The sequence below is a fragment of the Pseudoalteromonas porphyrae genome (assembly GCF_001298125.1).
Lineage (GTDB): Bacteria > Pseudomonadota > Gammaproteobacteria > Enterobacterales > Alteromonadaceae > Pseudoalteromonas > Pseudoalteromonas neustonica.
In genome coordinates this window covers 1-115,343 of the sequence record NZ_LHPH01000004.1, presented here as the reverse complement: position 1 = coordinate 115,343, position 115,343 = coordinate 1, and the positions used below count along the sequence as shown (strand labels likewise).

At 40.0% G+C, this 115,343-nt stretch carries 109 protein-coding genes, 5 tRNA genes, 1 rRNA gene and 1 riboswitch (1 of these 116 running past the window's edge); of the genes, 36 read left to right on the top strand and 79 right to left on the bottom strand.

Annotated features, from left to right (window positions below; translation table 11 throughout):
• Positions 1 to 1,379, bottom strand: the 5' portion of a protein-coding gene (arcB, locus tag ADS77_RS04880; RefSeq protein ID WP_054453212.1) for an aerobic respiration two-component sensor histidine kinase ArcB. 946 nt of this gene lie to the left of the window's left edge; the window shows 1,379 of its 2,325 coding nt (coding positions 1-1,379); the start codon lies at positions 1,377 to 1,379; its stop codon lies beyond the left edge, outside the window.
• Positions 1,380 to 1,585: 206 nt separating this feature from the next.
• On the opposite strand from arcB, the gene folE2 reads away from it, so the two are divergent.
• The 4 genes from folE2 (at position 1,586) to ADS77_RS04860 (ending at position 4,970) form a co-directional block, all read left to right on the top strand.
• Entirely contained in the window at positions 1,586 to 2,506 is a 921-nt protein-coding gene (gene folE2 / locus ADS77_RS04875) for a GTP cyclohydrolase FolE2 (protein ID WP_054205422.1), read from the top strand.
• 103 nt (positions 2,507 to 2,609) lie between these two features.
• Positions 2,610 to 3,203 carry a DUF2726 domain-containing protein gene (locus tag ADS77_RS04870; protein WP_054205421.1) on the top strand — a complete coding sequence of 198 codons (594 nt, stop codon included), beginning with the start codon at positions 2,610 to 2,612 and terminating at the stop codon, positions 3,201 to 3,203.
• A gap of 110 nt (positions 3,204 to 3,313) precedes the next feature.
• Entirely contained in the window at positions 3,314 to 4,021 is a 708-nt protein-coding gene (gene mtnN / locus ADS77_RS04865) for a 5'-methylthioadenosine/S-adenosylhomocysteine nucleosidase (protein WP_054453209.1), read from the top strand.
• 1 nt (position 4,022) lies between these two features.
• The gene (locus ADS77_RS04860) at positions 4,023 to 4,970 is read left to right on the top strand and encodes a cobalamin biosynthesis protein (protein ID WP_054205419.1); all 948 of its coding nucleotides are present in this window, start codon (positions 4,023 to 4,025) and stop codon (positions 4,968 to 4,970) included.
• A gap of 49 nt (positions 4,971 to 5,019) precedes the next feature.
• Here the strand turns inward: ADS77_RS04860 and tyrS are convergent, their stop codons facing one another.
• Complete coding sequence (gene tyrS / locus ADS77_RS04855) at positions 5,020 to 6,219, bottom strand: tyrosine--tRNA ligase (protein WP_054453207.1); 1,200 nt, start codon at positions 6,217 to 6,219, stop codon at positions 5,020 to 5,022.
• Between the two features lie 150 nt (positions 6,220 to 6,369).
• On the opposite strand from tyrS, the gene ADS77_RS04850 reads away from it, so the two are divergent.
• Positions 6,370 to 7,683 carry a peptidoglycan DD-metalloendopeptidase family protein gene (locus ADS77_RS04850; protein ID WP_054205417.1) on the top strand — a complete coding sequence of 438 codons (1,314 nt, stop codon included), beginning with the start codon at positions 6,370 to 6,372 and terminating at the stop codon, positions 7,681 to 7,683.
• A gap of 493 nt (positions 7,684 to 8,176) precedes the next feature.
• On the opposite strand, the gene ADS77_RS22495 is transcribed toward ADS77_RS04850, so the two are convergent.
• The 4 genes from ADS77_RS22495 to ADS77_RS04835 all read right to left on the bottom strand — a co-directional run bounded on the left by ADS77_RS22495 (position 8,177) and on the right by ADS77_RS04835 (position 11,945).
• On the bottom strand, positions 8,177 to 8,353 hold the full coding sequence (locus ADS77_RS22495) for a hypothetical protein (RefSeq protein ID WP_167349700.1): 177 nt from the start codon (positions 8,351 to 8,353) through the stop codon (positions 8,177 to 8,179).
• 417 nt (positions 8,354 to 8,770) lie between these two features.
• Positions 8,771 to 9,901: a sodium ion-translocating decarboxylase subunit beta gene (locus tag ADS77_RS04845; protein ID WP_054205416.1), complete on the bottom strand. Its 1,131-nt coding sequence runs from the start codon at positions 9,899 to 9,901 to the stop codon at positions 8,771 to 8,773.
• A gap of 12 nt (positions 9,902 to 9,913) precedes the next feature.
• The gene (gene oadA / locus ADS77_RS04840) at positions 9,914 to 11,689 is read right to left on the bottom strand and encodes a sodium-extruding oxaloacetate decarboxylase subunit alpha (RefSeq protein WP_054205415.1); all 1,776 of its coding nucleotides are present in this window, start codon (positions 11,687 to 11,689) and stop codon (positions 9,914 to 9,916) included.
• A gap of 10 nt (positions 11,690 to 11,699) precedes the next feature.
• On the bottom strand, positions 11,700 to 11,945 hold the full coding sequence (locus tag ADS77_RS04835; protein ID WP_054453205.1) for an OadG family protein: 246 nt from the start codon (positions 11,943 to 11,945) through the stop codon (positions 11,700 to 11,702).
• A 525-nt stretch (positions 11,946 to 12,470) separates the two neighbouring features.
• On the opposite strand from ADS77_RS04835, the gene ADS77_RS21525 reads away from it, so the two are divergent.
• Both ADS77_RS21525 and ADS77_RS04830 read left to right on the top strand, forming a co-directional pair.
• Positions 12,471 to 12,644 carry a DUF1328 domain-containing protein gene (locus ADS77_RS21525; RefSeq protein ID WP_064485886.1) on the top strand — a complete coding sequence of 58 codons (174 nt, stop codon included), beginning with the start codon at positions 12,471 to 12,473 and terminating at the stop codon, positions 12,642 to 12,644.
• A gap of 57 nt (positions 12,645 to 12,701) precedes the next feature.
• Positions 12,702 to 12,893, top strand: a complete 192-nt coding sequence (locus tag ADS77_RS04830; protein ID WP_054205413.1) for a hypothetical protein — start codon at positions 12,702 to 12,704, stop codon at positions 12,891 to 12,893.
• A gap of 62 nt (positions 12,894 to 12,955) precedes the next feature.
• On the opposite strand, the gene pdxJ is transcribed toward ADS77_RS04830, so the two are convergent.
• The 10 genes from pdxJ to rpoE all read right to left on the bottom strand — a co-directional run bounded on the left by pdxJ (position 12,956) and on the right by rpoE (position 21,489).
• Positions 12,956 to 13,687, bottom strand: a complete 732-nt coding sequence (gene pdxJ, locus ADS77_RS04825) for a pyridoxine 5'-phosphate synthase (RefSeq protein ID WP_054205412.1) — start codon at positions 13,685 to 13,687, stop codon at positions 12,956 to 12,958.
• Between the two features lie 37 nt (positions 13,688 to 13,724).
• The gene (gene recO, locus ADS77_RS04820; protein ID WP_054205411.1) at positions 13,725 to 14,417 is read right to left on the bottom strand and encodes a DNA repair protein RecO; all 693 of its coding nucleotides are present in this window, start codon (positions 14,415 to 14,417) and stop codon (positions 13,725 to 13,727) included.
• Between the two features lie 17 nt (positions 14,418 to 14,434).
• Positions 14,435 to 15,367: a GTPase Era gene (gene era, locus ADS77_RS04815; protein ID WP_054205410.1), complete on the bottom strand. Its 933-nt coding sequence runs from the start codon at positions 15,365 to 15,367 to the stop codon at positions 14,435 to 14,437.
• Positions 15,357 to 16,034: a ribonuclease III gene (gene rnc / locus ADS77_RS04810; RefSeq protein WP_054453203.1), complete on the bottom strand. Its 678-nt coding sequence runs from the start codon at positions 16,032 to 16,034 to the stop codon at positions 15,357 to 15,359. The genes era and rnc overlap by 11 nt, the downstream gene beginning before the upstream one ends.
• A 2-nt stretch (positions 16,035 to 16,036) precedes the next feature.
• Positions 16,037 to 16,972: a signal peptidase I gene (gene lepB / locus ADS77_RS04805; RefSeq protein ID WP_054205408.1), complete on the bottom strand. Its 936-nt coding sequence runs from the start codon at positions 16,970 to 16,972 to the stop codon at positions 16,037 to 16,039.
• 40 nt (positions 16,973 to 17,012) lie between these two features.
• The gene (gene lepA, locus ADS77_RS04800) at positions 17,013 to 18,800 is read right to left on the bottom strand and encodes a translation elongation factor 4 (RefSeq protein WP_054205407.1); all 1,788 of its coding nucleotides are present in this window, start codon (positions 18,798 to 18,800) and stop codon (positions 17,013 to 17,015) included.
• A gap of 69 nt (positions 18,801 to 18,869) precedes the next feature.
• Positions 18,870 to 19,319, bottom strand: a complete 450-nt coding sequence (locus tag ADS77_RS04795) for a SoxR reducing system RseC family protein (protein WP_054205406.1) — start codon at positions 19,317 to 19,319, stop codon at positions 18,870 to 18,872.
• A 14-nt stretch (positions 19,320 to 19,333) separates the two neighbouring features.
• Positions 19,334 to 20,290: a MucB/RseB C-terminal domain-containing protein gene (locus tag ADS77_RS04790; protein WP_054453201.1), complete on the bottom strand. Its 957-nt coding sequence runs from the start codon at positions 20,288 to 20,290 to the stop codon at positions 19,334 to 19,336.
• 4 nt (positions 20,291 to 20,294) lie between these two features.
• A complete protein-coding gene (locus tag ADS77_RS04785; protein WP_054453199.1) occupies positions 20,295 to 20,906 on the bottom strand; it encodes a sigma-E factor negative regulatory protein in 612 nt (203 codons plus the stop codon).
• Position 20,907: 1 nt separating this feature from the next.
• Positions 20,908 to 21,489, bottom strand: a complete 582-nt coding sequence (gene rpoE, locus ADS77_RS04780; protein ID WP_054205403.1) for an RNA polymerase sigma factor RpoE — start codon at positions 21,487 to 21,489, stop codon at positions 20,908 to 20,910.
• A gap of 264 nt (positions 21,490 to 21,753) precedes the next feature.
• On the opposite strand from rpoE, the gene nadB reads away from it, so the two are divergent.
• The gene (gene nadB, locus ADS77_RS04775; RefSeq protein ID WP_054453196.1) at positions 21,754 to 23,379 is read left to right on the top strand and encodes an L-aspartate oxidase; all 1,626 of its coding nucleotides are present in this window, start codon (positions 21,754 to 21,756) and stop codon (positions 23,377 to 23,379) included.
• A 371-nt stretch (positions 23,380 to 23,750) separates the two neighbouring features.
• Here nadB and ADS77_RS04765 read toward each other — a convergent pair whose 3' ends face one another.
• Positions 23,751 to 24,002 (bottom strand): succinate dehydrogenase assembly factor 2, encoded by a 252-nt coding sequence (locus ADS77_RS04765; RefSeq protein ID WP_054205400.1) that lies wholly within the window; start codon positions 24,000 to 24,002, stop codon positions 23,751 to 23,753.
• A gap of 130 nt (positions 24,003 to 24,132) precedes the next feature.
• Between ADS77_RS04765 and ADS77_RS04760 the strand changes: the two genes are divergently transcribed.
• Together ADS77_RS04760 and ADS77_RS04755 are read left to right on the top strand one after the other, a co-directional pair.
• Positions 24,133 to 25,044, top strand: coding sequence for a YgfZ/GcvT domain-containing protein (locus ADS77_RS04760; protein ID WP_054205399.1), 912 nt, complete (start codon positions 24,133 to 24,135; stop codon positions 25,042 to 25,044).
• 12 nt (positions 25,045 to 25,056) lie between these two features.
• A complete protein-coding gene (locus tag ADS77_RS04755; protein WP_054205398.1) occupies positions 25,057 to 25,542 on the top strand; it encodes a peptidylprolyl isomerase in 486 nt (161 codons plus the stop codon).
• 67 nt (positions 25,543 to 25,609) lie between these two features.
• Here ADS77_RS04755 and ADS77_RS04750 read toward each other — a convergent pair whose 3' ends face one another.
• From ADS77_RS04750 to ADS77_RS04730, 5 genes are all read right to left on the bottom strand, one after another.
• Positions 25,610 to 26,044 (bottom strand): hypothetical protein, encoded by a 435-nt coding sequence (locus ADS77_RS04750; protein WP_054205397.1) that lies wholly within the window; start codon positions 26,042 to 26,044, stop codon positions 25,610 to 25,612.
• 18 nt (positions 26,045 to 26,062) lie between these two features.
• Positions 26,063 to 26,836 (bottom strand): DUF481 domain-containing protein, encoded by a 774-nt coding sequence (locus ADS77_RS04745; protein ID WP_405631550.1) that lies wholly within the window; start codon positions 26,834 to 26,836, stop codon positions 26,063 to 26,065.
• A gap of 91 nt (positions 26,837 to 26,927) precedes the next feature.
• Positions 26,928 to 27,248: an HI1450 family dsDNA-mimic protein gene (locus tag ADS77_RS04740; RefSeq protein ID WP_054205395.1), complete on the bottom strand. Its 321-nt coding sequence runs from the start codon at positions 27,246 to 27,248 to the stop codon at positions 26,928 to 26,930.
• Positions 27,249 to 27,355: 107 nt separating this feature from the next.
• Positions 27,356 to 30,472: an efflux RND transporter permease subunit gene (locus tag ADS77_RS04735; protein WP_054453194.1), complete on the bottom strand. Its 3,117-nt coding sequence runs from the start codon at positions 30,470 to 30,472 to the stop codon at positions 27,356 to 27,358.
• A gap of 11 nt (positions 30,473 to 30,483) precedes the next feature.
• Positions 30,484 to 31,689: an efflux RND transporter periplasmic adaptor subunit gene (locus ADS77_RS04730; RefSeq protein WP_054453192.1), complete on the bottom strand. Its 1,206-nt coding sequence runs from the start codon at positions 31,687 to 31,689 to the stop codon at positions 30,484 to 30,486.
• A 259-nt stretch (positions 31,690 to 31,948) separates the two neighbouring features.
• Here ADS77_RS04730 and ADS77_RS04725 point away from each other — a divergent pair, with 259 nt between their 5' ends.
• The 5 genes from ADS77_RS04725 to ADS77_RS04705 all read left to right on the top strand — a co-directional run bounded on the left by ADS77_RS04725 (position 31,949) and on the right by ADS77_RS04705 (position 35,937).
• Entirely contained in the window at positions 31,949 to 32,740 is a 792-nt protein-coding gene (locus tag ADS77_RS04725; RefSeq protein WP_054205392.1) for a crotonase/enoyl-CoA hydratase family protein, read from the top strand.
• Between the two features lie 69 nt (positions 32,741 to 32,809).
• Positions 32,810 to 33,199, top strand: a complete 390-nt coding sequence (locus tag ADS77_RS04720) for a CidA/LrgA family protein (RefSeq protein ID WP_064435701.1) — start codon at positions 32,810 to 32,812, stop codon at positions 33,197 to 33,199.
• Entirely contained in the window at positions 33,192 to 33,899 is a 708-nt protein-coding gene (locus ADS77_RS04715; RefSeq protein ID WP_054453190.1) for an LrgB family protein, read from the top strand. Before ADS77_RS04720 ends, ADS77_RS04715 begins: the two co-directional genes overlap by 8 nt.
• A 39-nt stretch (positions 33,900 to 33,938) precedes the next feature.
• A complete protein-coding gene (locus tag ADS77_RS04710) occupies positions 33,939 to 34,775 on the top strand; it encodes a mechanosensitive ion channel family protein (RefSeq protein WP_054453188.1) in 837 nt (278 codons plus the stop codon).
• 28 nt (positions 34,776 to 34,803) lie between these two features.
• Positions 34,804 to 35,937 carry a hypothetical protein gene (locus ADS77_RS04705; protein WP_054453187.1) on the top strand — a complete coding sequence of 378 codons (1,134 nt, stop codon included), beginning with the start codon at positions 34,804 to 34,806 and terminating at the stop codon, positions 35,935 to 35,937.
• A 388-nt stretch (positions 35,938 to 36,325) separates the two neighbouring features.
• On the opposite strand, the gene ADS77_RS04700 is transcribed toward ADS77_RS04705, so the two are convergent.
• Both ADS77_RS04700 and ADS77_RS22625 read right to left on the bottom strand, forming a co-directional pair.
• Complete coding sequence (locus ADS77_RS04700; RefSeq protein ID WP_054453186.1) at positions 36,326 to 36,910, bottom strand: YqaA family protein; 585 nt, start codon at positions 36,908 to 36,910, stop codon at positions 36,326 to 36,328.
• A gap of 300 nt (positions 36,911 to 37,210) precedes the next feature.
• Positions 37,211 to 38,071, bottom strand: a complete 861-nt coding sequence (locus ADS77_RS22625) for a GGDEF domain-containing protein (protein ID WP_054205386.1) — start codon at positions 38,069 to 38,071, stop codon at positions 37,211 to 37,213.
• A gap of 200 nt (positions 38,072 to 38,271) precedes the next feature.
• Between ADS77_RS22625 and ADS77_RS04690 the strand changes: the two genes are divergently transcribed.
• Entirely contained in the window at positions 38,272 to 39,504 is a 1,233-nt protein-coding gene (locus tag ADS77_RS04690; protein ID WP_054205385.1) for a TMEM143 family protein, read from the top strand.
• A gap of 15 nt (positions 39,505 to 39,519) precedes the next feature.
• On the opposite strand, the gene ADS77_RS04685 is transcribed toward ADS77_RS04690, so the two are convergent.
• Complete coding sequence (locus ADS77_RS04685) at positions 39,520 to 39,852, bottom strand: PBPRA1643 family SWIM/SEC-C metal-binding motif protein (RefSeq protein WP_054205384.1); 333 nt, start codon at positions 39,850 to 39,852, stop codon at positions 39,520 to 39,522.
• A 127-nt stretch (positions 39,853 to 39,979) separates the two neighbouring features.
• On the bottom strand, positions 39,980 to 40,843 hold the full coding sequence (locus ADS77_RS04680) for a PA4780 family RIO1-like protein kinase (protein WP_054205383.1): 864 nt from the start codon (positions 40,841 to 40,843) through the stop codon (positions 39,980 to 39,982).
• Between the two features lie 213 nt (positions 40,844 to 41,056).
• Between ADS77_RS04680 and ADS77_RS04675 the strand changes: the two genes are divergently transcribed.
• The 4 genes from ADS77_RS04675 (at position 41,057) to ADS77_RS04660 (ending at position 43,009) form a co-directional block, all read left to right on the top strand.
• On the top strand, positions 41,057 to 41,275 hold the full coding sequence (locus ADS77_RS04675) for a hypothetical protein (RefSeq protein WP_054205435.1): 219 nt from the start codon (positions 41,057 to 41,059) through the stop codon (positions 41,273 to 41,275).
• 139 nt (positions 41,276 to 41,414) lie between these two features.
• Positions 41,415 to 42,197: a substrate-binding periplasmic protein gene (locus tag ADS77_RS04670; protein ID WP_410054811.1), complete on the top strand. Its 783-nt coding sequence runs from the start codon at positions 41,415 to 41,417 to the stop codon at positions 42,195 to 42,197.
• A 72-nt stretch (positions 42,198 to 42,269) separates the two neighbouring features.
• Complete coding sequence (locus ADS77_RS04665; protein ID WP_170174240.1) at positions 42,270 to 42,638, top strand: hypothetical protein; 369 nt, start codon at positions 42,270 to 42,272, stop codon at positions 42,636 to 42,638.
• On the top strand, positions 42,635 to 43,009 hold the full coding sequence (locus ADS77_RS04660; RefSeq protein ID WP_054205381.1) for a hypothetical protein: 375 nt from the start codon (positions 42,635 to 42,637) through the stop codon (positions 43,007 to 43,009). The genes ADS77_RS04665 and ADS77_RS04660 overlap by 4 nt, the downstream gene beginning before the upstream one ends.
• 202 nt (positions 43,010 to 43,211) lie before the next feature.
• Here ADS77_RS04660 and ADS77_RS04655 read toward each other — a convergent pair whose 3' ends face one another.
• Positions 43,212 to 46,874, bottom strand: coding sequence for an Ig-like domain-containing protein (locus tag ADS77_RS04655; protein WP_054453183.1), 3,663 nt, complete (start codon positions 46,872 to 46,874; stop codon positions 43,212 to 43,214).
• Between the two features lie 2 nt (positions 46,875 to 46,876).
• Positions 46,877 to 47,464 (bottom strand): hypothetical protein, encoded by a 588-nt coding sequence (locus ADS77_RS04650; RefSeq protein ID WP_054205379.1) that lies wholly within the window; start codon positions 47,462 to 47,464, stop codon positions 46,877 to 46,879.
• A gap of 325 nt (positions 47,465 to 47,789) precedes the next feature.
• Between ADS77_RS04650 and ADS77_RS04645 the strand changes: the two genes are divergently transcribed.
• The 4 genes from ADS77_RS04645 to gbpA all read left to right on the top strand — a co-directional run bounded on the left by ADS77_RS04645 (position 47,790) and on the right by gbpA (position 51,123).
• Positions 47,790 to 48,644: an alpha/beta hydrolase gene (locus tag ADS77_RS04645; protein WP_054205378.1), complete on the top strand. Its 855-nt coding sequence runs from the start codon at positions 47,790 to 47,792 to the stop codon at positions 48,642 to 48,644.
• A gap of 2 nt (positions 48,645 to 48,646) precedes the next feature.
• Positions 48,647 to 49,204, top strand: coding sequence for a DUF2975 domain-containing protein (locus ADS77_RS04640; RefSeq protein WP_054205377.1), 558 nt, complete (start codon positions 48,647 to 48,649; stop codon positions 49,202 to 49,204).
• Positions 49,204 to 49,425, top strand: a complete 222-nt coding sequence (locus ADS77_RS04635; protein ID WP_054205376.1) for a helix-turn-helix domain-containing protein — start codon at positions 49,204 to 49,206, stop codon at positions 49,423 to 49,425. Before ADS77_RS04640 ends, ADS77_RS04635 begins: the two co-directional genes overlap by 1 nt.
• A 228-nt stretch (positions 49,426 to 49,653) precedes the next feature.
• Positions 49,654 to 51,123 carry an N-acetylglucosamine-binding protein GbpA gene (gbpA, locus tag ADS77_RS04630; protein WP_054453181.1) on the top strand — a complete coding sequence of 490 codons (1,470 nt, stop codon included), beginning with the start codon at positions 49,654 to 49,656 and terminating at the stop codon, positions 51,121 to 51,123.
• A 73-nt stretch (positions 51,124 to 51,196) separates the two neighbouring features.
• On the opposite strand, the gene ADS77_RS04625 is transcribed toward gbpA, so the two are convergent.
• From ADS77_RS04625 to ADS77_RS04615, 3 genes are all read right to left on the bottom strand, one after another.
• A complete protein-coding gene (locus ADS77_RS04625; RefSeq protein WP_054453179.1) occupies positions 51,197 to 51,412 on the bottom strand; it encodes a TIGR02450 family Trp-rich protein in 216 nt (71 codons plus the stop codon).
• Positions 51,413 to 51,673: 261 nt separating this feature from the next.
• The gene (locus ADS77_RS04620; protein ID WP_054453177.1) at positions 51,674 to 52,186 is read right to left on the bottom strand and encodes a hypothetical protein; all 513 of its coding nucleotides are present in this window, start codon (positions 52,184 to 52,186) and stop codon (positions 51,674 to 51,676) included.
• Positions 52,187 to 52,307: 121 nt separating this feature from the next.
• A complete protein-coding gene (locus ADS77_RS04615; protein WP_054453175.1) occupies positions 52,308 to 52,814 on the bottom strand; it encodes a DUF3087 domain-containing protein in 507 nt (168 codons plus the stop codon).
• Between the two features lie 166 nt (positions 52,815 to 52,980).
• Here ADS77_RS04615 and ADS77_RS04610 point away from each other — a divergent pair, with 166 nt between their 5' ends.
• From ADS77_RS04610 to ADS77_RS04600, 3 genes are read left to right on the top strand one after another with little or no spacing between them, the layout of a single operon-like run.
• Positions 52,981 to 53,619, top strand: a complete 639-nt coding sequence (locus ADS77_RS04610; protein WP_054453173.1) for an energy transducer TonB — start codon at positions 52,981 to 52,983, stop codon at positions 53,617 to 53,619.
• A gap of 36 nt (positions 53,620 to 53,655) precedes the next feature.
• On the top strand, positions 53,656 to 54,207 hold the full coding sequence (locus tag ADS77_RS04605) for an RNA polymerase sigma factor (protein ID WP_054453171.1): 552 nt from the start codon (positions 53,656 to 53,658) through the stop codon (positions 54,205 to 54,207).
• The gene (locus ADS77_RS04600) at positions 54,194 to 54,793 is read left to right on the top strand and encodes a hypothetical protein (protein ID WP_054453169.1); all 600 of its coding nucleotides are present in this window, start codon (positions 54,194 to 54,196) and stop codon (positions 54,791 to 54,793) included. Before ADS77_RS04605 ends, ADS77_RS04600 begins: the two co-directional genes overlap by 14 nt.
• 253 nt (positions 54,794 to 55,046) lie before the next feature.
• Here ADS77_RS04600 and ADS77_RS04595 read toward each other — a convergent pair whose 3' ends face one another.
• A complete protein-coding gene (locus tag ADS77_RS04595; protein WP_054453167.1) occupies positions 55,047 to 56,033 on the bottom strand; it encodes a hypothetical protein in 987 nt (328 codons plus the stop codon).
• 1,232 nt (positions 56,034 to 57,265) lie between these two features.
• Here ADS77_RS04595 and ADS77_RS22620 point away from each other — a divergent pair.
• Together ADS77_RS22620 and ADS77_RS22615 are read left to right on the top strand one after the other, a co-directional pair.
• A complete protein-coding gene (locus ADS77_RS22620) occupies positions 57,266 to 57,850 on the top strand; it encodes a PQQ-dependent sugar dehydrogenase (RefSeq protein ID WP_054453166.1) in 585 nt (194 codons plus the stop codon).
• A complete protein-coding gene (locus tag ADS77_RS22615; RefSeq protein WP_054453164.1) occupies positions 57,792 to 58,229 on the top strand; it encodes a PQQ-dependent sugar dehydrogenase in 438 nt (145 codons plus the stop codon). The genes ADS77_RS22620 and ADS77_RS22615 overlap by 59 nt, the downstream gene beginning before the upstream one ends.
• 264 nt (positions 58,230 to 58,493) lie before the next feature.
• Here the strand turns inward: ADS77_RS22615 and ADS77_RS04580 are convergent, their stop codons facing one another.
• The 12 genes from ADS77_RS04580 to ADS77_RS04525 form a co-directional block, all read right to left on the bottom strand.
• Positions 58,494 to 59,216 (bottom strand): glycoside hydrolase family 18 protein, encoded by a 723-nt coding sequence (locus ADS77_RS04580; protein WP_054453161.1) that lies wholly within the window; start codon positions 59,214 to 59,216, stop codon positions 58,494 to 58,496.
• A 769-nt stretch (positions 59,217 to 59,985) separates the two neighbouring features.
• On the bottom strand, positions 59,986 to 61,362 hold the full coding sequence (locus tag ADS77_RS04575) for a Na+/H+ antiporter NhaC family protein (protein ID WP_054205363.1): 1,377 nt from the start codon (positions 61,360 to 61,362) through the stop codon (positions 59,986 to 59,988).
• Positions 61,363 to 61,498: 136 nt separating this feature from the next.
• Complete coding sequence (pbp4b, locus tag ADS77_RS04570; RefSeq protein WP_054453159.1) at positions 61,499 to 63,955, bottom strand: penicillin binding protein PBP4B; 2,457 nt, start codon at positions 63,953 to 63,955, stop codon at positions 61,499 to 61,501.
• A gap of 12 nt (positions 63,956 to 63,967) precedes the next feature.
• Entirely contained in the window at positions 63,968 to 65,470 is a 1,503-nt protein-coding gene (locus tag ADS77_RS04565) for a tryptophan halogenase family protein (protein WP_054453157.1), read from the bottom strand.
• Between the two features lie 80 nt (positions 65,471 to 65,550).
• Positions 65,551 to 68,418 carry a TonB-dependent receptor domain-containing protein gene (locus ADS77_RS04560; RefSeq protein WP_054453343.1) on the bottom strand — a complete coding sequence of 956 codons (2,868 nt, stop codon included), beginning with the start codon at positions 68,416 to 68,418 and terminating at the stop codon, positions 65,551 to 65,553.
• Positions 68,419 to 69,069: 651 nt separating this feature from the next.
• Positions 69,070 to 69,483, bottom strand: a complete 414-nt coding sequence (locus ADS77_RS04555) for an ExbD/TolR family protein (protein ID WP_054453155.1) — start codon at positions 69,481 to 69,483, stop codon at positions 69,070 to 69,072.
• A 3-nt stretch (positions 69,484 to 69,486) separates the two neighbouring features.
• A complete protein-coding gene (locus ADS77_RS04550) occupies positions 69,487 to 70,164 on the bottom strand; it encodes a MotA/TolQ/ExbB proton channel family protein (RefSeq protein WP_054453153.1) in 678 nt (225 codons plus the stop codon).
• A gap of 85 nt (positions 70,165 to 70,249) precedes the next feature.
• Entirely contained in the window at positions 70,250 to 73,183 is a 2,934-nt protein-coding gene (locus tag ADS77_RS04545; RefSeq protein WP_161803873.1) for a TonB-dependent receptor, read from the bottom strand.
• A 157-nt stretch (positions 73,184 to 73,340) separates the two neighbouring features.
• Positions 73,341 to 74,282 (bottom strand): FecR family protein, encoded by a 942-nt coding sequence (locus tag ADS77_RS04540; protein WP_082355602.1) that lies wholly within the window; start codon positions 74,280 to 74,282, stop codon positions 73,341 to 73,343.
• Positions 74,279 to 74,767 carry a sigma-70 family RNA polymerase sigma factor gene (locus tag ADS77_RS04535; protein WP_054205356.1) on the bottom strand — a complete coding sequence of 163 codons (489 nt, stop codon included), beginning with the start codon at positions 74,765 to 74,767 and terminating at the stop codon, positions 74,279 to 74,281. The genes ADS77_RS04540 and ADS77_RS04535 overlap by 4 nt, the downstream gene beginning before the upstream one ends.
• A 70-nt stretch (positions 74,768 to 74,837) precedes the next feature.
• Positions 74,838 to 75,905: a TonB family protein gene (locus ADS77_RS21510; RefSeq protein ID WP_231659047.1), complete on the bottom strand. Its 1,068-nt coding sequence runs from the start codon at positions 75,903 to 75,905 to the stop codon at positions 74,838 to 74,840.
• A gap of 102 nt (positions 75,906 to 76,007) precedes the next feature.
• Entirely contained in the window at positions 76,008 to 76,595 is a 588-nt protein-coding gene (locus tag ADS77_RS04525) for a biliverdin-producing heme oxygenase (protein WP_054205355.1), read from the bottom strand.
• Positions 76,596 to 77,680: 1,085 nt separating this feature from the next.
• On the opposite strand from ADS77_RS04525, the gene ADS77_RS04520 reads away from it, so the two are divergent.
• Entirely contained in the window at positions 77,681 to 78,526 is an 846-nt protein-coding gene (locus ADS77_RS04520) for a MurR/RpiR family transcriptional regulator (protein ID WP_054205354.1), read from the top strand.
• Between the two features lie 93 nt (positions 78,527 to 78,619).
• On the opposite strand, the gene ADS77_RS04515 is transcribed toward ADS77_RS04520, so the two are convergent.
• The 19 genes from ADS77_RS04515 to xerD all read right to left on the bottom strand — a co-directional run bounded on the left by ADS77_RS04515 (position 78,620) and on the right by xerD (position 94,964).
• Positions 78,620 to 79,744 (bottom strand): exo-beta-N-acetylmuramidase NamZ domain-containing protein, encoded by a 1,125-nt coding sequence (locus ADS77_RS04515; RefSeq protein ID WP_235575715.1) that lies wholly within the window; start codon positions 79,742 to 79,744, stop codon positions 78,620 to 78,622.
• A 93-nt stretch (positions 79,745 to 79,837) separates the two neighbouring features.
• Positions 79,838 to 80,773 (bottom strand): N-acetylmuramic acid 6-phosphate etherase, encoded by a 936-nt coding sequence (gene murQ, locus ADS77_RS04510; protein ID WP_054453145.1) that lies wholly within the window; start codon positions 80,771 to 80,773, stop codon positions 79,838 to 79,840.
• Positions 80,770 to 81,675: a BadF/BadG/BcrA/BcrD ATPase family protein gene (locus ADS77_RS04505; protein WP_054205351.1), complete on the bottom strand. Its 906-nt coding sequence runs from the start codon at positions 81,673 to 81,675 to the stop codon at positions 80,770 to 80,772. Before ADS77_RS04505 ends, murQ begins: the two co-directional genes overlap by 4 nt.
• On the bottom strand, positions 81,672 to 83,240 hold the full coding sequence (locus ADS77_RS04500; protein WP_054453142.1) for a sodium:solute symporter: 1,569 nt from the start codon (positions 83,238 to 83,240) through the stop codon (positions 81,672 to 81,674). The genes ADS77_RS04505 and ADS77_RS04500 overlap by 4 nt, the downstream gene beginning before the upstream one ends.
• Positions 83,241 to 83,309: 69 nt before the next feature.
• Positions 83,310 to 84,083 carry a L,D-transpeptidase gene (locus ADS77_RS04495; RefSeq protein WP_054453141.1) on the bottom strand — a complete coding sequence of 258 codons (774 nt, stop codon included), beginning with the start codon at positions 84,081 to 84,083 and terminating at the stop codon, positions 83,310 to 83,312.
• Positions 84,080 to 85,192: a dipeptide epimerase gene (locus tag ADS77_RS04490; RefSeq protein WP_054453139.1), complete on the bottom strand. Its 1,113-nt coding sequence runs from the start codon at positions 85,190 to 85,192 to the stop codon at positions 84,080 to 84,082. The genes ADS77_RS04495 and ADS77_RS04490 overlap by 4 nt, the downstream gene beginning before the upstream one ends.
• An 8-nt stretch (positions 85,193 to 85,200) precedes the next feature.
• Complete coding sequence (locus ADS77_RS04485; RefSeq protein WP_054453136.1) at positions 85,201 to 86,592, bottom strand: SH3 domain-containing protein; 1,392 nt, start codon at positions 86,590 to 86,592, stop codon at positions 85,201 to 85,203.
• A 265-nt stretch (positions 86,593 to 86,857) separates the two neighbouring features.
• Positions 86,858 to 86,995: a hypothetical protein gene (locus ADS77_RS22330; protein ID WP_161803872.1), complete on the bottom strand. Its 138-nt coding sequence runs from the start codon at positions 86,993 to 86,995 to the stop codon at positions 86,858 to 86,860.
• Positions 86,996 to 87,436: 441 nt separating this feature from the next.
• Positions 87,437 to 87,513 (bottom strand) — tRNA-Arg (locus ADS77_RS04480).
• Between the two features lie 83 nt (positions 87,514 to 87,596).
• Positions 87,597 to 87,673 (bottom strand) — tRNA-Arg (locus ADS77_RS04475).
• A gap of 68 nt (positions 87,674 to 87,741) precedes the next feature.
• Positions 87,742 to 87,818 (bottom strand) — tRNA-Arg (locus ADS77_RS04470).
• 46 nt (positions 87,819 to 87,864) lie between these two features.
• Positions 87,865 to 87,941 (bottom strand) — tRNA-Arg (locus ADS77_RS04465).
• Positions 87,942 to 87,977: 36 nt separating this feature from the next.
• Positions 87,978 to 88,070 (bottom strand) — tRNA-Ser (locus ADS77_RS04460).
• Between the two features lie 129 nt (positions 88,071 to 88,199).
• A complete protein-coding gene (locus ADS77_RS04455; protein WP_054205346.1) occupies positions 88,200 to 88,382 on the bottom strand; it encodes a hypothetical protein in 183 nt (60 codons plus the stop codon).
• A gap of 290 nt (positions 88,383 to 88,672) precedes the next feature.
• Positions 88,673 to 90,208 carry a lysine--tRNA ligase gene (gene lysS, locus ADS77_RS04450; protein ID WP_054205345.1) on the bottom strand — a complete coding sequence of 512 codons (1,536 nt, stop codon included), beginning with the start codon at positions 90,206 to 90,208 and terminating at the stop codon, positions 88,673 to 88,675.
• A 26-nt stretch (positions 90,209 to 90,234) separates the two neighbouring features.
• Positions 90,235 to 91,333 (bottom strand): peptide chain release factor 2 gene (gene prfB / locus ADS77_RS04445; RefSeq protein WP_099459009.1). Its coding sequence is split into 2 segments (ribosomal slippage): positions 90,235 to 91,257 and positions 91,259 to 91,333, totalling 1,098 coding nucleotides; the frame shifts between segments, so codons are not numbered across the junction.
• Positions 91,334 to 91,487: 154 nt separating this feature from the next.
• Entirely contained in the window at positions 91,488 to 93,209 is a 1,722-nt protein-coding gene (gene recJ, locus ADS77_RS04440) for a single-stranded-DNA-specific exonuclease RecJ (RefSeq protein ID WP_054453134.1), read from the bottom strand.
• A gap of 77 nt (positions 93,210 to 93,286) precedes the next feature.
• Entirely contained in the window at positions 93,287 to 94,015 is a 729-nt protein-coding gene (dsbC, locus tag ADS77_RS04435) for a bifunctional protein-disulfide isomerase/oxidoreductase DsbC (RefSeq protein WP_054453131.1), read from the bottom strand.
• A 64-nt stretch (positions 94,016 to 94,079) separates the two neighbouring features.
• The gene (gene xerD / locus ADS77_RS04430; RefSeq protein ID WP_099459010.1) at positions 94,080 to 94,964 is read right to left on the bottom strand and encodes a site-specific tyrosine recombinase XerD; all 885 of its coding nucleotides are present in this window, start codon (positions 94,962 to 94,964) and stop codon (positions 94,080 to 94,082) included.
• Between the two features lie 149 nt (positions 94,965 to 95,113).
• On the opposite strand from xerD, the gene fldB reads away from it, so the two are divergent.
• Positions 95,114 to 95,635: a flavodoxin FldB gene (gene fldB, locus ADS77_RS04425; RefSeq protein WP_054453129.1), complete on the top strand. Its 522-nt coding sequence runs from the start codon at positions 95,114 to 95,116 to the stop codon at positions 95,633 to 95,635.
• Positions 95,636 to 95,797: 162 nt separating this feature from the next.
• Positions 95,798 to 96,451: a hypothetical protein gene (locus tag ADS77_RS04420; protein WP_054205339.1), complete on the top strand. Its 654-nt coding sequence runs from the start codon at positions 95,798 to 95,800 to the stop codon at positions 96,449 to 96,451.
• Between the two features lie 93 nt (positions 96,452 to 96,544).
• Here ADS77_RS04420 and ADS77_RS04415 read toward each other — a convergent pair whose 3' ends face one another.
• On the bottom strand, positions 96,545 to 97,243 hold the full coding sequence (locus ADS77_RS04415; RefSeq protein ID WP_054205338.1) for a tRNA1(Val) (adenine(37)-N6)-methyltransferase: 699 nt from the start codon (positions 97,241 to 97,243) through the stop codon (positions 96,545 to 96,547).
• Positions 97,244 to 97,319: 76 nt separating this feature from the next.
• Here ADS77_RS04415 and srmB point away from each other — a divergent pair, with 76 nt between their 5' ends.
• The gene (gene srmB, locus ADS77_RS04410) at positions 97,320 to 98,552 is read left to right on the top strand and encodes an ATP-dependent RNA helicase SrmB (RefSeq protein ID WP_054205337.1); all 1,233 of its coding nucleotides are present in this window, start codon (positions 97,320 to 97,322) and stop codon (positions 98,550 to 98,552) included.
• Positions 98,553 to 98,736: 184 nt separating this feature from the next.
• On the opposite strand, the gene ADS77_RS04405 is transcribed toward srmB, so the two are convergent.
• Complete coding sequence (locus ADS77_RS04405) at positions 98,737 to 100,830, bottom strand: S8 family serine peptidase (protein WP_054453128.1); 2,094 nt, start codon at positions 100,828 to 100,830, stop codon at positions 98,737 to 98,739.
• A 464-nt stretch (positions 100,831 to 101,294) separates the two neighbouring features.
• Here ADS77_RS04405 and ADS77_RS04400 point away from each other — a divergent pair, with 464 nt between their 5' ends.
• Positions 101,295 to 101,624, top strand: a complete 330-nt coding sequence (locus ADS77_RS04400; protein WP_054205335.1) for a hypothetical protein — start codon at positions 101,295 to 101,297, stop codon at positions 101,622 to 101,624.
• A 561-nt stretch (positions 101,625 to 102,185) separates the two neighbouring features.
• Here ADS77_RS04400 and ADS77_RS21505 read toward each other — a convergent pair.
• The 3 genes from ADS77_RS21505 to yaaA all read right to left on the bottom strand — a co-directional run bounded on the left by ADS77_RS21505 (position 102,186) and on the right by yaaA (position 104,432).
• On the bottom strand, positions 102,186 to 102,380 hold the full coding sequence (locus ADS77_RS21505; RefSeq protein ID WP_082355600.1) for a DUF1289 domain-containing protein: 195 nt from the start codon (positions 102,378 to 102,380) through the stop codon (positions 102,186 to 102,188).
• Positions 102,381 to 102,608: 228 nt separating this feature from the next.
• Entirely contained in the window at positions 102,609 to 103,544 is a 936-nt protein-coding gene (locus ADS77_RS04395; RefSeq protein ID WP_054205334.1) for a mechanosensitive ion channel family protein, read from the bottom strand.
• A gap of 108 nt (positions 103,545 to 103,652) precedes the next feature.
• Complete coding sequence (gene yaaA / locus ADS77_RS04390) at positions 103,653 to 104,432, bottom strand: peroxide stress protein YaaA (protein ID WP_054453126.1); 780 nt, start codon at positions 104,430 to 104,432, stop codon at positions 103,653 to 103,655.
• A gap of 251 nt (positions 104,433 to 104,683) precedes the next feature.
• Between yaaA and tal the strand changes: the two genes are divergently transcribed.
• Both tal and ADS77_RS04380 read left to right on the top strand, forming a co-directional pair.
• Positions 104,684 to 105,634 (top strand): transaldolase, encoded by a 951-nt coding sequence (gene tal / locus ADS77_RS04385; protein WP_054205332.1) that lies wholly within the window; start codon positions 104,684 to 104,686, stop codon positions 105,632 to 105,634.
• 190 nt (positions 105,635 to 105,824) lie between these two features.
• Positions 105,825 to 106,013: a DUF3545 family protein gene (locus ADS77_RS04380; protein WP_054205331.1), complete on the top strand. Its 189-nt coding sequence runs from the start codon at positions 105,825 to 105,827 to the stop codon at positions 106,011 to 106,013.
• Positions 106,014 to 106,093: 80 nt separating this feature from the next.
• Here ADS77_RS04380 and ung read toward each other — a convergent pair whose 3' ends face one another.
• From ung to rrf, 11 genes are all read right to left on the bottom strand, one after another.
• Positions 106,094 to 106,756, bottom strand: a complete 663-nt coding sequence (gene ung / locus ADS77_RS04375) for a uracil-DNA glycosylase (protein WP_054453124.1) — start codon at positions 106,754 to 106,756, stop codon at positions 106,094 to 106,096.
• Complete coding sequence (locus tag ADS77_RS04370) at positions 106,753 to 107,604, bottom strand: cobalamin-binding protein (protein ID WP_054205329.1); 852 nt, start codon at positions 107,602 to 107,604, stop codon at positions 106,753 to 106,755. Before ADS77_RS04370 ends, ung begins: the two co-directional genes overlap by 4 nt.
• On the bottom strand, positions 107,604 to 108,203 hold the full coding sequence (cobO, locus tag ADS77_RS04365; RefSeq protein ID WP_054453123.1) for a cob(I)yrinic acid a,c-diamide adenosyltransferase: 600 nt from the start codon (positions 108,201 to 108,203) through the stop codon (positions 107,604 to 107,606). The genes ADS77_RS04370 and cobO overlap by 1 nt, the downstream gene beginning before the upstream one ends.
• Positions 108,187 to 109,689: a cobyric acid synthase gene (locus ADS77_RS04360; RefSeq protein ID WP_054453341.1), complete on the bottom strand. Its 1,503-nt coding sequence runs from the start codon at positions 109,687 to 109,689 to the stop codon at positions 108,187 to 108,189. The genes cobO and ADS77_RS04360 overlap by 17 nt, the downstream gene beginning before the upstream one ends.
• The gene (cobU, locus tag ADS77_RS04355) at positions 109,689 to 110,216 is read right to left on the bottom strand and encodes a bifunctional adenosylcobinamide kinase/adenosylcobinamide-phosphate guanylyltransferase (RefSeq protein WP_054205327.1); all 528 of its coding nucleotides are present in this window, start codon (positions 110,214 to 110,216) and stop codon (positions 109,689 to 109,691) included. The genes ADS77_RS04360 and cobU overlap by 1 nt, the downstream gene beginning before the upstream one ends.
• Positions 110,213 to 111,013 carry an adenosylcobinamide-GDP ribazoletransferase gene (locus tag ADS77_RS04350; protein ID WP_054205326.1) on the bottom strand — a complete coding sequence of 267 codons (801 nt, stop codon included), beginning with the start codon at positions 111,011 to 111,013 and terminating at the stop codon, positions 110,213 to 110,215. The genes cobU and ADS77_RS04350 overlap by 4 nt, the downstream gene beginning before the upstream one ends.
• Positions 111,013 to 112,077, bottom strand: coding sequence for a nicotinate-nucleotide--dimethylbenzimidazole phosphoribosyltransferase (gene cobT, locus ADS77_RS04345; protein WP_054453122.1), 1,065 nt, complete (start codon positions 112,075 to 112,077; stop codon positions 111,013 to 111,015). Before cobT ends, ADS77_RS04350 begins: the two co-directional genes overlap by 1 nt.
• Before the next feature lie 3 nt (positions 112,078 to 112,080).
• The gene (locus tag ADS77_RS04340; RefSeq protein ID WP_054453121.1) at positions 112,081 to 113,076 is read right to left on the bottom strand and encodes a FecCD family ABC transporter permease; all 996 of its coding nucleotides are present in this window, start codon (positions 113,074 to 113,076) and stop codon (positions 112,081 to 112,083) included.
• Positions 113,063 to 113,899 (bottom strand): ABC transporter ATP-binding protein, encoded by an 837-nt coding sequence (locus ADS77_RS04335; RefSeq protein ID WP_054453119.1) that lies wholly within the window; start codon positions 113,897 to 113,899, stop codon positions 113,063 to 113,065. Before ADS77_RS04335 ends, ADS77_RS04340 begins: the two co-directional genes overlap by 14 nt.
• Before the next feature lie 78 nt (positions 113,900 to 113,977).
• Positions 113,978 to 114,121, bottom strand: a riboswitch (cobalamin riboswitch).
• Between the two features lie 30 nt (positions 114,122 to 114,151).
• Complete coding sequence (locus ADS77_RS04330; protein ID WP_054205322.1) at positions 114,152 to 114,766, bottom strand: histidine phosphatase family protein; 615 nt, start codon at positions 114,764 to 114,766, stop codon at positions 114,152 to 114,154.
• A 390-nt stretch (positions 114,767 to 115,156) separates the two neighbouring features.
• Positions 115,157 to 115,271, bottom strand: a 5S ribosomal RNA gene (rrf, locus tag ADS77_RS04325).
• Positions 115,272 to 115,343 lie beyond the last annotated feature (72 nt).

The following is a 115,343-nucleotide window of genomic DNA, read 5'->3' as shown; positions in this document are numbered from 1 at the left end:
GTCCCTTTTAAATCCGGTGCTTTATAGTACATATCAAAAATTCGATGCAACTGCTCTTGTGGTATTCCCTGCCCTGTATCTGTAATACTCATAACCAACCATGGGCCGCATGCTCTATTTTCTCTACGACATTCAAGCTGTACTTGACCTTGTTTAGTAAACTTAACGGCGTTATTTATAAGGTTCCATACCACTTGACGTAAACGTGTGGGGTCAAGCTTTGCATATACATCCAACATACCTTTTCGTTGAATTTCAAACTCCAAACCTTTTTGTTCAGCTATTAATCCTGCAAAATTAACCACATCATTAATAAAGTCAGATACATTAATTGAGTCGGTAACAATATCAAGTTGTTCACGGTCAATTTTATCTAGATCAATAATGTCATTAAAAATATTGCCGAGTGTTTCTGCACTAGAAAATACCGTGTTACACCAGCTGCGCTGCTGTTTATCAAGCTCAGTATCAAGCAGCATTCGTGTTAAACCAACAATACCATTGAGTGGGGTTCGCAATTCATGGCTCAAAGTGGCAATAAATTTCCCTTTGTCTTTATAGGCAGTTTCAAGTGCTTGCGCTGCCTCTTTACGGCTAGTGATATCACGTCCAAATGCCAATAGCCCAATATATTCACCATCATCATTGATAAACGGTAATTTACGCATTTCAAACCAACGCTTTTCACTCCCTACCGGATATTCCACATCAAGCGTTAAGGCGGTATGAGTTTCTTCGACTTTATTATCGGTGATTAATACTTCAGGTAAAAAATGGGTTGGGTAAATTTCTTCTGCGGTTTTACCAATTAGTTCAAGACTTGATTTACCCATTACTTGTTCAAACATTTTATTACACCCAGCAAAAACGCCATTATTATCTCGGTAATAAAACAAATCAGGAGAGGAGTCGACAATAGATCGTAATAACATACCTTGTTGCGCGAGCTCTTGTTGTGTCTTTTTACGCTCTGCAATTTCGTGTCTGAGCTCTTCGATTGCACGATGCTTGGCATGAAAAGCCATTTTCCGCTCATCTATCTCAATATTCAAGCGACTAATATTGTCTTTTAGTGTTTGATTTAAAAGCTTTTCTTGTTTAGTTGCCGTGTCTAAATAAGCATAGGATGCATCTAGCTGACGTATGGAGTTAATCAGCACGCTTATAATAATAGGAGAAACCACCGCAGTAAAAAAAACCACGGCAAATATATCAACTAACATTACCTCGCCAACAGCGACATAATAAAACATGCAAGATAAAATCAACGACACCACTATTAATAACGCATAGCAAATTGCTGCGGTTTTAAGCTCACCGAATCGGGTAATGGAACTGGAAAGTATTCGAGCCCAGGGACTCAAAGAAGAATCGATCATATATAAATCTGTCTCTTGGCTATGCGTTTAAACTTGGCAAACTTCGTAGCTATCAAAAATAACTAACATCTACGCATATTTTAGCATTTTTACATTAGCAATTTTCATGTTCCGCGACGAAAACAGAAAATTTTCATCTACCACGTATTTTTAAATTATTTCGTGTAAAATACTGCGCTTTACAATTGCCAACAACGAGACTTGCAATGCAAACCAACATGCCCGATATAGCAGATACGGCTCCCGCCTTACAAACTGGTAAATTAGACTGGGTTGGTATGGCTGATATTGAACTGCCGTTTATTTTTGAATCTCGGGGTCTTGCGCCTGTAAACGTTAATGCAAAAGCTCGCGCCTTTGTTAATCTTCACAAAGAAGATGCAAAAGGCATTCATATGTCGCGATTGTTTTTAGCATTAGATACCTTATCTACCGAACAACATGTTAACCCTAGTACCCTATCACAAGCTTTGGATACTTTTATTTCAAGCCATGAAGGGCTGAGTGATCAAGCAAAAATTGAATTTAAATTTGAGCTTCCACTGCGCAGAAAGTCACTTTTAAGCGGTAAAGCTGGCTGGAAAAGCTACCCTATCACTCTAGAGGCAAAAATTGACCGCGGGCAACTAAGCTTTGAACTAAGCCTTGATGTAACTTATTCGTCAACATGCCCATGCTCAGCGGCACTAGCGCGCCAACTTATTCAAAATGCCTTTGTGGAAAAATTTAACCAACAACCACTTAATCACGAAGAAGTAATTAATTGGCTTGGTAGTACAGATGGCATAATCGCAACGCCGCACTCACAACGCTCTATTGCTAACGTCAAAATTAAGTTAGATCGTAATATTACTGAATTTGATATTTTAAGCCTGGTAGATACACTCGAAAATGAGCTTAAAACCCCTGTTCAGGCTGCGGTTAAACGTGAAGATGAGCAAGAGTTTGCTCGCTTAAACGGTCAAAACCTGATGTTTTGCGAAGATGCGGCACGGAAAATAAAAGCCGTACTAGAAAGTGAACAATACGCTGATTACTGGTTACAAATAAATCATTACGAGTCACTGCATGCCCATGATGCTGTTGCAATTGCAGTTAAAGGCGTTGCCAATGGTTATCAACCTTAATATAAACCATACCCGTTTAATATAAATACGTAACACCACAACACTTAGGCACACAAATTGCTTTGTAATTTACAGTGTCAATTTGTTGTTGTGGAGTTACCGTATGGAATTCGCTTTATTATCAATTTTAGTTTTAGTCGTAGGGGCATCTGTTGTTGCGTCAAAGTTTACCGATGATGGCGGAAACCCTTACCCTTTCACCCGTAAAGAGAGTGTATTTACGCAAGTTGAAAGTGCCTTTTTAAATCTTTTAGAACGTGCTGTTGGCGATCAATACAAGATTGTTAGCCGCGTTAAATTAATTGATATCATTGATTGCAAACATGGCTTATCGCCTAAAGCAAAACGTGCAGCTATTGCTAAAGCAAAGAACAAACAACTGGATTACGTATTAATCGATAAAGAAAAAATGACTATCGTTGCCGCTGTTGATTTAGTTAACAATGCAAATAAAGATGGCCACAAAGCGCAGCGCGATTGGTTTGTAAATGGTGCATTAGAGGCCGCTGGTATCCCGCATATTCGTATGAAAGTAAAATCGGGTTATCGCCCAAGCGAAGTACGAGACGCCATTATGTTTAAATTAGGCAAACCTGCTGCACCGAGTATTCGCCCAAGCCGAAATAGAGTGACCAAACCAGCAGTGTTATCTCCTTCGCAAGCAAAAGCCCATTCGACTGCACTAGCTGAAATATAGCAGCATCTGTAAAAACAAAATGCGAGTTTAGGCTCGCATTTTTTGTTTGTTTTACCCTACTCCCATTTTTGCAGTATAATCTAGCCATCTAATTCGAGGAATTTTAAATTATGAATGTTGGTATTATTGGCGCAATGGAGCCAGAAGTTAAAATTTTGCGTGAAGCGATGCAAAATCCACAAACTCTAACTAAAGCAGGTTTTACTTTTTATACTGGTGAGCTAGCAGGTAACACTGTTACTCTAGTCCAATCAGGTATTGGTAAAGTAGCGTCAAGTATTGCAACAACACTGTTAATTGATAACTTTAAACCTGATTGCGTGATCAATACGGGTTCTGCCGGTGGTTTTGATCCGTCATTAAGCGTGGGTGATGTTGTTATTTCTTCTGAAGTTCGTCATCACGATGTTGATGTAACCGCATTTGGTTACGAAATTGGCCAAGTGCCACAAATGCCAGCGGGTTTTGCCGCGCATCCTAAGCTAATTGACGCTGCGCAACAAAGTATTGAAAGCATTAGTGACGTTAAAACGTTGATTGGCTTAATTTGCACAGGCGATTCATTTATGTGTGACCCTGTACGTATTGATAAAGCCCGCGCTGACTTTCCTACAATGCTTGCCGTAGAAATGGAAGGCGCAGCTATTGCACAGGCCTGCTTTACACTTGAAACACCATTTGTTGTGATCCGCTCAATGTCTGACATTGCAGGCAAAGAGTCACCACAATCATTTGAAGAATATCTAGAAACCGCTTCAATTAACTCATCAAAAATGGTGCTCGCGTTACTAGAGAAGTTAACTGCGGTAACTCTATAACGTGTTACCCAATTTAGTTCAGCAACATTTGGACTTTATTGTATTTATATTAGCGCTCCTGAGTGAGCGCTTTTTACCTCTGGTCAGTTGGTATCACCCCAATACATTTTTAACGGCCGTTTTTACTGCGCTTGGTAAACGTGTTTATCGTGAACGTGAACCAAAAAGCTACCTATATTTATCATCTTCCCTGTGTTTTATATTAACGCTTTTAGTGATCATGACATTGGTCGTTCTACTCATTGAATTTGCTTATTATCCTGAACTACTAGCCGGTTTAATACTTTACTTAAGTTTAGAATGGCGAAGTATAGAAACTAAAGCATTGCGTATCGCACGTTTAGTTAAGCAAAACCAAAAAGCAACTGCCCGAGAGTTATTAAAACCACTACTTGCCCGTCAAGTAAATGCGTTATCAAGCACTGGTATTTGTAAAGCTGCCATGGAGATGTTGATATTAAGAGTCGCGCGTCATTATTTTAGCGTTATCTTTATTTACCTGCTATTTGGACCAATGGCTGCATTGTCTTATCGTTTACTCACTTTGATGCACCAAGCTTGGCGTAAAAACACTTTGCCAAACAGCCCTTTTTTAAAGCCACTCGCTTGGCTTTTGTATATTATTGAGTGGCTGCCCACCCGATTATTGGCTTTGACAATTGCAGCCAGTAAAGCCAGCAAGCTGAGCATTCATTATATAAAACATTATGGTAGACACTTCTATCAAACTAATAGTGGTTGGTTATTAAGCTGTTGTTCTGCATCGGTCGGCGTGCAATTAGGCGGGCCTGCGATTTATCAAGGCACTCGTTTTGATAAAATGCGCATAGGCACCGAGCGCTTACCTCAAGCAGCCGATATTCCGATACTTTTGAGCCAGCTCAATCAAGCTCGAGTTTTTTGGTTATTGCTTATTTTTGGCATTGAGATAATTAAAACAATTATATAAAAAAACCAGCCGAAGCTGGTTTTAAAACTGAATTCTCATTCTTTACCTGTTAAGCACAGGTAATATTTGCAAACTTACGTTTACCTACTTGATAAATAGCCGTACTGCCTTTTTTAATTTCAAGCTTAGTATCAGTGACTTTTTCTTCGCCATTGATTTTAACCGCGCCTTGTTTAATCATACGCATCGCTTCAGAAGTACTCGCAACTAGCCCAGCTTCTTTAAGTAAGTTAGTAATAAATACTGTATCTTCGTCAATTGTTACTGTCATATCTGGGATATCGTCTGGTAACGCATTTTTCTGAAAACGTTTAATGAAGTCATCATGAGCGCCTGTAGCCGCTTCATCGCTATGAAAACGCGCAATCATTTCTTTTGCTAAATCAATTTTAATATCGCGCGGGTTAGTACCTTGTGCAACTTTATCTTTAAGGTCAGCAATTTCATCAATTGACAAGCTACTTAGCAAATCATAATAACGCCACATTAATTCATCGCTAATTGACATGATTTTGCCAAACATGTCGTTAGGCGCATCAGTGATACCAATATAATTGCCTAATGACTTAGACATTTTTTGCACACCATCAGTGCCTTCTAACAACGGCATCATCAATACAGTTTGTGGTTTTTGGCCTTCGTCTTTTTGTAATTCACGACCCATTAGCAAGTTAAAACGTTGATCGGTACCGCCAAGCTCAACATCAGCTTCAAGAGCCACAGAATCCCAACCTTGCACCAACGGATACAAAAACTCATGAATCGCTATTGATTGACCGCCAGCATAACGCTTTTTAAAGTCATCACGCTCAAGCATACGAGCAACCGTTTGACGAGCAGCTAATTTTATCATGCCTGCAGCGCCTAAATTTTCCATCCAGCTAGAGTTAAAAGCAACGGTGGTTTTAGTTGGATCAAGAATTTTAAATACTTGCTCTTTATATGTTTCAGCATTTGCTAATACATCTTCACGGGTAAGTGGTTTACGGGTAATATTTTTCCCCGTTGGATCACCAATCATACCGGTAAAGTCACCAATTAAGAAAATCACTTCGTGACCTAAGTCTTGGAATGTTTTCATTTTATTAATTAACACGGTATGACCTAAGTGTAAATCAGGGGCTGTTGGATCAAAACCCGCCTTGATCTTAAGCTTTTTACCCGATTTTAGCTTTTCAACTAATTCGTCTTCAATTAATATTTCTTCTGCACCGCGTTTTATCTCTGCAAGAGCGGTTTGTAAATCCACTGTGTATTACTCCAAAAAATTCAGTCTATGCGTTGATTCTAGCGTAAATCTGCCCCAGTTTAAATCTACAAAACACTGGTATTAACGCTTTATTAAGTATATCCTGCAATATTAGTGATTAATTATCTTGACAGCAGAAAAAGGCACCTTATGGTTCACGTTGTGCACAAAATCCCAAAAAAACACAAGTTGCTTATTTTAGGTTTAGTTTCTGCTATTGCTGCCCTAACACTTATTCCTTCAGAGAAAGCCACTGCTTCTAAAGACAATAACGCAGATGCACTTGAAATCGGAAAGCGTTATGAGTTACAAGTTAAAGTTGATGACATTGAGCAATTAACTGAATTAAATTCGCAAGAAGACGCAGCAAAGCTACCCGAATATGACCTAATCGATTTTAAAGTAAAGAATGGTGACAATTTAGCACTGATTTTTAAACGCGCAGGTTTTAACGCACAAACCGTTCATAAACTTCTGAACACCAATGCTGAAACCCGTAAGCTAACTAAAATTCATCCTGGCGAAATACTCAGTTTCGCCACAGCTGAAGATGGCTCGTTAGCGCAGTTACGTTACGTAATTTCAAAAACAGACACTCTATTCGTTACCTTAAATGACGAGGGTAACTACGATACATCTATTGATAGTAAAGAAATAGAGACTTTAACCGCTTCAACGGGCGGTGAAATCACCAATAGCTTTTGGACTTCAGGTATTGCTGCAGGCTTAAGCGAACGCCAAATTATGAACTTTGCTGATATTTTTGGTTGGGACGTGGATTTTGCCAATGATATCCGTAAAGGCGATCAGTTCGGCTTAATTTACGAATCTCATTATGTTGATGGTGAATTTATTGGTACGGGTAAAATTATTGCCGCTGAGTTTATTAACCAAGGCCAACGTTATGCGGCTATTCGCCACAGCGATGATACTTTTTATACGCCTGAAGGGCGTAGTATGAAAAAAGCCTTTTTGCGTGCACCGGTTAACTTTAAATACATAAGCTCAAGCTTTAACCCACGCCGTTTGCACCCAGTCACTAAAACTGTGAAACCACATAATGGTATTGATTATGCAGCACGTACTGGCACGCCAGTTGTATCATCTGGCAATGGTAAGGTAATTAAGTCAGGTTACAGTAAGTATAATGGTAACTATGTATTTATTAGCCACGGCACACAGTACGTAACTAAGTACTTACACTTAAATAAACGTGCTGTTAAAACTGGTCAAAAAGTTAAACAGGGCCAAAAAATTGGTACTGTAGGCGCAACTGGTCGCGTAACAGGCGCTCACTTACACTATGAGTTTTTAGTTAACGGCGTTCACCGTAACCCTAAAACAGTTAAGCTACCAAAGTCTGAACCACTGCCACGCGCGGAACTTGCTAAGTTCAAGCCAATCGCAGATAACTTTTTAGCGCAGTTAGAGCGCAACAGAGAGCTACAAGTAGCGCTTAAGTAAAAGCTAGCTGTAAGCAATTCTAAAAACCGTTGTTATGTAAGTAGCAACGGTTTTTTTGTTGAACTGTTTGATGTGATGCGATCCCTAATCCCCCTGCACACCTCTCATCATGCGCTTTTTATTAATAGGAAACGCAATTGGCGTTCACCTTCCGTGATGAATATGTATCCAAATTCCCATCAGTGACGTTAAACCTTGTGAGGTTAAATCGTTATTGTCTAAAAAGCTGAAAGCTTGACTTCCCACATAATGGTTCATGAATAGCTCATTATCGCTTTTAGACATCCGATAATGCAGTGCCTTGATGCAGACTGACAGGATATTGTTCGTTGGGTTTCGCGGTGTTCAACCACAATCTATGTAGCCAATTTTAACGCCGAGCAGCTTAAAACTTACAACTTACCGATCCTAGCAGCCCTGTACCTGACGGCTGACGGCTGACGGCTGACGGCTGACGGCTGACGGCTGACGGCTGACGGCTGACGGCTACGCTCTACCTCACCAACATATAAATCAATTGCACTAACAATGAAATCATCACCAGTGGCCAAATATATTTTGCATATTTAGTGGCGCCATCGAGGCCCATTTTCGACTGATACTTTTCAAGTAATGGCACTAGAATCATGAGTGCGACAAACAGTGAAATTAAAATCACGAAGATATTCATAGCATTCCTTATTTATTCAATATCTATCGAGTATACCTAGGGTCTATTTATCTTTCGAGGTTAAATTTGCAGCTGCGCGTTTGGTTTTTAGGCAAGGCAGAGCCTATGTAGTGTGGTTATCCCCCATAAATAGGCGATAACGCGGCATAAATGTCAAACACGCGCTCCCCGAAGGGTTTTGCCTAGGGGCGATTAACTCTTTGTTGCCTACACGGATGTAGGTAAAGGGCGTGAGCAGGACGCGGAAGCTTTGCTCGATTTTTACTTAGCCCACTCGATTCCAAATCTCGCGCCGCGATTAAATCGCCCCTAGTTTGAACAAATTTTAACCCTAAAAGGTCAACAGACCCTAAGGGCAAAAAAAAGCGCAGTCTACACTGCGCCAGTCGGTTGGAAGTAAATCTTATTTAGTTATTGTTAGCCTACCAATGCTAACAAAATACCGGCAGCGACTGCACTGCCCAATACACCCGCTACATTGGGGCCCATAGCATGCATTAACAAGAAGTTATGTGGGTTATTTTCAAGGCCAACCTTATTTACAACCCGCGCAGCCATAGGGACTGCTGATACTCCTGCGGCGCCTATAAGTGGATTAATTGGCGATTTAGAAAACTTGTTCATTCCTTTTGCCATAAATACACCCGATGCAGTACCGATAGAGAATGCTAAGGCACCTAAAACTAAAATACCTATTGTTTCTATGGTTAAAAATTTATCGGCCGCTAACTTAGAGCCAACAGCTAAACCGAGGAAAATCGTTGTAATATTAATAATCTCGTTTTGAGCACTGTTACTTAAACGATCTACCACACCTGATTCACGCATTAAGTTACCTAAGCAGAACATACCAACTAATGGTGTTGCCGCTGGTAAAAATAAGATGGTTAAGCTTAATACCATTAGAGGGAAAATAATTTTTTCCTTTTTCGATACTGTACGAAGCTGTGGCATCTTAATTTGACGCTCTTCTGGTGTTGTTAGTGCGCGCATGATTGGTGGCTGAATAATTGGCACCAACGCCATATATGAATAAGCCGCGACCGCGATTGCACCAAGTAAATCAGGAGCAAGCTTTGAGGCTAAGAAAATTGCCGTAGGGCCATCTGCGCCACCTATAATTGCGATTGCCGATGCATCCTGCAAAGTAAATTCGAATCCTGGTACATAGTTTAATAAGATAGCACCGAATAATGTCGCGAAAATACCAAACTGAGCCGCCGCACCAAGCAATAACATACGTGGGTTAGCAATCAAGGCGCTAAAGTCCGTGAGCGCACCAACGCCCATGAATATTAATAACGGAAATACACCTGTATCAATACCAATGTGATAAACGTAATATAATAATCCGCCGGGGTCTGATAAACCCGCTAAAGGAATATTTGTTAATATTGCGCCAAAGCCAATAGGTAATAATAGTAATGGTTCAAAATTACGTGCAATTGCGAGATACAATAACAAGCACCCCACCGCAATCATAATCAATGCCGGAAATGTAAAGTTCGCAATACCTGTGGCATGCCAGAGATTCAATAATGCTTCCATCCTACTTTACTCCTAGGCTAATGAAATCATGGCATCACCCGTGACAACCGAGTCACCTTCAGAAACTAGGATCTGAGCAATTGTACCTGCATGTGTAGCGCGGATCTCTGTTTCCATTTTCATGGCTTCCATGATCATTACTACATCACCTTCGTTAACCGTTTGCCCTGCTTTAACTTTAATTTTAAAGATATTACCGGCAAGAGGTGCATTCAATGTCTCCCCTGATGCGACTGAGGCAGACTGGGGAATTAACTCACTGTCTTTTAAAGTAACTTCTTTTAGTTCACCGCCTTGAGCAACAACTACATCATAAACTTTACCATCAACTTTTACGCTGTACTGCTCAGCAGTGACTGTTTTATTATTCGTTTTAGTTGGTTTTTCTGATTGAGCCGTTGGGGCCGCAGGTATTGCTTCGAATGCATCAGGGTTGTTACGGTTTTTAATGAATTTCAAACCAATTTGTGGAAATAATGCATACGTTAGCACGTCGTCTATTTGCTCATCAGCAAGTATTAAACCTTGCTCTTGTGCTTCTTTTAATAACTCAGCTTGCAGCGTCTCAAGTTCTGGTTTTAATAAATCAGCAGGACGACAAGTAATAACGTCTGCACCATCAAGCACGCGCTCTTGCAGCTCTTTATTCATTGGTGCTGGTGTTGCTCCGTACTCACCTTTTAATACACCTGCCGTTTCTTTAGTGATTGTTTTATAACGCTCACCTGTCAGTACATTTAAAACAGCTTGTGTGCCTACAATTTGCGAGGTAGGTGTCACTAAAGGCAAGAAACCTAAATCTTCACGAACGCGTGGTATTTCAAGCAACACTTGATCAAGTTTATCTGCTGCGCCTTGTTCTTTAAGTTGATTTTCCATGTTAGTTAACATGCCGCCAGGCACTTGCGCTAATAATATACGACCATCAACACCTTTTAAACTGCCTTCAAATGCAGCATACTTTTTACGTACATCACGGAAGTAAGCGGCAATCTCTTCGAGCTGATTCAAATCAAGTTCAGTATCGCGCTCAGTTCCTTCAACTATAGAAACAATGGTCTCTGTTGCACTGTGTCCATAAGTCATACTCATTGAGGAAATAGCGGTATCAAGCATATCGATGCCAGCATCAATCGCTTTTTGATAGGTTGCTGTACTTAAACCTGTTGTTGCATGACATTGCATTGCAATTGGTATAGAAACCGTTTCTTTTAAACCTTTAATCAACTTTTCAGCATCATATGGTTTAAGTAAACCTGCCATATCTTTGATACAAATTGAATGACAACCAAGATCTTCAAGCTGTTTTGCAAGTGTTAGCCACATCTCCAGTGTATGGACTGGGCTTACTGTGTATGAAATTGTACCTTGTGCATGGGCACCAACTTTGATTGCGGCTTTGATTGCCGTTTCTAAATTACGCACGTCATTCATTGCATCAAAAATACGAAAGACATCTACACCATTTTTATGTGCACGCTCAACAAATTTTTCTACCACATCATCAGCATAATGACGGTAACCTAAAAGATTTTGACCACGTAACAGCATTTGTTGCTTTGTATTCGGCATTGCTTTTTTAAGGGCGCGAATACGCTCCCATGGATCTTCTCCTAAATAGCGAATACACGAATCAAATGTTGCACCGCCCCATGATTCGATCGACCAATAACCTGCATCATCAAGTTTTTCAGCAATAGGTAACATGTCATCTAAACGCATACGCGTTGCTAATAATGATTGATGAGCATCACGAAGTACCAGTTCTGTTAGTTTTAATTTAGCCATAAGTCACCCCTTATAATTTTTGTTTATTTTTGTACTGAGCGATGGCAGCACTAATTGCGGCAATGTGTGCATCTGGCACACCTTGCGCTTTGATTGATGGCGCACGAGCTGGTACATCTATAGGTTGCTCAAAACGACTCGCCACCTTAGACATTAATACAATTGCTGAAATCAACAATGAAAGAAAAACAAAAACGCCCACCATGCCTGTTGCCATCAAATTTGCTGCTGTCGCTAGTAACTCACCTATATTCATACTCTGCCCCTTTATATATTCAATACCTGATAGTTAACAAAGCAACAAAAGCAGGTAAAAAACCACTTTATATAAATAACTATGCAACAATCATATCAAAGTAATTAACCATTTCCAACACTTTGTAAATTGGTAAAACCAATTAATATAAAGCTAACATACCCACATTAAATTTAACACCCGACAAATCGCTATTATTTTTCAAGATATAGATGATAAAAATAGTGAATATAGCCAAAACTTATAAGCTATAGAATGCAAAGCTCCATCCCTATTTATGCAGTCTCTATATTTGATAATATTTCTTTTCTAAAAACCACTTAAATTAATTGGTCTTACCAATAGTGTGGTGATTTTACATTCCTTTTTTTACTTAAGAACAAGTTACACATAAAGCGTGTAAATATTTCTTATGAAACTGATCCCTATAACGAATGAAAAAGTAAGTGGCTGATTTTAAAGGACTTTAATATTGGCATGTAAATGGCATTATCTAATATGTACAAATTAACCAAGGAGAAAACAATGTTACGCTGGACAATTACATTTTTAGTTATTGCACTTATTGCTGCAGTGTTAGGTTTTGGTGGCATCGCAGGTGCCGCAGCAGGAATTGCTAAGATTATATTTTTTATCTTTTTAGTATTGTTAGTTATCTCTCTTGTATCAGGCGCACTACGTGGCAACGTGCCCAAGTAGCTGAGACAAAGTAACGCAACAGTATTACCACTATATTTATTTACAAGGAATTACATTATGAAATCTACAACAGTAAAAACAGCCGTTATCGCCCTTTTCGCTAGTTTTTTTATTATGGGATGTGAAGACAATCACGCAGAAGAAGCAGGTGAGCGCATAGATGAAGCTGTAACCGATGTACAAAACAAAGTCGAAGACGCCTGTGAAAAAGTAAAAGAAGGCGTAAATGCTGAAGAAACAAACTGCTAATAAAGTAAGTTTAAAAAAACGACTCTTTTGAGTCGTTTTTTTTATTAGACTGAATTCAAACTTTAAGCCCGTGCTTCAAGCATTAGTCGCTTCATGTCACGTACTGCTTTATCTAAACCATCAATGGCTGCACGCGCAACAATTGCGTGGCCAATATTTAACTCGTAAATCTCTTCCATCGCGGCAATCGGCTTCACGTTGTGATAATGAAGGCCATGCCCTGCATTGACGATTAGCCCTAAACCTGCCGCATATTTCACACCTTGTCGAATATGTTCAAGCTCTTTGCTCATCTCTGCGTCAGTTTGCGCATCTGCATAAGCGCCAGTATGTATTTCAACGTAAGGAGCATTACATGCTTTAGCGGCATCTAATTGCGCTTTATCTGCGTCAATAAATAATGAAACTTTAATTCCTGCATCACTCAGCTTTGCAGTTGCGGCTTTAATTTTATCTAAGTTACCCACAACATCTAAGCCACCTTCGGTAGTTAACTCTTCCCGTTTTTCTGGTACTAAGCAAACGTAAGCCGGTTTTACATCCAACGCAATATCAATCATTTCATCAGTAACAGCTATTTCAAGGTTCATACGCGTTTGAATTGTTTTAGCCATCACATATACGTCACGATCTTGAATATGACGGCGATCTTCACGCAAATGAATGGTGATCCCATCAGCACCAGCATGCTCCGCAACACTTGCCGCATGAGCTGGATCCGGGTAACTAGTACCGCGGGCTTGGCGTAAAGTAGCAATATGATCAACGTTTATACCCAAAAGAATATCTTTCATTTTTTTACCTGTAAAAATAACGGTTAAAAATACCGTACTAAGATTGCGGTTTAAAAAGCTCTCTACTTTTTAATGGTTTTTTACCCAGTAAGGGTTTCATTAAATGACGACTTAATTGTTTTGCCATATATAACACATCCGGCGCACTAAAGTCATGAGCAGCAATCGCATTTAATTGCGCCCCTAAAAAGCCACTACCATGATTTTCCTGTGCAACAAAGCCATATTCAGCAAAATAACTATACGTTTGTTTTGAGGTGATTGGATCGCCTGCGGCATCAAAACTAAAATCAACGCCATAACCCAAAAGCTCTAGTAACTGAAATTCATAAGAGCGTAATACGGCTTGCAAATTAGGGTGCTTATTTAGCTGCTGTAAGTGAGTTCGATAAAGCTCATAGGCATGATCAATGGGTTCATTGATTGGCACAATCCGATTTGTTAACTCATTTAAGTAGAAGCCGCAGTAAAGCTGATCGCCTACTAAAGGGGATTGCGTACCATGCAATTCGAAACGTTGAATGTATTTAAGATCATTTTTACCCGTATAGTTTACGAGTAATGCTTGGAAAGGTTGCAGCTGCGCTTTATGTTTGGTTGACTGGCGACCACTTATGCGAGCAAGCATTCGTAGTTGTCCAACGCCTTCTACCAGCATATCAAGCATTACTTGCGAGTCACTAAAAGGACGCCGATGTAATAAATATGCTGTGTAGAAGTCGCTATCCATAACGGTAACTTAAGTGATTAATCTTCACCGTAACCTAAGCTGCGAAGTGCACGCTCATCGTCAGCCCAACCTGATTTAACTTTAACCCAAAGCTCTAAAAATACTTTGTTATCGAGCATTTCTTCAAGATCTTTACGTGCTTCACGGCCAATAACTTTCAGCTTTTCGCCTTTGTTACCAATTACCATGCGTTTTTGAGTTTCACGCTCAACCAAGATTAAGCCATTGATATGCCAAATGCCGTTTTCTTGCCATTTAAACTGCTCAATTTCGACAGTTACTGAATAAGGTAATTCCTCACCCATAAAACGCATTAACTTTTCACGGATCACTTCAGCCGCCATAAAGCGCATTGAGCGATCGGTTACATAATCTTCAGGAAAGTAAAACTCACACGGTGGTAAACGTTTTGTTACTTCATCTTTGATTAGGTTAATATTTTTACCCTGCGTCGCAGATACGGGCATAATACCAACAAAATCAAACTTGTCACCTAACCACTTCATATGTGGCAGTACAAGATCACGGTCCTTTACTTGGTCTATTTTATTAATAACCAATAATACTGGTTTACCGCTTTGTGATACTTTATTTAGCACCATGTCATCGTCAGCATTCCAATGAGTGCCTTCAACAACAAATATAATAAGTTCTACATCACCGATTGAGCTAGATGCTGCGCGATTCATTAAACGGTTAATGGCACGCTTTTCTTCAACGTGCAGCCCCGGTGTATCGACGTAAACAGCCTGATGCTTACCTTCGGTATGAATACCCATGATACGGTGGCGCGTTGTTTGCGGTTTGCGTGAGGTTATACTCACTTTTTGTTCAATAATTTCGTTTAGCAACGTAGATTTACCTACGTTTGGTCGACCAACAATGGCGACCATGCCGCAAAACGTATCAACTTCACCTGTATGAGGCTGGATCAGTGTATCAAGGTTCATTTTTAAGTATCTTAAGTGCTTTTTCAGCGGCTTTTTGTTCAGCCTTACGACGTGAACTACCTACTGAGATGATGCTATCCATACCTTCAACTATACATTCTACCGTGAATGTTTGATTGTGCGCCTGACCTTTAGTATCAACTACGGTGTAGCCTGGCAAAGGTAGTTTTCGAGCTTGTAAATACTCTTGTAATAGCGTTTTAGGGTCTTTTTGGTTTAAGCCTGGTGAAATAGCATCAAGGCGAGGTTCGTACCAAGCCAAAATTAAATTACCACAAACATCTATACCTGCATCTAAAAATACAGCACCGATTATGGCTTCAACCGCATCAGCTAAAGTTGACTCACGTCGAAAGCCGCCACTTTTAAGCTCACCTGGACCTAAACGCAGGTAATCACCTAAACCAAACTCCAAGCCAAATTCGGCTAACGTTTGACCACGAACAAGCGTTGAGCGCATACGGCTCAAGTCACCTTCTCGGGCTTTAGGGAATTTGCCATATAATGCATTTGCAATGACAAAACTTAAAATTGAATCACCTAAAAACTCTAGGCGCTCGTTATGTTGTCCTTTATGGCTGCGATGGGTCATCGCCTGCTCAAGCAATGCTTGATCAATAAAGGTATACCCTATTTTGCTATATAGCTCTGTTACATTTTTTTTCATTGTTACTGAATATTACCTAGGCGTTCAAAACGAACACCAGTTGGAACCCAGCCTGGTACAATGTCATCTGGGCCATTATCAAATTCAAAACTCATCCATATAAAGACAGCTTTACCCACCAAGTTTTCTTTTGGCACAAAGCCCCATACGCGACTATCTTGGCTGTTATCGCGGTTGTCACCCATCATAAAATAATGATCAGCCGGTACTACCCATTCATCAGAACGTGTACCCGGCTGTTGATAGTAACGCCCTTTCATTTCCAGCGCTTCTGGGTTTATTAAAATATCATGTTTTAGCGTCGTTAAATTTTCATTTAAACGCACTAAATCCATAGAGCCTTGCTTAAATTCATCACGATTGATGATTTCCATATCAATCTTATTATACTCATTACACAATAAATCGCCCTGCTGAGTTTCACCCTCTGCGCAATTTGGTTGAATATATAAACGCTTGTTACGGTAAACAATTTTATCACCAGGCAAACCAATAGCTCGTTTAATATAATCTATACGTTCATCTAATGGATATTTAAATACCACTATATCACCGCGTTCAGGTTCAGCAACATCGACTAACTGAGTACGCCATACAGGGTCTTTCACCCCATAAGAATACTTTTGCACTAAAATAAAGTCACCCACTAACAAGGTAGGCATCATTGAACCTGACGGAATTTGAAACGGTTCAAATAAAAACGACCTAAAAATAGTAATTGCTGCGATCATCGGGAAAATCGACTTAGCAGTCTCTGTCAATGTCGGCTCAGGCGCAATTAATGCGGCAGTTTCTTCATCTAGCTCGCCGCCAGCAGAACTTTGTGCAAGAGCTAAGCGTTGCTGTCTTTTTGGCGCAAACATTAGATGGTCAATTAACCAAATTAAGCCTGAGCCTAATGTTAATAGCACTAAAAATATTGAAAAATAACCTGCCATACATTAAATCCTTTCTCTTACGAAACTGGGTTACTAAGCCTTACTTACCAACTTTAAGAATTGCTAAAAACGCTTCTTGTGGCACTTCAACATTACCAACTTGCTTCATACGTTTTTTACCATCTTTTTGCTTTTTAAGCAGTTTTTTCTTACGACTTACGTCACCACCGTAACACTTGGCGATTACATTTTTACGTAACTGCTTAACGGTTGTACGTGCAATAACATGCGCGCCAATTGCCGCCTGAATTGCAATATCAAACATTTGACGTGGAATAAGCTCTTTAAGTGCATCAGCTAACTGACGACCACGAGATTGTGCACTGTCTCTGTGTACAATAATCGCAAGTGCATCAACACGCTCAGCATTTATTAAAATATCAACACGTACCATGTCTGACGTTTGAAAACGCTTAAAGTTGTAATCAAGCGATGCAAAACCACGGCTGGTTGACTTTAATTTATCAAAAAAGTCCATTACTACTTCAGCCATTGGTAGCTCATACGTTACGGCTACTTGTTTACCGTGGTAACTCATTTTAGTTTGCATACCTCGTTTCTCTATACATAGGGTAATAACATTACCTAAGTACTCTTGAGGAACAAGGATATTTGCTTCTACAATTGGCTCTCGAATTTCTTGAATATCATTTACTGCCGGAAGGTCAGACGGATTATCAATCTGAAAAGTACCTTCTTTTGTTACTATTTCATAGATTACAGTAGGCGCAGTGGTAATTAGATCAATATCGTATTCACGTTCTAAACGCTCTTGAATAATTTCCATGTGCAGCATGCCTAAAAAGCCACAACGAAAACCAAAACCAAGTGCGGTAGAATTCTCTGGTTCAAAGAATAACGACGCATCGTTAAGACTTAGTTTATTCAGGGCATCACGGAACGATTCATATTCATCTGACGCAATAGGGAACATACCCGCATACACTTGTGGTTTAATTTTTTGAAAACCAGGTAAGCGAGCAGGCGCTGCATTTTTTTGATGGGTAATCGTATCGCCAACTGGCGCGCCATGTATTTCCTTAATACCAGCAATAACAAAGCCTACTTCGCCAGTTCTTAAAATACCGGTGTTTGTTTGCTTTGGTGTAAATACACCAACTTGATCTGCAGTATGAATATGCTCATTCGACATGATTTTAATTTTGTCGCCGATGCGTAGTTCACCGTGTTTAATACGTACAAGTGATACAACACCTTGATACGGGTCAAACCAAGAGTCGATAATTAATGCTTGTAATGGCGCGTCTTTATCACCTTCTGGCGATGGTACATCTCTGACAATCATTTCAAGAACTTCAGCAATACCAACACCTGTTTTAGCGCTACATTGCACAGCATCAAGCGCATCAATACCAATAATATCTTCAATTTCTTCAGCAACGCGAAGTGGATCTGCTTGTGGTAAATCGATTTTATTTAGTACTGGTATAACTTCTAAATTCATTTCTATGGCGGTATAACAATTTGCTAATGTTTGCGCCTCAACACCTTGGCCTGCATCTACTACAAGTAATGCGCCTTCACAGGCAGCCAATGAACGTGATACTTCATAAGTAAAATCAACGTGTCCTGGTGTATCGATAAAGTTTAGCTGGTAAGTTTCACCATCATTTGCTTTATAATTTAAGGTTACACTTTGCGCTTTAATCGTGATGCCACGTTCGCGCTCTATATCCATTGAATCCAATACTTGTTTTTGCATTTCACGGTCAGTTAAACCGCCACAAACTTGGATCAAACGATCAGAAAGGGTCGATTTACCGTGGTCAATATGGGCGATGATCGAAAAATTACGGATATGCTTCATAAACTGGATTCTAAACTTCTATTTTAATTGATTGAGTGTATAAAGCCGCAATTTTACATTTAATTGGCTTCAATCACCATCTATTTGAGTTAAAGGGAGGCTAATTGGATGAATTTTTATTACTTTGATGTCATGTTTGAGACTTTTCACTCGACTTTTAGCTACAGCAAAGCCAGTAAAACCACCACTTATAGCGGCAATTATTTGTAACCATTCTGGCGCAGAAAAAAACTCAGCAGCGATCAGAGAAAACACTAACCCCAAGACTAAAGGCAGCATATATACTGCAAAGGCATGTTTTACCATGTGACTATCGTCTAGCGCAAGTGTCACTTTTTGCCCGACAGCAACAACAGTTTCAAATTGGTAAGGAAAGGTTTTTTTAGCGGTGCCAAATAGTTTGCCAAACACTTGAGAGCCACAGCGACCATTACAGCCTTCGCAAGCTTTTTTTTGTTGAGCTTCTAAATGCGCAGTGGCGCCATCAATTGACACCACTGTAAGGGTTTGTTCTATCATTATCTGCTTTTAATTTACAATGGTCTTGCAACCGACTCAGCAATTGCCTTGGCGGTCATTGCTGGTATATTTCCCACCACCGACACATCAAAGCTTCCAGCATTATGAACATAAACAGTTGTAGCTCCTGATGATAAAGAACCACTCGGTCTGCGCCCTGGTAAAGGTCGTTGAACAAACACCGACACTTCAACAAAACCATCTGAATATAGATAATAATCAGTCAGTTCATTGTTTAAATCTAATTTATGGCGATCTGATTTAAGTAAACTAAACCCATCAGGTAACCAACCGATTTGCCAATTATTACCCGCTGTTTTTGACTCTTTATTAGAAACTTCAACGGCCGGTAATGACGTTGGAAATTGACGATTAAGCATTTCTAATAACAGTGGCGCAGGCTCTTCGGTCACACTAATATGTGTTAATTGAAGCTGCTCTAGCATTTCACCGGCGTGATTAACATACGCAGATTTAAGCAACAAGGATGATTCTGCATCTAGCCAGAGCCAATAATTATACTTATATTCATCTTTTGATTCAATACGAACTAATTGAGCAGCACGTCCAGCAATACGTCCTTTCCCCCCTAAAACAAAATCATAGTGCAAACTTAATCGTTCAATATTTTTGAATAGAACTTCTGGAATCGGACCTGCAATAGAGTCTGTAGCAATTGAATAAGGCGCAGATTGAGGCTCAAAATAAGTTACTTGGTTATTAATTCTAACCATTTCTAGGCCAGCACCATTAAGTAAGCTTAAATGCTCAAGTTCGGTGTCACCTTGTTTTGCATGTAACCAACGATAGGGTTCCATCGCTTTACCTTTGACGACAACAAAAGAGGCATCAAAGTTGCGGTTGTGGACGGCATCAGCCATCTGGAGCAGTAGCTCTTTAGCGGGGTTTTCGTCGTCAGCAAAGGCTGGAGCCATTAATACCAACGACAAAATAAAAGTAATAACTTTCATTAAATTAGTTTTTTTCCTCTTCGGCTTGCGCCTTAGTGTGGGCTTTTTCTAATGAATATGCAACTCGTGCTTGGCGTTGATGCTCAAGAACTAAAGCGCCTATGCGCTGCTGCTGTAACTCACGTAAACCTTGCTCTGCATTTTCAAGCGCTGGTTCTGATGAATAACTCACTGGAGACGCAACACCCGTTAAAGGTGTTGTTTGTAGCATTGGAATTTCATTCGCCGATGAATTTTCACCTTGTGGCAAAGTCTGAACACCAACAATCGCAAACATTGCCACACTGGCTGCAATAGCCAACTGTGAAATTGGTTTACGCCAGTTAAATTCCACTACATTATCGGTGCCGTTTGCCACTAGAGGTGTAGGCTGTGCCTGTTTTTGACTAAAGTCAGCATACACAGGTTCACTTTCTAGTGCTTTTGCAACGCTATCACTGATATCTATAACGAAGGCATTATCTGACTCAGCACGCATAGCATCACCAATCAATGCGTAACGACCAAAAGTAGCAGCATCATCAGATGCTAACACTTGATTCTCTAGTGGTTGTTCGCCGTCAAGTAATGCGGATAGATGTTGATTATCCAACTTGTTAACGTCTGCTTTTGTCATATTAAGACTCGCCTATTAATGGGTTTAATTTGTTATCAATTGCTTCACGGGCACGGAAAATACGCGAACGCACCGTCCCGACTGGGCAATCCATCACCACTGCTATTTCTTCATAGCTCATCCCTTCGATTTCTCGTAGGGTGATTGCGGTTTTAAGATCTTCAGGCAAACTATCAATGGTGCTAAAAATAACTGCGCGAACTTCTTCGCTTAATAACAAGTTTTCAGGGGATGCATTTGAACGCATTGCATCTGCGCCATCGTAAAATTCGGCATCGTCAGCATCTATATCATTTGCTGGCGGTTTGCGACCCTGAGCCACTAAGTAATTTTTAGCACAATTAACGGCGATACGGTATAACCAAGTATAAAAGGCACTGTCCCCTCTAAAGTTAGGAAGAGCACGATACGCTTTAATAAACGCCTCTTGTGCTACATCAGCAATATCACCTTGATTTGATACGTAACGTGAAATCAAACCAGCGATTTTATTCTGATACTTCTTTACTAAAAGATTGAAGGCATTTTTATCGCCTTGCTGGACCCTTTTTACTAGCGCTAAATCCAAATCCTGCTCGCTCATTCGAGCCGGTACTCCTATATCTAATTATTGCTTGTTATTCATATCTTAGCCATTGTTCACAAATACTCTGACTACGCTATGAACAAAAAGTTCTGTTTAATATTATTATTTTATAAAATAGCCGTAAATAAGTTGGCAAAAGCTGAAAATCACTAATAGTGTCGCGCCAAATATGATACATATACGCCTATCATAATAATATTGATTGCTCGTACCAATTGCATAAATTAGTATCTGAGCATTGTAACCGCAAAGACCACGGACATGAACCAAAATAAACACCACATTACGGATGTCGCGATTATAGGCAGTGGCGCAGCTGGCCTCTCATTAGCTCTGTCTTTAGCCAACCACTGTAAAGTCACCGTAATTAGTAAAGGTGAACTAACCGAAGGTTCCACACTCTATGCCCAAGGCGGAATTGCTGCTGTTTTTGATAAAAAAAATGACAGTATAGAATCGCATGTGCAAGACACTTTAGATGCCGGTGGTGGTTTATGCGACAGAGAAGCTGTTCATTACACTGCAAGCAATGCCCCTGATTGCTTACAATGGCTTATTGAGCAAGGCGTCCCCTTTGATATGGAATTTGACAGCAAAGGCAAAGAACGTTTTCACTTAACGCGTGAAGGCGGCCACAGTCACCGGCGTATTCTTCATGCTGCAGACGCAACTGGTCGCGCTGTACAAACGACCCTGATAAGCCAAGTGCAAGCACACCCTAGAATAACATTGCTTGAACAATATAATGCAATTGATTTGATTGGTGATAAAAAACTAGGCCAAACCGGCCAACATATTCACGGCGTGTATATGTGGAACCGCGCGGCAAAAAAAGTCGAAACGATTTCAGCTAAATTCGTGGCTTTAGCTACCGGTGGAGCCAGTAAAGTCTACCTCTATACATCAAACCCTGACGTATCTAGCGGTGACGGTATTGCAATGGCATGGCGTGCGGGGTGTCGCGTTGCCAATATGGAATTTAACCAATTCCACCCAACTAGCCTATATCACCCAGAGTTACAGAATTTTCTTATAACAGAAGCCATGCGTGGTGAAGGCGCTTACTTAAAACGCCCTGATGGCACCCGATTTATGAAAGATTTTGATACTCGTGAAGAATTAGCACCAAGAGATATTGTTGCTCGCGCTATCGATTTCGAAATGAAGCGCTTAGGTGCAAATTGCGTATATTTGGATATCAGCCACAAAGATAAAGACTTTATTATTGAGCACTTTCCTACTATTTACGCAAAGTGCTTGAGTGTGGGTCTTGATATTACTAAAGACCCGATCCCAGTAGTACCGGCAGCTCATTACACTTGTGGTGGCGTAATGACTGATTTTAACGGTAAAACCGATCTAGATAATCTTTACGCAATTGGCGAAGTCGCTTACACAGGCCTACATGGCGCTAACCGTATGGCGAGTAATTCATTGTTAGAATGCATTGTGTTTGCCCATGCCGCAGCAAAAGACATTTTAGCTAAAATACAGCACAGCCCGGCATTAAAAACCTTACCTGTATGGGATGAAAGTCGTGTTACTAATTCAGATGAAGAAGTGGTGATCACGCATAATTGGCATGAGTTACGTCTATTTATGTGGGATTATGTTGGCATAGTACGTTCAACTAAGCGCTTGGAACGCGCTTTACACCGTGTTGAACTACTACAACAAGAAATTCGTGATTATTATGCAAACTTCCGCGTTACTAATAACTTATTAGAGCTACGTAACCTAGTCCAAGTTGCTGAGCTTATTATTCGAAGTGCTATGGAGCGAAAAGAAAGCAGAGGCCTTCATTACACCATTGACTACCCACAGTTAAATGATAACCCAACCCCAACTATTTTAACCCCGCCGACTCAGTTCGAGCAGCCAAAATAGCACGTTTAAGGCGAATGAAGTTTTGCGGCTCAACACTCCTGGCATTAACAATTAACCAGCGAGATTGAGCCAATGATTCTATATGTAACCACACACTCTTTGGATACACTCGGCTTTTACAACTGAGATTACCGTTGATTTTTACTGTTTTACTTTCAAAGCAGATATTTGACGATGATAAAATCACAACCCCCTCATCACTATGCACAGCTTTAAATTGCAGCCAACACCAACGGCCACTAATAAAAGCCATAGCCAAAGTAAGTAGTTGAACTGTAAGGGTGGTTAAAAAAAGACTAAAACAACAGGCGAACAAACCAAATAAGACCACAAAGGGTTTGTGGTCTGCTTTATTTCTTGCAACCGTGAATCTATACACGAACCCGGTCTAAAATAAGTTGTACCATTTGCTTCAGTTCTGGGTCTTTACATTCTTGATGGCCCATAAACCACGCAAATAAATCGGGATCATCAGCTTCTAATAAACGCTGTAGTACAGCTTGCTGCTGCACAGATAATGAATCAAATGCCTCATCGACAAACGGCATAAACAACACATCGAGTTCTAACATGCCGCGGCGACAAGCCCAACGGATACGCGCTTTATTGTGAATTTCAGTCATTTTTTACCTCGTACTTAGTTACCTTGCAGTTTAACAAATTGCACCTGAATAAACAGCAATTTATGCATCTATACCCTCAGCGCTAACTACGGTATTATGAGCCCCTATATTTTTTGTAACGCAGGTTTTTATGTCAACAGTATATGCATGCCCTTTGTCACATCAGCTGATCCGCATTAGTGGTGTTGATAAACTCGCCTACCTTCATGGTCAAATTACTCAAGATATCAACAAGCTAAGCCAAAATAACTATTTATGGACTGGGCATTGTAATGCCAAAGGTAAACTATGGAGCGTCGCGAAATTATTTGCCTACCAAGATAGCTACTATTTAGCGGCCTCTGAAGTTGAAATCACCCAATCACTAGCTGAATTGAAAAAATATGCGGTATTTTCAAACGTTGAGCTCCTAGCAGCAACAGAAAAATTAATCGGTTTAATTGGTGAAGACGTAACCGCAGCCCTAAAAAGCCTCGATATCCATTTTAATGGGCAGGATAACGCGTGTGATTTTAGTTATGGTAAAGCCATAAAACTAGCAGACAACCGTATCTTATTAATGGTTAATGCTGACTTTTCTCTTCCTGATGACGTTATCGCGCTTGAAAACGATGCTTTGTGGCAACAACACGCTATTTTAGCTGGTGAACCTGAACTCAATGAGTTGGCCCTTGGTGAATATGTCCCGCAAATGGTTAACCTACAAGCTATTGGCGGAATTAGCTTTCGTAAAGGGTGTTATACCGGCCAAGAAACTGTAGCGCGAATGAAATACCTTGGTAAGAATAAACGCGCAATGTATATAGTGTCAGGACATAGTGACGGAGAATTGGCAGAGCCGGAACTAGAAACTCAAATGGGTGAAAACTGGCGCCGCGCGGGTAAATTAATAAGCCAAGCTTACAACCCGCAAAGTAAAACCTTATTTGGCCTTGTAGTGTTGCCAAACGACAGTGAACCTAGTCAGTTACTGCGTGCAAAACATGCCCCGGCGGTAGAGCTATCAATTCTTCCTCTACCCTACTCTCTTGACGACGAATAAATAGGAGTAACTATGATCGTTGCAACAAATAAAGTGGTAAAAATGCATTATTCTGTTATGGATAATGACAAAAACTCTATCGATAACTCATTTGATGGTGAGCCACTCATTTTTATCGTTGGTACAGGTTACTTAATTCAAGGCCTAGAAGACGCACTTATAGGTAAAGAAGCTGGTGACACTTTGAGTGTTACTGTTGAACCTGAAAACGGTTACGGTGAACGCCATGATGAACTCATGCAAGCAGTACCTAAATCAATGTTTGAAGATATGGAAATTGAAGTAGGTATGCAATTTCGTGCTTCTACCGATGATGGTGATCAATCAGTCATGATCATTGATATTCAAGAAGACGAAGTTATTGTTGATGGTAACAACCCTCTTGCAGGGATCACATTAAACTTTGATGTAGAAATTCTTGAAGTGCGTGATGCCACGGCCGACGAACTAGCCCATGGTCATGTACATGTTGAAGGTGGTTGTGGTCACGACCATTAATCAATTTCCCCTAATAAATAAAAAGCGCTAATGCGCTTTTTATTTATTAATTTTACGATATTTAGGGCTACTCAGGCTTACTAATTTTATCGGCTAAAGCAGCAAGTAAACCATCTTGATCATTAGTTCCTAACCGATACTGACTACCATCTTTTAAAACTAGCTGTACTGCACTAAACCCTGACACAGTATACACCCAACCATCATGCGTAATACGTAAACCAATACCGTGTCTATATGAGTTTTCTACCGCTTTAGCTTCGACTATATCTGTCAATTGTAACTTATCGCCAAATACACCAGGGCCAAAACCCCAACTGATTTGAGTGTCATCAACTTTAATAGTTAAACCATGAAAGAAAAATGCCACCAGCACTAAAATTGCTGCAAATACCATTAACGGCATATCCGCACCAATTAAATACCACGCTAAACCTACAAAACTGGCAATCCAGCTCAATATAACAAAAATGAACAGTGCAAATTGTTTATGTTGATACATAACACTCTCTAATAAATATTAAAAACTATAAACGAATGTCGCACTTAGCTCCGAATCAAACTTTAGTTTGTCATTTTCCGGTTTGGAGTTATAACGATATAAATAAGCAAACTTTAACGACACCGCCCCCATAACTTGGCTGATCAATGAAGTTTCTGATTTCAATCGCGAATTCAGCCCCGAAAGCGATTGTTCAATACTAACATCTTGATTAAAGCGCGTACGCTTTGAAACAGTACGCTCCCATTGCAGCGCCAAACGCAACAAATAGCCCGTTTTAGTACTATCATCATCCGCTTCACCTACTGCAACAGAGCGATATAAGCCAGGGCCGATATCAAAATCAACTTGATTTTTAACCCCTTCATATAGCCTATTTCCATAACCTGTGGCTAACGTACTTTTAAAGTCCAAGCCACTAAATTTATCTTCTTCGTAATCCCCATATATAAAGAAAGAAGCGTTTTTCACACCAACTTTATAGTTTCCTTGCGCTGATATGAACACTCTGTTGGCCGAGACTTCGTCATCGCCGGTAGCCTCATTTTTATCTCGCTTATATAACGTATCTATTTTAAATTGATTACGCCAACTATCAAAATCTTGATATAAATTGCCCTTGAACTTAAAGCTCGTCGAATTAGTATTGCCCCGACTAACAATAAAGCCAAATTCAATATCACCGTAGAGTAACTCACCTTGATGAATTTTATGGATCTCTTCATCTGAAAGTTGCCCATATTCATGAAAGTCTTCAAATGGGTCAACCGCCCAGATTTTAAAGCTCAATATCAAGCTCAATAGCAGAAATAGCCTAATCACTGACAAATCTTTGTATGATTGCTTAACATAAGTACTTTATAACGGAGATATGGCATCTAAATTATTCGCTTTCTTTCCATAAAATATGGCAAAACGGTGCATCTTTATCGCGACTTATCAAAATTTTAGCAAATAAAATATCTTGATTATCAAACTCAAGACCGACGAGTACTTGAACAAATAACTCTGGTTCAATTTCAAGTGCCACAAAATCATGCCATTGGTCATCTGGCTCACCTTCTTCAATAAAGCCAAGCTCTTCGCGATGTTGATTAAAATCTTCAACATCCTGCTCCGTAAGGTTATCTGGTGCTAATTCTAAAAAGATATCATAAGCTTGGTGCGTTACTTCTTCTTCACTGTATAAACGGGGCCCTGTCATCGCCATAAACCTTTCAAGATGCAATTACCAAGTATAGTATCAAACCTCAGCAAATTTTTGACAAAAAAAAGTCAGGTTTCCCTGACTTTTTTTACACGACCCTTACTTCACTCTTGAGTCGATACAGTACCTTTTATTTTTTCACGCATTGATTGCACCAAACTATAAAATAATGGAACTAGCAAAGTGCCAAAAATAGTTGCGGCTAGCATACCTGCCAATACAGTAACACCCAATGAGACTCGGCTTCCAGCCCCTGCACCTGTTGCAAAGACTAAAGGTAACACGCCTAAGACAAACGAAAGAGCTGTCATTAATACTGCTCGAAAACGCATGCTTGCCGCGCTCAATGCAGCGTCAAATATACTCTTACCAGCAGCACGCTCCTCCATCGCAAATTCAACAATTAAAATTGCGGTTTTGGTCGACATCCCTATTAACAACACTAAACCAACCTGCGCGTAAATGTTATTTTCCATACCTAATACATACAACGCCAACATAGCACCAAACATTGCCAATGGGATCGCTGCAATGACCGAAAATGGAATTGTCCAACTTTCATATTGCGCAACTAAAAATAGGTAAACAAATATAACCGCTAGACCAAATAGGATAGGTGCCATATTACCCGCTTCAATCTCTTGCTTAGACTGCCCCGCCCATTCAAACACATAGCCATTAGGTAACTGCGAAGCCAACTCTTGCATAGCTGCAATTGCATCACCACTTGAAAACCCTGCCGCGGCTTGGCCACTAATATTAGCACTACGGTATAGGTTAAAGTGGTTTAAAGTCGTAGGCCCAAGGATCGGCTCTAATTTAGCGAGTGTAGTCAGTGGAACCATATCCCCTTTATCGTTACGAACAAAGTAATGTTGTAAGTCAGTGGGATTTTTACGGAACTCACTCTCAGCCTGCATAATCACTTTATAAGTACGGCTAAACTGATTAAAGTCATTGATATATAACGAGCCCAGTTGCGCTTGTAGCGTTAAAAATATATCACTCAAAGCAACACCTTGAGCTTTGGCTTTGTTACGATCAACCTCTAAAAAGTACTGCGGAACATTTGCTCTGAAGGTACTGTAAACATTGCTGAGGTTAGGATGCTGATTTGCCTCATACACTAAGCCGTTAAGAACTTGGGCCAGCTGCGTTGGATCACGCCCCTCACTATCTTGTAAGCGAAACTCAAAACCAGAGCTGCTTCCCAAACCGGGAATAGGAGGCGGATTAAAGACCATCACTTGCGCATCTGGCATTGCCCACATTTGCCCCATCAAACGACCTATAACAGACTTTAAGCCTAATTCAGGGCTGGTACGTTCTTCCCAATCTTTTAAAATCACAATACCTAACGCATTATTTGAACCTGCACCACCAATTAATGAAAACCCTGATACGGCTATAAAATCAGTCGCTGCGGGTTCATTTTTAACTATTTCGGCTATTTTATGCATCACTTTTTCTGTGCGTCCACTTGCAGCTGCATCAGGTAATTGCACATCAACAAATACAAAGCCTTGATCTTCTGCTGGAATAAACCCTGTCGGGACACTTTTGGCCAACCATCCAGCGGCCACAAAAATAACCAATGCAAAAATAGCCATTCGTGCCGAACGTTTCAAAATAAAGTGTATGATTTTAGAATAGACGGTAGTAGATTTAGTAATACTTCTATCAACGGGCGCTAACCATTTTATCGGCGTCATTACTTTTTCATTTAGTAATAACGCACATAATGCAGGGCTTAAAGTAAGCGCATTGACAGATGATATAAGCACTGCAAACGAAATAGTAACAGAGAATTGTTTATAAAGTTCCCCAGTAATACCTGGCATAAAACCTACAGGCACAAATACCGCAAGTAACACTAAGGTGGTAGCTATAATCGGCCCTGTCACTTGTTCCATAGCTTTCGTTACGGCTTCTTTAATGGGTAGTTTTTCTTCTTTGAGGATACGCTCAACGTTTTCAATAACAATAATCGCATCATCAACCACAATACCTATCGCAAGCACTAATCCAAACAAGGTAATCAAGTTAATTGAATACCCCATTGCCATCATAAAAGCAAAGGTTCCCACTAAAGAAACAGGGATGGCGATAGTAGGAATAAGTGTAGCTCGCCAATTTTGTAAAAATAAAAACACCACTAACACGACTAAACCAACGGCTTGAAATAATGTAACAACAACTTCATCAATCGATCGGTTAATAAACTCAGTTGTATCATACGGTATAGAATATTCAACACCGTCAGGGAGTTGCTTTGCAAGTTCTGCCATTTTAGCTTTTACATCGCTTGCTACCTGCGTTGCGTTAGCATCTGTTAATTGGTAAATAACAATGAAAGCCGTATCTTGCTGGTTTAACTTAGCTATTACGCTGTAATCAGCAGAGCCCAGTTCAATACGTGCAATATCACTAAGACGGACGAAATTGCCATCTTGGTTTGAGCGAAGAATAGTTTGGCCAAACTCTTCGGGGGTTTTTAAGCGCCCTCGAGCTTGAATCGAATATTCAAATTGCTGGCTTGGTAAGCTTGGCGCTGCGCCTAATTTACCGGCTGCTACAATGGTATTTTGCTCTTGTAAAGCAGCCTGTACCTCAGCGATTGTTAGCCCAAGTGCAGCCATTTTATCTGGGCGCAACCACAAGCGCATCGAATAGGTCCTTTCGCCCATAACTTCTGCTGACGCAACACCAGGTATACGCCCAAGTGATTCGGTTAAATAATTGGTTGCATAGTTACTCAAAAATATATCATCAATATTATCTTTGCTAGAGAAGAGGTTAATCCCCAGTAGCATTGCACTTGATTTTTTCTTAACTGATACCCCCTGACGCTTTACCTCTGCAGGTAAGCCAGGCTCAGCAAGCGCCACCCTATTTTGCACGTTGACCTGTGCAATATCAGTGTCTGTACCAACTTTAAAATATACGGTTATGCTGCCAATGCCATTATTCGTTGAGCTCGATTCAATGTACATCATATCTTCAACACCATTGATTTGTTCTTCAATGGGTCTGATCACAGATTCCTCGACTATCTGTGCACTTGCACCGGGATAGACCGCGGTAATTTGTACTTGCGGCGGGGTTATCTCCGGGTACATATTCACCGGTAGTAATCCCATTGAAATCAAACCTGCAAGGGTGATAACAATCGAAATCACTAAGGCAAATTTAGGCCGCGCGATAAACGTTTTACTGATCATGAACGCTCCTTTTAGCCCGCGGCATTAGTTAAATTAGAAATAGTACCCGTGGTGTGATCAACCTTTTTCTCGACTGGCTTAACTTCCACCCCTTGGCGCACTTTTTGCAAACCTTCGACAATCACTTGCTCGCCTTGCTCAAGGCCAGACTCAACAACCCACATTGCATTAATACGACGACCTAATTGCACAATACGAGTGGCTACTTTTTTATCATCCCCAACGACGAGTACAAATTTGCCTTGTTGGTTTTCTTGAACTGCAGCCTGCGGTATTAGTGCCTGCTTTTGCTTATCTTTACTTTCTAAAATCAAGGTTACAAATAAACCCGGCATAACTATATTATTAGGATTAGCAAACGTTGCTCGTAGTTCTACCGTCCCCGTACTGCGATCAACTTTAGTATCAGCGAAATCAAGTTGCCCTTTTGATGCTAGGTTTGAGTTATTAGGTAAACGCAGAGATAAATCGATTGGTACATTTTGTGGGTTGCCTTCACTACCTTGGTGCTTTTGGCGGTAACTTATATAGTCAGACTCTTCTACCTGAAAATTAACGTAAATAGGGTCAACATCAGTAAGCTGAGCCAACTCGTTTGATGTTGGTCCAACTAAGTTACCTACATCATAGTTTACTTTACCAATACGCCCTGCAAATGGCGCTTTAATTTGTGTGTAACTTAAATTCAATTTAGCTTTTTCAAGATTGGCTTGTGCCGATTTAACCGCTGCAGCTGCTTGATCGTACTTTGTTGTTAACTTATCTAAATCAGATTGCGAAATAAACCCTTGAGAGGCGACTTCTTTGCCTCGAGTTAGGTCTCGCTTTGCACCATCTGCGCCAGCAATTTTGCTTTTTAAATCAGCCTCAATTCCTGCTACTGAAGATTGATACTCACTTGGATCAATCTTCAGTAATAACTGCCCTTTTTCTACATAGGATCCTTCATCAAAGTGGCGTTCAATCAGCTCACCTTCAACCCTCGCACGTATTTTAACTTCCTGATGCGCCTCAGTCCTCGCAACAAACTCTCGATAATTTCCAACATCTTGCGTTATAACCTTAAATACCGAAACGGCCGGAGGCGGAGCAACTTGTTTAGTAGCCGAGTCATCAGAGCAGCCTGCTATTGACGCAAATAATGCACCACCAATCATACATTTAATGGTTAATGACAGGTAAGTACCTAAAATATTAGGCGTAAACCGTTTCAGCATAGCTTTCTCCTTGGCAGGTAATGAAATGCATTACCATTTGGTTATTATCTAATTGTGCAAAACGCAACGTACGTTTAGGGCAAGTATTGACGATAGGTTTTGTGGTAAGTTCAAATAAAATATACACCACTTTGTAATTTTTTGTACATTGGTTTTACATTTGTGTCGCTGCTGTAAATTTTTGTTCAATTAAAGAGTGACGCTTTACATGTAATCGATTAACTCGTAAGCTAAAAACCAACAGGTCAGAGGAGTTGGCATGATTACATTAGAAATAAAAAACACAGTTGCGTACGTCACACTATTTCGAGCAGAGAAACAAAATGCGCTTAATTTCATCATGTTCAAACAACTGGCTAAAGTCATAAAGCAGCTTAAAAAAAACAAGTCGATTCGCGCTGTTATTATTCAAGGCAGTGGTGAACACTTTTGTTCAGGGCTTGATGTAGCAAGTGTAATGAAATCCCCAATAGATATGTTTAAATTGCTCTTTAAATGGCTGCCTGGTAACTGTAACTTAGCTCAACAAGTTGTGCTTGGATGGCAGTCTCTAAGTGTCCCTGTATTTGCAGTTATACAAGGAAACTGCTTTGGAGGGGGATTACAAATAGCGTTAGGCGCTGATTATAGAATTGCTCATCCGGATACACAGTTAGCAATAATGGAAGCACGCTGGGGACTTTGCCCCGATATGGGTGCTAATGTCATTTTACCTAGTTTATTAAAGCGTGATGACGCGCAATGGCTAGCAAGTCATGCCGAACCAATAAGTGCATACAAAGCACACGAGATTGGCTTGGTCACTCTACTCAGTGACAACCCACATGATGCCTGCCAAAGTATGATTACAACTTTACTCGAGCGCTCCCCCGATGCCCTTGCAGCTATAAAGCGAGTCACACAACAAAGTTATCACACGCCAAAACGTCGCATTTTAGCAAAAGAAACCTTTAGCCAAATCAGGTTAATTATCAATCCAAATACCAAAAAAGCGATTGCCAAAGCAAAAGGTAACGACACGATAAAATATCAAAACCCTAAACACTGGTAGTCTATAAGTCGCATAGTTTTTTTAGGCTAAACATGTTCAAGTTTACTCATTAATTAAATAAAATAAGCAATGATGAAAACGACCCAAGTATTATCTTACCCTGTACTACGCTATTTGATTAGTAGCGCATTGATCATTGGTAGTTTAGCTGCGGCAAAAACAATAATGCACTTGATTGGAGGGGGTTTTCCTGCGCCATTACTTGGGATGCTTATATTACTGTCGCTGCTACTATGTGGCTTAGTGAAAGAGCAACAATTACTTCCCTGCGCTTCACCTCTTTTAAATTTTATGCCCCTGTTTTTCATCCCCGCCGGTGTCGGATTTATTGAACACTTAGGCTTAATTAGACAGCATTGGCAGTTTTTAACAGCCACACTGATTTTTGTTCCCCTGAGTAGCTTAATTCTGATCAGTTATGTGATTGCCCTATTCAAAGGACGGGATCATAATGAGTAATATGTGGTGGTTGAGCATTCCAATTATAATTACGCTCTTTATATTACTGAGAAAGTTGAATTCTCGAATTCAATCACCTTTATTAAAGGCAATAAGTAACCCCGTATTTTTAGCCATTACTATTTTCGCGGTTATCCTTGTTGCAGCAGATTTATCTTACACGCGCTTTTATCAGCACAGTCAATTACTCAGCTGGCTATTAGAGCCGGCCATTGTTGCACTAGCACTGCCTCTTTATCAGCAATTTATCCATATCAGAAAAAACGCTTTATTAATTTTACTTAGCTGTACTTTTGGCGTTATTAATGCAACCGTTGTAGCGACATTATTGAGCGCTTTATTTGATGTTCCTGTGCACCTAGCTGCGTCTGTAGCAGCACTGTCTGTAACAACGCCTATTACTTTGCTAATTACCGATTCGCTCGGCGGCATTGCATCCCTAGCCGCAGCGATGGTTATTTTTATTGGCCTGCTGGGAGCGTTATTTGGCTTTATGCTTTTTCGCATTTTGGGGATTTATAACCACCAAGCACAAGGTGTTGCTATAGGCACTGCATGCCATGCTATTGGCACCGCCGCAGCATTAAATGAAAATACGAGCATTGGTGCTTTTGCATCAGTTGCCATGGCATTAAGCGCGCTGGTAACTGCGTTAATCGTTCCTCTACTTTATCCTTTTTTAAGCCAAGCTCTGCTATGATAAGCAACAATAGAGCGTTTAATTTTTAATGAGCACGTAATGATCAGTACAGAAATACAACAAGTCGAAAAATATTACACCATGATCAGCGAGTACCTCGTTAAGTACAGCATGCAGCTAGTCGGCGCAGTATTGATCTTAATTTTTGGTTTATGGGTTGCGCAAAAAATATCTAAAATGGTTGCCGCACTCATGGCGCGCAATAATATGGATATCACGCTTACTAACTTTGTCAGTAATGTCGTAAAAGTACTGCTGGTCATCATGTTTATTATTATCGCATTGGGCAAAATAGGCATAAGCGTTACACCATTTGTAGCTGCTATTGGTGCCGCGTCCCTTGGTGCAGGCTTAGCACTACAAGGGATGTTGTCTAACTATGGCGCAGGTTTGGCGATTATTGCCACTCGTCCGTTTATAGTAGGCGATACCATTGAAGTTAAAAACGTCAGTGGCCAAGTTAAAACGATTGAGCTGGGACATACTGTTCTTATCAACGAAGAGAAAGTCGAAATTACCATTCCAAATAAGCATATCGTCGGTGAAATCCTGCATAACTCGTTTAATTACTCTCTTGTTAAGGGCGAAATAGACATCGCTTATAACGCCAGTGCTGAACAAGCAATTGAACTCATTGAAGGGGTATTAAAAAATCATGAATTAGTTGCTGATGACCCTCATTCACAGGTCGGCATTGAGCGCTTTGCAGACAGCGGCGTTACTATTAGTTATCGCTATTGGGTACCAACAACTAAAATTATTGAAACCAAATTGGCTGTCAATGGAGGCGTATATAAAGTAATTCAAAACGCAGACATTGAAATTCCATTCCCGCAACGGGTTATTACTATCAACAAAAATGATCTGGATAGTTAATTTAAATCTCAACTTAAAAGGATAACAAATGCAAAGTAACTCAGTGAACGCAGCTAAATACCTTGCTCTTGTTATCCTCGTTATTCTTTGTTGGTTACCCCATTTTAACGATTATATTATGACGTTTATTGACCAAGCCCTACTACAGTCATCTATCGTGTATGCATCAGCACGTAGCGTAAACGCCATTATCTCGTTATTACAATCTGCTGAGGTTGGGATCGGTATCGCAAGTATTCAACCCGCGCAACTACTTGATCCTGTAAATGATTTAGCCGAATACATTGCTGATGCAATGCGTATGGCTATTGGCTCACTCTTTATTCAACGCATACTGTTCACTATGTCATCAGGTGTGTTTTTTAGTGGCTTATTTACACTGAGCGCCGTCGCGTATGTCATTTGTGACTATGGTGGTTATTTAAAGCAACTAAAAGGACGGTTACTGGCAAGCTTGGTGTTAATCAGGTTTTTAATTCCCTTGGTTGTACTGAGCACTGGGCTAATGAGTCATGCATTTTTAGATGAAGAGATTGATAATAAAAATCAATATATCGAAGGAAAAGTAGACACTTTAAATACCCAAGCAAATGCAACATCACAGCTATCATCGCAAGTGACGGCTAAAATAAACAGCCAAAAACAAACTATTTTTGATGAAATAGAAATAATTAACACCCAAGAATTACAGTTAAATACCGTTATAATAAACAATCAACAACGCCTAGATAAACTAACTCAACAGATAAATATAATCCAAGGTGCACGCTCACTCACAGAAAAAATAACCCTTACAGAGCTTGAATCTGCCAAACCATTAATTGCAAAACAACAAGCCCTTAAACAAAAGCAGGCTGCTATCAACAATCAATTAGCCGCGCTGTACTTACAAAAAAGCCAACTTAAAAAACAACTTATTGGGCTTAACGACCAACTAACGGGAAATACTGGTAATATAGTGAGTCGCGTTGTAAATACGGTTAGTAACGGCATTACTAATATGGTGGCATCAATGGAAAGTTTATTTACAGATTTTTTAAACCTGCTTTCACTCTTGATATTAAAATTACTACTGATACCGCTATTATTTCTATATTTATTCAGTAAAGTATTTAAAGCGATTTGGCAACGCAGCGTCACCCTATGGCGTGTTGACCTTTGAGGATTGAAATTTGTTCAACCTAGGGGCGATTTAATCGCGGCGCGAGGTTTGGAATCGAGTGGGCTCGATAACTGCTCCTGCGTTATTCTACTGGCTCACATCCATGTGAGAATAAGTAAAAATCGAGCAAAGCTTACACGTCCTGCTCACGCCCCTTACCTACATCCGTGTAGGCAACAAAGAGTTAATCGCCCCTAGAAAGAACCCTTTGGGCAGCGCATGTTTGGCATTTATACTGCGTTATCGCCTACTTATGGGGAACAACCACACTGCATAGGCGCTGCCTTGCCTAGATACCAAATAGACTGCTGAAAAATCAATCACGAAAGGTCAATACACCCTAACACTACGCCAAATAAAAGATGAAGTTATCAGTGCAACCAAATGATTAAAATAACGTACTCATCCACCACGCTAACAGTACTATAATTGAAGTTGCAACTAACGCTTTAGCTTTGTGTTTTTTGATAATTCGCTCAGCCTGATCGCCTGCAAAATATACCACCAGCGCGAGACCAAAATAACGAATAGAGCGCGCAATAGAGGTCGCAATTAAAAACAGCAGCAAAGAGTATTTAGTAGCGCCCGCTGCCAACATAGCAATCTGAAATGGAATTGGCACAATACCCAAAGTCATTACAAACCAAAAACCTTGCGCTTGCATTTTTTGCTTAACCTGTTCAAATTGCTCGGGGCTTGAAAAGCTATTTATAACCCAATCCCCTACCATATCAAACAAATAATAGCCTAGGGCATAACCTACTAAGGCCCCAAAAATACAGCCAATAGTAGCCATTAGGGCAATTAGCCAAAGCTTTTCACGCCTAGCTTGCATTAAAGGAACCATTACCGCTTCTAATGGGATAGGCACGATAGTTGATTCTAAAAATGACGCAACCGTGATCCCGCTGAGCATATGCTTAGAATCAATAAATTGACGAGTTTTTTGTTTTATACTTTTCCCAACAGACATCCTAACTCCTTGTGCACCCAAAAATAGATAATTTAATTCTATGTAAAAGCGAGTAAATACATGGTGCAATATGTGAAATATCCTCTTCGATAATACCCTTACTAAATCCACTCTTATGCACTACAGCTTTACTCTTTGCAATCTAAGTGCCAAACAAAAAATAAAGCTTAACCTGCTAAATATAAAAGAGTTTTAGTATAAGTGAATTATTAAAAAACGAGGCGTGAGGCCATCAAATGTAAAATTGGCCTTTAACTCTGTACATATTGGAAGGTATTTTTATTACTAAAACAACAGGTATTATGTTATTTCAAAACGTCCTCGGCCACTATTTTTAGCTTTATATAACGCTTGATCTGCACGCTTCATAACCTCTATCAACGAATCATCAGCTTGCTTTATTGAGCCGCCAATACTAACACTTAACTTACGAGTTGCAGCAACATCAACAGTACTTGCAAGAGTTAGCAAGCGCTGTGTGATTGCTGTGATATCTGCCATACACGTACTTGGGTAATAAATGGCAAATTCTTCGCCACCGATACGAGCAAAAATAGCATCGCCCTTAAACTCACTCGCAAATAGAACAGCCAATTCTTTTAAAACATGATCACCGATATCATGCCCAAACTCATCGTTAATTGATTTAAAATGATCAATATCAACAATAAAAATACTGTAAGGCTTACTCTCATTGTTTTTCACATACTGGTAAAAGTAACGCCTATTAGCTACTTTAGTTAAATCATCCGTAATTAGTTCTTTAGAAAGCTGTTGATGAGCTTGCGCCAAATTCTGCATAGCTAAGAATAAGCCGTAACCTGTCACTAACATGCCAGATGTACGAAACATATCTTCAACATAAATACCAATCCATTTAGGTTGAAAGAGTACTTCATCTAATAAATCAAAAAGCAATCCTGTAGTCCATAACCACAAACCTAAGCTTAAGAAAAAATACGTTTTTATCACCAAGTGAGATAACTGAACCAGCCAAAATATACAAATAACAATTAATAAATTTATTGCATCAGTCGCAACACCATTAAAGTATATATCTTGCTCAAGCACATGATATTCTGATAAATAACCAACTATTACTACGGCAATCATCACAACAAACAACACAGTAAAAAGCTGCTTTAAGGGTTTAATATACATAAAGAGGAGTCGCACGCCATTTAAGATTAATTACAAATATGCACTATTACATTAAATAGCCATGCCAACAATAAAACATTAAAAAATCTCAATGTGCTTTATTTAACATGCAATCATAAGTTAAGTCTCAGATTTATGTCGCATTTATAAGTTTTATTTTTTACTATCTATGAATTAATAAGTATGTAAAAGCGCACCGTATGTCAAACGATCGATTTATTCCCTTCACAAAGCACGATATTGTCGATCTCTGTGCCCAAGAGCTTACCGAACAAGATACTGAGTCCTTCAAGCAATTTAGCCATTTACTCGCAAGCTTGATACATAATCAATACCATCACCAACTTGAGTCACTTAAACATAACTATGCCCCTTTTGACCCAAACAGAGACACTCGCTTACTCGGACTAATTTCTGATGAACAAAAAGCCCTTCATCAGGCTGAATTTGCTAAAGAGTTTGCAAGCATTCTCAATGCAGCAAACTACGAAAAGATCACTTCTGACGATTTACAAGATGCCCTGCGTGAAGAGTCACTCTTTAAAGTACGTTTAGCCGTTGAGTTTGATGATTTTGCTGAAGTCGTGTTTTATCGCAGAGGTGAATCCCAAAAAACTGAGCAACTTCGCTCATGGTGGGGATTAAAAACACACACTCTACAATTTACAAATTATGAACGCGTTGCGGTGTTTATTCGCTTTAAAGGGGCAGATTACTTTACTGCAAAAAACAAAAAAACACTGGGTTATGAGCCTAATTCGACCATCATAAAATTATTTCAAAACGTCCCTAAAGCAGACCTAGAAATGTTGTTTCCAAACAGCGAAGTTAAAATGCGCCCGATTGATAAAGTGGTCATTGCCACATCAGCACTCATTGGCGGCGCGATAGTATTAGTGACGAAACTTGGCGCGTCTATTTTATTGTTAATCGCTTTATTAGCCTTTTGGGGAGGTTGGCGTAATGAAGAAGTACATATGAGCCAACAGCACTTTATTACTTTTGCTATTGGAATGGGCGTGTTTGGTAGCTTTATTTTTAAAGAATGGAGTAAATTTAAAAACCGTAAAATTCGTTTTATGAAAGCACTCACTGATAACTTGTACTTTAAAAATTTAGACAACAATGCAGGCGTATTTCATACATTGATTGACTCTGCCGAAGAAGAAGACGTTAAAGAAGCACTGCTTGCCTACACCTTCTTATTAAAGTCACCGCAAGGTTTAACCGCGCAAGCGCTTGATGAAAAGATTGAAGACTGGTTTAAAAATAGCTACCAATGTGAACTTGATTTTGAAATTACTGATGCACTGAACAAGCTAACAAAAATGAAACTGGTTACTGTTATTGAACAGCATTACTTTAGTGTTGAGTTAAGCCAAGCGAAAGCTCAGCTCGATAGCCATTGGGATGGTTTATTCAACTACAGCTAAACTTATTTAATCGAGTTAAGCACAGCACTTTTTATATTTTTTACCACTTCCACACGAACATGGATCGTTACGTTGTGGTGTTTTCTCAAAAACTTGCGTAACGGGTTTGTTGAGTACGATATCCAAAGGAGCAATGTCTTCAGCTAACGTACTATCAACTTTAATATCAGCAAATAAATCATTGGCTACCAAAATAGCATTTATTTCACGTTCGCGCTCAGGGCTTTGCACCTGTAAAACCAGCGGATTTTCTTCGCTACCAGGTTTTACATTTGGCTTAGGCTTATAAGTACCTTGGTTATTTTTACCCATAATATCGGGTTTACCGCGATAGAAAAATTTTGACACCGGCGTTCCTAACTGTCGTTTTAAAGCAACTCACCGCGAGTCGCCAAAGGCTGCGCAGTCTAACAGAATTTAAGGCTGTTAGCGCGCATCTTTAACATTGACCATAAGCGTATAACACGCGATATCTTTACTCTTCGTCAGGTGCTTGTGCAGCCTTTATCCGTTCTTGGTTTTCTTGCATTTGCTCAAATGCAGCTTTGATCTCATCAAGAACCGAATCAACATCAGCAGCAGCATGATCATCGACTAAATTACCGTAAAGAACCGTTTCAGCGGTTAACTCACCCGCTTGATACAATGCCCACATTTCTTCACCAAAACGTGTGTCGAGTATTTCTGGTGCGTACTGCCCATAATACAAGCGCATATTACGTACATCGCGTAAAAACATTTCTTGCGCATTGTTATTTGCCGCCGCATTCACCGCTTGCGGTAAATCTATAACTACGGGGCCATAACTATCAACTAACACATTAAATTCAGACAAATCACCATGCACAATACCTGCACACAGCATTAAACGAATGTAATGCACCATAGTAGCGTGATCTTCAATTGCTTGCTCAGCAGTTAAATTTACATCATTTAAGCGCGGCGCAACATCACCATCATTATCGGTGACTAAATCCATGATCAGTACACCATCATAACAACCATGCGGCTGTGGAACTTTTACACCAACGCGTGAGAGTGTAAATAGCGCATCCACTTCAGCATTTTGCCACACATTTTCTTGTTCTTTACGGCCAAATTTAGAGCCTTTTTCCATCGCACGGCCACGACGGCTGTTACGTACTTTGCGTCCTTCTTGGTATTTTACTGCTTGTTTAAAACTGCGGTGTTGTACATCTTTGTATACTTTCGCACAGCGAATATGTTCACCGCAGCGAACTACATACACTGAGGCTTCTTTACCACTCATTAATTGGCTGATGACTTCATCAACTATACCGTCCTCTATTAACGGTAAAATCTGTTTTGGCGTTTTCATAGCACACTTATACCGTACTTAGTCATACCTTTTAATCTACTCACATCTATATTTTATTTTCAGACCCTTACGTTAAAGCAAAAGTAACTGAAAACCAATGCTAATAATCGCAACTTTATGCTTTATTGCAGATCTATAAGCGTAAAAAACTTGACTAAACCTGCCAAATCCACAAACTACGAGATAAATAGCTTTAAATTACACTTATTAAATATGAAATCAGAAATTCGCTATCGTTTCCAGTCAGGTCAAGTAGCTAACCGTTTTTTAAATGAATTAAAACACTGGCCTATTGCAGATGTAAAAACCACACTTTTAAATGGTGGTTTTGATGTTAAGGTTAGCTATTACTTTGACAGTGCAGAATTTGACTACACATGCGCAGAGCTCGATGATTTAGCTGCCAGGCATGAAGGCAAAGAAGTTACCTAAAAGAGTATATAAAAATTCATTACTTGTGGTTAAAATACGAATAAAGAATAAAGTATTTTAATAATTTCTATACCTTTAGGCTAACTTTCACTAAACTGCACTCTGCTTGTTTAAAAAGAGAGCATTTATATTGCGCAGCCTGCTACTAACCTTCATTTTACTACTGTACAGCCCATTTGGTTTAGCAACATCGTTAACATTCGTAGCTGAAGACTTACCTCCTTATCACTTCAAAAATAGTGAAGGTGAAGTGGTTGGTGCTTTAGTGGATATTTCAAAAGCCGTTTTAAAAAAAGCAAAATTAACGGGTAAATTTGAAATAATGCCAATGGCACGCGCTTTTCATGAATTTGAAACACACCCAAATATCATCATGATGTCGTTATTAAAAAATCCAACTCGTGAAAGTCAGTTTCAATGGCTCGGTCAAGTCTATTTTGCAGATGCATATTTAGTAAGCCTAAAGGATTTTAAATACTCGACCCCCTCACTTCAGGCCGCAAGAGCTTACAGGGTCAGTACGATTAGGGGTTACTCAAGCGAGCATTATCTTAGAAGTGCTGGTTTTGATGAGAGTAATAACTTAGTACTCGTAAGTAATTACTCTCAATTGTGGAATATGCTTTATAAAGGCCGAGTTGATTTTGTTTTAACTAACACACTCACATTACAAAATGAATTAAAACTTATTGGTTTAGACCCTAACCAAGTAAAAAAGCATGTTCATTTAACTGATTACCCTTCCACACTCTACTTTGCTGCAAACAAAAATCTAGATGAGCAAACGGCATCAGCAATTAAGCTAGCGATTGAACAAATAAAAGAGAGTGGCCAATATCAAGCAATTTTAAAAAAATGGCAGTTACCTGAACCTGAAAAACAAATAGCAACCGAACAACCATATTTAAACATCGTAAAATAAAATGAATGATCCTAACAATAAAATGCTTTACTGTTTAAAACTACAAGTAAGCCCTATTTTTAACACTGCGCTATGACCAAATTTTTCATCCTAAAATACATTGCTTTTTTTATGGGCTCTATTGCGTGTTACACCTTGCATACACAGTTTATGGTACCTGTGGTTATTGCATCTTGCCTTACAGGGCTTATTGGTAGCTTTATTCCTTTTCCAAAAAGCTCTGGTAATCACCCATATGCGGCTATTTATGCTGGGAGCTTTGCTGGTATGTGTTCACAGGGTTTAATAAGTAGCTACTGGGAGCTTGCCATTATTTCATTGATTGGCGCAATTTTGTATGTATTAACAACAAAGCTATTTACAGGCTTTGGTGGTAGATTGGGAAGTATTGCATTTGTCAGTGTAGCTCTATTTGTATTAGCTAAGGGGATTGTTTTATGAGCCTTATATCTGCACTACTTGCGTTACTTGGCGCATTCTTAACTTTTTACCTAGCACAACACAATCGTCTTGATGCCATTCGTGCATCAGCAATCTTATCAATTAGCGCTTATCTGCTATTGAGCTTGAGTGACGTTGATGCACAGCTTTACAGTGCAATTTTTTTTGGCGGTACCTTCATCGGCATGAGTGCGCCTAAACGCTTTGGTATTTACACTTTATTTTCAGCCAGTTTGATTTTTTCAGTACTGTTTGAACATTTAATACCGAGATTTAATAACTTTGGGGGGGCATTGGGTGTCAGCGCATTTTTATCGGTATGCATTTGCCAAACGGCTATTGTACTAGGAGCTCCGCGCAGTAAAAAATAGTGATGCCAATTGCATTGAATTAGCGCTCCGTTACAGCGATAAGGGAGTAGCTCAATAACAAGGCAGCGCTTATGGCTATCATGTATAAGTAATTTTTAATGCCGCGAATGAGTTATTTAATTAGCAATAATGCTCATCCATTCAGTTTAACTCACAAAAAAAGCAAGCTTAATGAAGCTTGCTTCTGTTATTTTAAATTATATTATTTTTTACGTCGTCTAAGCGCCGCAAATGGCATTAATAACAATGTAAACCAATATAAACTACCACTCGATTTACGCGTAGTTGGCTCTGTATTATCTACCGGCACAGCAGGTTTAGTACCTTCGCCTGTAATAGTCATCACAACGTTTGTTGTTACTTGCTGTTCACCATCAGAAACCGTGTATGTAAATGTTTCTGTCGTAGATTCTCCACTGTATAAGCTGTCAAATTTACCTGCAGGATCATATGTTAGCGTACCATTACCATTATCTGTAACTGCACCTTTGATATTATCAGCATTAAACGATGAAACAGTTAATACATCACCATCCTCATCAGTATCATTCGCTAAAACATCAACCTGTACAGTTTCAGACTTAGTTGTTGTTGCTGTATCTTCGACACTTACTGGCAATGTATTTACACCTACAATCGTTATAGTCACTTGCGCTGAGCTTTGCGCGCCCAATTCATCGGCAATCGTATAAGTGAAGCTCTCTGTTGCTGTTTCACCTTTTTTAAGGTTATCAAATTGCCCATTTGGAGAGTAATTCCAAGTATCGTCATTATTATCTGTTAACTGCCCATTAAGTGCTGCGTCGTAACTTAATAACGTAATTGTATGACCATCTATATCGCTATCATTACTCAAGGCAGAAATAGTAACTGATGCATTTTCTTTCACTTCAACCGTATCAACAGCGGCCTCAGGTGAACTGTTGATATTAACAGCTACGGTAACAGTACCTTCAACAAATGCACCGTTATTATCTGTGGCTATATATTTAAACGTATCGGTTACTATGGTCCCTTGTGTTTCGTCAGCAAATGCTACCGATGCATCATAGGTGACTTTATCTCCTGAAAGGGTAACCGTTGCAAGTGTATTAGTGGTATCAATGCTGTCAATCGTTAACGTATCACCGTCAATGTCGGTATCATTATTTAAAGGCGATAACATTTTTGTTTGACCTGACCAGACGCTAACATTATCTGCATTGATCGCTGGTGCATTATTAGGCGCAACGTCGGTATTTAATGCCTCACCAGCACTAATTTGATACCCACCCGCTACAGCACTTACATCTTCATGTTTAACCGCAGCATAAATATTTGACTCTAGATCAGCTTTATCTATTGTATAATATAGATACCCTGTTTTAGATGGATTAGTATCCAAAGTAATGCTTTCTTTTATTGCTGTTGTACCATCTGATTTATATAAATTTAGGCTCGGCTTCATACCTAAACTTAAATCAGCTACACGAACGACTAAATCCTTACTAGTATCAACACCACTAATATCATAAAAGTCTATATCACCTGCATTATCAACAACACCTGTAACACCTGCATTCGTTGTAGCTAAATCATCACTACCTGTATAGGTATCGTTACCATCACTATCACGTGGTACATCGGTAATAACTAAAGATGTTTTAGTGATACGTACAAAATTTTCAGTAATCGCTGGTAACGCTTCAATTGTAGGAACTGATCCATCTAAAGTCGCCGTTAATAAACCCGTAGTCGTATACATAGCAGCGCTATCATTATTATTTACGTGAACTTCTACTTGGTAAATCCCGTTACTTTTATAAGGAGCAATAACAGAGTAGATACCATCACCTGCCACCGCATCTCCCTCAAGGCCATTATCAAACATATCCAACGTCGTGGTAAGGTCCGACGGTGATGTAATAGTCGCAACTACATTAGCCCCAGTGATCAACTTATCCTTCGTAATCGCAGTGGTGATAATCATCGGTTCAGGGTAAGTTACTGCATTACCTGTAAAGCCTTCTACGCTGACCGTATAACTACCTGAAAGACTTGGCTCCGCACTAATATTAACAGCAGTTTTTAACTCACTATTTACGCTCACATTACTGATCTGCAGCTGCCACTGCCCAAGACCATGTGCCGCAATATCAGCTTGAGTAATGTTTGTATTGCAAGACTGTGTGCCCGCGGCTTCAACACACTCAAAAACAACTCCGGTGACTTCAACACCAGTAGCATCTAATAATTTAAGCTCAACATCCGTTGCCGCTAAATTATGATTCACAAAAACATTAATATTATCTAAACCTGAATCAACTTCTATTGCTTGCGTGGCACTTTCAGCACTATTTATTGTGAGCAATGATGACGCTAAATTTTGGTTATCCGTTGCGATTGCATTTGCTTGTAAAAATGCATCCACAATTTGTGCAAGTGATGTAGGAGATGAAAAATATTTTCCCCCGGTTTCATTTGCTAACGTTAATAAAGGGCCTGTTGGTGATGCAAAGCCATAACCAAAGCTAAAAATAGGAATATTTGAATTTTGATAATTTGCAATAACCTCACTTTGCGACCTTGTTGAGCTATTATCATCGCCATCAGCTAATACAAATACCACTCCTGGTGCACCGCTCCCCTCATTTTGTTGATAGGTAACTAAATTATCTAGCGCTAACTGTGACCCATCGTATAAAGCCGTTGAGCCTGAAGAACGAATAGCATCAATTGAGGCCTTCAAACTTACTTTTACACCTGTATCAGGGTTTTCGATTTTTTGTATTGGAAAGTCCTGTACAACACTGCGGTTGCTAGAAAAACTCACTAGCCCCAAGGAAGTACTGCCTTCAGCTGTCGCATCCACTAATATTTTGGCAGCTTGTTTTGCGTTATCAATTGCTGAGCCAGACATGCTGCCTGAGCGATCTATAACAACTTGCATATCAATATCACCTTCAACCCAAACAACTTCAAGTTGATCGCGACATGATGCCTGGGCCGTTGGTAGCTCAATTTTTACTGGTGTAGTACTATCAGGTGCATTATCTGCCAATGTGACAAAACGTGTACGATTAGGCTGCGCTGTTTTACGCCCTAACTTAGGGTCATCTTTAGCATCTTGCAGTAATACCTCCCAAGCACTTTTACCGTAAACCCGCCCTTGTGCTGTACGGTTTACGTCGCCTATAGAATCTGCCGTAGAATGATTGAGCCATATCATATCACCTTGCGTTGCTCGCCATTGGTTACTCATTATAGATGTTGCAGCAACATCTGTATTTAACGGTGTGCTCGCTTCCCCTGAATCGGCTGTACCCTGGTATTCATCAAATACGCCATATGCATAATGCCCCCACTCATGTGCTAATGTATAACCTGCACCTAATGGATCGTTAAGCATGTCATGATCAACACCTGGCGATGCACCATTAGGGAAAACATCACCAAACCAAATGTGCATGCCATTGGCACCAAAACCAGAAGCATTGGCACGTGGCCACTCTCTTTCACCCCAAATAATGTCAGATTTAGAGCGATGCTTATTTTCTCTAAATACACTTACTTTTCCTAGCTTATGCGCACCATTAGTTTGTTCACAGATACCATCGGCAAAATTTGCAAAAATTTCTTCATAAACTACTTGCTCAACCCCTTCAGGGTTATTATGCAAAGAGACTGTAATATCAAATATCGCTTTAGAAGAATCAGTGGAGCTTACATTGACTGATTGGATATTTTGAGCTGAAAAGGTTTGCTTATTTTGGTTTTCATCTATTGTATTAACGCGTGATAACCAGCTACTTGCAGCAAAAACAGAGGTTGAAGCCAACGCCATGCCTACACATAAAGCGCTTTTTGTAAGTTTATTGTTTTGCATTTTTAATTCCTTTTTACCACTAAATATAATTGGAAGGTATGCTTTCCTTGCCCGACAATCAGTCTACGATTACGTTTAAGTAACTTAGTAATCTCAGGATAAGCTTGATGAAACTCAGTTAAAGGCATTAATTTAAATGCGCGTTCAACGAGTAAGTTTCCGTGTAAAAGGAGATCCGGCTTGATTCTATTGGGTACATGCAAAACAATGATATTTTGATTTGAAACCGCCTCTAACAAAGTGCTTTCACTGATAGAAAAAAAATCTGTTGATGCAGTCGCACACGACTGAAATACATTTCCATCATTCCAGTATTTGTAAGCATTTCCATACTTATTACTTTGCTCTACAGGTACATCAATTATACATTGAATACTTACCGCGTTATGCTCAAAATATTGATGGGATAACAAATCCAAATTTGAATCAAAATAAATCAATTCAAACTTATTATCTGATAACTCATTAACTATTTTTGTAGTGAAATAACGCTGGATATTTAGAGGGGACTTATTCACATAAGTGATATGCGCGAACGCATAGCTACATACAACAGATTGCCAAAGGCAAAAGGCAGTAATAGTCTTCATCATCATCCCTGAAAAAACCAATCATCCATAATACAACCGCAACCCTAGCAAATAAATACGAAAAAAAAAACCTTTTACCTACTAAATTGAATGATAATCAAGCTAAATAAATTGCTCAGTCGAATTAGCAATTTATATTATCTGCTATCAAGCACCTTTCTCTTTACTTATTAAATCAGCCATTTTTTGGTTAATTTCATCATCACATTTATAACTACAATGGTGGAACATTGAAGTTTAAAACAATAAAATTACCGCTAAACGATAACTTTTGATTGATTAAAAGTAACAACCCTGACATATTAAATTTTTTAAAGGAGCTACCATGTTAAAAATAATTATCAAAATATCACTTACTCTACTGCTATTTAGCCAAGCAGCCTGTACTACCATAAGCCTTAAAGAGTCTCACTTTATTAAGCCAGATAAACGGATACAACTCTCTGATCTGAAAGCTATTAATCGCTCAGCAAAAACGCAACTTATAACGATTGCTAGCCAAGATGGTATTCAATTAAGAGGAACGTTAATAACCATAGATAATGCTAAAGCAACTATTCTATATTTTGGTGGCAATCAATTTAGAGTAAATATAGCCGGGGGAGAGCCTGCAACGGCACTTTTGCCTTTACAAACGAATATATTAATGATCGATCACAGAGGCTATGGGCTTAGTGACGGGAAACCCACTATTGATAATTTAAAGCAGGATGCGTTAACCGTTTTTGATTTTGCAAAGCAACACAGTGAACTTGTTAATGCGCCTATTATTGTTCACGGTCACTCATTAGGAAGCATGATAGCAAGTTATGTTGCCAGCCAACGAAGTGTCGCAGCCCTAGTACTTGAAGGCAGTGTAACCAATGTAGAGCAAATGACACAATCTCGTATCCCTTGGTACGCAAAGCCTTTTATTGAGCTGAACTACTCACCTGAGTTACGCAAGATTGATAACCTTAAAGTCATGGAGCAATACACTGCACCTTTACTTATTATTACAGGCGAAAAAGACACACAAACGCCAAGCTCTCTTGCTAAAGATCTTTACGCGCATTCAGCATCAAAACATAAACAATTATATATCGCACAGGGAAAACATCACGGTGATGCACTAGATGGTGCTGAACTTAAAAAGCATTATGAGGTATTATTAGCCCAATTAACGCCAAATAGTCTATAACAATGAAAAAAATAATTTGGATGAGCAATATCATTTTAACGCTGCTATTGCTCAGTTTACTCACGATGCTCATTACCACTGTAATTGTGCTGATCAGCGATACCCCACTATTAAATTTTAGCCAAGAAAACGGCACTAACATGTGGATTGGGCTTGAGGTAAGCGGATCATGGGCATCAGCCGCTAAACAACTAACACAAAGTAACTTCAATGCTGTAATTTGGTTAGGTTTACTGCAACTACTGCCTTTTATTTTAATTAATATTATTTTGATTCGGTTATTTTACCTTTATCGCCAAGGACTCTTTTTTAACCCAAAAAATATTAGCTGCTTTACTTGGCTTGGTACTGTTTTACTTGCTCAATTTATTATTGTTGCCATTTACCCCGCACTACTTTTTACACTACTTAATTATGTAACCGGCAGTGGACTTGGTAGAATGGTGTCAATTAATGACACAGACATTATTGGTTTGTTAGCTGGATTAATTATTTACGTCATCGCGTGGGTAATGAAACAAGCACACCAATTACAACAAGAACAAGAGTTAGTAATTTAATGGCAATTATTATCGATTTAGACGTAATGCTCGCGAAGAGAAAAATGAAATCTAGCGAGCTTGCAAATGCAATTGGCATTACCCCACAAAATTTATCAGTATTAAAAGCTGGCCGCGCAAAAGCGATTCGTTTTAGTACTTTAGACGCTATTTGCCAACACCTTGATTGCCAACCAGGCGACCTATTACGTTACGACACACAAGATCACAACGAGCTCTAATTTAATGTTTTAGAGAAAAACACAACACTAAATAACTACCCACCACAAAAAAACCAACCCATTACAACTAAAAAACACACCTAACCTCTACTTTTCAAACTTAAAGCTTATTGTGTAAAGCACACCTTAAAGTTACCATAAAAGGTACGAGCAGAATAAACTTAAGGTACATTTTTGTGCTTATTCTGCGCGTCAAATTAAATTACATTTAGCTTTTTTAGGATCACAATGAACATACTACATAAAACATTGCTCGCAATATCACCGTTGGCATTAGCAATGTTACTTCCTGTTTCAAATACCGCATCAGCCCATGGTTATATTTCTAAACCAGAATCTCGTGGCTACTTATGCCGCCTGCGCGAAAACGCCAATTGCGGCAATGTTGTTTATGAACCACAAAGCCTAGAAGGGCTAGATCGTTTCCCTGAATCAGGCCCTGTTGATGGTCATATTGCCAGTGCAGGCCTTCGCGGATTTGGTCAACTTGACAGTCAATCAATCAATCGCTGGACAAAACGCCATATTAAAGCGGGTCCAAATGAGTTTAGCTGGACACTAACAGCCGCTCATTCATCTCGTGACTGGCGTTATTTTATTACTAAAAAATCGTGGAACCCTAATAGCCCATTAACCCGCGACCAATTTGAAGCGGTTCCTTTTTGCGAATACCAAAGCTACAACAAACAGCCACCGCGTCAATTAACACATCTGTGTAACGTACCGTCAGATCGTAGCGGTTACCACATTGTACTGGGCGTATGGGATGTAGCAGATACTCCGATGAGCTTTTATAATGTTGTTGATGTGATGATCGATAACGGTGATACCAGCAATGTGTCGTGGCAAGATGTAGGCGATATTGGCACTGGTCGTGATTTAAAAGTAGGCGATAAAGTAAAAACTCGCGTATTTGGTGACTCTAAAGAATTACCCTCTTTACAAACCGTGTTAGAAATAACAACCACAGAGCAAGGTCTTAGTGAAAATTGGACCCTTGCTTTAGCGCAAAAAATTAACGAGTCACAGTCATGGCTACAAGCAGGTCAACTTAATGAAGATAAAAATATTGAGCCAATCTCTGGTCGCAATGAAATCTTCGCACAAAGTAACTCTGGCATAAGCTCAGTTGAGCTTGCTTTTGAAATGGCGCCACTGCCTAAACCAAACTTTACTGTGAGTGGTTTAGCCCATAACTACGTCATCAAAGATGGCGCTATTAGTTTTGATTTTGCTATTAATATCAGCACTAAAGCCGTTATTTCTGCAACATTAAACAAGTCATATAACAGTGTGCAAAGTAAAACGTATCAAGTGGATGCGGGGCAATCACAACTCACGTTAGATTACCCTCATGCCCAAGCTGGTCACTACAATTTAGTAATTAGCTATGTTGCACACAATGGCACTACCGACAAAAAATCGTTTCACTTAAATATTGCAGAACAAAGCACTGGTACGCCGGGAGAACCCGTTCCACCAGTGACGCCACCAAACACCGATGCTGACTTTATTTTCCCTGAAAATTTAAGCAGCTACAAAGCCAATACAATCGTGCTACAACCTAAAAATGGTAAGGTTTATCAGTGTAAGCCATGGCCATACAATGGTTATTGCGTACAGTGGTCTGAAGGTTCAAATCAGTATGAGCCTGGTGTAGGTCTTTACTGGAACATGGCGTGGATTGAATTAAAATAGTAATCGCTATTTTATCTAGATGCTCGAACCACCAGTGATAACGCTGGTGGTTTTTCAATTTTAATCAACTGTATTACTGCCAACCTTGTAACCAATTAGCGGTGTCTTTTAAATCGCGCCAATCGATTTCAACCGCTCGTTTTGACATAACCGCCTCAATAACACAAGCCACTACAGCGCCCTCTTCATCAAATTCCATATCAACAATAATAAAGTGTTTTTCTTTATTAATTGGCTTAACAGCCGTCCACTTACTATTTCGTAATTTTTTTGGATTTATTTTATTCACAGCAACTTCCTAAACAATGCAGCAGTTTTATTTGCTTCAATACGTAAAGCCAGGCCATTTCGTTTTATTTAACCAGCATTTTTTAACAACCGATTATAATGCACAAACGGACTTATTATTAATTTAAGAAACTGAAACAGAAGAACGAACTTAGGTGTTATATAACAAAAAGGAAGGTTAAACAGTAGAAGGCTGTTAATAGTGTTTGAGTAGGCTGAAATTTATTATTAAAGCCTACTCAATTATTACTTGAAACTAATATTAAAACTCGTAACTAATACTCACACCGCCATCTGCGCGACTTTCGTTACTGTTAGTGCCTTCGCCATAACCTAACTCCAAACGAACACGCCAACCACCTTCATTTAAACCACTAAAAAGGTAACTATAACTCACGCCTACACCATTGGTGGTCTCTCTATCAAATATACCAGATAACGCACAGCCAAAAATATTACCAAATGCATCGCCAATACTGTCATCTTCAGATTCTAAAGGGCATTGACGACCATCATCCTGCACACCTAATGCACCAACAACAAAACCTACGGCATGTTTTTTATCGCTCGTTAAGGCATGTTCAAAACCAGCCGAAAAGCCATCATCTAAACCAATTTTATAATTAGCATACCAACGCTGTGTTCCCTCATTTGTCGCTAAAGAAATCTCAGGCACTGCGACGTAAGGGTAACCACCGCCAATCGAAAAACTAACATCGTTTGCATGGCTTGCGCCTGATAAAAAAAGCAATGTTGTTGCAAAAATTAATTTCATTTAAATAAATCATTTATAATTGTATGTTTTTTGATAATAACCTAATTAAATTCACTAAAACAAGTAAGATTGTTTCAATTTTTTTCATGGGTATATTACTTAAAACTGCTTTAAAACTGCTTTAAAACTGCTTTAGAATTGCAGGATCGTAGTTATTAGCATCTAAGCTCACATTAAATTTAGCCGCCACACTATCTAGCTCTGCTTGTTTAATAGCAAGCTCATCCATAGTGATGGTGTTATCGTCAAGCTGCCATAACAAACGCGAGCCCGCATAACTATAATGAATAGCTAATAGCGCATCAGGATTACCTTCTCGCCCTGCGGCTTTTAATTTTGCCAATTTACGGGTTATTTTATTAAGCGCTTGTTTTAATTCCCACACATAAACAACTTCAGTCATATAATCGTGAGTACGGTATTTATTAAGTGCCCAGCCAATTATTAAGCTCGTAATAACCACGCCAATTAAATTCCAATGAAAATGGCTGCCGCTTTCATCAGGAAACAAAGCAATAAGAGTTTGTGAAATAGCCAAACTGCCAACGGCCAAAGCAAGGCCACAGCCAATAATAACGCGATTTAAATGCTTACGATAACGAGCTTTATCAATTTGAATAAGTTGCATAACAGCCTAATAAGATTAAAAACAAAAAGGATTCAGCCGCCATTGTAGCCAATCACTACACGCAATGACGAAACTTTTTAAAAATATTTCACCCCTTTTTGATTTAACAACCGTTTTACCTGTGAAACGCCCAGATGCTTGGGTATAACAAACACAGGAAATGCTTATGCACACACTTACAATCCCACAACAGCCCGTAGCGTTAAAAACATCAGCCGCGATTATTGGCGGTGGCTTAATGACCTTTGCCGCATTTGCATTTATGCAGTATTTAATAAGCGGCGAACAGCGCGCCCCAAGAAACAACGGCGACACAATCATTGTAGAAATGTTTCAAGCTCCAGAAGATACAAAAGTACAACAAAAGCAAACATTACCGCCACCACCTAAAATGCAAACGCCGCCAAAAACACCGCAGCGTAATCCGCCAAGCATAGACACTAATATTATTACTGGCACATTTACGCCAGACTTAAACATTGGCAAAGTAGGCGGCGATATTAAAGCCACCTTACAACGCCCAACTGGCGATGCCACTCCCATTGTACGTATAAATCCCAAGTACCCACCCGTAGCCGCGCGTGAAGGGATTGAAGGTTGGGTACAATTAAGCTTTAATGTATCTGCAACGGGTGAAGTAATTGACGCACAAGTAACGAATGCCGAACCTAAACGTATTTTTGACCGCGAAGCACTACGCGCAATAAAGCGCTGGAAATACCGCCCAAAAGTGATTGATGGCGTAGCACAAGTGCAAACAAACCAAAGTGTACAGCTTGATTTTAAATTAGATCAAACTCAATAAAAAAGCACACTCAGTAATAAACAAAGTAAGGTGCCTATGATCGCGAGCTTAAAATCATGGTTTATTAGTCAGCCAAATAAAGATCATTTGGCTGACTACGCAAAAAGTGGCGACAATCGCCACTTAACTAAGCTCGTCGCCCTGTTTGGCAATGATCTTTATCACTATTTAGTGACCCAAAGTAACGAGCAACTCGCTTTTGATATTAGCCAACAAACATGGCTCAAAGTGATGGAAAAACGTAAGTATTATCAACCGCAAGATAACCCAAAAGCGTGGCTTTTTCGCCTAGCACGTAATGCATTAATTGACGAGTTTCGTAAGCAGCAGCGCTTTGTTGAACTCGAGGACAACACAGTTATCGTCGCTCCAAATAGCGAACAGACCTTTGACTATGCCGCCTTTAATAGTGCACTCATGCAATTGAGCTTTGTACAACGCGAAGCGCTTAGCTTACAGCAAGAAGGCTTCTCGCTTGAAGACATACAGCAGATCACCCAAAGCAACCATGAAACCGTTAAAACACGGCTACGTTATGCAAAACAAAACTTAAAAATAATAATAGGAGCTGACAATGAACAAGCATAACGAGCAATTTGACCAACAGCTTAAACAGCATTTTAGCGAGCGTAAAAAAGCACACACGTTAACGCCAGAGCAGCATGCACTACTAACTAAAGCACCAATTAAAAAGCCCGCCCGCTTTTTATTACCCCTGCAAATGACTGGTCTCGCCTGCGCATTAGTAGTACTGGGTTTTACCGTATTTAACACCCCTGTTCATGACGAATCGCGCAACACCTTTGCCATGCAACACAGCAGCTATCATTTTATTGAAGTTCACCAAGTAGATAATACGGGCAGTTATTCAAGTGAAATAACTAGCCAAAAACAACAGCTCGACGATAAACTCGCCGCCGACCTGCGCCTACACCAACAGCGCTATATTGAATACGGGCAATTAGTTAAAGTAGACAACGACTGGTACATCGCCAGCTGCCACAGCGAAGTACTCATTCAAATAAAAGACTCGTTATTGAATAGCTTAAAAACCAAACACGCTGTTGAAAGTGATATAAATATCGGCGACATGCTCGCCATGGCCCACAATGGCCAAGGGCATATAATCGCACTCAAGCATGCTGGGAGTGGAGTGAAGGTGTGTAGGGGGTGATCTCTTGCTTCATGATACTTTATAAAAGATCTCTATAAAATGATGGTAAGGCTGTCGGTAAACGTTCGCTAATTAGCGCTATGCAGCAACGAATTAGGCCCTTTGCTTTGTTTGAGTGGTGTTTATTTTTTTGTACAGTGAAATTATACCTAAAAAATCGAGGTACCCTTTCTATTTGATTTTTTAGGTATAATTTTTTCAAGCGAAAGCCAAAAAGAAAGATCTGTCCTAGGGTGAGGTTGACTGGGTATACCTATATAAAAAAACTACCTACGAGCATAGTTAATATTGCAGCTATAGTTGTACTACCAACCTTCTTATAAGTAGTGGCATCAACTTTTGTTAATTTAACTAGTAAACTTTTAACTCTCCAATTAACTATATGTTCAAACCAATTGTAATAATGTAGCTTCTCTCTATTAAAACAATACCCACTATGGATTGACTCACTCCTAATAGCTTCAATATCTATTACTTCGACCAAGGTGAATTTAGCTATACCTTCATCAATTTTACTAGTAATGAATGCCTCTAGATTATCCTTTGATGATAGAGCTTTTTCAGTCAATCTAAATTCACTAAACCTTGGTCGCTCTAAATCTATTAAACGAATTGGTTTGCTTACACTTCTTCCATTTTCATTTATTATCTTAACTACGTATTTAATATTAAGACCGTAGTGACCAAGATCATTATCATACCTAACAGGATGTATGCCTAAAGTCATTCCCCCTTGGAGCTGCTCTATAATTGGATCCCATTGTTCAATCCAATCTTTAACTATATACCTACCATGAGAAGTAGATAAAACGATTCTTTTTTTTGCTTTTGAATCTTTTATTAAATCATTTAGGTCAATAGATTTTAAACCTGCAGCATAGAACTCTACAGGATGATATGTAGCTACATATGATTCATAAGCTTTGAGTATATGTGGCTCACTAAAGCTCTCTAATTCAACATAGTAATTTCTACCTACCATTAAATATATTTTAAAGATAATAACTGCTTTGTCTTTACAATTCTCTATAGCTATATTGCTTACATAATCGTCCTCAGCATTCGCACTACTCCTAATACATACACGCCCTTTAACATTCATTCCAGACTTTCGTCTTACATTTATAATCGCAACAGTTAGGGCAACTAATGCAACACTCAATCCTATTATTGAAACTGCAAAGGTAACTAATGGCATATAGGGTAGATATTCTAAAAGTACTTCTAAAGCAGGTAACAAATTAACTTCCAAATTTAAATATTAGATCATTTTTTGAATAGCTTACGTCTTTGCTCATTACATAACAATATTTAGATCAAAGAAGATAAGCGCCAAATAACTTGTCCCATAAAGGTATTATACAGGACCAAACTTTACATCTTGCCAAGACCAAATACCAATCTCACGTTTAACACCTTTCCCCCGTCATCACGCCCTGAAAATAAGTAATTGATGAGTAATTCGAGCATGGAGACGCGATAAGGCGGAACTAGGCCATGGATGGCATATCTTCGCCGTTTACATTCACATTAATTATGTTTTGAAGGATAAGCGTGATGCTTGGGTGGGGAAATTCGTGGCTAAAGCCTACTCCTACGACCAATATTTAACTTCTGTGCAGCGAAGCGCCTCTGTGCCCTCTATGGTGAAATTCCTTTTTCGCCCCAAAGGGCGACCTACAATTTAAACCAAGCCCGTTGGGGTTCATTGCACTCTACCCAACCTACCAATCACATGCGCCAGCAAGCTCAACACCTACGGTGGCTAATCTATCATTGGTGTTAACAATTTCGTAGCTAAAGCCCCATCTCCTACAACGGATCCTGAAGCAGTGGCATCCTGATTTAGCTGTTGTTAAAAGCTGCCGTCGCCAGCATGAAAAACCTTGAATAAGGTTATTAATGTAGGTCGCAGATTTATCCCGACAAGTGATGCTAAGGTGAAAAATTCGTGGCTAAAGCCATCTCCTACAGCGGATCCTGAAGCAGTGGCATCCTGATTTAGCTGTTGTTAAAAGCTGCCGTCGCCAGCATGAAAAACCTTGAATAAGGTTATTAATGTAGGTCGCGGATTTATCCCGACAAGTGATGCTTAAGTGAAAAATTCGTGGCTAAAGCCTACTCCTACAACCAATATGTAAGCCTCGGTGCAGCGAAGCGCCTTTGTTCCCTCTGTGGTGAAATGCACTTTTTCGCCCTAAAGGGCGACCTACAATTTAAAAAAACATTGGGTTTCATTGCACTCTGCCCAACCTACCAATCACATGCGTCAGTAAGCTCAGCGCCTACGGTGGTTAATCTATCATTGGTGTTAAACCTTTCGGATAAAGCCATCACCTAAAACACCAGTGCGACAACCCAGTCATTTACCTTGCATTTTATGAAACTAATCGCACTTTAATGAAAGTTAATAACAATTTTGCTTGTATCGCGCTAATCTAATGTCATTGTTGTTCATAAATTGGAATTGTCATGAAAAAGTGTATTTACACCAGTTTAGTTGCCTCTATTATAAGCTTTACCTCGTTACATACCTTCGCTCAGCCAGAGCAGCCTATTCCCGTTGCCGCAAGTGCCGATAAGTATGAACTTGAATTAGTTGCCAAAGGCGTGCAAATTCCTTGGGGCATGGTGTGGCTTAACAAACAAGACTTGTTAGTCACAAACAGAGCTGGTGATCTTAGGCTTATTCGTGATGGTAAACTGCTAGAGAAAGCCATTAAAGGGGTGCCTAAAGTACATGCTGAGCGTCAAGGAGGACTACTTGATGTGGAGCTTGATCCTAACTTTAAAGACAATGGCTGGATATACTTTTCTTACTCTGGCTATGAAGGAGATGACGAAGGCTATAACACCTCTATAATGCGCGCACGCTTAAAAGACATGACGTTAATTGATCAGCAACTACTGTTTGATGGCAGCCCTAACACCACAAAAAGACGAAAACGCGCGCAAAAGTATTTATTCGTATGGTCATCGGAATCCGCAAGGCATGGCGATGCACCCAAAAACGGGTGTGATTTGGAGCCACGAACATGGCCCGCAAGGCGGCGATGAAGTCAATATTATCAAACCAGGATCTAATTACGGTTGGCCAGTAGTTACTTTCGGTATCAACTATAATGGCAGTAAAATTACCGATGAGACCACCCGCGAAGGGATGCAAAAACCTGACTGGGTGTGGGTGCCGTCTATCGCACCTTCGGGTATGGCATTTATTAGTAGCGATAAATACCCCCAGTGGAAAGGCAATATCGTGGTTGGTTCAATGAAATTTGCACACTTAGTCATGCTTGAACTCGATGGCAACAATATTATCGGTCATAGCAAGTTGTTTGAAGGCGCTGGTAGAGTGCGCAGTATTGCAACTCACCCCAACGGCGATTTATACCTAGGAATTGACGGCATGGGTATATACCGCGTAGTGCCAAAATAGAGCGCGTAATACTTGAATTCAAGTGTTTAAAAATCAGTGGGAATTCGAAAAACCCCGTCACCAAAATGCAACTTAATAAAAATAGCGCACCTAACTTATATCGGGTGCGCTAATTGATAAAACCAAAGCTCTTTGATTTTTTATTCCACTACAGCAAGCTACCTTTAAGAGGCTGTATTTAGAGTAGCCGCAATTGTTCGGCCCCATAATCCATCGATATCGCTATCAATTTTCCATCCCATTACCCCACCAAAAGCAATGTTTTCACTTTGCGCCTGACGAATAATGACGACGAGTTGATAAACCACTAGAGCTTAGATCATTTTCAGTAATAGGTTTACCAAGTACAATTTTTTCTGGCGGAACACCTTGAGATGCAATGCTTTCAATTGAAGTCGGATTGCTTATATTCTGATATTTTAATGGAAATAACATTTCAAATGACTCATATGCTTGATACTCCCACGCTCCCTGATTGTAATATTGGATATTATAAAAATCGATGTAGCCATGTGTTAGCTCTTCTAACTTGCTGTATTCAGGAAAGTATGGGCCTTGTGGTGCGTGAGAAATAATTAACTTTTCTCCTTGCTCACTCGAATATTCTGCAGCTGTCACTGTAGCCTCACTCAGCCAATTTAAAGCTTCTGAGGCTGTAATATTCTCGATATCAAAATCAACGCCATCGTAGCCGTATTCTAATGCATATTTCGCAAGTGCCAAGCCGTACTCTCTTGCCTGTGCTGAATCAGTCACATTTGGGTAATAAGTTTCACCACCAGCTGCAAGTATGCACTTTTTCCCTAGTGATTTAACATATTGTATAAGCTCTGGATCATTTGCGGCAGCTTCAGCTGCACCTAAAACCCCATCTTCAGGTGATATCCAAAATGAAAAAATAACGTGAGTATAACCTTCTATCTGCGACTTTAAACTTTCTTGAGTGATCCAGTTACTACAATAGCCAACAACTTTTTGCGTTTTCATAACTTATTCCTTTATTTTCGTGATATTAAAACTAAGGTTTGTCATTTTATTCGTCACTAAATATAAACAAGATACAAAAAAGCGGTTATTACATGATATTACAGTTAATTATTTAAGCTAAGAGTCGCTTCTGATTTTAAGCCTGAAAACGTTACGTGCCAGAATTATTCGAAGCTACAACCTGTATTTACTTTTTATCAAAAAAGTAATATGTGCCCTTAATTTAGGCAGGGATTTATCCCTAATTAGATTATGCAAAACATTAGCGGCTGAATAATATGATAATTTTTCGGACTAAAGCCAGCCCCTACGGCGGATCCTGAAGCGGCAGCCCGATTTAGCTGTTGTTAAAAGCTGCCGTCGCCAGCATGAAAAACCTTGAATAAGGTTATTAATGTAGGTCGCGGATTTATCCCGACAAGTGATGCTTAAGTGAAAAATTCGTGGCTAAAGCCAACACCTACGACCAATATTTAATCTCTGTGCAGCGAAGCGCCTCTTTGCCCTCTGTGGTGACATTCACTTTTTCGCCCTAAAGGACGACCTACAATTTAAACCAAGCCCGCTGGGTTTCGTTGTACTCTACTAACCTACCAATCACATTTGCCAGCAAGCTCAGCGCCTACGGTGGCTAATCTATCATTGGTGTTAACAATTTCGTAGCTAAAGCCCCATCTCCTACGACGGATCCTGAAGCGGCAGCGCCTGCGCAACAAAAAAGCCTACAAATTTGCAGGCTTTTGTTCTCACTAATTTAATTATTGTAAATTTACAGCACAATAATGCTCGTAACTAAGTACGCTATAAACGTGAGTGCGCCGCCAAAAAGTGCGTAAGGCATTTGCGTTTTAACGTGGGTGAGTAAATCACAACCGGAGGCAATGGCCGATACCGCGCTGGTGTCAGATATGGGCGAGCAATGATCCCCAAATACACCGCCACCTAAGATTGCCGCAATCACTAATGAAGGCGGTAAACCTAACGCTTGAATGAGCGGTACGCCAATTGGAATTAAAATTGCGAACGTGCCCCACGATGTTCCAGTCGTGAATGAGATCACCGCGCCAGTTAAAAACAGCACCGGAACAACTAAGTATATAGGTAAGTAATCGCCCACCAGTCCCGCTACAAATACGCCGGTGCCTAAATCTTTTAAGCTTGCGCCAAGTGTAAGCGATAACAACACGATAGCCACCAACGGGAGTAATTCACCCATGCCTTTAAAGCCGATATCCACCAGCTTATGATGAGTAAATTGACGTGAACTGATCATTAAAAAGTACGCGACAACACACGCTAAAATAGTTGCATACAGTACAGATTTAGAGCCACTGCCGCTGGCAATATCGCCATTACCGGTCCAGTACATAAAGCCGACCATGCTGCCAATCAGTGTAATAAGTGGCACTAGCATATAGCGTGCTTTGGTGCCTTTTACCTCTTCTTGTACATCTGCTTTTTGGTGCTCTAATTGCTCTTCTGCTTTTTTTAATGGGCCATGCACTTTATCAAAGGTGATGGTATAAAAAACTAATAATAAAGTAATAATAGCGTAAAAGTTATAGCCAATACTGCCCCATAACACCGACACCGCCGACTCTGGTAATTCATAATTACCTAACAAGCCAAGTACATAAGCGCCCCAACCATTAAGCAAAATTAAAATACACACCGGTGCACTGGTACTGTCGATAATGTAAGCAAGACGTGCTCGGCTCATTTTAAACTTATCAAATAAGCCACGAGATAAAATACCCGAGGTTAATACACTTAAGTTAGATTCTATAAACACGGCTACGCCTGAGAACATCGTTAAGTAACCAACTTGGCGTTTACTTTTTGCGACGCCTTTGTTCATCAATACATTAACGGTTGCTGCCACACCACCAGATTCACGAATGTATGCAAGCAATGCGCCTATTAAAATACTAAAAATCAAAATACGGCTATTCCCCGGTGAACTAGCCACCGCCACAATACGCTCTATGGTATTTATAAATGTGTTAAAAAGCGTATTTCCATCGCCTTGTAGGGCGAGTAAAAACTCTGAAGAAGCAACAGCAACTAACAGTGCCATAATCACTTCTTTGCGCCAAAACACGATCAAAATCGCTATCAACGGCGGTAAAATTGAATACCAAGACATACAATAACCTTTTTAGTAGCGACTGCGCCGCTGTTATAATTATTTATAAACAAGCCCACTAGCTTAATCAGTTGCACAATAAACTCAACTTAATTCGACTAGTGATTTAAGTTAGTGGCTTTAATGAGTGATTACATTAATGATTAAGCAAAGCCTCATAAACCAGTGAGATTACTGAGCCATATTTTCCGGTCTCAAACTTTTTACCAACAAATTCATAATGGGTGTCATTGCCCTTGATAGGCGAATGACGTGCATTAGTGAGTAAAATAATGGCTAAGTCATACGCAGGATCAATAACGGTTACTGTGCCTGTCCAGCCAGTATGGCCGTACGCTTGTGGACTTGCGTAAGGACCAAAATGCCACTTTTGGGCGTGTTCACCAGCTCTTCGCCAGCCTAGCCCATAAGTTTCATTACTCGCTTGCGGCGCTATAAACTGATCGAGCACTTGCGGGGTAAATATTTGTTTATCGCCATAACCGCCGCGATTTAATAGCAACTGCGAAAGCACACCAAGATCTTCTACGGTACTAAATAAGCCTGCATGCCCTGCTACGCCACCAAGTGCATAGAATGCTTTTTCGTCGTGTACTTGCCCTTGCAGTACGTCGGTGCGTATATTATCAAAACTAATTCGGCCACCACGGCTGTTTCCTGCAAGCTCCGTTGCAGCAATAGTGTGTTTACTAACCCCTTTTTGTAACGGGTTAAACAATGTGTGTTGCAAGCCTAGCGGCTGGTAGATTTGCCCCTCAACATAATGATCCAGCGCTTGTTGCGTAATGCGTTCAATCAGCACGCCTAACAGCATGTAGTCTATATCTGAGTACAAGTGCTTAACATTGCGCCCTGCTATAAACGGCACGCCTGTTAACAGTAAATTTTTAGTCCGCAAGCTATTTTGCGAGAAAAATCGCTCACCAAATTTATTGTCTTTTCGATGAAAGTCCACCACCGCAGGATACCCCGCACTGTGGGTGAGTAAATCTTTTACTAAGCGTTGCTCTCGCCCGCGCCCTCTAAACTCTGGTAAGTAGTAAAAAAGCGGCTTATTTACATCAAGCTTGCCTTCACTTACAAGTTTCATAAGCGCAAAGTTAGTAGCAAACATTTTTGAGTTTGACGCAATATCAAATAAGGTGTCTGTTTGCATTTTTTGCGGCGATTTCATTGCAGTACCATTACGTTGGTATTTTTTTGCATCTCCATAACTACTTAGTTTTATTAATTTTCCATCTTTTATTACGCCTAACACTGCCCCTGGAAATCCCGCTGCAATATCATCATTAATAAGTTTATCTACAGCACTAAAATTGTATGTATTATTGGCGCTTTTTTTCAGCTGTGGGTAGGCAAAGCGTAAGGTTAAACTTGCGCCTTCGGGCAATACATTGCCCACTTTATACGTGTTAATGCCGTTACGCGTGCGTTTACTTAAACTGTATGCGTATTGTTTATTTGCTTGAAGCGGGCTGGCTATATTGATTTTTTCGCCATTGATATAAATATCGGCACTGGTGGCGGTGTTGTTTTCAATCACTAGCTGGCCACGGCCTTTGTAGGCTTTAAACGTACCACGATTATTGACTAATAAACGTGTGCTTGGGTCTCGTTCGGGAATTAACGCAACCACTTGTGCATTGGCTAATTGTTTTGGCTGCGGCTCAACTGTGGTTTGCTCTTGATTATACTGCGCCATTAATTTGGTTGCTTTTTTAGGAAAGTATTTTTCCATTAATGCAAACAGTACTGCGCCACTGCGTGCATCGGCGTTACCACTAACGTGCCATGGTAAAAAATGCATTTGAAAAGCACTTAAAGTATCGAGTGTTTGCGGATCAAGTTGATTCGTCGCTTGCACATCATAACCGTAGCCACGTAAAGCGCTTTGCATTAAACCTATAGAGGGTTTAACGACACTAAATTGCTGCCAATATTTATCTACCGTGTGGTTGTCATACCAAGCGCCAACCCCTGCTTGATAGAGTTGATACCACGGAAAACGTGGACCAGGATCATTTTTACGACTGGGCGCTATATCTGAATGCCCAACAACTTGCGTTGGTCCAATATCAGGGTGGCGCGCTAAAATCCCCTGACTTAACTCGATTAATAACGCCATTTGTTTAGCATCATAATCTGGGTAAATACACAGCTTTGAGGCATCATTTTGCAATTGTGTATCTAATTCATGCTCTTCTAGTTCTGGGGAATGACACGTTGGTATGTTAACTATTTCAATACCAATCGATTGGTCGTTTAAGTCCTCTCTGCCTTGCCAGTAACTACGCCCTGCATGCCATGCTCTGTCATGCTCATCGACTAACTGCGTAATTTTAAGTTCGTCATCTGGGTAGCTCGGATCGTTTGACTCAGGCACTAAATAATGTGCACTCAATCCGCCATCTTCGACAAGTACCTGCATTGATTTTTCATAATTGATAGCGGTGTAATGCATCACTAAAAATTTAACGCGATGGCTATAATTAGCTGACTGAGTAAATTCATAAGGCGTTGAAGCACAGCTAACTAAAAAGGCTGCACTGGCAAAAATCCCCAGTTTTTTTAAATAAAATAAAAACGTCATCATGCTTTTTAAACCCTAACTTTTAGAATACCGGCAATGGCGAGCAACATACTCACTGTGCATAGGAAGTGAGCGCGCGGTTTGCCCGATCATGGTTTTTATTTGTTGCATATATTGCTCACAAGCTGCATCGCTCAAACTATTCACCAGCGGATGATAACCTTGTGGCTCAATACCTTGACCATGTAATACTGAAAACCAGCTAAGCTCATTAAATAGCTCATTGTTTTCTCTGAAAAGTCGGCCATTTTGTGCAAACAAAGCAAGTCGCTCACTTACCGTATTCGGTACATCCATGTGTTGGCAATAACGCCAAAATTCACTGTCGCTGCGCTTTGTTACCTTGTAATGGCAGATAATAAAGTCACGAACAGCGGTAATTTCTTGTTCAGTGTATCTATTGTAGGTATCCGCATCCACCTTCGCCATTGCACAACTAGGAAATAAACTGATCAGCCGTAAAATGGCCGACTGAATAAACTGTAGCCCTGTTGACTCTAGCGGCTCCAAAAAGCCAGCAGATAGCCCTATGGCCACACAGTTCTTTTGCCATGCTTTTAAACGACGACCATTTTGCCAATTTAATTGGCGTGGCTCAGTCACCGCCTTGGAAGGTAACTGCGCGGCTAACTGCGCGATTTGTTGTTCTGCACTAGTAAATCCGCTTGCAAATACACGCCCATTACCAACACGATGCTGTAACGGTATTTGCCATTGCCACCCTGCTTTATGAGCGGTGGCTTGGGTGTAAGGCTTTAACTCTGGGAGTGATTCGCTGGCAATCGCAATCGCGCTATCACATGGTAACCAATGCTGCCATGACTCAAAACCAACATGCAAAGCTTGGTTGATCAAGCGCCCTTTAAAACCGGTGCAATCAATAAATAATTCGCCACTGATCACCTGACCATCATCAAGAATAAGATCTTTAATATGGCCGTTACTTGGCTCAATGGTTACCTGTGAAATAGTGCCTTGGATATGTTTAACGCCTTGTTTAATAGCCAGCGTTGATAAAAACTCGGCATATTTAACAGCGTCAAAATGAAATGCATAGTTAAGGGTGCTATGCCCTTTGGTTGTTTGCCCTACGATACGGTCAAAGCGGTTTAATTTAGCGGCATGCCCTTCGAGGCAATAATCTAATATTGGGGCTGGGTTGGTGTTTTTTACACTTTTTAACCAGTAATGATGAAATGCAATGCCATTTAAGTTAACCCCATATGGCCCAAATGGGTGCATGTATTGCTGCCCTATTTGTCCCCAATCAATAAATTCGATTCCTAGCTTAAAGGTACCTGAAGTGGCACTTAAAAATTCATTTTCATCAATACCAATTAGTTGATTAAACTGACGAATTTGCGGGATCGTGGCCTCCCCGACCGAAACAGTGCCTATTTGCGCTGATTCTACCAAGGTTATATTTACATGCTCGCCAAGTAGTTTACTCAGCGCTGCTGCGGTCATCCATCCCGCAGATCCGCCACCAGCAATAACCACTTGCTTAATATTGTGCATTTAATACTCCTACAAAATGACTGACTCAGCCAACGCTAAGCCAGTCTCCCTAATTACACTTTGGCCTTATATACACTCAATTAAAAGCGATATTCTGCATTAAGCGTATATGCTCGACCACGCGCGCTCGCTACACGAGGATCAAACGCAGCACCTGGTGAGTAATCGTTTTGATGAGCTGTAAACGGTGGATCACGGTCAAACAGGTTTTTAATACCAAACGTAATACCTACATTATCAAACCCGGTATACGCTACGCTGTAGTTATAAATTAAATAACTTGATACCGTTGGGTTATAGTTTTCGATTTCACCGATACTAATTGCACCCGATTGCACGCCTGCTGGCACTTCATCTGCATAACTATCACGGTAAATTTGTGTCACATTATGACGCCAATCACCCTGCGTATAGTTAAAGGCGATGGTATGCTTCCAACGAAGTGGAATATTTCCACGAGAATGAGTGCCAACTAAGTTATCGCCAAATGCAATGCTATCAAGAAGTTTTTTCTTATCTTCAATTAAATAACTACCATTGAAGTTAATATCCCATAAGCCTGCACCTAACTGACCATTGACCTGCATACCCACTTCAACACCACTGGTATTACGCTCACCGGCATTAATATAGCGCATATCAATACCTGTTAAGTTACCTTGTGCATCGCGTAAGAAGTTACCGCTAAATGTCTCGTAATTTTCGAGTAAATCACGAAAGTTTGGCGTTTGTATTGTGCCCTCTGTGATTATTTCCCACCAATCAAGGTTAAAGCTAAATTCGCTGCTTGGTGCCCATACGAAACCAAAGCTCGATTGTTTTGACTCTTCAGGCCCTAAGTCTTCTTTGCCGCCATAAACTAACGCAGGGGTGATAGGTTGGCAACTAGGGTTTGACACATCAACGATGCCATTTGCGCACGAAGCAGGATCAGCTAAATCGGAGCCTGTGTACGGCTGCTCTGATACGCCATTAAATAGCTGATTAAACGAAGGCGCTCTAAACCCTGTGCTGTATGCACCACGAAATAACAACTCTTCCATGGGTTGATACTTAACACCAATTTTAGGGTTAGTTGTGCCGCCAAAGCCTGAGTAATGGTCATAACGTGCAGCTAAGTTAATCTCTAAACTATCAACTACAGGAATAAGCGCTTCAACAAATACCGCTTTTATATCACGGTGAACATCATCAAGTTCGTTACCATTATCAAATGGCGCCCCATAGATGGCCGGTCTATTTTCTGATTCACGACGATCCCCATTAAACTTATAGCCCTCACGGCGTAAATCAATACCTGTTGCCACCATAATCGTGTCGCCGCCAAGACCAAGCTCAAAACCTGTATCACCTGAGATCGACGCATCAATTTGTGTAAGGGTTGTTTCGCCGCCATATAAGGTTACGCCACGCGCTGATGCTGCTTCAATTGCATCCATACCCGCTTGAGTTTGTGTTTCTCCCGCTAACAAAAAGGGGTTAACAGCACCGCTACCAATTGCCTGCGCAAGTAGCTCAGTATAGTGATAGCCACCACCGAGCTCTGATTCAGCCTCGTTTGATGAACGTGAAATACCGGCTTTGTAATCCCAGTCGCCAATAATGCCTTCCATGCCCAACTGTACTTTATAAGACGTGGTCGTTGTTTCGATTTCACGGTTACCACAATCCATACAGCGCCAGCGATAGGCAATAGGTGCACCAATATTTAACTGATCCGCGCCATAATAGTCAGATAATGCATCAACTATATAATTATACGATGAACCTGTGCTTGGGTAATACCCTGCTGAACCAATTGACCACGGCGTAATTTGGTTAGGTTCAAAAATCTTTTTAGAAGTCACTTCTGAGCCAATAACTTCGGCAAATAGCTCGGTGTCTTCATCTAATTTAAACGTAGCACGCGATACAAAATCAATGCTGTCAACTGGTTGTTGTAAAACCGCAGCTCTTGGGTAATCCCATGCGCAACTGTGTGTTTCATTTTCGCGATTCCACAGTGCGCCAGTATCAACGCCCATGCCTTCAATTGATTCACACCCAGGCTGTCCAGGAAGTGCTAATACATTAAGCACATTATTAGCGTATGGATTACCTTGTGCATCAAGGTTATTGGGGTCAATAAGCCCTGTACCAATTAAGTTATAATTTCCATTGGTTGGATCATCGCCGTTACCACGGTTATTGATTGACGCAAAAGGACCACCACGCGTATCTGGCGATAAACCTCGATTTGGTTGGAAAGTGTTTGTAAAATCACGGTCAGAGCCGCGTAATATATCGACTTTTTTATACGATACTGAACCCATGACATTGTAGCCATCGCTGTTTAAATCGCCAGTACCGGCAAGTATACTAAAGCGATTAATATTACCGCCACCTGCTTGTGTAATGTCAGTAAATGCGTTTAATTGCACGCCTTGGTAATCTTTTTTCAAGATAAAGTTAATGACCCCACCAACAGCATCAGTACCATACACCGCAGATGCCCCATCACGCAGCACTTCAACACGTTCAATTGCAGCAAACGGGATTGAGTTTAAATCAACAGATGCCCCCTTTAAACCATGACTTGCAATTCGTCGACCATTTAATAATACCAGCGTTGAACCCGCACCTTGCTGTCGAAGGTTAGCACTTGATGCGCCATTATTACCGCGTTCTTCACCGCTCACAATCCCTGTATTACTCCCTAAACCATCATTTGAATTAGAACCAATATTTAGCTGCAACATGAGTTGTTCTGCCGAGCTAATACCTGCAGCATCAATATCACTGCGGCTAATGATTGTAATTGGTAGATCACCTTCAAGGGATGTGCGCTTGATACTTGAGCCTGTGACTTCAATACGCTCAATTTTCTTTTCGTCTTGCTCATCTTGTGCTGCATTTGCTGAAGCACAACCTGCTATTGCAAGGCATATTGCTATTTTATTAAGTTTCACTGTTGTTTCTCCCACTGAGCCTGCTATTTATTATTTAGTAATATGTGGTACGTCCTTTATAAAGCGCCACAGCAGAAACTAGCTGTACCCCTAACGCTTATCTATTTGAACGTTTTTCCCTTTAAACAGTAACACAGCTCAAACCATAGTAAAATAAAATATTCCATATAAAATAAACAATAGCAATAACATATACTTTTAGTGTTAATACTCTTTTTAACAACAAAGGCATGGCTGCGTACAAATTCAAGTTGAGTAGAGAGCCGCCACTAAAAACACTCGCCGGCCCTTTAATGAATTAGCTTCTGGGGTGCAATATCAAAAAGGTAGATATTAAGAGCAGTAAAACGGTAAGCAAACAGCCTGTAAAAAGACGAGGTAAAAACATGACCACAGTAAGGTGCAGAATTTAGCATTTTCCAGGTTGTTATATCTAGGCGTTATTTTGCAACAATGACAGGCGCGCTTAATAAGTAACAACAGTGAGAGTCAACGCCTGTGAAACGCCCAAAGAGTTAGTTTAAAAGCGATTTATTTTAATAAGAAAATACTTATAGGCGCGAAAATCCACGCCGTATTTTTATTACAAGATTAGTGACTCACAATTGAAAGTTAAGAAGATAACCCAGAGTGTAATTCGAGGTTTTAGGGTTAAGGTTTTTTTTCTTCAGTAATAAAAGCCATGCTGTTAATACCAGCTTGCTGCACCTGTTCCATTAAAAATACTACATTCTTATATTGAGTCGTTTTATCCCCTCGGATATGCACAATAGGTTGCATTGTTTCTTGGGCAGCAATGAGTAAACGTTCAACAAGCTCTTTTTTACTTATCGCTTGTTCAGCCCAAAAATAATCGCCTTCACTGTTAACAGATAACACAATAGCCTTTGGCTTAACTTCCAGCTTTTCGCTTTTTGCAACAGGTAAATCAAGCTCTATCGATTGGTTAATCACCGGTACTGTAATAATAAAAATAATTAACAGAACGAGCATAACATCCACCAATGGCGTCATATTAATTTCATTCATAACGTCTTCATCATCACTATCAACATTAAATGACATTTTCTAGCCTACCTTCGATTGTACTGAACCTGTTAAATAATAAGCATGTAGCTGCGAAGCAAAACGATTCATTTGTATTGTTATAGCCTTATTTGCACGGCTAATTGCGTTATATCCAAGTACAGCAGGGATCGCAACAGCTAGGCCAAACGCCGTCATAACTAACGCCTCACCGACCGGCCCTGCGACTTTGTCTATACTGGCCGAACCTGATAAACCGATTCCAATTAAAGCATGATAAATTCCCCACACAGTACCAAACAAGCCGATAAAGGGTGAAGTCGAGCCTACAGATGCTAATATTGCCAACCCACCCGATAGTGACTCTCGTGTATCATCAATATTATTTTTAAGCGCTGTTGTTAGCCAATCAGAAAGAGGGACTTGACCTTGCAACTGTGCTTGATGGTTTTGATGGTGAGCTTTGGCCTGTAGACCTTGCGATACTAATTTTTGGAATGGTGGCTGTGGAGCCAATAAATCGATTCCCTTATTTATATCTTGTTGCTGCCAAAACTCTGCGATTAAATATTTAGCCTTTCTTAATTTTAGTAAGCTAATTAAGCGCGTAAAAATAACCGCCCAAGACGCTAAGGACATAGCCAACAATGCAAAGCCAACAAACTTAATAACCGCATCACTTTGCTGCCATAACGACGCGATCCCATATGGATTTTCCATTACACTTCCTAAGTTAATTTTTAACTACTACATATAAAATCACTCAGCTTTCACTCGCCTGAGTGATTTTATTGATTACTTTGATTTAAAAACGTGCCGTAAAGGTTAATTGTGATGTTCGCCCTGGCCCAGCTATTAAGCTTAATGCTAAAGCATCGAGGTAAAACTCATTTGTTAAGTTAGCAATATTAAAGTTAACGTCCATATTATCTGTGATTTTATAATTGATATAAGCATCAATTAAAGTGTAAGCCACGGTTGGTACATGCGGCGCTGAACCATGATAATTTTGCCAACTTAACTTACTGTCATAATCAGTATCAGGCTTACCCGTATAAGTAATACGCGTACCTATATCTAAGCTATCATCAAGAAACTTTACGCCCAAAATTGCTGCAACTGATTTTTGTGGTGGTATATGGTTGGCAACATACATGCCTGAAAAACCCGTTTTTGAACAATCCGGGATGTCTCCTTGTCTATTCGCATATGGATTATCACGAAATGTTTGTGCGACTTCCGCGTCACATAATTCCGCCTCAGTATAATATGTAGCGCTTAGATCAGCATAAAATCCACCCACTTCAAAACGGCTTTGGAACTCAAACCCTTTTGTATTAAAGCTATCAGTGTTTCCCATTGCTAAACCAATATCAGTTGCGCTTAGGTTATCATCTGAAATTGTGTGGCGAGTGATGTAGTCTTCAATTTTATTATCAAAATAAGCCACCTTGGCTCGCATTGTTAAGCCTGTGAATAAATCATCGCTAATGAAAGAAAAACCGATCTCTTTATTTTTTGCATGTTCAGGTCTTATGTCAAGAATATTCCTTGATACTGACCAGCCTCTCGTTGATTCCATTATACTTGGCATTCTTAACGCTTCGCTATAACGTGCGTACGCCAACCAACTTTCACTTAGTTGCATATTTACCGCGAAATTTGGCGCAAAGCCATTCTGCTTTCGTGATGCTCCAGGGTATACAGTGTACGTGCCTAAGCTTTCTTGCGTCTCAAAACCAAGAAAAGCAAGATTGTAATCAACTTCAGAGATATCAACACTGCCTAGCTCACCTAGATTAACAGTGCCTACTCCAGTTACACGCGGATCATTGGCATCAGTATAATCACCATTTTCATCAGGAAGCCAACGAACATGTCCAATTCGTTCAAGGGTCTCATCCGATTGTTTCAGTAGAAATATTTCTTTAAATCTGCGTACATCTTCTTCTCTATAATCATTATTTTCTTGTACTCTAAACCAGCTATAGCGACCACCAGCTTCAAAACTTAACCAATCAACAGGCGACCATTTAGTTTGCAAAAACACGCTGCTCTCATATCTATCACCATCACGATGAAAGCGATTTGTATCGATATCTTCTTGAGAGTATTGAACATCAGATCCTGGTCCTATTGATTCTTTTTGAAAGCTATAGCCGTAGTCAAAACTAATTACGCCATAATCTGTACCTTGAAGTATGCTTTGATTACTAATATCAAACCCTGTTCTGAGCGATTCCGTTTTTGCTAAATACAATACATCTACACATGATTCACAATCATGTGTTGGTGGCCTTTCATTTCCCTCTCTTGGGTTGCTAAAGACTGATCCGTTATACGCTTTAGAATCAGTACTTGTATGCCAAAGATTCACTTTTAAATTTTTAAGCAATGGATTATCTGGAGAAGTATATTTATAACGAGCGCTATATGTATCTATATCTTGCTCAGAAGATTTCCACTGTTTTAACGTGTCACCTGTATTACGAAAAATTTGTGAGGCCATAATTTCACCATAAACAGCTTTGTATTTTCGGTAACTGAGCTCCAGTGATGAGTCGTCATTAATATGAAAAGTTGGTTTAACTAAAACTGAGGTGTTCTTATTCGAAGTATTGAGAACCTCTTCCCCTGATTTATAAAAGCGAGCGATCCCCTCATTTATAACAATGCGCTTTTTTTCAACCCATTCACCATCGATTTGCTTCCAATCACTCACCTCTTCATCGTAGAAGTATCGTTCCCGGCCGTCATTACCTGCAAAATAATTACCAATATCACGGTGTGAGGCTGCGACAACTAAATCAAATCCCTCTTGTGCAGTAGCATAAGCAATATTAATGAACTCACCATCACTAGTTACCAAATCAGGAGCATCATTACGGGGGGTCGCATCAAAGTCGCTTTGTGCATCAATGCTATTACTTTGCATACCTCCTTTGATACGAACGCCATGCTGCTGTCCATTTCGTAATATATCATCGCTCTTCAATGTCTCCATCACGACAACACCACCCACTGCCCCCATACCTTGAGCACTATTTGTTGGGCCTTTATCTATCGAAACAGTACTAATTAGATCTGGATCTATATATGAACGATCAGCTATCCCAGCATAACCACGATAAACTGTGGTACTTTGAATACTGCCATCAACAACCACGGGCACACGATTTTGACCTTGCACACCACGTATATTGACATCTATCGCTCCTCCATTGCGTGCTTCACCAACTTCGACACCGGGAATACCTTTAAGCATATCTCCTGCGGATGTACCGCGAAACTGCTCTATATAGCCACTATTGAGCTGCACATTTGAACTTGTTTTCAAGTAAGGTAAATCCTGCGATTCCACACTTGCTTCATCAAACATGCCTGGTGCGATATAACTACCCACAACAGATAAAGCTGATAACTCTGTCGCTGATTGCGAGTTACTTAGCTTTTTTAAAATGATTGTATTACCGTCAATTGTCGCTTCAATACCTGTATTATTTAAAACTTGCATTAAAACATCACGAACCGTGGCAGGACCTTGCAACTGAGGGGCTGTCAATGAGTCAACTAATTTAGGATCAAATACTAAGGTCATATTTGCCTGTGTGGCAATCAGATTCAAAGTGGTTTCTAGTGGCTGAGGTTTAATATCAAGCATTAATATGTCACTACTGGCATAAGCTTCAACACCAACGGTGCTTAAGCCTATTGCGAGCGCGAGAGAAGATAACTGCATTTTTTTCATTTTATAAACTCATGTTAATGACTACTACTTTATAAAACGAATGAGAATAATTATCTCTCACCTCTAAACTCTTATTTTTTTACCTTTAAAAACAAACTGAGGCCTTCGCTATCAAAAAATGTATAAAATATCCCTAAGTATTCATTTTTCACCTTTGCTGAATCAGCCAAAAATAACCATTATCAATAACATCTACAGGAAGCACTTTAGGGAGTAGCTTCGCGGTATTGTCTATATCATTTAATTGGTATGTCCCACTAAGAGAGAGCTGATTTAGACTTGTTTGTTTGAGTTTAAATGGCTTATCTTGATAACGATTAAGCTGCTCAACAGCAAAGTTCAAAGGGGTATTCGAAAATTGAATGCGCCCCTGTTGCCATATAGCAAACTGAGTTTCAGTGAGGTTAAACTGCCTATCATTGATGCTGTTATACCCTTGATTAGCTGTCAAAAACACATCACCAACAGTTGGATCTGTTACTTTTACTTTACCTTTTTTTACAGCAACAACGACTTGATCTTTAAGGCGATTAACATTAAATTGTGTACCAAGTACTTTGATATCAATTTCTTCGACAACAACAATAAAAGGACGCTGTTTTTCAGGAGTAACATCAAAGATTACCTGCCCTTTAAGTAACTCTATACGGCGAGTATTATCGCTATATTCTACATTTAATTCGGTATCACTATCTAACAGAATCTGGCTACCATCACTTAAAATAAAAGAAGCTGTTTCGCCTATTTGTGTTAAATATATCGTCGGTCTACTCGCGTTAAACTGGAAAAAGCTAACTGCAATAACTGCAAGTGAAGCAGCCAATGCGACTAAAGGTCTAATAAAGCTAACTTTTTTGATATTACTTTTTGGTAATAATGCAAGTAATCGCTCCATACTTTGCTGCGATAAATTCCCCAACTTTGCGTCCAACAATACACTTTCTTCAAATGCCTCTGCGTTTTGTGGGCAAATTTTCAGCCACTTTTGCCAATTATGTATTTGCTGTTCACTTGGTTCGTCTTTAAGCCTTAACAACCACAACGTTGCTTGCTCAAATACTTGCTGATTTTTATTAGAATTATTCATCATTCTTTTAATAATATCTCTCTACAACGGCTCATGGCTTTAAGTAAATGCTTTTCGACCATACTTTGCGATATCTGCATATGTTCAGCGATTTGTGTTTGACTCAAGCACTTAAACTTATACAAGATAAATGCTTCACGGCACTTTTCAGGTAAGCTGGCTATACACTTTTCTAATTGTGCAAGTTCTTGCTGAGCAATTAAAGTCGTTTCAGGATCTAAATGAGGTAACTCATAGATAGAGCTTTCTTCGTCCGGCAAAGGCGTGAATTGGCAGATCTTTTCACGACGATATAAATCAACAAATAAATTATTAGCTGTTTTCAATATCAGCGCTCTATTAACCTGTTTTTCGGGATTACTAGATTGCCTTTTTCCTTGTTTCAGTAAACGAGCGATCGCTTCTTGGATCAAGCTTTGAGCTTTATCTCGACAACCGGTACGCCGTGACATTATCTTCACGACTTGGCTATAATCTGTAAAAGGCATGGTATCTACTACATTGTAAAGTGACTGATATTGTACCTAAATAAAAATCGAATACAAACAGTAATTATTATCATTTATTGCGTAAATAAAACTCAACAGGCAATAATAATTCATGAGGTGCTTCTAATTCGTCAGGCACTTTTGGAAATGGCTCTGCGCCACGGATTGTTTCAATTGCTGCAATATCGAGCCGATTAATCCCCGATCCCTTTACTATGTCTAGCTGCATTAATCCCCCATCTCGCGCTAATAACACCTTTAAATACACGACCCCTTCTTGTTTTTTCATAATAGCTGACGTTGGGTACTTCCTATAAGCCATTAAATGGCCAAGTAAACTAGCTCTCCAGCTTTTCTTTCCTGTTGCAACCTGTTGCTGAGATAAGCTGTATTGCTGCTCAACCATCGCGGCAACTGCTGAATCTTGTGATATTTCTTCAAATTTTGTATTTTTTGGATCTGAGTCTAGTTTAGTTTTAGTAACGTGTTCTTTTGTAGGAGGCTTCACCACAGGCTCTATAATAACATCTTGTTTATCAGGTTGTTTTTTTGCTAGAACTTGTAGTTGCTCTTTCGCCTTTGGGGGAGGCAACTTTTTCTTAACAGCCTCTTGCGCTTGAGTAGCCTGTTTAGCAACCTTTTTACTTTCAACTAATTCAGGCTTTGGTGCTGCCGCTTCTACAAATGTAATATCTATCACTTTAGGGGTTTGCTTATGTTGCACTGGCTCAATATTTGTACTTGTGTTAAAAAATATAATCCAAGCAAATATAAAGTGAAATAATACGGCTAATAACACTCCTTGAAGTATTTTATATTTTTTATTTTGACGTAACTCATAGAGCTCGCTCGGTTTAGAGAAAAGGTAATTAATAACAAGTGCAAAAATCAAAAAGCAAAATACAGGAAGCCAAACAGACTGACTTGTGAGTGTAATAATAAAAAAACTAATTAGTATGCTAATAAGCGCAAAGTACTTGGCTTTTTTAGGTACAACTCGGCTCACCTGCCAATTACTTAAAACGTTTCCAAATTTCGGATGTGTAAGCAACCAATTGGCTAATTTTTTATTTGAGCGAGTAAAGCAAGCAAGCGCAATAATTAAAAAAACTGTCGTAGGCATTACTGGCAACAACATACCAATTACAGCCAAGGCGACACTAATGCAGCCAGCTATAAAATATATAATTTTTTTAATTGGCAACGCTTGCCTTAACACTGAGTTTAACACTTATATACGTTACTGATAAACAACATCAAGTAACTGATGTGCGGTAGCAAAAGCTTGCTTTGCACCTTGATAAAGCTGCTGCTCTTCATCATTTGTTAAATTAAGAGCTTCTACAGCTTGCATAAACCCTCGCCACTGGCTTCCACGCCCATTCCCAGGACCTGCTAAGAAACGCGCACCAAATTCAGCATTTAGATCTAACTGTGTTACCTCTTTAGCTAACATTGCGGCTCCGAGCTTTGAGCCTTCAATCACATAGAGCCAACCGACAGCCTGCGCTATCGTCAAACTATTAATATCTATTTGCTGTTCTAAATTGTGTGTTTTCATACCTATATCATGTAAATCAAGTACAATATCAGTACAGCGATTTCGCTGTGCTAAATCACTAAAAAATACAATTAACTGTTCACTTTGATAAATTGGCTCTACATGTTTTAACAACAAATATTGAAAGCGTAAAAAATCGCCATAATTTTCTTTTGACGCAAAAGGTGATTGAGCCATAATTTTATTATCTAAATTATCGTGTACCTCTGCTGTGGTACGTTTAAGCTCAGACATACGTGGGTAGTTTACTTGAGTAATACTCGACATAATTAAATTCTAATTGATCCATCCTACTGATAAAAACGAACGCGTCAGCAAAACCCACACCTATACTTAAAGATATTTATAACCAAACAACCTAAAGCATTTAACTCAACACCTTATTGGAGAGCAATTTTAAGGCGTTACTTTACAATTAATACCTACCTAAATCGCTGTTAACTCCAACTGAAATGCATACCTGATGCGACTTATACCAATCCGCTTAGATATGAGGTTTATTTAATGACAGAAAATTGCGCTATAAACTAGGGCGTGTTGACCTTTGTGGATTGAAATTTGTTCAATCTAGGGGCGATTTAATCGCGGCGCGAGATTTGTAGCCTAGTGGGCTAAGTAAAAACCGAGCAACAAAGAGTCAATCGCCCCTAGGAAGAACCCTTTGGGCAGCGAGCCCTAGGCAATAATTTTTATATCTAGTTGTTCTAAATGAAAAAATTTTAACGACGTTATAGAGTGATTTAATTCATTAAATTGTTCAAATATTTATGAAGATTGGTATTAGGTACATGCTGCTAGAAAAATATGTAACAAAACGCCTCCCCAAAGTGCTTTTAAAAGTCGCTTTTTTGACTGGCTACTAACTACTAATTTATTAACCTGATGCTTAAATAGAAATGGGTCTAAATGAATGTCATTAAGGCAAATAACTTAACCTTAATTTTGGTTGAGTTATTTGCTAATATACAAGCTTGAAATGAGTCGCTGATCAACTATTTAATCTGGGTCTTGGGGTTACTAGTCGGGTACGTTGCAGCAAGAGTTTTTTATTCGCATTAGGCACCAAACCAAAATTACCAATAATTTTTATTACATAAATATGTGCTGTTATTAAATATCTGAAAGTAGTTGTAWTCGTGAATGCCAGCGACAATACTGTTTTATTATTGCAAACAACCCAGCGTGAACTAGAATATTCCAACGATATAACAATCAAGTGCAAAATAAATAATTTAAACAATACCAAATAGAGCAATAATAAAATTTAAATAGTTACATTTGAACCCAAAATAAGTACAAAGTTATTTCGATTAATGCTATAAATACGCCAAATACATAAATAAGCGAGTAACATGTCTACATTTGTTAAAATTAAAGCCTTACGTCAGTCTCTATCGAGCAGCGAAGCCAAACTAGCAGACTTCACATTAAACTCTGCTAACGCCATTAGAAATCTATCTTCGGTAGAACTTGCAAAGGTAGTCGGAGTAAGTCAGTCAAGTGTAGTGAAGTTTTCACAAAAGCTCGGTTACAAAGGGTTTCCTGCATTTAAACTTGCTGTAATCGATGCACTCAATGACGAAGTAACAGAGCCAAAACTACACGGCAAAATTACGTTAAGTGATTCGTTAGAACAAATAGCTGAAAAACTACTCAGTAGTAAATTAGCGGTTTTAACGGAAACTAAAAACCTAAACGAAGCACAGCCTATTGAACAAGCTGTTAGCTTATTAAAATCAGCTAAGCGTATTCTTATATGTGGTTTAGGTGGTTCAGCACTTGTTGCTAAAGATTTCTCTTATAAACTGCAAAAGCTAGGTATGCCTGCAATAGCTGAACCAGATGGCCACGCACAGCTAGCCTACGTATCTACATTTGGTAAAGGTGATTTAGTCATCGCGATAAGTGAATCTGGCGTAACCAGAGAGATTGCCGAAGTAGTAAAGCAAGCTAAGAAAAACGACAGTTATGTGATCTCGGTTACTAAGTTTGGTAGTAACCCGGTTGCCGATCAAGCGAATGTGAGGTTGTACTCTGTTGCTGAAGAAGAGTCAGTACGGTTGTCGTCGATTCTTGCACGTACAGCACAAGATTTTGTTATCGATATTCTCTTTATTGCTTTGACTCAATCAAGCCGTCAAGGTAGAAAGTTACTTGAACACTCTAATGATGTAGTGGGTGAATTTAGAAATAAATAACTAAATTAACCTACATTCAAGTTAAGCACTAAAAAGGCCACACAAGTGGCCTTTTTAGTGCTTAACTGTTTACTAATCTAACCGTTCTCATCGCTAATAAAGCGAGTTGTATTTATATAGTAAATACGGTTCACGTTTTTGCATAAAAGTAGTAAGCCCTGCCTGCCAGCTTTGCTTTATTTGCTGCTCTGATTTACCTGCTTTTATAGCTAAACGCAGCTTATCTGTGCCAGCGAGTTTATCCATAAAATCTGGTCGTTCAAAAAACACCTGATTCGCTTGAGTTAATTGTGTATACGCATTAATAAATATATTTAAATCCAAACCTGTTATGGCACTTGCACGTAAGTCTTGCCCTAATACGGTAACATCTTTAAATTTTGGGTTCATAGACGCGCCTTTAATTGCCCGCGGGGTAAAACTAAATTCCCCTAGCCCCACTGGCGAATAACCAATAACCTGAAAGGCAAAGTCAGTGCCACGACCAATTGTTATCGGGGTTGCTTCAAAAAAGCACAATGATGGATACAAGTTAATAGCTTGCGCATTAGGTAAGTTAGGACTCGGTTTTATTGGCACTTTATATTCTGTGTTGCGGGTATAATTAGCAACAGGAATAATACGCAGCTTAAGCTGCTCTGCCTTATCAATCCAGCGCTCGCCTTTGATCATTTTAGCTAATTCCCCCACAGTCATACCGTGTAAAACAGGGATCGGGTGCATGCCTACAAAGGAACGAAACTGAGGCTCTAAAATTGGCCCATCTACGTAAGCGATATTCGGGTTTGGCCGATCTAACACTATAAATTCAAGATTATGTAATGCCGCTGCTTCCATCATGTAATGCATTGAACTGATATACGTATAAAAGCGCACACCTACATCTTGAATATCAAAAATTATGACGTCTAACTCGCTCAATACCGCTGGATCCGGTTTTTTATTACTGCCATAAATTGATACTACATCAATACCCGTTTTAGTATCTGTGGTATTTTTAACATGTGCGCCAGCATCATAATCCCCCCGAAAACCATGCTCAGGGGCGAATATTTTAACTACATCCACGCCTTTATCTCTGAGCAAATCAACTAAGTGAGTTCCGTCAACCTGCGAGGTTTGATTAACAACCAGCCCAACTCTCTTGTCTTTTAAAGCCCCGAGATAGGCCTCATATTGTGCAGCACCAACCAAGATAGGCTGACTTTTAATAGCCATAGCCGTTGCTTTTGCATTACTTTGAGCTTGGTTACTATCCGTGCACGCAATTAATAATAAGCACTGTAGTAAAATAATTACCCTTAGCAACATTTAAAGTTCCACCGCTTTACGTAAAAAACCATCAGCTTGCATGAGCATGTGTTGCGCTTGGGCGGCGTCTTTGCCTGTTAGTAAAATTAAAATAGCTAATTTAGCACTTTGCTTTGCCTGCTTAAGCGCATCAACCGCTTGTTGATGCGTGCAATCAGTTGCCTGCATCACGATACGAATAGCGCGTGCATGTAGTTTTTCATTACTGGCATTCACATCAACCATTAAGTTTTTATACACTTTACCGGTACGGATCATACTGGCGGTACTTAACATATTGAGCACTAGCTTTTGCGCTGTGCCCGACTTCATTCGTGTAGAACCGGTGACTGCCTCAGCGCCTACTACTGGGCAAATACCAATATCTGGTAATTGCATAACTAACGAGTTAGGGTTGCAGGTTACACCTATTGTTTTGCACCCTACTGATTTTGCATATTCAATCGCGGCACGTACATAAGGTGTACGACCACTGGCGGCAATACCGACAACGACATCTTTGGCTTGTAAATTAATCGCTTTTAAATCATCAACACTGAGCGTTAAACTGTCTTCTGCGCCTTCTACCGCTTTTTTAAATGCAGTTTCCCCACCCGCAATAATACCTATCACTTGCTGATCGCTTACGCTATAAGTGGGCGCGCATTCAACTGCATCTAAAATACCTAATCGTCCACTTGTACCTGCACCAATATAAATTAAACGCCCACCTTGCTTAAACGCTGTGACAATATGATCAACCGCTTTTGCAATTTCAGGAATTACGCACTTTACTGCATCAGCGACTTTTTGATCTTCGGTGTTTATTTTGGTCAAGATCTGTATGCTATCCAGTAAATCAATATCGAGTGTGGCAGGGTTTTGCCCTTCAGAAACAATACCATTTAGTTCTTCAAGAAGAGTACGTTGTTGTTCAAATGCGTGTTCAGAACTCATTGGTTTGTCCTATCTAAAAATATATGCAAATTTTGTTGCGCTAAAATAAGGGCACCGCTTAATGAATCGCCCTGTTTAGGTATTATTAATTGCTGTATGGCTGCACTTAACAAGGGTAATGTTATGGCCGCTAATCCGCCGGTCAGCATTACAGGTAGCTGGCTTTGAGCTCGCGTTTTATTAATTAAACGCTCCACCTGCTTTGCGTGCTTTTGTAATAGTAGTTCAGCAATTTTACAGTCGTTTTGTAATTCAAATACTAAATAAGTAAAACGCGCATAATCAACCGCTCTCGCTTCGTACAACCAAGCATTTAATTGCTCTCTGGTTGCGCCTATTTGTTCACTTAGTTTACGTGTAAGTAGGCTTTGTGGCTGGCTAAATTGATCAATTTCATCAAGTAAACACTGCACAGCACTTAGCCCTAAACGTGCACCAGAGCCAAAATCATCAACTAAAAACCCCCAGCCTCCTACTAACTGTGTATCGCCGTGATTATTAAGTCGTGCACCTACAGCCCCAGTTCCAAGTGCTACAATAGCAACAGGCTGCCCATTATTAGCCCCATATAATGAAGTAATAGCATCGCTGTATACATGCAGCTTGGCAAATTTAATACCACAGCCAAGTTCTAGCGCTGTTAATAGCCTTTTTGATAGTACTGAAGACCCACCGCCAGCAAGCCCCATTACGGCGAGTACTTCACCGCTTTTAGCCTTACTTTGCAAATAGAGATCGTTGATCACCTGTTCAATATTCGACAATGCAGTTTGAAAATCATTATGCAATGAAGCCTGCCCTCCTGCGGCGCTATATTTTATGCCGCTGGCAAGCTCAATTATCTGCGCCGTTATTTTAGTTCCACCACCATCAACTGCTAATAGATATTTTATTTTATTCATTGCGCGACACTATTCTCAGTAGGCTTGCCTAAACAACACACTAAGGTTGAAAGTGCTGTACCTATACATAATTGCCATGTAAAACCGAGATAAAAGCGCTCTGTTTGCGGTAACAGCCAATCAATCATGTAAGGCTGCATTAGCAAGGTAATAACAAAACCAACTAATAAAGCAGCCAGCACAGAGCCCTCACTGCCTCGCTTAGTAAATAAGGTTGTAAAATATACGCCCAATAAACCACTGTATGAGAACACCATTACGCTTAATGCAAACTTCAAAAGTGGCATATCACTGTATTGTTGCCAAAAATAACAAGCAATCGCCATAGCAGCGAGTGCTCCACTGACTACAGTCATCCCTACACGGCCCGCTTTAACAAAGTGGCCGTCAGCGACTTGTTTATTTTTAGCAGCTAAATAAGGACGATATAAATCTTGTACTATTACTGACGACATTGAGCTCAAACCTGAGTTTAGCGTTGATATTGCCGCGGCAATAATACCGACACTGACAAGCCCCTTAACGCCTGCAGGAGCTTCGTTTAATACGTAATACATAAAGATGGTAATTTTTTCACCATTAAACTCTTGTACGACTTGCTCGCCTGCGCTGTTCATTAGTGCTGGTTGTTGATAAACGATATAAAGTAATAAACCGATAGAGATAAACACTAACATGACGGGGATCACCATCACGATAGATAACACCAAGGCTTTACTGCCCTCTTTGGCATTTTTACACGTGAGTAGGCGCTGGGTCATGTCTTGATCAAGGCCAAATGCTGCAATGTTTAATAATACAAAACCTGTTAATACCGATGCCATATTAAAAACGCCACTGGGGCCAAAATCTAAGTCAAACTTAAACAATGCCAGTTTAGAATCAGCGCCTGCAGAGGGTTCATTTAGCGTTGCTACAATAGTAGAAAAATCGGCAGGAATGATAGCCAATAAGCACCAAATAACCGCGATGGCTGCACTCACATACACCACGGTTTGTAATACATCAGAATAAATAACACTGCGAATACCACCAAATACGGTGTAGAGCAAGCCAACAAGTGCGAGTAATAGTGTGGCAACAATCACGCTTTGCGCTTCAATATTGCCATATAAAATCATAGCTACAGCAATCGCAGCCATATATAAACGCGCCCCACTGGCAAACACACGACCAAATAAATACATTAAGCCGCTACGACGCTTGGCTTTGGGGCCTATGCGCTTTTCTAATAGCTCGTATACGGTATAAACTTGCTGCTGATAAAATTTAGGGATAAGAAAAATGCACACAATAAACGCAGCAATAAATGCGCCGATGTTTGTGGCTAAATAAGATAAATCCCCTTGATAACCTTGATCTGGCCCGCCAATAAACGTGGCTGCGGATTGCGATGTAGCTAATACCGAAATTGCCACCATCCACGTTGGCATGCTATTGCCACCTAAAAAGAAGTCTTGACTAGAATTAGCCCGCTTACGGTTAAACCACCAACCACTGAGTAATAAAATGGCTCCGTAGCTTGCAAACACGAGCCAATCTAGCAAGGTGTATTGTGCACTCATTTATTATCCCAATTAAAAACCAATCAATGGAATATATTATTCCATTGATTTAGCAAAAAGAAAACAACTTTATTTTAATGTTTTTATTAATGGTAGCTGCCAAAGCGCCTGTTTTTGTTGATACTGCGCTTTGGGTAAACTAATTAATAGTGGGGCAGATTTACTGTCTAACCACGCTAAAAGTGCATCCATATTCTGCTCTGTCATTGCGGTGCACCCTGCTGTGGGCTTATCTTGTGCTCGCCATAAGTGCATAAAAATACAGCTGCCCGCACCATCAATGTTATTACTGTTGTGCTTAACCACGATACCTTTTTTATACAGGTCATCTTGACTATAAATATCACGGCGCATCCACTCCGATGAATCTTTAACAGCGGCCTCTCCAACAACTGACTTATTAACTAGCTGGTTATAAAATGGCGATCCTTTCACATCAATACAGTAATCATTCGCTGTCATACCTTGATAAGCCATATTAGTTTGCAGTGAATCTAAATAGCCAAATGCAGTGCCCAGCTCAAAAATTCCGGCAGGCGCTTTACCATCCCCCTCTTGCTTTTGTATACCGGCTTGTTCAGGATGTAAACCAACCCCCCATGCAAGGCCTGTACGCCCTAGCACCACCGAATAGTCGTCATCTATTTGTTGCCAATTATTGCCTTTTCGTTCAAACCGATACAATTGTGCTTGGGGTGCTTGCCAATCACCGGCAATTACCACAACCAGCTGTTTTGTCTGCAATGAAATAACCGTATTACTGTTCGTTACTTGTTGCTGAGCACATCCCAATAAACTTGTTAAAACCACCCCTGCACTTGTCATTTTTATTATATTTTTCATGCTGGCCAAACTCCGTTATCTATATGTTGCAAACCATCTATCTGCGTTATCCCAAGCCCTGGCGCAGAACTTAGAGTTATTGACGGCCCCTTAAACTCAACGCCGCCTTGAACAGGATCAAATTGACCTAGCGCTGGGCCATCTAAATCTATTTTTGTTATTTGTTGCGCCTTTGCAGAAGCTAAATGAGCAGCTCCCGCAACCGCGATACTGCCTTCAAGCATACACCCTATCATGCACTGTGCTTGATATTGTGCGGTGATATCTGCAATCGCTATAGCGCGGCTCAGACCACCGGTTTTCATTACTTTAATATTAATGATATCAACGGCATTTTGTTCCAATAATTGAATAACCTGTTTAGGCGAAAATGCACTCTCATCCGCCATGATCGGTGTATTAACTCGCTCAGTGATATACTTCAACCCTTTAAAGTCATCACTTTTCACAGGCTGTTCAACGAGCTCTAATTCAATATTCTCGCTCTCTAATTTTTGTAACGCGAACACCGTTTGTTTAGCATTCCAGCCTTGATTGACATCAAGGCGAATTTTCGCGTGTTTAGAAAAGCCACTATAAATTGCCTTCACTCGTTCAATATCTTGCTGTAGATCGTTTCCTATCTTTACTTTTAAAACATCGAAACCTTGTTTAACAGCGGTATCGCAATCGGCCAACATTTTATCAATACCATCAACACTAATTGTTATATCTGTACGCAGTGTGCTACTACCACCACCGAGTAACTTATAAAGAGGCGCTTGGTAAAGTTTGCCCCATAAATCATACACAGCTAACTCTAGCGCCGCTTTTGCGCTGCGATTAGCCACCACAGTAGATTGAATAACATGGCAAATATGATTAAGGTTTTCAATTTCTAAACCGATTAATTTGGGGGCTAAAAAATACTTAATAATACTGATCATTCCCTGATGGGTATCACCAGTAATAATAGGGGTTGATGCTGCTGCGCCGTAACCTACTTGGCCTTTATCTGTGTCAATTAACACCACTAAGTCTTCTATAAAACTAACTTCCCGTAGCGCTGTTTTGAACGGAGTTACTAATGGCACTGTTAATTTAGCAAACCGTATAGCGGTAATTTTCATAGTGGCTCCTAGCGAATTCGCTTAATATTATAGGTGCGATCTAAATAACTTTTTTGCGGAGATAAACGCAGTGGCAATAATGGCGTGACCGATACACCATTTAATGCGCTAGAATAAAAGCGACCATCAGCTTTGTTATAGCCTAGCCCTTTTACATCATGGATCACATAAGGTTGACCATCTTGCTCACCGAGATACATCATTACATGGCCTGGTATATAAATAAGATCCCCCACTTGCATCTTTTTAACCGCATCTAACTTTACTTGCTCTGCATCAGCGCCATCAAAACGCTGATTAATACCATACTCGCCTCGCCCTTGCTGCCCTGAATTGCGTGGCATTAATAAACCAAAACTTTTATAAATCTCACCTACAAATCCCGTACAATCTCGGCCATTATAATCATGCCCCCACCCATAACGCTCGCCTAAGAATTTAAACCCTTGTTTTATCAAGTTCTGCTGGGTGTAGGGTAAGTAACCTATATTAACGTCACTACTGCGGCTAATTAGTGCAGGTTGTATAACTAACTCACCTTGCGCGCCTCTTGTTGGCAGTTGTACTACATAATTGGCGTAAGTATTTTGCCCATGCAATAAATTTGGTACTTGCTTTGCCTCAACTAATGGCAGGCGTACACCCATATCGAGTTGCAGCTCAGAGATATCAGCATTATCTGGTACGTAGGCAGTATTAACTTTTGCCCCCGTAATAAGTAAAAAATCATCCTGATTTTTAAATCTATGTAAGGTCGCTTTACTTGCAGTGGCAATATCAGCCGTAGGCACCCAAGCCAAATAATTATAAGCGCGCACCAGTAGCCATTGCTTATCAGCACTTTGATGTAAAATAGCCACCGTATCACCTGGAAATAACCCACTTTCTTGAAAACGATCAAGATCATTATCTAAGCCGCTATTTAATACCCTATCCCATGTTGGAAAAGTACGTAGTACAGAGCGCTTTACTACAACACCAAAACCAACTTGGTTGTTATTTTCAATCGCTTCTAAATTCATATTGGCATGATAATCAGCAAAATCTTTGTCTGTTAATGCGACGCCATTGGAATAAAAACGAGGACTTTTTGGTACCGCGCTAATGCTATAGATGTGGTTAGTTAATTGCTGCTTTGTAAGCTGTGTAGCAAAATCGAGAGGATCGACAATATGCTCATTTTCAGCGACCAGTTGTTTATTGAACGTCATAATTTGTGATGCACTCATTAATGGCTGAGCCGTTACTTTAACTTTAGTATTAGCTAACCAATGCTGTGGAGTTAATTGGGGCTGACTAACTCCTATAACGTCCGTTTGCCAGGTATTAGCGACAGCGATGGGCGTTATCGAAGCAATACTAGCCAATGTAATACTCAGAGCTATTAGTGATTGTCGCATTTTATGATCCTCTATTATTATATTAACCACACGGTTTTAACTACTTACCAAAGAACATATCTGATGTAGTTGAAATTAGCTCTCACCTTCACCCACAATTAAAATTCCTACCTTAAAAGCATTTTGGAATATTTTATTAAAAATAACACACTTCACAGCGCAAGCAAATATTTGTAATCATTTCACAGCTTAATCTATGGGTTAATTTTATGGTTTAAGTTTAAGCATTCTCAGCACTTGATAATTGAACAAACCCTGCTGGTAACTAAAAATAGCCTTTAGCGAACTCTTGTAAATCGCTTAAATATTGCTGATAAAACTCATTACTTTGGTTTTTTATCTGCTCAAGGACGAAGTTATCTGCCGCATTGCTAGCTCTTTTTTCTTTCTTTCGTTCATCCAAAAGAGCGCTTTGAGCAATCTATTTAAATTTAGCCGACTTTCGTCGGCTTATTTCTATTAGCTTAAGTAGTAATAGAAAGTGGTGGGCACAGGACGTATCTTGCAAGAGTGAACCTCTGAGCGCTCTAAATTTCTGAATCACTACAACTACTGCAAATACATTTCACGGCTAAAGCCTGTTCCTACAATAACGTGAATTTCAGGCATAAAAAAACCGACTTTCGTCGGCTTATTTCTATTAGCTTAAGTAGTAATAGAAAGTGGTGGGCGCAGGACGTAACTTGCAAGAGTGAACCTCTGAGCGCTCTAAATTTCTGTATCACTACAACTACTGCAAATACATTTCACGGCTAAAGCCTGTTCCTACAAGAACGTGAATTTCAGGCATAAAAAAACCGACTTTCGTCGGCTTATTTCTATTAGCTTAAGTAGTAATAGAAAGTGGTGGGCGCAGGAGGATTCGAACCTCCGACCGCTCGGTTCGTAGCCGAGTACTCTATCCAGCTGAGCTATGCACCCACATTCTATTGTAATTTTATAGTCTGATTTGACTGTCCCAGCAACTAATGAATTTCAAAAGTTGTTATTCTTTAAATAGAAAGTGGTGGGCGCAGGAGGATTCGAACCTCCGACCGCTCGGTTCGTAGCCGAGTACTCTATCCAGCTGAGCTATGCACCCACATTCTATTTCGATTTTAATGTCTTATCTGACATATTAATTAGCTTGCAATAACTAAGTATCAAAAGTGGTGGGCGCAGGAGGATTCGAACCTCCGACCGCTCGGTTCGTAGCCGAGTACTCTATCCAGCTGAGCTATGCACCCACTTTTGATATTTCCTATTTATACTCTAAGAAGAGTTTGTAAAGAGTGGTGGGCGCAGGAGGATTCGAACCTCCGACCGCTCGGTTCGTAGCCGAGTACTCTATCCAGCTGAGCTATGCACCCAATCTTTACTGTACAAGAAACTATTTATAAAATAAATGGCGGAGAAGGAGGGATTCGAACCCTCGATAGAGCTACAAACCCTATACTCCCTTAGCAGGGGAGCGCCTTCGGCCACTCGGCCACCTCTCCGTCTTGTGGGGCGTATAATAAAGATTTCAGAAAATATGTCAAACACTTTTCTTGTTTAAAGTGACTGTATGGTTAGAGAATACCCATAACAGCTAAAAAACCATCATTTGTGTTTGAAGATTGAGCAATCTATAGTTTATTTGGGTCTTTTGAAACCCCTAATAAATGCACTAATTCATCATTTAATTGTTCGAGATATTGATCTTGATAACCTAGCTGCTGAAATTCAGCAATACAGGCACGATAATAAATCTGCCTTTGCTCTTCAGTACTAAATTGTTCCTGTGCATCTACTGATTTTTTATCTTTCATTATAGTAAGTCCATTTACCTATGCGGTATTTTAGTGTTAATAATATTAAAACACACACTTTCCGCCTTATTTACTGTATTTAGTTTAGTTAAACTTTAAAACATTGCCTGCTCTATTTTAGGTGTTTTTAAGAATATTTTTAATCATTAAAAATCAAGTAATTAAACTTAAACACCTATTAAGCACTGACGCTAAAAATACGTTATAGCTTATTTAATGGATCAAATATATCGCACACAAAAACGCCGCTTTAAAGCGGCGTTTTAAATACTATTTACTAAAAAATAGAATTAGTCAGCTTGTGGACGCATATGCGGGAACAAGATCACATCTTTGATTGTTGATGAGTCAGTAAACAACATCACTAAGCGATCAATACCAATACCCTCACCTGCTGTTGGTGGTAAACCGTATTCAAGCGCACGGATGTAATCTTCATCGTAATGCATTGCTTCATCATCACCCGCGTCTTTTTCTTCAACTTGGCGAGTAAAACGCTCAGCTTGGTCTTGTGCATCGTTAAGCTCAGAGAAGCCATTAGCAAGCTCACGACCACCAACAAAAAACTCAAAGCGATCAGTAACAAATGCGTTCTCATCATTACGACGTGCAAGTGGTGATACTTCCCAAGGGTAACCTGTGATAAAAGTAGGCTGAATAAGCATGTGCTCAGCTGTTTCTTCAAATATCTCACATAAGAACTTACCTGGACCCCATACGCAGTTTTCAGGGATCTTAACGTGTACTTGTTTAGCGTATGCTTTTAATTCGTCAAAATGATTTTCTGGGTCATTAAATACGGCCGCATCAAACTCAGGGTTGTACTTAAGAATTGCATCACTCATGCTTAAACGTGTAAACGGTTGGCCAAAGTCATATTCAACTGAATCAATAACGTCGCCGTTTTCGTCTTTGGTTGTATTAATAACAATTGCGCTACCCAGTACATTTTCAGCAACCGTGCGTAACATGTCTTCGGTGATGTTCATCAGGTCGATGTAATCGGCGTAAGCTTGGTAGAATTCAATCATCGTGAATTCTGGGTTATGGCGCGTTGATAACCCTTCATTACGGAAGTTACGGTTAATTTCAAATACGCGATCAAAACCGCCAACCACTAAACGCTTTAAGTAAAGCTCTGGCGCAATACGTAAGTACATGTCGATATCAAGCGCGTTGTGGTGCGTTACAAATGGGCGTGCCGATGCGCCACCAGGAATAACCTGTAGCATTGGTGTTTCCACTTCCATGAAGTCACGATCGGCTAAGAAACGACGAATACCTTCAACGACTTGTGAACGAATACGGAATGTTTCACGCGTTGCTTCATTAGTGATCAAATCGACATAGCGTTGACGATATTTAGTTTCTTGGTCAGATAAACCATGGAACTTTTCAGGTAATGGACGAAGTGACTTAGTAAGTAGTTGATACTCTGTCATTTCTACATATAAATCGCCTTTACCTGATTTATTAAGCGCACCTTTAACACCAATAATATCGCCCGTGTCTAGTTGGCCATATTTTTCTTTAAGATCTTTTTGCACGTCTTTTGACGCATACGCCTGTACACGGCCTTTCATGTCTTGAATCACGAAGAATGGTCCGCGTTTGGCTAAAATACGCCCTGCGATAGACACAACATGCTGCGATTCAACTAATTCTTCTTTACTCTTATCACCAAACTGGGCTTGCAAATCTGCCGTGTAATGCTCACGACGGAATTGGTTTGGATGACCATTGGCTGGGCAATTTGCGCGAATAGCGTCTAATTTGCCACGACGCTCAGCGATTAACTTATTTTCGTCTTGGATTTGATCAGTCATTTTTTAGCTCTTTTTTAGCTTGGTGGTTATAGGCCAGATTTTAAGCTGGCTTCAATAAATTTATCTAAGTTACCGTCAAGTACCGATTGGGTATTACGGTTTTCAACACCGGTTCGTAAATCTTTAATACGGGCATCATCAAGTACATATGAACGAATTTGGCTTCCCCAGCCGATGTCAGATTTTGCATCTTCTTGGGTTTGCTTTTCAGCATTTTGCTGTTGCAGTTCAAGCTCAAATAATTTTGCTTTTAACTGCTTCATCGCTTGCGCTTTATTTTTATGTTGCGAACGCTCGTTCTGACATTGCACGACGGTATTAGTCGGTACATGCGTGATACGTACTGCTGACTCCGTGGTATTTACGTGCTGACCACCCGCGCCTGATGCACGGTATACGTCGATACGTAAATCAGACGGGTTAATATCAATTTCAATATTATCGTCAATTTCAGGGTAAACAAACGCAGAAGCAAATGACGTGTGACGACGACCACTTGAATCAAATGGACTTTTACGAACTAAGCGATGTACGCCCGTCTCTGTGCGTAACCAGCCATAAGCATATTCGCCTACAAAGCGTACGGTTGCACCTTTAATACCAGCAACATCACCACCGGTTGCTTCTACAAGTTCAACCTTAAAGCCTTTAGCTTCACCCCAACGCAAGTACATACGCAGCAGCATATTACACCAATCTTGCGCTTCAGTACCGCCAGAACCTGACTGTAAATCGAGGTATGCATCATTCGCATCATGCGGCCCTGAGAACATGCGACGGAACTCTAAGCCTTCAAGCTGCTCGTTTAGATCCGCTAACTCACTTTGCGCTTCAGCGAATGTTTCTTCGTCTTCGGCTTCTATTGCAAGCTCTAAGAGACCTTCAACATCATCAGCACCAGCCACTAAGTTGTCGATTGTTTCAACAACGGCTTCAAGTGCAGACTTTTCACGACCAAGCGCTTGCGCGCGCTCTGGTTCATTCCATACGGCTGAATCTTCAAGTTCGGCGTTAACTTCTTCTAAACGTTCTTGTTTAAGAGCGTAGTCAAAGGTACCCCCGAAGCAGTTCAGTACGTTCGCGAATTTCCTTGATTTGATTAATCACAGGATTCACTTCAAACATGTACGTTACTCCAAAATAGCTGGTTTACACGGCAAATCACCACGTAATATTAGGCAAATTATTATTTAAATGACGCTTTAAATAATAAAGCGCCCGATTTTAACAAAAAATCGTACGCTTTATTAGTATTTTATGCATCGAAAATAGATATTTTTTATGATACTTTTTGTAGCTCTCGTACGATTAACTGCAATGAAAATTTGCCTCTAAACTCGTTGATATCGAGCTGATAGGCAAGTTTTACAAAACGTGCTTCGGTATCTGGCCATGCTTTTACATCAACACCAAAGGCTATCGCATCAACTAAGCGCCCTGAGTGATGCTTTAAAACCAATTTTAAATGCTTTTCACCCACAATACGCTGTTGTACAAGTTCAAATGTATGCTCAAACACCGGCTCTGGAAATTGCTGCCCCCACGGCCCCGCTTGTTTAATTTGCTGGGCGAATTCCATATTAAAACAATCGCTGGGTAACTCACCATCCGTTAAAATAATACATTTTTTATGCTCATCGCTTAATTTAGCACTCACCGCCTGCTCAAAAGCGTGTTTAAATTCGCTAAAATGCTGTTCGTTGATACTTAATCCTGCAGCCATCGCATGGCCACCAAACTTGCTAATTAAATGCGGGTGCAAGGTATTCAAGCGCTCGAGTAAATCACGCATATGCAGCCCTTCTATCGAACGGCATGATCCCTTGATTTCACCGTTATCGCCACCAGCAAAAATAACTGTTGGGCGGTGGTATTTTTCTTTTAAGCGCCCTGCTAGTATACCTATAACTCCTTGGTGCCAGTCCTCTTGGTATAAACAAATGGCATCAGGTGTTTGCTCATCGCTAAAGGCGAACCTATCTAACACGGCCTGCGCCTCAACTTGCATGCCCTGCTCTATCTCTCGGCGCTCGTGATTTAAGCTATCAAGTTCACCTGCAATCTGACGCGCTTGATTAATATCTGTAGCAAGTAAACACGCTATACCTAAACTCATATCATCTAAACGCCCAGCCGCATTTAACCGTGGCGCAAGTGAAAAGCCAAAATCACTGGCACTCAAGCGCGCTGCATTTCGGTTTGCCACTTCAATCAGCGCGCTAATGCCAGGGCGTGTTTTACCACTGCGGATCCGTGCTAATCCCTGGTGCACCAAGGTGCGGTTATTAGCATCCAGTGCCACTACATCTGCTACAGTGCCCAATGCAACTATATCTAGTAAGTCAGCTAAATTAGGCGGTGATTGCTGCTCAAAGTAACCAGCGTCACGCAATGCGCTTCTTAGTGCTATTAATAAGTAAAATGCGACCCCAACGCCTGCAATTGATTTTGATGGGAAATCACAGTCATGGCGGTTTGGATTTACGATTGCGTCAGCATTTGGCAGTTGCTCGCCTTGCAAGTGATGATCTGTAACCAGTACCTTAATACCCGCACCTTTAACAATATCAATACCCGCAATACAGGATATGCCATTATCAACGGTGATCACTAAATCAGGGGCCATTGTGACTATTTGCTCTGCTAATGCAGGACTTAATCCATATCCTAGGCTAAACCTATCTGGTATTAAATAATCTAAGTGAGCAAAACCAAACATTGCCAGCCCTTGCATTAATGTGGCTGTACTGGTCGCACCATCGGCATCAAAATCCCCCACAATAAGCACTTTACTTTGTGCTTGTAGGGCTCTTTGTAGCAAATCGGTCGCTTTATCTATGTCTTTAAATAACTTGAAGTCGTGTAAGGTAGCGGCACTGTTATTAAGCTCATCTGCATGAACGACTTGGCGAGTGGCATAAATTTGCTTAATAACCGGATGTATATGGCTCGGTAAATGAGCATCATCAACGTATTCGCGTGCTTGTATCAATTTTTTCATGCAGGATATTTAACTTTTTTGGCTAAAAATTTCTGACAAAAAAAGGCCCTTTAGGCCTTCTTTCTATGAGTTAACACTTAAGAAGATTTATTTGCTTCTAGTGCCGCTGCTAATGCTGCTGCTGGCTGATAACCTGGTATTAATGTACCATCTTCTAAAATAATAGCTGGCGTACCACTGATACCAAAGCTTTGACCAAGTTGATAATGTTCAGCAACAGGTGCTGCACAGTTTTTAGTTACCTTAGTGTCTGCGCCTGCTTTAGCTTCTGTCATGGCTTCTTGCTGATCTTTAGAGCACCATACATTCATTAAATCTGCGTAACCTGACCCTTGTAAGCCACCTCGAGGGAAGGCTAAATACTTAACAGTAATACCTGCTTCGAGTAAATCATCAAGCTCACGATGTAATTTACGGCAATAACCACAGCTAATATCTGTGAATACAGTAATGCTGTGTTTTTCATTTTTAGCTTTATATACAATCATTGAATCTTCATATTCAACTAACCCACCTTTACGAACGCCGTTAAGTGCTTGCTCAGTTAAGTTATTACGATTGTTCAAATCAATCAGCGTGCCTTGCATTAAAAATTGGCCGTCTGGGCTTGCATATAACACGCCTTTATCGGTAATTAGCTCTTTTAAACCCGCAACAGGGCTTGGGTTAATGTGTTTAACAGTAACACCCAATGCAGCAAATTTAGTTACTATAGGGTCATTAGCATCAGGAACGGCTAAAACGCCATTAGCAAACGCACTTAAACTGGTGCCTAGCATTGCACCGGCTAATATTAACTTTTTCATAATGTTCTCTTATATCCTGATAATTAGTATCTACTCAGACCGCTCAAGCTGGAAAAAATTCTCATTAAGCGCGAGGATGATGTTGCTGATGTACCGATTTTAGTCGTTCATTCGCTACATGAGTATAAATTTGTGTAGTCGATAAGTCGCTATGCCCTAGCATCATCTGTACCACTCTTAGATCAGCACCATGATTCAATAAGTGTGTTGCAAACGCATGACGAAGTGTATGAGGCGATAAAGGCGATTCAACTGCAGCCAAAATAGCATAGTGTTTAATACGATGCCAAAAAGTTTGTCGGGTCATACCAACTCCTCGCTTTGACGGGAACACAAAGTCAGTCGCGTGTTTAATCATTTGCGCGCGGCCAACCTTTAAAAATTGCTCTAACCAGTACATCGCTTCTTCACCAAGTGGCACTAAACGTTCTTTATTTCCCTTACCTTTAACTAACACCACCGCTTGGCGTAAATTAATTTGTTCTATACGTAAGCCAACTAATTCACTAACTCGTAAACCTGTTGCATATAACAACTCCAACATGGCTTTATCACGCAAGCCCATTGGCTCTTCTGTATTTGGAGCTGCAAGCAATGCCTCAACCTCACTCTCTGATAACGTTTTAGGTAGCGATAACCCTGCCTTAGGCTGAGCAATATTTACCATTGGCGAATCAGAAATGTGCTTTTCACGCACAAAATACTGATAAAACCGTTTTAATGCGCTAATGCTACGTGCCGTACTGCGTGGTTTTAAACCTAAATCAACACGGTGTGCTAAATAGCTTTCAATATCTTGCCCTGTTACGGTTAACAGATCTTGTCCTTCCAAAAACAGGCAAAACTTATCTAAATCACTGCGATATGCAGATAAAGTGTTATCGCTTACGTGCTGTTCTAGATAAAGATTATCTAAAAAAGATTCTAGATAATCGCTATTGTTAAGCAGTTCGTCGTGATCTGTAAGGGCTGAATCTAATGACTCATGATCAGGTAACGTTGTCACAGTTATTCTCATAGTTATCAAGGTATCAATTAATAATACCTTACGGTAAACTTCAGCCTATCATATCAGGCAAATACACAGTGATAAATACGATGCAAATTGGTTTATTTTATGGTTCTACCACGTGCTATACAGAAATAGCAGCAGAAAAAATTCGCGATATTATCGGCCAAGACATTGTAAGCCTACATAATATCAAAGATGAACCACTAAAAAATGCGCAGCAGTACGACTTTATCATCCTTGGTATCTCAACATGGGATTTTGGTGAGTTACAAGAAGATTGGGAATCAATTTGGGATGACATTAAAGATGTTGATCTCGATGGCAAAACCATCGCTTTATTTGGCATGGGTGACCAACAAGGTTACGGTCAGTGGTTTCAAGATGCGCTAGGCATGCTGCACGATGAAATAAGCAGCCAACAATTTACATTATTAGGTTTATGGCCAAACGACAGTAGCTATGAATTTGAAGCGTCTAAAGCGCTTACTGCTGACGGTAAGCATTTTGTTGGCTTAGCCCTTGATGAAGACAGCCAGTATGAACACAGCGATGAACGTATTGCCAATTGGGTAGAGCAAATAATGACTGAATACAGCGAAACCTTGTAACCCCCCTTAATTAGATGCTGCGACGGATCACAACTCATACACCTGAGTAAAAAGCGGCATCTAGTTGATACAGTTTTTAACAAAACATTACACTTTAAAAAGGACATAATCGTCACTTTAATCATAAAATAGCATGCATACCCTACATAAAAGGATTTAATCATGCTAACTCGATCTCTATGTATACTTACTTTATCTAGTTTTATTGTTGCCTGTAATTCTGAAGACATTGAAACCGCCAATTTTGGCTCTTCGTATTATAAAAATGACTACACACTCATCAATACCACAAATCAAGAAATTGATTTTCATATGGCAAATACTGAACTTGATGGCGATGAACGTGACGTGAAACGCAATAAGTATTATGTCGATACGCTAGCCAGTGGTGCTGACCCAATAAAAACCAGACATGAGCATAATGGTAAATACAAAATATCCTTCTATGTGCAAGATCACAGTCAAAATACGCGTAATTACAAAAAACTCTACAAAGTAAATAATGATCAAGATTACCACTTTATAGCTTGGCAAGACGAAGAGCTTGTACGTCTGAGTTTGGTTAAAAATCAACAAGACAATAAAGATAACTTTTTTGCGGTTAGGTTTTTAGCCACAGAAACCGTAACGCTTACAGTAAACGAAAAGCCTTTAACCCTTACCCAAGGTGATGTTAGCCACTGGCGACATGTTGATGACTGTAATGCAGACATTAAAGTTGATGATAAAATACTGTCAATTTGTCACGCATCTTACAGTAATTCATACACACTCGTAGTAGACAAAAACGGCATCAAAGCCACAATAACCGAATAAATAAACAACCACCGCTCGTTAACCTTATTAACGCGCGGTGGTGCTAAATATCATGGGTTACTTTAAACTCCATATTACCAACTTTCGCAACCCTTACATTTTCAAATAAAAATCCTTACACAGCGCAACATAGTCATCACTGTATTTTCCATCTTCATTATGAATCGTTAATATGCTTGGTTCACACTTTCGAGGCTGGTAGCCAAAACTCATTAAACTTCGCGTAGCAGATTTATTTTTAGTTGTGCGCACTAAACAGTGGCGTTGTAAATAAAGCCCTTGAGCAGCGGCTTGACCAATAAATTGCTGCGCCTCATTACAAGGTAAAATAACATTAAATATAGAACCTTGATGGCTTAGGCGATCAAAAGCGACAAGCAACTCTGCAAAGCTTAAACTATCAGTATGCCTTGCGGTATTACGTGCATGATCCCCTCCTTTTAAACAGTCATTAAAATACGGTGGATTACAAACAACAACATCAAATAACACCTCTGACGTAAAAGATTGAATGTCTGAATTATAAATAACAATATCAGGCCACGGACTTTGGCTAATGTTCTGTGATGCTTGGGCATAAGCAGTGGCGTCTATTTCCACTGCATTTACTAACAAATGAGGCGCACGCTGTTTACACATCAACGCTAACAAGCCAGTGCCAGCGCCTATATCCAGTAAGCTATCACCGCTCGTTAAATCAGCCCAAGCGCCCAGTAAAATGCCATCGGTTGAGACCTTCATTGCGCATTGCTCATGGCTGACCGAAAATTGTTTAAACACAAAGCCTGACATTTTTTCACCTTTTCATTCACCAAGCGCTCGATAGCGCGTATAATTAACGCCAATTGTCCTCTATTTTTGACACTCTATGCAATTTTCTGATTTTGATATTGATAACAAGCTACTGCAAGCCGTTGCTAAAATGGGTTATGAAACCCCAACAAGCATTCAACAACAAGCTATTCCTGAAGCGCTACAAGGGCGTGACATTTTAGCGTCAGCGCCAACAGGCACAGGTAAGACTGCGGCATTTTTAATTCCGGCAATTCAGTATTTACTTGATTTTCCACGTCGTGAGCCTGGCTTTGCTCGCGTACTCGTTATGACTCCTACACGCGAACTTGCTTATCAAATTCATGAACAATGTGAACTACTTGCTAAAGGTACAAACCTTAAAATAGGTGTTGTTACTGGCGGTATAAACTATGGTACGCATAAAGAGATTTTTGAAAAAAACAACGACATTTTGATCGCCACACCAGGGCGCTTAATGGAGTATTTAGAAACTGAAAACTTCCATGCCGAAAACGTAGAATTACTTATTCTTGATGAAGCCGATCGCATGCTCGATATGGGCTTTCGTAAAGAAATGATGCGTATTTGTGAAGAAGCAAAAAATCGCCGTCAGTGCTTTTTATTCTCAGCCACCTTAGAAGGTGACAGTGTTGAGCGCTTTGCAGAGCAAATATTAAATGATCCAGCACTTCTTGAAGCTGAATCATCACGTAAAGAAAAAGCTAAAATCCATCAATGGGTACATTTAGCCGATGATTATCATCATAAATTAGAGCTATTGGTTAATACACTAAAAAATCCAGATCTAACCAAAGCAATTGTGTTTGTTAAAACCCGCGAGCGACTTGAAACACTAATTGGTGAATTAACCACTAATGAAGTTAAAGCCGCGTGGTTACGTGGTGAAATGCCACAAGACAAACGCATGAAAGCAATGGAAAACTTTCATAGTGGTCGTACAAGAATACTCGTTGCAACCGATGTTGCCGCTCGTGGTATTGATGTTGCTGACATTAGCCATGTAATAAACTTTGACATGCCTCGTACTGCCGACGTTTACGTTCACCGTATTGGTCGTACAGGACGCGCAGGTAAAAAAGGTATCGCTATTTCATTAGTGGAAGCCCACGACATCTTAGTCCTTGCTAAAGTTGAGCGCTATATTGAACAAAAGCTAAAACGCAGAGTGATCAAAGGTATTGAGCCACAGCATAAAGAAGCAAAGATGCCGATTAAAAAGCTAAAAGATCCAGCAAAAATTAAAGCCCGTAAAAAGGCAAAATCAAAAGTGAAGAAAAAGAAGTAAGAGCAATTGCATTAAGGTATAACATACCTTCATTAAAAAAGCCGAGTCTCGTAAGAGCCTCGGCTTTTTAATTTAAAACACTCCCCAACAAGGGGAGTGTTTTATACCAATCTAGGTAGATATGAGGTCTATTTAATTCGTTAAATTGTTCAAATATTTATGCAGATTGGTATTAATTAATCATTTATTGACATTTACCTAGGTCTTTCCATACAGCCCATGATGATGAGTTATCTGCAGGGTTAGCACCACGCGTCCACCATTTTGCGCTATAACGATTACCGCTATGGGCAACTTCTTTTCCAGCTGTGTAAACTGCTGTTGAGCTCCACGTTGCAAGACCACTACAACCTGCGGGTGGTGTTCCACCGTCTGTTACTGTCACAGTCTTAACCAAAGTATGGTTTAAGCCTTGTGCATCACTTACGGTTAATTTGACTTCATATGAACCTGGCGCTTGGTAAGTATGGCTCGGTGTTTTTGTATTGGCTGCATTACCGTCGCCAAACGTCCAGTTATAAGCCGTAACCGCAACATCATCTGTTGATGCGTTAGTAAAGCTAACCGCTAAACCTGATACGCTAAAATCAAAGTTTGCTTTAGGCGCTTGATTTACAGTACCGCCACCATCGCCAGTTTTACAATTACCTTGGCGAGACCACACATTTGAATAAACAGCTGGGCTTGCACCTGTTGACCACCACGTCGCTTTGTATTTAACTTGGTTAAACTCTACTAAGTCACCAACACGGTAAGATTTGCTCGCATTCCATGATGCAATACCTTCACATTCACCACCAACAGCGGTTGAAATTTTCACTGTTTGACTGCGCTGATTTACTTGCCCTGCGGTATCAGTAACTTCTAAAGTAACTGAATAGCTGCCATCAGCTGCGTATGTATGAGTCGGGTTTTCAGCCGTTGATGAATTACCATCACCAAAACTCCAGCTATAACTGCTAATGCCTTTGTCATCTGTTGACGCATTACTGAATGTTACTTGCTTAGCATTTACCGATGCGCTAAAACGCGCCACAGGTGCATTATCAACACCGCTACCGCCGCCACATTCTGATTGTGCTAAATAATCATAAGCATCTTTGGCCTTAACAATACCAAAGCCATATGACGTATCACGCCCTGCTGCGCCTTTATCTTGTGCTGTTGCATTTAACGCATCCCGAATCTGTTGGTTTGAACACTGTGGGAAATGGCTCCATACTAATGCAGCAACACCCGATACATGCGGTGTAGCCATTGATGTACCACTGATACTTTTATAACCCCCGTTATTCCATGTCGAATTAGTGCCTACGCCCGGCGCAGCAATTTCAACTTGTGAGTTATATTGTGAGAATGATGCTTTTCTACCACTGCGGTCAACCGCTGCAACAGACACAACAGAATCATATGATGCAGGATAGCTTAATGAGCTATTCGCATCATTACCCGCTGCAGCAATATGTAACATGCCCTGTGCATAGCTATTTGCAAATGCTTGACGCTCAGCATTAGATGATTGCGGACCACCTAAACTCATACTTGTTACACTTGCACCTGCAGATTGACATTGACCTATTGCCGCCACTAAATCAGAACCATACGCCCAGCGGCCCTGATCGTTAAACACTTTAACAATGTGTAAGCCTAATTGACCTGATGAATTAACCCCAATAACACCTTCGCCATTTCCGCCAAGCGCCGCTATCGTACCTGCAACATGTGTACCGTGGCCATTACCATCGTTGTACCAATTGCCTGTATTATTAGCACCGTAGCCATCGCTACCCGTGATCCCTGTACTTGGTAAATCAGGGTGGTTAAGTGTATAACCAGTATCCATAATACATACTTTTTGATTACCAGTAAGATTATCTGATAGCTGTTGAGCTTGTACCATAGTGATACCATAAGGCGTGCTCTCAGCCATTAAGTAACGCTTTGGATCCACTTCAATGCTTGCTACTTCTGAACTTTGTAATAAGCGCGCTTTTTGATCAGCCGTTAAAACCACCGCCATTGCATTGATATCGGGTAGAGTTTGAATTACTTCAACGTTAGCCTGTAATGCAACATCGCTCATCAAGCCTCTTTTAATATTATCAGCCTGTGCTTGGCTACGGGCAAAAGCAGTGTGTACTGCAGTCGTTTGCTCAGTTAAATGAACGATAAAACGCTCTGACTCAACTTCTTGTGCAATAGCTGATCCTGCTGTTGATAATAAAATCGCCGTAGTGACTGCCGTTATCTTAAATGTTGGGGTTTTTGACGCTCTCATTTTAATTCCTTGGATTTAAATTCTATGCCCAGTGAATTTACAATTAATTCACAACCCTTTAATAGAAACACAGGCCTGACAGCGCTGTCAAGCGGGTTGATACAAAATTATAACAAATTTAACTAGAGTAAATAATCAGTTGGTATTAAAGGAGTATTTATAAAATATAAGAAAATCCTTAGATTTCAAAGATGCTTAATCTATTTATCAGTCAAAATAACGCAACAAATAAAATGTAAAATAATTGTTATTTTTTAAAGGTATTTCTTAGTCCAAAAAAATATATAAAGAATAACACGATCAGCATCACCGTATTTTTTACCGAATAAAATGTAAAAATCTCCTATTCACATAATTAAAAATAAAAAATATGATTATATTCAGCAAGTTAAGTGTGGAATGGTTATTGTAATACAGTGTGTAATTCATAAAAATTACTAACCAAGCTAAATGTGAGGGAAATCATGAACCGCTTTAAACAAACTGTGTTACTTATATCGCTTTGCTGTATTTTTTTATTAGCCTGTGCAACACAAGTCAGCGCAGCCACCAGCACGATAATGGTCAGCAGTGCATCAACTCAGCCAACACTTCAGCAGTTCGCTGTTAATAAGCTTCGCACTAACCCGAACTTAAAAATTTCGCAGCTACAAGTACATGTTAAGGGCAACAAAATAGCACTTTATGGTATAGCCGAAACAGGGTTTGAAAGAGCATTGGCACAAAAGTTTTTAGAGAACACGCAAGGCATCGCCATCATAGAAAATAAAATGCAGGTGAGAGTAAGGGATTAGAGGGACAGAGCTAAAGATACTCGGTGAAAGATTTCACCTTGGTTAGTGGTTAGTGGTTAGTGGTTAGTGGTTAGTGAATACTGAGACACTTTAAAATTCTTAGCCTTTTTAAAATTATCAGAATCGAGTCACACGGCCACAAGATCCAACAGCGCTACCATTTAATTTTTTATACTTCCAATTAATCTCTAGATTCAGGGTCTTGCAAAGGCCAAAAAAAGATTACTATTGTATTAAACAATGAATATTTAGTAAGCACAAGGTCTAGGTTTTTTGAACACTACCTACCTATCACAGGAAATGAATCCCCTACTGAACTCTCATTCTAATAAGAGACGTATAATAGGTGTCGTGAAGCTTCTGTTACCTGATTGCATATTTTTTAGGTTACTCTTTACCACCAAATAAACCTTTGAGGTGTAGCAGCTTTATCAGCGGACATTTTATATGAAACATCCCTACAGTATGGACTTCTATCAATACCAAAAAGTGTAAGTTATTACCAATTGTAAATATTATCTTTAGATGGCTAAGTTGACATTGACAAAGACGCAAGCATATTCATTTATAGTGGGCATTTTTGCGTTTTTGGCATGCGTTAAGTATTTGCTGTTTTTGTTCTGGTCTGGCGCTGTGCCACGCTAGAATCTCATCTAAGGTTCTAAAGCAGCCTATACATGTATCATTACCATCCAAACAGCAGTGACGAATACATGGATTGTTGGGTTGCTGGCTATTGAGCTTCTTGGTGTTCATTTATTTAAACCTCACTTAACTAACTAAAAGCTAGTTACTGATTGAATAAAAGTCTACTGAAAGCTTGAGGAATGAATTAAAAAATAAAGTATGGAAATGCTCGCTGATATTAGACTTTACCTACTATAAGTTATGTAAATATGGGCAGCTATTGCGTAAATAATACATAGTTAAGCGCGAGTACAACTCGCGCTTATAAGTCATTAAATAACATTAACAGTGCTTAAACTAATTAGCTTCGCGCTGCTCCATGCTATTTTTTTCCGTTCTTTTTTCACTGATCATCGCATCGAGTTTTTCGCCGCCTTTAATACCAAAATCAAGCGTACGTATTGGGAATGGAATGCTAATATCAGCGTCACTGAGCGCTTGTTTAACAGCAACAATTGCTTTGTGGCGTACCGTCATAAAATCAGCTTCGCCAGGGTATTTTATCCAAAACCAAACCAGTAAATTTACACTGCTATCGCCAAAGCCCTCGGCGTATACCGCCGTCTCTTCTTGTTTAATTACAAAATCAAACTCATTGATTTTTTTAACAATAACTTCAGCTGCCAGCTCAGGATCATCACCATATGAAATACCCACAGGCACTTCAATACGACGTACACCTAACGTACTGTAATTACGTAATACGTTACGAAAAAGGATTTTGTTAGGCACTAAATTAAGCTGACCATAGAAATTTTCGATTAATGTGTTGCGTAGATTAATTGATTTAACCGTACCAAAAACATCATCAGTTTTAATAACATCACCAGTTTTAAAGGGTTTGCGGACCCCCATAGCGATACCGGCAATGAGGTTTTCGGTCATATCTTGAAAAGCAAAACCAATGGCGAGGCCAACAATACCCGCCCCCGCAAGCAAAGAGGTAACTGTGCCTTTAAGGCCTATAAAATCAAGTGCAACAAATAAACCTACACACAACACAATCATTTTAAAAATAGATGCCATTAAATCCGCAATTTGTTTTGAGTCAAGTGTACGGCGTAATAGTTTGCGCACCATTGAACCTAAAAAGCGTGCGAGAATAGAAAAGATTATTGCAATGAGTACCGCAACTATAAAGTTAGGAATGTGGCTGATGACAATATCAAACCAGCCTCCGAGTTTTTCCTCTATAAGTTTTTCGGCATCGCTGATAGACGGTATTTTTAACATTGTTTAACCTTAAGTATTCTAAAATATACTCAGGTATTGCAAAATAAGCGCCAAAACGTAAAAGCCATGCGATGCATGGCTTTTTGTATTGAGAGTGGTGTTTAAAAATTAATTTTGTTCGTCACGCATAAATACCGGCTCAAGTGCTTTTTGAGTTGCTTCTTCGCTGTAGTAATAACCATCAACTGTAAACTGTTTAAGATCGCTTAGCTGTGTGATTTTATTTTCAATGATGTAGCGTGCCATTAAGCCACGGGCTTTTTTAGCATAAAAGCTGATAATTTTATATTGACCGTTTTTACAATCTTTAAAATGCGGGGTAATAATTTGCGCATTTAAGGTTTTTTTATCAACGGCTTTAAAATACTCGTTTGATGCTAAGTTTACTAAATACTGACTATCTTGCTCAGCAAGAACAGTATTTAATTTATCAGCAATAACACTGCCCCAAAACTCATATAAGTTTTTGCCGCGACTATTATCAAGCTTAGTGCCCATTTCAAGACGATACGCTTGCATTAAGTCCAATGGTTTTAATAGCCCATAAAGGCCTGACAAAATACGTAAATGGCTTTGTGCGTAATCAAGTTGATCTACGGTTAAGGTGTTTGCATCTAAACCGCCGTAAACATCACCATTAAAGGCCATTACTGCTTGTTTGGCGTTGTCGGTAGTAAATGGTTGAGACCACTCGCTAAAGCGCGCAGCGTTTAGGCCTGATAACTTATCGCTAATTTTCATTAAACTACCAATTTGTGCTGGCGTTAACTCACGACACACCGTCATTAACTCTTCGCTGTGCTCAAGTAACTCAGGTTGCGTGAATTTATCAGTGCTTGCTTTACTCTCGAAATCTAAATTTTTTGCAGGTGAAATAACAGTGATCATAGTTAGCTATTGACTTGGAAATTATTTAATGTCAATTTCAACATTAAATGAAACGAAAAGCACGTTTTGTTTATATCAATTAGTGAGAATTGATTGGTATGATACCTACCTTATTGGCATAGCCTATTGCGCTTTGCATCTTCGTTCTTCACTGATACGGACATAAGACCTATCAAGCACTGTCACAGTGCTGCAGTATAAGGTAGTTACAGTAGATTTTTCTTTTAACTTGCTTGGAATGAGGAAAGCAAATGACTTCAGCTCTACAAAGGCTCAAACAACATTCATCTATCGTGGCAGACACAGGCGATATTGAAGCGATCAAAAAACATCAACCGGAAGATGCAACGACTAATCCGTCTTTACTTCTTAAAGCCAGCGAGATTGAAGCGTACAAGCCGTATTTAGATAAAGCATTTAGCTATGCAAAAGAAACCGAGCAAGATGCAGACAAGCAATTAGAATTAGCGTGTGATTACTTTGCAGTATTGCTTGGTAAAGAGATCAGTGAAATTGTACCTGGTTATATCTCTACTGAAGTTGATGCGCGTTTATCATTTGATACTCAAGCAACGATTGCTAAAGCACATACCTTACTTAGTCTGTATGAAAAAGAAGGCGTGAGCAAAGATAAAATCTTAATCAAAGTTGCATCAACGTGGGAAGGTATTAAAGCTGCTGAGCAATTAGAAAAAGAAGGTACTAAGTGTAACCTAACCTTATTGTTTAGTGATGCGCAAGCGCGTGCATGTGCCGACGCTAACGTATTTTTAATATCACCATTTGTTGGCCGTATTTTAGATTGGCACGTAGCCAATGGAATGGAAAAACCAACAGATCCACTACAAGATCCTGGTGTGCAATCTGTACGCAGCATTTTTGAATTTTACAAACGCCATGATTATAAAACCGTGGTTATGGGCGCAAGTTTCCGTAACACAGGCGAAATCATCGCGTTAACGGGTTGTGACAAGCTTACAATCAGCCCTAATCTTTTAGAAGAGTTAGGTAACCTTGAGGGCGCACAAGAATATTTACTGGAAAGTGATATTGCTAAAGAGCCAAAGCCAGCACCATTAACTGAATCGCAGTTCCGTTGGTTACATAATCAAGACGCCATGGCGACTGAAAAACTAGCTGAAGGTATTCGCTCATTTGCTGATGCTCAAGAGCAACTAGAGGCACGCTTTAAAGCGATGTAATCTCTTTTTAAGTGTTATTTTTAGTTAAATATTAAACGTCGCTATTGCGGCGTTTTTTTATACCTAAAATAATCAACATTCATTAACTCGTCACTTTTTCGTAACATAAACGTCACTTTTTTATTCTATTTTAGTTTGGCCTGTGGTATAGGTATTTTCGAGGTTCAAAAAAATTCAATAGGAGAAGTTAATGGATAGCCTAGACGATATTTTAGAAATATTAGAAGGTCCTGATACAACCAGAAAGACCTCTCAGAAAAATAAAAAGCGAAAATGGCGCGAAATCGAAGCGTTAAAAGATAAGCAACGATTACGTAAAGAACTACAGGAACTAGATTTTTTTGCAGACAATATTGCGATTGATGAATTAGATTTTTAATTCTGCAACGCAGTAGCAACTAACCAGCTAAAAGGCCCTTACTGATAAAGTAAGGGCCTTTTGTTTTTTATATTCGATTTTTATACTTGCCAATTAATAGCTTTTTTACCTTGTTGTATCAATAGCTGATTGGTAGTGGAAAAGTGCTTACAACCAAAAAAACCACGATGCGCAGACAACGGTGATGGGTGCGGGCCATTTAAGACATAATGACGGTCGCTATCAATGCCCTTACCTTTTTTTTGCGCATGAGCGCCCCATAAAATAAACACCACACCTTTACAATGTTGATTAATGTGAGCAATCACCTGATCGGTAAACAGCTCCCAGCCTAAGTGTTTGTGCGAATGTGCTTGGCCTTTCTCTACCGTGAGTACGGTATTAAGTAAAAACACACCCTGCTCTGCCCAGCGTTGTAGATAGCCATGTGTTGGTATGGTAAAACCATCAATGTCTGTTGCCAGTTCTTTATAAATATTTTTTAAAGAAGGCGGAAGTTTACTGACTTCAGGCAAAACAGAAAAACATAAACCATGCGCTTGTCCTTCGCCGTGATATGGGTCTTGACCGAGTATGACCACTTTTATATCACTCAGCGGTGTTGCATCAAATGCGCTAAATATCTGCGACTGTGGCGGGTACACAGCTATGTCTTCGCTGCGCTTTGTCGCTACGACTGCAAGTGTTTCTTGCATATAAGGTTTTGCACACTCAATTTTTAAAAAGCGTTGCCAATCACTCATAAAGCCTCCTTAATTACAACACGAGAATCATCAATTTTTGTACACATATCCGTTAGACCATCAAGCATGCGGGTTGTAAAGCGGTGCAATAAATCAGCATTAACTTTAATAAACAGATTATGATTTACTGCGGGGACTTCAGGCCATTGAGACCAGTCAATCACGGCTTGTTGCTGCTGTGATTTTTCGTCAGGTAATATAATTACCTCGGGTTTAGCTACAACCACATTTTCAATACTGATCTGCGGGTAATCGGTTCGGCTATTTGCAAACACGTTACGACCTTGGCAAATTTCAATTAACTGATTGATCCAGGTATTTTTACCCACCGTCATCATCGGCTCAGGCCATAACTGATAAAATACCGCCACCTTACTTTTACCTTGATGCTGTACTTTGATAGCAGCAATTTTATGTTCAAATTCAATTGCGGCTTGCTCGGCCACGTGTTCTCGCCCGGTAAGTGCACCTAAGCGGCGCAGTTCATTAGGCACTTTATCCACTTCGCTGGCATCACTGTACGAAACCTCAATGCCAAAGCTTTTAATACGCGCTAAATCTTCGGCTTTGCTGCCTGTTTTCCACGCGAGCACTAAATCAGGTCTCAGTGCTAAAAGCTTTTCTAGCTGAATACCTTGATGGCCGCCAATACGGGGAATATCATTGGCTGCTGCTGGAAAGTCTGCATATTCTACAGTGCCTACAATTTGCTCCCCTGCGCCTATCTCATATAGGTTTTCAACGATATGTGGTGCAAGGGCGACGATTCTAAGCTGCTGCTTATTAGTTTGGGCTATCGCCTTAAAACAATTTAAAGCCACAAATAAAATAAATACTAACCTAACCATTAGTAATCAAAACCTATTTGCGCTTTTACACCGGCATCAAATGCGTGTTTAACGTTACGTACTTCACTGACGGTATCAGCTAAGTCTGTTAATTTACGATGTGCACCGCGCCCTGTAATTATTAAAGATTGCATTGGCGGACGATTAGCAATCACTTCTAACGCTTCATCTAAATCAATGTAGCCATAGGTGAGCATATAAGTAATTTCATCAAGTAATACTAAGTTAATTGATTCATCAGCCAACATACGTTTAGCTTCTTGCCAGGTTGCTTGCGCCGCTGCAGTGTCTGATTCTTTATTTTGCGTCTCCCACGTAAAACCGGTGTTCATAATGGCAAACTCAACCCCTGCACCTTGCAATATATTGCGCTCCCCGCATGGCCAAGTGCCTTTAATAAATTGGCACACTGCGGCTTTCATGCCATGGCCAACACAGCGTGTTACCGTACCAAAACCTGAGGTTGACTTACCCTTACCGTTACCAGTAATAACCTGAAAAACGCCTTTTTCTGTTTGCGCGGCAGCAATGCGCTCATCCACTTTATCTTTTACTTTTTGTTGGCGCTGTTGGTGTTTATCGTTATTTGTATCGCTCATTATTAACTCCTTCCCAGTTTTGGTAAATTTGTGTGATTTTATCTAAATCTAAATGTTCTTTACACATATCAGCTAAGCGCGTTAATTGCAGCTCGCGATGTGTGTCTATGTCTATTAACTGCGTAATGCCACTATTTGGTAAGACCCAACCGAGTATTAATTGCGTGGCTTCGCTACTATCGAACAAGCCATGTAAGTAAGTACCCGCTATACAATCATCTTTTGATATAAAGCCGTCTTGTGCAACATTATTAGGGTGTTGAGTAAATTTTAAAAAAGGCCGTTCGAGTGCTTGGCCTTGACTACTACCAGCATGAATTTCATAACCAGCCACTTTAGCCTGTTGCCCTTGCAGATTGATAATACCTGCAGCTTGCGTTAGCACCTTTTGTTGCCCTAACTCAGTAATAAACTCAGCAAGCTCTAACCCTTTGCAATGTGCTTGGCTTGATTCAACGCCTTTAGGGTCATAAATATCACTACCCAACATTTGTAAACCGCCACAAATACCGAGTAACTTGCCACCGTAACGTAAGTGGCGTTTAATTTGTTCCCCCCACCCTTCATTTTTTAAAAAGGCCAAATCACTGATCACATTTTTACTACCGGGAATGATAATTAGATCAACATCAGGGATCATTTGAGTATGACGAATGTAATTAATATCAATTTGGGTGTTTAAGCGCAGTGCATCAAAATCAGTATGATTACTAATATGCGGCAATAGCAAAACGGCTATTCTAATTTTTGCTTGGCTAACTTGGTTATCAATCGCGACCGCATCTTCAGCATCAAGGGCTAAGTCGTGCAAATACGGTAATACACCTAATACAGGTTTACTCGTATACTCTTCAAGCCAATCAAGGCCGCTTTGCAGTAATGCGATATCACCACGAAAACGGTTGATAACAAAACCCTTTACTCTTGCTTGCTCTGACTCACTTAACAGTGCCAAAGTACCTACTAAGTGTGCAAACACGCCGCCCTTGTCAATATCTGCAATTATTATTACAGGGCAATCAACCGCTTCTGCATAACCCATATTAGCTATATCACCAGCACGTAAGTTAATTTCAGCAGGGCTACCCGCGCCTTCAACAACTAATAACTCAAACTCTTCGCTTAAGCGTTGTTGCGAGGTAAGTACCGCATCCATAGCGACTTTTTTATAATCGTGGTACGCCTGTGCTTCCATGTTACTAATCGCTTTACCGTGAATAATCACTTGTGCGCCAGTATCACTGTTTGGTTTGAGTAAAATAGGGTTAAAATCAACGCGTGGCGGCACTTTAGCGGCAATTGCCTGTAGTGCCTGAGCACGCCCAATTTCGCCACCATCTTCAGTTACGGCGCTATTTAACGCCATATTTTGCGGCTTGAATGGAGCAACTTTAATACCTTGATCTACAAATACTCGACACAGTGCCGCGACTAAGGTACTTTTACCTGCATCAGAGGTTGTCCCTTGTATCATTAATGTTTTCATCATGACTGCCCTTTAAGTGTTAAGGCAAGACCTGCCATTATAAATTCAACACGCGCAGCTTTTACTGCAATCGCTTGATGCAACCAGCCAGACTCATCAACAAACTGACGACTAAGTTCGCCAAGCGGTACAATCCCATGACCAACTTCGTTACTCACAAAAATGACTTGCCCGGGTAAATTATCAAAAATATTTAGAAATGCCGTTTTTTGTTCATCCCAACAATCACTTCGACCGCTGCATAAACAGTTACTCAGCCACAAAGTTAAGCAATCAACTAAGATGCAATTATTTTTGCTACTGTGTGTTTGAAGTGTTGCAGCCAGCGTAATTGGCTCTTCAATTAATTGCCAATCTGTAGGGCGTTGTTGCTGGTGATGCTTAATACGAGTTTGCATTTCAACGTCATGTGCTTGACCTGTAGCAAGGTAAATTACAGGCTTATTACTTTGCTGTGCAAGCTGCTCTGCAAAACGGCTCTTACCGCTGCGAGCCCCACCTAAAATAAGCGTATGATTAGCGTTCATAGTACACTCACCAACGTTAAGTAAATCGCAATTTCACTTAGTTGCTGCGCTGCACCTAAACAATCACCGGTATATCCACCTAACTGGCGTTTAAACCAGCGGATTAAAATCACTCTTAAGATCAATAATACCGCAATGAGTATTAACGCGGTTTGCCATAATACAAGACTTGCAGCGATTAAACTCACCAGCAAAACTGCTGCGGTTAACAGTAAAATAGTTAAACTAGAGTTGGATAAGTGCATCGCCAGCGGTTTTACTTTTGAAGTGGCATCTTCACTAACGTAATCCATGCTTATAATTAAACTCGTTGCCACCATACGGCTTAAACATTGCCCGAGTAAAATTGCACTTAATACACCCAATAATGAGTTACCAAGGAAGAATAGGCTCTGAAATTTAATCAGCAATATTATAAACAATGCTGCTGCGCCATAAGTGCCAAGACGGCTATCTTTCATGATGGTAAGTTTTTGTTCTACCTGCCAACCGCCACCAAAACCATCCCACACATCAGCCCAACCATCCTCGTGAAAAGCGCCCGTTAACAGCAACCCTATTGCCATCATTAACAGGATGCTAATTGATAGCGGGAACAGCAACTGAAAAACGCAGTAACTAAGCGCTAATAATCCACCGAGTAACAAACCAACCAAAGCAAAATAACGACTTGCTTGGTTTAAATGCGCAGTACTCACATCAAAGCGCAATTCAACAGGTATTCGAGTTAAAAAACTGATTGCTAGTAACAGTAACTGCCATTGCGTTACTTTGTTTTCATCTAGATTAGAGTGCATTAACTAACAACCTGCTCCACGCCAGCATCAGCAAAGCTAGCCATTTTATTATAAAAACCCAGTGACGCTTGCAGTAACGGTAAACTTAACGCAGCGCCTGAGCCTTCACCTAAACGCAAATCAAGTTGCAGCAGTGGTTTAACGTTAAGTGTATCTAACATTAATCGGTGACCTTGCTCGTTTGAACAATGAGCGAATATTAAATACTCTTTAACTGTGGGGTTGATATTTATTGCAATCATAGCCGCAGCACTACAAATAAAGCCATCAACCACCACTGCCATACCCTGCTCAGCAGCTGCTAACATTGCACCTGTTATATGCACAATTTCAAACCCACCTAATGCCGCAAGCAAGGTAATTGGATCTGCAAATTGTGACTTATGTAATATAAGTGCTTGCTCTACAACTGCAATTTTTCGCTCAACAATATCATCACTTACACCTGTGCCCTTACCTACACATTGTTGTGCGGGTAATTTAAGCATCGCAGCCATAATAGCCGCGGCACTGGTTGTATTACCTATGCCCATCTCTCCAAACGCAACGGTATTACAGCCTTTAAGGCTAAGCTGTTTTACAAGTTGTTTGGCATTATCAAAACCTCGATATACCTGCTCAATTGACATCGCCATATTTGTATTAAGCGGCTGTGTAATGCTGCCTAAACGGCAATTATGCACACTTGGTGAAGCTACTGGGTGTAAAATACCGCAATCAACCACTTCTAACAGCCAGCCTAACTGTTGGCAAAATACGTTAATTGCTGCACCACCACTGACAAAATTAGTGACCATTTGTGAAGTAACATCACTGGGTGCTATTGATACACCTTGCGCTGCAACGCCATGATCGCCTGCAAAAACAAGCAAAGTAGGTTTATTAAGAACAGGGGTAAATGCTTTAAAGGCAGCTTCACTTGATACTTTTTGACTAAATATAGTAACCAATTGCGTGGCACATTGCTCTAGCTGTCCAAGTGCGCCAAGTGGTTTAGTTTTTTGATTTATTTTATCAGCGATTATGTGGCTAAATTGGTTAGCTATTCTCGGTATATTGAACATTGGTTAGCTTTCTCGCTTGCGAAAATAAAGTAATGATAAAAAGAAAATACTGCCGATCGCAGACGTGATCACCCCAATAGGTAACTCTTGATTCGTAAGTAAAATGCGCGACAACACATCAACCCAAACCATGAATATGCCGCCAGCTAAAGCTGTCATCATTAAGCCACTGGGCGTACCTTGGGAAACAAAAAAACGCACAATATGCGGGATCATCAAACCGACAAAACCAATTCCACCACACATGGCAACAAGCACAGCAGTGATCAATGAGCTCAGTATTAACATTAATAAGCGAAACCGTTGTACCGGTATACCTAATGTCACGGCACTTTCATCACCCAATAACATAGCATTGAGCTGACGACGAAAACCCATCATTATCGCTGTACAGCTTAAAATAACTAAAGCAGGTAACCAGAGCGTGGCCCACTGAGCACGAGCAAAACTACCTAGCGTCCAAAATAAAATAGCGGTTATCGCCTGAGGATCACTAAAATAAAGTAGTAAACTGGTAAATGCGCTGAATAAAAACGATAAGGCAACGCCTGCTAACAACATGGTTTCAACCTGTCCACGACTAGCCCGCCCAGCAATAAACACCAGTAATAACATCGTAAATAAACTGCCAACAAACGCAGCTGCAGACATGGAAATACCAGCGCTGATACCAGTAATTGTCATAAAACACACCACACCAAACGATGCCCCTGATGAAATACCAAATAAATATGGATCAGCCAATGGGTTACGTGTAACCGTCTGCAAAATTAACCCAGCAATCGCTAAGCCAGACCCTGCTAAAAAAGCCAATAAGGTACGTGGCATCCGTAGTTGCCAGATAATTCTTTCAATAAAGGGGTCATGCCCTTGCCCTATAAGGCTATGGTACACATCAATGAACTTACTTGGCGCAGCACCAAAGCTAAGTGCAATAAAAATGCTCGTAAAACCAAAAAATAAAGTAACGATCACAGCAGCATAATTATTTTTTTGCATTAGCACTACCCCCTTGATAGCCATAAAAGTAGGTGATTCGCGGAATTACTTTTTTTAATTGTTCACTCTGTGGATGTGCTGATACTTCAGCACAGACACCAAATACGTCACTCAGCATTTTTTCCGTGATCACTTGCTCTGGAGTACCTGTTGCAACTAATTTACCTTGTTTAATCACCAGCAACTCATCACACATGCTGGCAGCTAAATTAAGATCATGAAACGACGCTAAAACGGTCACATTAAGAGACTTTGCCAATTCCATTAGTTGAATTTGATATTTAATATCTAAATGACTAGTAGGCTCATCCATAATGAGTAGTTTGGGTCCCTGCACAATAGAACGAGCGATCAATGCTCGTTGTTTTTCGCCACCAGAAAGAGAGTCAAACGATTGTTTACAATGATGACTCAAGCCAACTTGTTCGATCGCCTGTAATATTATTTGCTTATCCGCTTTGGTTGTAGAACTAAATAAGCTTTTGTGGGGTGTAAGCCCAAGACTTACAACATCATAAAGGGATAAGTTAAATTGCGAAGGTGTTTCTTGCAGTACCACTGAAACTTGCTTTGCATATTCATCTGCACTTAATTGCCAGATGTTCTGTCCGGCAAAGGTAACCTCGCCACTGCCTGGTCTGCTATAACGATATAAACAACGCAGCAGGCTCGATTTACCCGCACCATTAGGACCCAGTAAACCAACAAATTGACCTGGTTTGATAGCAAAAGCTATATTTTGCAAAATAGTGGTATTACCCACTGACCAGCATAATTCTGTGACTTTAAGTAATGGTGGCTGAGTTACTACAGGTGATTGCAATGTATTTTTCTCTCTGGCGATAGTAAACCCAATACACTACTTACCAATAGGATGATAATAGAAGAGTTAACCCGCTCATTTAGTTCAAATTAACGTATTTTGTATCTGACTTATCACTGACGTGACTTACAGTTGCGGGTACAGTTGAGGACTCTCACCTCATTCCAAAATACATAAGACTCTATTATGGGCAGGTGAGTAAATATTTCAATTAATATCTATCTAGGCAATTAAAAACTACTAAATAGCATTCTAAAACACAATTTTTGGCCACGCTTTACCCATATTATCAATATAAATCTCAACACAAACAAATTTACCGTAGCCTACAGCAAACATATTCTGCTGATTAGATTCTTTTGGTAGCTCACATATAATGCCTAATAATTGCTTAATCACCCCCGCATGCGTAATTACTAATTGCTTATGCGTATGATTATTTACAATATTCATCAATAACCTTTGCCACCAAAGAAATACTCGCTGATAAAAGTCAGCCATATTTTCACCACAAGGCGGTGTGACTAACCAAGGGCTTTGCCAAAAATCACCAATACTAGGAGAATGCGTCAGCTCCCACAATTCATCATACTTACGGCCATCCCAATCTCCAAAATTAAACTCCCGGATATCATCAGTAAGTAAAAGAGGAATTTGATGGTTGTGAGAAAATTGTGTGGCAAATTCACTACAACGTTTTAATGTTGAACTTTGCACCAATTCAACATCAGTTAAGTATTTGCATGCTTGACTCAACTGTGAAAAACCAACATCACTTAATAAAAGATCAGTCCCTCCAGCTAATACATCTTGCTCAACAATTTCACCATGGCGTAACAAATAAATGCGACTAGTAAAAGGCGTCATAGAAGTCCCAAAAATCACGAGCTATCATTCCCATAATTTTATCAGATATCATCATGCTTAATTGGACAATTTCCTACACTGATAGAAACATCGATCTTTAAATTCACTTCTCACAAACTGTAGCTCGTGATCTATCATGAATCGTGGATATGTATAGCTCTGGGGAATATGCTACATGCCTTCAGGCTAAAGCCTGACCTACAATAAAAGACCCGCACGCTGATTGCAAAACAGTAGGTCGTGATTTATCGCGACAACCGATATATGGAGGTGTGTTGCTTTCAGATGAGCGCCTGAGCGACATTGACCACCTTGCACCTTGCTCGCTGTTTCACTTTCCTGCAGACGTAAAAAAGCCCGACTCTATGAGTCGGGCTTTCTTTATTTGGAGCCTGGCGATGACCTACTTTCACATAACAAATGCTACACTATCATCGGCGCTGTTTCGTTTCACTACTGAGTTCGGCATGGGATCAGGTGGGTCCAAAACGCTATTGTCACCAAGCAAATTTGGTATTAATTCGCTCTTTCGAACCAATTAATTAAAATTTGGAAAATGCTGATAATTGTTTTCTTA

Bases quoted from the DNA above. Each gene is read 5' to 3' on its own strand.
- folE2 (WP_054205422.1), top strand. From the start codon at position 1,586: ATGCAAACCAACATGCCCGATATAGCAGATACGGCTCCCGCCTTACAA.
- ADS77_RS04870 (WP_054205421.1), top strand. From the start codon at position 2,610: ATGGAATTCGCTTTATTATCAATTTTAGTTTTAGTCGTAGGGGCATCT.
- mtnN (WP_054453209.1), top strand. From the start codon at position 3,314: ATGAATGTTGGTATTATTGGCGCAATGGAGCCAGAAGTTAAAATTTTG.
- ADS77_RS04850 (WP_054205417.1), top strand. From the start codon at position 6,370: ATGGTTCACGTTGTGCACAAAATCCCAAAAAAACACAAGTTGCTTATT.
- ADS77_RS22495 (WP_167349700.1), bottom strand. From the start codon at position 8,353: ATGAATATCTTCGTGATTTTAATTTCACTGTTTGTCGCACTCATGATT.
- ADS77_RS04845 (WP_054205416.1), bottom strand. From the start codon at position 9,901: ATGGAAGCATTATTGAATCTCTGGCATGCCACAGGTATTGCGAACTTT.
- oadA (WP_054205415.1), bottom strand. From the start codon at position 11,689: ATGGCTAAATTAAAACTAACAGAACTGGTACTTCGTGATGCTCATCAA.
- ADS77_RS04835 (WP_054453205.1), bottom strand. From the start codon at position 11,945: ATGAATATAGGTGAGTTACTAGCGACAGCAGCAAATTTGATGGCAACA.
- ADS77_RS21525 (WP_064485886.1), top strand. From the start codon at position 12,471: ATGTTACGCTGGACAATTACATTTTTAGTTATTGCACTTATTGCTGCA.
- ADS77_RS04830 (WP_054205413.1), top strand. From the start codon at position 12,702: ATGAAATCTACAACAGTAAAAACAGCCGTTATCGCCCTTTTCGCTAGT.
- pdxJ (WP_054205412.1), bottom strand. From the start codon at position 13,687: ATGAAAGATATTCTTTTGGGTATAAACGTTGATCATATTGCTACTTTA.
- recO (WP_054205411.1), bottom strand. From the start codon at position 14,417: ATGGATAGCGACTTCTACACAGCATATTTATTACATCGGCGTCCTTTT.
- era (WP_054205410.1), bottom strand. From the start codon at position 15,367: ATGAACCTTGATACACTGATCCAGCCTCATACAGGTGAAGTTGATACG.
- rnc (WP_054453203.1), bottom strand. From the start codon at position 16,034: ATGAAAAAAAATGTAACAGAGCTATATAGCAAAATAGGGTATACCTTT.
- lepB (WP_054205408.1), bottom strand. From the start codon at position 16,972: ATGGCAGGTTATTTTTCAATATTTTTAGTGCTATTAACATTAGGCTCA.
- lepA (WP_054205407.1), bottom strand. From the start codon at position 18,800: ATGAAGCATATCCGTAATTTTTCGATCATCGCCCATATTGACCACGGT.
- ADS77_RS04795 (WP_054205406.1), bottom strand. From the start codon at position 19,319: ATGATAGAACAAACCCTTACAGTGGTGTCAATTGATGGCGCCACTGCG.
- ADS77_RS04790 (WP_054453201.1), bottom strand. From the start codon at position 20,290: ATGAAAGTTATTACTTTTATTTTGTCGTTGGTATTAATGGCTCCAGCC.
- ADS77_RS04785 (WP_054453199.1), bottom strand. From the start codon at position 20,906: ATGACAAAAGCAGACGTTAACAAGTTGGATAATCAACATCTATCCGCA.
- rpoE (WP_054205403.1), bottom strand. From the start codon at position 21,489: ATGAGCGAGCAGGATTTGGATTTAGCGCTAGTAAAAAGGGTCCAGCAA.
- nadB (WP_054453196.1), top strand. From the start codon at position 21,754: ATGAACCAAAATAAACACCACATTACGGATGTCGCGATTATAGGCAGT.
- ADS77_RS04765 (WP_054205400.1), bottom strand. From the start codon at position 24,002: ATGACTGAAATTCACAATAAAGCGCGTATCCGTTGGGCTTGTCGCCGC.
- ADS77_RS04760 (WP_054205399.1), top strand. From the start codon at position 24,133: ATGTCAACAGTATATGCATGCCCTTTGTCACATCAGCTGATCCGCATT.
- ADS77_RS04755 (WP_054205398.1), top strand. From the start codon at position 25,057: ATGATCGTTGCAACAAATAAAGTGGTAAAAATGCATTATTCTGTTATG.
- ADS77_RS04750 (WP_054205397.1), bottom strand. From the start codon at position 26,044: ATGTATCAACATAAACAATTTGCACTGTTCATTTTTGTTATATTGAGC.
- ADS77_RS04740 (WP_054205395.1), bottom strand. From the start codon at position 27,248: ATGACAGGGCCCCGTTTATACAGTGAAGAAGAAGTAACGCACCAAGCT.
- ADS77_RS04735 (WP_054453194.1), bottom strand. From the start codon at position 30,472: ATGATCAGTAAAACGTTTATCGCGCGGCCTAAATTTGCCTTAGTGATT.
- ADS77_RS04730 (WP_054453192.1), bottom strand. From the start codon at position 31,689: ATGCTGAAACGGTTTACGCCTAATATTTTAGGTACTTACCTGTCATTA.
- ADS77_RS04725 (WP_054205392.1), top strand. From the start codon at position 31,949: ATGATTACATTAGAAATAAAAAACACAGTTGCGTACGTCACACTATTT.
- ADS77_RS04720 (WP_064435701.1), top strand. From the start codon at position 32,810: ATGATGAAAACGACCCAAGTATTATCTTACCCTGTACTACGCTATTTG.
- ADS77_RS04715 (WP_054453190.1), top strand. From the start codon at position 33,192: ATGAGTAATATGTGGTGGTTGAGCATTCCAATTATAATTACGCTCTTT.
- ADS77_RS04710 (WP_054453188.1), top strand. From the start codon at position 33,939: ATGATCAGTACAGAAATACAACAAGTCGAAAAATATTACACCATGATC.
- ADS77_RS04705 (WP_054453187.1), top strand. From the start codon at position 34,804: ATGCAAAGTAACTCAGTGAACGCAGCTAAATACCTTGCTCTTGTTATC.
- ADS77_RS04700 (WP_054453186.1), bottom strand. From the start codon at position 36,910: ATGTCTGTTGGGAAAAGTATAAAACAAAAAACTCGTCAATTTATTGAT.
- ADS77_RS22625 (WP_054205386.1), bottom strand. From the start codon at position 38,071: ATGTATATTAAACCCTTAAAGCAGCTTTTTACTGTGTTGTTTGTTGTG.
- ADS77_RS04690 (WP_054205385.1), top strand. From the start codon at position 38,272: ATGTCAAACGATCGATTTATTCCCTTCACAAAGCACGATATTGTCGAT.
- ADS77_RS04680 (WP_054205383.1), bottom strand. From the start codon at position 40,843: ATGAAAACGCCAAAACAGATTTTACCGTTAATAGAGGACGGTATAGTT.
- ADS77_RS04675 (WP_054205435.1), top strand. From the start codon at position 41,057: ATGAAATCAGAAATTCGCTATCGTTTCCAGTCAGGTCAAGTAGCTAAC.
- ADS77_RS04665 (WP_170174240.1), top strand. From the start codon at position 42,270: ATGACCAAATTTTTCATCCTAAAATACATTGCTTTTTTTATGGGCTCT.
- ADS77_RS04660 (WP_054205381.1), top strand. From the start codon at position 42,635: ATGAGCCTTATATCTGCACTACTTGCGTTACTTGGCGCATTCTTAACT.
- ADS77_RS04655 (WP_054453183.1), bottom strand. From the start codon at position 46,874: ATGCAAAACAATAAACTTACAAAAAGCGCTTTATGTGTAGGCATGGCG.
- ADS77_RS04650 (WP_054205379.1), bottom strand. From the start codon at position 47,464: ATGAAGACTATTACTGCCTTTTGCCTTTGGCAATCTGTTGTATGTAGC.
- ADS77_RS04645 (WP_054205378.1), top strand. From the start codon at position 47,790: ATGTTAAAAATAATTATCAAAATATCACTTACTCTACTGCTATTTAGC.
- ADS77_RS04640 (WP_054205377.1), top strand. From the start codon at position 48,647: ATGAAAAAAATAATTTGGATGAGCAATATCATTTTAACGCTGCTATTG.
- ADS77_RS04635 (WP_054205376.1), top strand. From the start codon at position 49,204: ATGGCAATTATTATCGATTTAGACGTAATGCTCGCGAAGAGAAAAATG.
- gbpA (WP_054453181.1), top strand. From the start codon at position 49,654: ATGAACATACTACATAAAACATTGCTCGCAATATCACCGTTGGCATTA.
- ADS77_RS04620 (WP_054453177.1), bottom strand. From the start codon at position 52,186: ATGAAATTAATTTTTGCAACAACATTGCTTTTTTTATCAGGCGCAAGC.
- ADS77_RS04615 (WP_054453175.1), bottom strand. From the start codon at position 52,814: ATGCAACTTATTCAAATTGATAAAGCTCGTTATCGTAAGCATTTAAAT.
- ADS77_RS04610 (WP_054453173.1), top strand. From the start codon at position 52,981: ATGCACACACTTACAATCCCACAACAGCCCGTAGCGTTAAAAACATCA.
- ADS77_RS04605 (WP_054453171.1), top strand. From the start codon at position 53,656: ATGATCGCGAGCTTAAAATCATGGTTTATTAGTCAGCCAAATAAAGAT.
- ADS77_RS04600 (WP_054453169.1), top strand. From the start codon at position 54,194: ATGAACAAGCATAACGAGCAATTTGACCAACAGCTTAAACAGCATTTT.
- ADS77_RS22620 (WP_054453166.1), top strand. From the start codon at position 57,266: ATGAAAAAGTGTATTTACACCAGTTTAGTTGCCTCTATTATAAGCTTT.
- ADS77_RS22615 (WP_054453164.1), top strand. From the start codon at position 57,792: ATGCACCCAAAAACGGGTGTGATTTGGAGCCACGAACATGGCCCGCAA.
- ADS77_RS04580 (WP_054453161.1), bottom strand. From the start codon at position 59,216: ATGAAAACGCAAAAAGTTGTTGGCTATTGTAGTAACTGGATCACTCAA.
- ADS77_RS04575 (WP_054205363.1), bottom strand. From the start codon at position 61,362: ATGTCTTGGTATTCAATTTTACCGCCGTTGATAGCGATTTTGATCGTG.
- pbp4b (WP_054453159.1), bottom strand. From the start codon at position 63,955: ATGATGACGTTTTTATTTTATTTAAAAAAACTGGGGATTTTTGCCAGT.
- ADS77_RS04565 (WP_054453157.1), bottom strand. From the start codon at position 65,470: ATGCACAATATTAAGCAAGTGGTTATTGCTGGTGGCGGATCTGCGGGA.
- ADS77_RS04555 (WP_054453155.1), bottom strand. From the start codon at position 69,483: ATGTCATTTAATGTTGATAGTGATGATGAAGACGTTATGAATGAAATT.
- ADS77_RS04550 (WP_054453153.1), bottom strand. From the start codon at position 70,164: ATGGAAAATCCATATGGGATCGCGTCGTTATGGCAGCAAAGTGATGCG.
- ADS77_RS04545 (WP_161803873.1), bottom strand. From the start codon at position 73,183: ATGCAGTTATCTTCTCTCGCGCTCGCAATAGGCTTAAGCACCGTTGGT.
- ADS77_RS04540 (WP_082355602.1), bottom strand. From the start codon at position 74,282: ATGATGAATAATTCTAATAAAAATCAGCAAGTATTTGAGCAAGCAACG.
- ADS77_RS04535 (WP_054205356.1), bottom strand. From the start codon at position 74,767: ATGCCTTTTACAGATTATAGCCAAGTCGTGAAGATAATGTCACGGCGT.
- ADS77_RS21510 (WP_231659047.1), bottom strand. From the start codon at position 75,905: ATGTTGTTGCCAGTAATGCCTACGACAGTTTTTTTAATTATTGCGCTT.
- ADS77_RS04525 (WP_054205355.1), bottom strand. From the start codon at position 76,595: ATGTCGAGTATTACTCAAGTAAACTACCCACGTATGTCTGAGCTTAAA.
- ADS77_RS04520 (WP_054205354.1), top strand. From the start codon at position 77,681: ATGTCTACATTTGTTAAAATTAAAGCCTTACGTCAGTCTCTATCGAGC.
- ADS77_RS04515 (WP_235575715.1), bottom strand. From the start codon at position 79,744: ATGGCTATTAAAAGTCAGCCTATCTTGGTTGGTGCTGCACAATATGAG.
- murQ (WP_054453145.1), bottom strand. From the start codon at position 80,773: ATGAGTTCTGAACACGCATTTGAACAACAACGTACTCTTCTTGAAGAA.
- ADS77_RS04505 (WP_054205351.1), bottom strand. From the start codon at position 81,675: ATGAATAAAATAAAATATCTATTAGCAGTTGATGGTGGTGGAACTAAA.
- ADS77_RS04500 (WP_054453142.1), bottom strand. From the start codon at position 83,240: ATGAGTGCACAATACACCTTGCTAGATTGGCTCGTGTTTGCAAGCTAC.
- ADS77_RS04495 (WP_054453141.1), bottom strand. From the start codon at position 84,083: ATGAAAAATATAATAAAAATGACAAGTGCAGGGGTGGTTTTAACAAGT.
- ADS77_RS04490 (WP_054453139.1), bottom strand. From the start codon at position 85,192: ATGAAAATTACCGCTATACGGTTTGCTAAATTAACAGTGCCATTAGTA.
- ADS77_RS04485 (WP_054453136.1), bottom strand. From the start codon at position 86,592: ATGCGACAATCACTAATAGCTCTGAGTATTACATTGGCTAGTATTGCT.
- ADS77_RS04455 (WP_054205346.1), bottom strand. From the start codon at position 88,382: ATGAAAGATAAAAAATCAGTAGATGCACAGGAACAATTTAGTACTGAA.
- lysS (WP_054205345.1), bottom strand. From the start codon at position 90,208: ATGACTGATCAAATCCAAGACGAAAATAAGTTAATCGCTGAGCGTCGT.
- recJ (WP_054453134.1), bottom strand. From the start codon at position 93,209: ATGAAAAAATTGATACAAGCACGCGAATACGTTGATGATGCTCATTTA.
- dsbC (WP_054453131.1), bottom strand. From the start codon at position 94,015: ATGAAAAAGTTAATATTAGCCGGTGCAATGCTAGGCACCAGTTTAAGT.
- fldB (WP_054453129.1), top strand. From the start codon at position 95,114: ATGCAAATTGGTTTATTTTATGGTTCTACCACGTGCTATACAGAAATA.
- ADS77_RS04420 (WP_054205339.1), top strand. From the start codon at position 95,798: ATGCTAACTCGATCTCTATGTATACTTACTTTATCTAGTTTTATTGTT.
- ADS77_RS04415 (WP_054205338.1), bottom strand. From the start codon at position 97,243: ATGTCAGGCTTTGTGTTTAAACAATTTTCGGTCAGCCATGAGCAATGC.
- srmB (WP_054205337.1), top strand. From the start codon at position 97,320: ATGCAATTTTCTGATTTTGATATTGATAACAAGCTACTGCAAGCCGTT.
- ADS77_RS04405 (WP_054453128.1), bottom strand. From the start codon at position 100,830: ATGAGAGCGTCAAAAACCCCAACATTTAAGATAACGGCAGTCACTACG.
- ADS77_RS04400 (WP_054205335.1), top strand. From the start codon at position 101,295: ATGAACCGCTTTAAACAAACTGTGTTACTTATATCGCTTTGCTGTATT.
- ADS77_RS21505 (WP_082355600.1), bottom strand. From the start codon at position 102,380: ATGAACACCAAGAAGCTCAATAGCCAGCAACCCAACAATCCATGTATT.
- ADS77_RS04395 (WP_054205334.1), bottom strand. From the start codon at position 103,544: ATGTTAAAAATACCGTCTATCAGCGATGCCGAAAAACTTATAGAGGAA.
- yaaA (WP_054453126.1), bottom strand. From the start codon at position 104,432: ATGATCACTGTTATTTCACCTGCAAAAAATTTAGATTTCGAGAGTAAA.
- tal (WP_054205332.1), top strand. From the start codon at position 104,684: ATGACTTCAGCTCTACAAAGGCTCAAACAACATTCATCTATCGTGGCA.
- ADS77_RS04380 (WP_054205331.1), top strand. From the start codon at position 105,825: ATGGATAGCCTAGACGATATTTTAGAAATATTAGAAGGTCCTGATACA.
- ung (WP_054453124.1), bottom strand. From the start codon at position 106,756: ATGAGTGATTGGCAACGCTTTTTAAAAATTGAGTGTGCAAAACCTTAT.
- ADS77_RS04370 (WP_054205329.1), bottom strand. From the start codon at position 107,604: ATGGTTAGGTTAGTATTTATTTTATTTGTGGCTTTAAATTGTTTTAAG.
- cobO (WP_054453123.1), bottom strand. From the start codon at position 108,203: ATGAGCGATACAAATAACGATAAACACCAACAGCGCCAACAAAAAGTA.
- ADS77_RS04360 (WP_054453341.1), bottom strand. From the start codon at position 109,689: ATGAAAACATTAATGATACAAGGGACAACCTCTGATGCAGGTAAAAGT.
- cobU (WP_054205327.1), bottom strand. From the start codon at position 110,216: ATGAACGCTAATCATACGCTTATTTTAGGTGGGGCTCGCAGCGGTAAG.
- ADS77_RS04350 (WP_054205326.1), bottom strand. From the start codon at position 111,013: ATGCACTCTAATCTAGATGAAAACAAAGTAACGCAATGGCAGTTACTG.
- cobT (WP_054453122.1), bottom strand. From the start codon at position 112,077: ATGTTCAATATACCGAGAATAGCTAACCAATTTAGCCACATAATCGCT.
- ADS77_RS04340 (WP_054453121.1), bottom strand. From the start codon at position 113,076: ATGCAAAAAAATAATTATGCTGCTGTGATCGTTACTTTATTTTTTGGT.
- ADS77_RS04330 (WP_054205322.1), bottom strand. From the start codon at position 114,766: ATGACGCCTTTTACTAGTCGCATTTATTTGTTACGCCATGGTGAAATT.